Source organism: Streptomyces sp. V4I2 (assembly GCF_030817655.1).
Lineage (GTDB): Bacteria > Actinomycetota > Actinomycetes > Streptomycetales > Streptomycetaceae > Streptomyces > Streptomyces plumbiresistens.
The window spans coordinates 5,760,560-5,870,628 of sequence record NZ_JAUSZM010000003.1 but is presented as its reverse complement, the minus strand read 5'-3'; the positions used below and the strand labels follow the sequence as shown (position 1 = coordinate 5,870,628).

The window sequence follows — 110,069 nt, the reverse complement described above, 5'->3', positions numbered from 1 at the left end:
CAACCAGGGCGCGGAACGCCTGGACACCCTGGTCGCCTCGCAGCGCATCTTCGTGGCGGACGCCTCCCATCAACTCCGTACGCCCCTCACGGCTTTGCGGCTGTCCCTGGACAACATCGCGGACGGCGTGGACGACGAGTTCGTCCGGGAGGACGTGGAGCAGGCGACCGCCGAGGTGGTCCGGATGAGCCGCCTGGTCAACGGCCTGCTGGTGCTGGCGCGGGCCGAGGCCAAGGTGACGGCCGCGGAGCCGCTGTCCCTGCCGGACATCGTGGACGAGCGTCTGGCGGTGTGGAGGCCGGCCGCCGACGAGCGCGGAGTCACCGTCGCGCTCAGGGGGAGTGCCGACGGCCGGCTGCTGGTGCTGTCCAGCCCCGGGGCCCTGGACCAGGTGCTGGACAACGTGCTCTCGAACGCCCTGGAGGTGTCGCCCGACGGCGGCACGATCACCGTACGGATGGAGCAGCAGGGCGAGGAAGTGGTGCTGTCGGTCCTCGACGAGGGTCCCGGCATGTCGGACCCGGAGAAGTCCCGCGCCTTCGACCGCTTCTGGCGCGGCCAGGGCCTGACCGGGCGCTCCGGATCCGGGCTCGGCCTCGCCGTCGTCAAGCAGTTGGTGACGGACGACGGCGGGACCGTGGCGCTCCGGGACGCTCCGGGACGCGGGCTGTGCGTGGAGATCCGCCTACGCGGGGCCGGTCGGTAGACCTCAGCTCTCCGGCATCGCCGAGGAGTGGTGGTTGACGATCAGCCAATCGCCGTCGATCTTCTCGTACGCGTACGAGTACCGCGCCTCGACGACTCTCTTCTTGCCGGTCTCGGGGTCGGTGAGCGTGAACTCGTAGACACCGGCGTCGATGGCGGAGTTGCTGTCGAGGACCTCGACGATCGTGTCGATCTTCTTCCCGACCGGCTTGTTCTCCAGGAAGTGGTCGAAGTAGTCGACGATCTCGGCGCGGTCGGTGCGGACCTGGTTGGAGACGGTGGGCAGCAGTACCGCGTCCTTCGCGTACAGGTCCGCCACCTTGTCCGAGTCGCCGGTCTGCAGGGCGGCGTTCCAGCCGTCGAACAGGGCGGCGATCTGCTTCTTGCTCGGCTTCGACCCCGAGTCGGAGTCCGAGCCGGCCAGGCTGACGCCGGCGGTGAACGTACCGACGGCGATGACGGCGGTGGCGGCGACGACGGCTGCGCGCTTGGTTATGGAACGACGGGTCATCGTTGTCTCCAGCAGTAGTGCGAGGTGGGGGTCTCTCCCTCCGCGTTCGGTGCGGTGTGGAGTGACTCCAGACTCTCTTTCCGCTGGTTAGGGCCCGTGCAGCCGAGATACAGGGCAGATCCAGCACTCGGCCAATTGACGTTCCGTAGCGGTACGGTTACGCGGCGCTCTGCCGACCGCGCAGCAGGCTCACCCCGGCGCCCATGGACACTACGCCCATCCCGACGGCCGTCATGATGCCCTGCGCCCCGTCCACGGCGAACGGCGCGACCGCGGCGACGGCGAGGTTGAAGAGGAAGAGGAACCACAGGGCGGGCTTGGAGGAGAGCAGCGACTTCATGACGTTTCCCTTGCGGTGAGGGCCATTCCGTGGCCGGTTGACCTTGTGCCCTCAACCATTCCGTTTTCCGGCGGCCGCCACGAGGGAGTGCCCTCCCGGACCGGTGGTGTAGCGGGCTACACCGTACGAGCCGCTCAGGCGTCGCCCGTCGACACCGAACCGATGTCCCCGCCGGCGGCGACGGACCGCTCCCCGGAGGCGGTGACGGGCCGCCCGCCGGCAGGCGGCGCCGAACCGGGAACGGCCGTAGGGGCCACGGCCTGGACACCGTCGCCGGTGGCGACCGCCCCGATGCTCCCGCCCGCGGCGACGGACCGCGCACCGCTCACGGTGACCGAAGCGTGCGGGGAGCCTGAGCCTCCCGAGAACACGGCGTAAATGGTGAGCGCCAGCCCCACCAACCCCGCCGCTCCCCCGGCCACGCTCGCCCACGGATCCGCCGCGTCGACGTCCAGCACGCCCCCCGCGACCAGCCCCGCCGCGCCCGCGACACAGAGCCCGATCCCCGTCCACATCAACACCTTCGAACGCCCCGTCATACGGCCATCATGACGGCCGGGGGGACCGAGGCGCAGGGGGTTGGCCCGGCGGCTCCGGCCGGGGAGGATGCCGATCATGACGACGAGCGGGTGGGCGGGCGACGTACTGCTGACGGCGATCGTCCTGCTCGGCTCCTCCGTCCAGTGGCTCACCGGCATGGGCTTCGCCCTGGTCGCCGTACCCGCACTGATCCTGCTGCTCGGACCGGCCGAGGGGGTCGTCCTGGCCAACTGCGCCGCCGGCGCGATCAGTGTCGTGGGCCTGGTGGGCGGCTGGCGGCAGGTTCGGTGGGTGGCGATGCTGCCGCTGTGCGTGGCGGCGGCGTGCACGGTGCCGGCGGGGACGTGGGTCACTCATCAACTGCCGGAGCCCCTGCTCCTGTTGGCCATGGGCGGGCTGGTGACCGTGGCCGTGCTGCTGGTGATGCGGGGCGCGCGGGTACGGGCACTGCGAGGCACCGGGGGCGCCCTGGCGGCCGGCGCGGCCGGCGGTTTCATGAACGCGGCGGCGGGTGTGGGCGGCCCGCCGATTTCCCTGTACGCCGTCAACGCGGGCTGGACGGTACGGGAGTTCGTACCGAACGCGCAGTTCTACGGGGTGGTCGTGAACGCGTTCTCGGTCGCCTCGAACGGGGTGCCGTCACTGAGTGCGCCGCGGTGGGTGTCGGTGGGGGCGGCGATGGTGGTGGGGGCGCTGATCGGTCGCGGGCTCGCGGGACGGCTGCCGGAGGAACGAGCCCGGCTGCTGGTGTTGGCGCTGGCGTTGGGGGGTGGGGTCACGGCGGTGGGGAAGGGGGCGTGGGGACCGTGAGCGGCCCCTCCCCGGCCGTCCGGTCTCGGGCGCCCGGCGGGCGAGTTCCTCGGAATCCTCGACCGGCATCTGGGCGCGCCGGCACCCACACCGGCCCTCGACCGGGGAAGACCGCCGCTGCGCCCAGCTCTTCATGGCCGCTCGACGCGGATGCGCTTGCGGTTGGCGCTCATGGCCAAGGCCCGGATGTCCTCGAGGTCATCCGTGAGGATCAGGGCGTCATCGTGCGTGAGTGATGCGAGGACGACCGTGGCATCGACCACGTCCGCCGTACCGTTCTCCTGACACAGAAGCGCCGCCGCTTTCGCGGTGGTCTCGGTCAGTGGCAGGACAAGGCAGGGACGCAGCACCTTGTGCAGGTTGGCAGCCTTGGGACGGGTGTCCCAACACTGGGCCAGCACCCCCGCCGGAACGATCGGCCGTACGTCCGCGGCCAGGAACTCGTCGTGCTGCGCGAGGAAGTTCCGGTTGTTCTTCGCGGCGGCGAGCAGGGCACCCGCGTCGTACACGACATGGCTCATGCGGACTGTGCCCCCGTCGTGCCGCTCTCGCTCCACCCCATGAGGTCGGCCACACGGGCCCTGGCCCTGGCACGCTCTTCCTCTGTGAACATTCCGTACTGCTCCTGGTACTCGACCATGGCCTCTCGGCCATCGCGCATCCGCTTCCGGTGGCCCAAATAGGCCTCCAGCGCCCGGCTGACCACAGTCGAGATCTGCTCGTCCTCGGCCTCGGCACACTGCCGCAGTGCCTCGCCGAGCTCGGCATTCAGACTCACGCTGAACTTCACCTTCTCTGCCATATTACGAATGTAATCCAGGATCTCTGCTGGGACCACCGGCACGCGGAGGCGCGCGTACGTTCCCCCGTGTCACCGCCGTCACCAGTTCCAGCGCCTCGGCCGGAGACCGTTGGCGATGCGGTCCCGGTTGTCGCGGTAGTGGTAGAAAACGCGGTCCTCGATGGGCACAGAACGGAACGTGTCGGGCACGGGGCCGCCCGTAGGGCGTTCCAGCTTCTTCTTGAGGTAGTAGGCGGACGTGACGCCGAGGTGGGCGATCTCGGCGAAGCCCTTGGTGATGTCCTCGTCGGTCATCGGGTTCTCCGCGTCCTCCTTGCGGCAGTCCTCGCAGATGCCACGGTCGATCTTCACCGTGCGTTCGTCCTGGTCACAGGTGGCGCAGGCCATGATCACGCGGGTGACGCGGCCGCGGAGGGGGCCCGTCGGGGCCGTGGTGGTGTCGGTGTCGTTCTTGTGCGGGGGCATCTTCGCCTCCAGTCGTTTGCGGGCGAATCCGCCCGGGTTGGTGACAGTGGGTGGGAGCCCGTCGGTCAGGGCTCGGGTGATGTCGTTCGGCGTCGCGCCACGGGAGAGCCACTCCGCGGCGAGGGGTTCGAGGGACTGGCAGTCGGATGCGGCGAGAGGCATACGGGGGTCCGCGGCGCGGAGTCCGGCGAGTGCGCGGTACGCGGCGCTGGGCTCGTCGGGAGCCGACTCGTCCGGCGTGGTCTCGGGGGTCGGCTGCGGTGCCGGATCCTCGGTCCGGGCCAGGCCCGGCCGGTAGTCCGTCACGTCCTTGCCGTGCCGTTCCCGCGCAAAGTTCGCCCACCACTCTGGCGACCTGGGCGTACGCGACCAGTACGTTCGCGTCACCCACCGCATCGAGTTGTCCTCGACGGTGATGTGCTCCTTGATCCAGCGCAGGTGGCCTGCCTCGGTGAGGCGGTTCAGAGAGCTGCGCATCGACTGCTGGCCGTAACGGGGATGTTCCGCCGCGAGCACCTTGTGACCCATCGCGTGGCCGTTGTCGAGGTGGTCGATGAAGACGGCGACGTCGGCGTCACGCGGGAGCAGGTGTGCGAAGTCCGGGTCGGCGTGCGGGTCTTCGTCACCCGCGGAGCGCTTTCCGTAGCCCGTATTGGCCATGGGGTGAGACGGGGACGGCAGGGCGGGACTAGGGTAGGCGTAAGCCACCATCGAACTGTTCCTTCGATCGGTAGGTCAGGCCCCGGAGCCGGTGTTGGCGCACCGACCGGGGCCGATCTTTTTGCTCGTTTGCCGCGAACCTAGAGTGGCTTTACGTTCCGACGCAAGCCGATCACGGAACGTCACCCGTTCGAGGTACGACGCCTCAACTCACGTACAGACATGGTTGGTTGGGTTGGATTTCAACCAAACCAAGAACCCAAAAACCCATGGGAAGAGCTCGGAGCCCGAGGCTCAAGCTCCGGGCTGAACTGCGGAAATGAACGCCTCCCAGGCGGGGGCGGCGAGGTGGAGCTCGGGGCCTGAGGGGACCTTGGAGTCGCGGATGTGGATGCGGGTGGAGAACGCGACTTCGACGCAGGCGCCACCCTCACTGTCGCTGTAGCTCGACTTGAACCACTTCAGCTGCTCGCTCATGGCTGATCCACCATCCGCTCGATGAAACGGGCCGACTCAGCGGAACTGAGAGCCTGCGTGCGGATCATGCTAAGCCGCTCGGACGCACGGCTGACAAGCTCTGGGTCGGCCGACAATTCGCTGACGAACGGGCCTTCCGTGAAGGCGAAACGCTCGTGGTCGTGAGTCTCCAACAACACCATGGACCCCATGAGCGCGGCGGGGATGGCACGTTCGAACGGGAGCACCTGCACCACGACGTTGCGTAGCCGGGACACCTCCAGCAGGTGGAGCAGTTGCTCGGCGTCCGCCTGAGGGCTGCGCAGGGCGGCTTCGTAGACGACAAAGCTCAGGCCCACCGGAGGCTTCCGCCCAGTGAGGATCGCCTGCCGCCCCATGCGTGCCGCGATCCGCTTCTCCACCGTCTCCTCGTCCAGGGGCGGAACATGGTTCTCGATGAGCGACCGCGCGTACCCCTTCGTCTGCAGAAGGCCCGGGATGTATGTGACTTCGTACCACCAGAGACTGATCGCCTCCTTCTCCCGCTCCATGAAGTCCTGCGCCCGCGCCGGAAACTTCTCCCTGTGCAGGTACTCCTTGGCCGCGCTCAGCATCCCCTCCGCCCGGCACAACTCGTCCGCCACGTCGAGCACCCGCGGCGTCGGCATGCGTACGCCCTGCTCCATGGACTTGATGGTGTCCGGCGAGTAGTTGGAGGCGGCGGCGAGTTCCTCGCGGGTGATGTCCGCCTTCGTGCGCCAGCGCTTCATCTGGTTGCCGCTGTAGCGCCAGGCCACAGGCGGCTGGGAGTTGACGTTGTACTGACCCGACACAGCACGCACCTCCGACGGATACACCCCGGCGTGTATCACCTCAGTCGCTACCGAGCGTAGCTTCGCCCACGCCACTGTGTGACCATGACGAACGCAATTCACCGCCCTGACTGGATCCCGGCCTCCGGCCACCAACTTCGTCTCGCCGGCGTGCACTTCGACGCCGTACGGATCGAGGGCGTGCGAGGGGAAGTCGTCGCCGAGCGGATCATCGAGGCGGCGGACGGGGACGCGGGGCCGGTCGTGTGTGAGGCGGTCGGGTTCCGGTGGATGTACTTCCTGCTGGCGCCCGGGGAGGTGCGCAGGCACAGCTGGCCGCTCGGCGTGCAGCGGTTCGGGAGCAGAGGCGATCGTGCTCTCACGTACATCGGGATCCCGGCGCTCGACGGCAACACCTGGCCCCTGCGCTGGTACAGCGAGCCGACGCCGACGGCGCCCTATGTGGAGGCGGAGCGGTTGCGGGCGGTACTGGGGGCATAGGTCAGGGCTCTTGCGCACGCGCGACGGACAGAAGCTCGCGGACGTTCCTGGTCGTCGGGTGGTCCTCACCCAGCACCCGGAGACAGTCGGCCAGCGTCTGCTCGTACAGCCGAATCGCCCGCCCCAGATCCCCCGCCAGCCGGTACGCGCCGGCGAGGTTGCTCCCCGAGGACAGCGTCTCCGGGTGGTCCTCACCCAGCACCCGCACACGATCGGCCAACGTCCGCTCCCACATGGGAATGGCCCGCCCCAGATCCCCCACCATCATGTACGCGCCGGCCAGATTGTTCGCCGAAACCAGCGTGGTCGGGTGGTCCGCACCCAGCACCCGCGCCGAATCCTCCAACGTCCGCTCCCACAACGGGATCACCCGCCCCGCGTCCCCCGCCTCCATGTACGCGTATGCCAGGTTGTTCCGCGAAGCCAACGTGTACGGGTGGTCCTCCCCCAGCACCCGCAGGGAATCCTCCAACGTCCGCTCGAACAACGGAACCGCCCGCCCCAGTTCTCCCACCGCCATATACGCGCCGGCGAGATTGATCCGCGAACTCAGCGTGTACGGGTGATCCTCACCCGACACCCGCGCGAAATCCTCCAACGTCCGCTCCCACATCGGAATCGCCCGCCGCGCATCCCCCGCCTTCTCGTACGCGCCTGCCAGGTTGTTCCGCGCACGCAGCGTGTCGGGGTGATCCTCACCCAGCACCCGTACCGAAGCCTCCAACGTCCGCTCGAACAACGGAATCGCCCGCCCCAGGTCCCCCGCCGCCATATAGGCGTAAGCCAGGTTGTTCCGCGAACCCAGCGTGTACGGGTGATCCTCACCCAGCATCCGACTGGCCGCCGCCAGAGAACGGCTGTAGTAGCCGGTGGCCTGACTCACCTTCCCCTGCTCAAGGAGGAACTGCCCCGCCTGCCTGAGAATCAGGTTGATCTCGGCGGTATCCACCCCCGGGTCCTCCGGGGCCTCCGTGTCGACAAGCGCTTCGACGTGGGGCAGCAGAACTCTCCACGTGGGCCAACCCGCAACGCCAAAGGCGGCATCACCAGGAAGCTTGTCGAGCATCAGCTTCGCAGCGAGGTCATAGGCAGCCGTGATGCGAGCCTGATCGCGATGGGGATCGCCCCCCGGCTCCGACGCGGTGCGCGCCACCGTCTGGACCAGACGGTGGACGCCGACGCCCGCCCGGTCGAGCGTGATCATGTTGTAGTCGGCCAACAGCCCCAGGAGCTGGGCGAGGTCGATCGGATCCTCGGCGAGCGGTGCGAACAGGGCACGGGGGATGCCCGTCGGGGCGTACCACGCGGCGATCTGCAGGATGTCCACGGCCCGGGGGTCCCGTTCCTGGAGCGCGTCCAGGGTGATGCGCCAGATCCGCGCCACCGTCCGCGCCGGATCCGAGCCTCCCGGTGCCGCGTCCGTGGTGCGCTCGGGGCGCCGGCGCAACATGTCGCGGTACTCGGCGATCGTGATCCCGGTCTGCGCGATGAAGGCCCCCGCCTGTTCCAGGGCGAGGGGAAGATGGCCCAGGTCGTCCGCCAGCGCGCGGGCCTCGTCCTCGTCGTCGGCCCCGCCGAGGCGTGACAGAAGGGTCAGCGAGGCCTCCTCGTCCAGCACCGGCAAGGCGATGGGATCACACACCCAGCCCCTCTTGTATCGGCTGGTGATCAAGTGGCGTCCGGATGCCCGGAGTTGTCCCGTCCAGACGTGCACGTCCTCCGGCTTCGCCGCGTTGTCGAAGACCAGGAGCCACCCCGGATGCGTCTGCAACCACCCGACAGCCCACTCGGCAGCCTGAGCGGTCGTGAGGTCGGCCCCCTCTCCGCCCCGCAGGCGGAGCGTGAGAGCGGCGAAGCCCGCCTCGATCAGCTCTGGGGTGTCCGCGCGGATCCACCACACCAGCCGGTACGCCCCCGCATGGTCGTGCGCGTAGTGCAGGGCGAGCGTCGTCTTCCCGACACCGCCGAGTCCGTGCACGGTCTGCGTGATCGTCTGCGAGTCCGCGGCAAGGGCTCGCTCCAGCTCTGCCATCGCCTCCGCCCTGCCGACGAAGATCGGCGACGGCGGTTCCGGCAGGTTGTTCACCCCTCGCGGGACGTCCACGTCGTACGCGGTACGCGACCGTCCGGGTTCCACAGCCGTGATGTCCTCCGGGACCAGTTCGCCTCCGGCGGCCTTCACCGCGATGGCGAATCCGGGACGAGCCGCCAGCGATACGACGGACACGGCTGTCAACTGGTCCGCGTCGTAGTCCCGTTGCCGGTCGGTCGTGACGACCCCGATGAGCCGCCCCCGCGCGAACAACGCTGCCCCCGAAGCCCCCGCCCACCGCGACCGCTCGTCCGGCCTGCTGGGAACGGCGACTCCGTCGACGTAGGCCGTGATCAGCCCAATGGACTTGAGCCCGGTCAGGGTCTCGATGTGGCCGCGGATCTCCTTGGTGTCGCGGACCCCGTCCCGCGCCTCCGCCCGGGGAAACCCGACCGCGACACACCCCAGCCGCTCATCCCTCACCACCGACCCGTCGATCCGGCCCCACCGGACAGGCTCGCCGCCCGGCGGCGGCCGCCATCCCGGGTCCGTGATCCTGATCAACGCCCCGTCGGCCTGCGGCTCCCGCTCCAGATCGGGCGGGATCTCCGGCCACAGCACCTCGGCCGTGGCCCACGTCAGCTCCTCGGAACCCAGCCGCCGGACCTCCAACACCCCGCGACCCAGCACATTGTGGAGAGCCGTCAGCACCAGCCGTTCCGCCACGAGGTACCCGGTCCCCGAGCACTTCCCGGTCGGGTTCCAGACCTCGACGACCCGCCGTACGTCCACCGGCCGCTCCCCTCGTGATCCTCGTCAGTTGGGGCGTTCCCCCGAGTCGTCCGCGATACGCAGATCCGTGCCCTCGGCGTCGACCGGCTGGAGTGTGATCTTCACGCGGTTCGTCGTGCCCTTGGACCGCGACGCCTTGGCCTCCGCCCCGAACGGCAGAACCAGCACCTTCGCCCGAGCCTCCCCGTCCTTCTTCACGTCCACGGAGAACTCGACCTCGACGGGGCCGGTTCGGAACTGGATCTCTTGCCCTGCCCCGTCCCGCGTCGCCTGCTGGAGCTCCGCCCGGATCGCTCCGATCGCCTCGGCCAGCCCCGCCCACGTCTCGTCCGCCACGAAGGCCCCCTTGATCCCCGTACACGCATGGTGGGACGGAGCGTACTCTCCGCGTCCCACGCCCTTCATGACAACGCGGCCTCACCCAGGCGAAGTTGCCCGTTCATCGGTCAGGCCAAGCCGGCCGTCCGGTCGCCGTACTCGGTCGTCACGGTGAACCTGGCCCAGAGCGCCTCCACGTACGCACGCATCGTCTCCAGATCATGGATCTCGCCTCGCTCGAGCTGAGAGACCCGAGCCTGGGACTCATCAGTTCACGCCGAACAGAGACGTGAGGCCCTGGTCGAGGACCGCGTCCACGGCCTCGGTGCCCGGCGCGACCACGGTGTACGAGCGCCGCAGGAAGCGGCGCAGGACGAGGGTGTCGAACCAGATCAGCGCCACGCCCTGCGGTGCGTGGAACTCGACGAACGTGCGGCGGGGTCCGCAGGGCCAGATGTGCACGCTGCCGATGCCGGCCGGAGTGCCGAGGCCCTCTTCCAGGAGGGCGCGGGCGAAGGTCCAGGTCACTTCCTCGCCGTCGAGGGTGACATGGGCCGGGAAGCCGATGTGCACGGCGAGCGGGTCGGCGGCGGTGTAGCGGAGGGTGGCCGGTATCGCGCGTTCGCGGTCGTCGGAGGTGACCAGGCGGGCGCCGATGGGCTGTTCCATGGTGACGTTCATGCCAGTGAGAGCGCGCGGAGTGGCTCCTGATTACGCCGTTTCCGGGGGCAACCTGTGTGACCTGCGGCACGTTCGGCCACGACCGGCCATGACCGGGCGTCGGAACCCCCGGCCCGCAGCCGACGCCCTCGGACACCGGAGACGACTGCGGGCACTGACGGTGACGCTACGGCGCGCTACTTGGCCTGGGGCAGGCCCAGCGGGCCGCCGATCTCCTCCGCCATCACGCGGCCCGCCTCGAACTCGAGGGTCTCGTCGCCCATCGCCTGGTCCGTGTCCAGGCCGTCGAGCTCCTCCAGGGGCTGGTTCAGGCGGACGTGGGCCACCACCGACTGGAGTGCGCGCAGGGCGGCCGACGCCGTGGAGCCCCAGTTGGAGAAGTAGGAGAACTGCCACCACCACAGGGCCTCCGAGGTGCGGCCGGCCTTGTAGTGGGCCATGCCGTGCCGGAGGTCGGTGATGACGTCGGTGAGGTCGTCCGAGATGCGGGCGGGGACCGGCGCCTTGCGGGGCTCGTAGGGGTCGAAGACCTCGGAGTAGACGTCGATGGGGTCGAGGAGGCGGGCGAGGTTCTCCCGCAGGTCGTCCACGTCACCTTCCGGGCCGAGGTCCGGCTCGTAGCGCTCGTCGGGGACGATGTCCTCGTGCGCGCCGAGGCGGCCGCCGGCCAGGAGGAGCTGGGAGACCTCCAGGAGGAGGAAGGGGACCGCCGAGTCCGGCTCGTCGCCCTTCGCGACCTCCGTGACGGCCACCAGGAAGCTCTCGACCTGGTCCGCGATCTGGACCGCGAAGTCGTCGGGTTGCTGGGCTGCGTGCAGCGTGGCGTCAGACATCTAGAAGTCGTCTCCCCTCGAAGGCGCGGCCGAGGGTCACCTCGTCCGCGTATTCCAGGTCGCCACCCACCGGGAGGCCGCTGGCCAGGCGGGTGACCCTGAGGCCCATGGGCTTGATCATGCGGGCGAGGTACGTGGCCGTCGCCTCGCCTTCGAGATTCGGGTCCGTGGCGAGGATCAGCTCGGTGACCGTGCCGTCGGCGAGACGGGCCAGGAGTTCCCTGATCCGCAGGTCGTCGGGGCCGACCCCCTCGATCGGGCTGATCGCGCCGCCCAGGACGTGGTACTTGCCCCGGAACTCGCGGGTGCGCTCGATCGCCACCACGTCCTTCGGCTCCTCGACCACGCAGATGACGGTCAGGTCGCGGCGGGTGTCGCGGCAGATGTTGCACAGCTCCTCCTGTGCCACGTTGCCGCAGGTCGCGCAGAAGCGGACCTTCGCCTTGACCTCCATCAGGCACTGCGCGAGGCGCCGTACGTCCGTCGGTTCCGCCTGGAGGATGTGGAAGGCGATCCGCTGCGCGCTCTTGGGACCGACGCCGGGGAGCCGCCCCAGTTCGTCGATGAGGTCCTGGACCACGCCTTCGTACAACGGACTGCCCGTCCTTCCGTGCTTGCTGGGGGTCCTTCTGTACGTACGGTAGTTGGCCGATGCCCGTCTTAGTAAGGCAGGTCGGCCCCCGGTTTCGGTCGGCCCACGGTTTCCGGGACGTCAGAACGGCAGGCCGGGGATACCGCTGCCGCCGCCGAGGCCCTGCGCCAGCGGGCCGAGCTTCTGCTGCTGGAGGGTCTGCGCGTTCTCGTTGGCCGCCTGTACGGCCGCGACGATCAGGTCGGCGAGGGTCTCGACCGTCTCTTCAATGGATGCAGCGTCCGGGTCCACCACCTTCGGGTCGATCTTCAGCGCGCGGAGTTCGCCGGCGCCGGTGACCGTGGCCCGTACCAGGCCGCCGCCCGCCTGGCCGTCGACCTCGGTCCTGGCGAGTTCCTCCTGTGCGTTCGCCAGGTCCTGCTGCATCTTCTGGGCCTGCTGCAGCAGCTGCTGCATGTTGGGCTGGCCACCACCGGGGATCACGATCAGCTCTCCTTGGTCGGTACGGGTGTCCGTTCGGGATTCCCGTTCAGGTTTCCCTTTCGGGTTTCCCGTTCGGGTTTGCCGTTCAGCACGAGCCTACGTGCTCCACGCAGCCATCGCCCCAGCACTCTTTCGAGTGAGTGGGCCCGGAATCCTGTACCTGATCAAGGGCCTCTTCCGGGCGGAAAAGAGGCGAAAGCTACGCCTTCGCCACCCATTGGGCGCTAGGAAGGTAGCGGCGCGTCAGCATCAGGCGTCACGGTGTGACGCGGACTGTGTCACGCAACGTGATCGGTTGGGATGAGGGTAGGGAGTGCCGGGTGGGTCAGCCGGAGATGCAGCCCGAGGGTCCTCCTCAGGACGGGCGGGGTGAGGGTGCGGCCGGGCTGCGGCCGGGCGATCTGACCGGGCGGGCGTTTCCGCTCGGGGACTGGGGGGAGCCCGCCGTGCGGCTGGACGAGCTGTACCGGTGGGTGGAGCGGGGGGCGATGGAGACGGCGTCCTGGTATCTCGCGGACCGGGTGTGGAAGCGGCGGGGGGCTCGGGGGTTGCGGGCGGGGGCGGCGGGGGGTGCGGTGGCGGGGGCCGCGTTGCCGCTGCTGGACATGACGGGGGTGGTGGGTGGCGTCGCGCCCTGGGGGTATCTCTCGCTGCTGCTCGGGGTGGCGTGCGTGGGGGTCGACCGGTTCTTCGGGGTGACGTCCGGCTGGATAAGGGACGTGGCCACGGCTCAGGCCGTGCAGCGGCGGCTTCAGGTGCTTCAGTTCGACTGGGCCTCGGAGTGTGTGCGGGAGGTGTTGGGGCCGGCGGACGGGACGGCGAGTGAGGCTGCCGAGCGGTGTCTGGGGGTGCTTCGGCGGTTCTCCGAGGACGTGACGGAGCTGGTGCGGACGGAGACGGCGGACTGGATGGTCCAGTTCCGGACGGGTGCGGCGCCGCTCGGTATCCAGTCGGCGGTGGTCGTGGGGCAGCGGACGGACTCGGGGGCTTCTCAGGGGCGGTTTCCGTTGCCGCCGGGGGCGGGGGCTCGGCCCAACATGCCTCGGCAGCGGCCGCCGGAGCCGCGGTGACGGGGCGTGTGGTGGTCGGCGTGGAATTTTCCTCGCCCCCGCCGCCCCTACCCGTCCCATCCCCAGGGACTCCGCCCCTTCAACCCCGCCAGGGGCTCCGCCCCTGAACCCCGCCGGGGGCTCCGCCCCTGAACCCCGCCGGGGGCTCCGCCCCTGAACCCCAGCGCGGACCGCCGTCCCCTGCACCCCAGCGCGGACCGCGTCCTGCAGCCCTTGCGGGGCTCCGCGGCTGCACCCAGAGAGGATTTGGTCACTGCTGGGTGTACGTCAGCCTCTCGTCCGTGCCGGTGTTCGTGCGCTCCAGCGAGCCGTCCGGCAGCAGGGTGATCTCGGTCGGCGCTCCCGGAGAGCAGGACGAGCGCGGCTCTCCGCTGGTGACCGTGGACGGGCCGATGCTCAACGGGCCCTCGCCGCTCGGCTCTTCGGCCAGCTCCGCCTGGAAGACGCAGTGATACGTGCCGTTGGCGGTGGGGCCGTCGGCGACGAGCGACAGGACCGTGTCGCCCGTCTCGCCCTGCCGCAGGGTCAGTTCGCGGGTGTGCAGGCCGTCGGCGTTGTCGATCGTCGTGGTCCAGGTGCCGAGGTAGTCGGCGGGGATCGCGCCGTCGGACGGCGGGGCGGAAGTCGTCGGCTGTGAGGGAGACGGTTGTTCTTCGGGCGTGCTCCGGCCGGGAGTCGTGGGCGCGGTCGCGGAGGGGGTGGTGGTCCCCCCGGCTGTCTCCTCGCCGCCGTCGCCGTCACCGCCCAGCAGGGCGTAGACCGAGCCGCCGGCGGCCAGCGCCACGACCAGGGCGACGAGGACGAGTACGGCGGTGGAGCGGCGGTTCCTTCTGGGCTCCGGAGGGCCGTAATGCGGGGTGACGGCGGTCGCGGGCGGGCCGTAGGGCGGGGTCTGGCCGAGGCTGCCGTACGGGTGGTGAGGGTGGTTGTACGGCGGCGGGGTGCCGGGCTGTTGCGGATAGCCGTACGCCGAGGGCTGCGGGTGTTGTTGCGGGTAGCCGTACGCGGGGTGGGCCGGGACGGGCGGGGACGGGACGGGCAGTCCAGGGGCGGGCGGGGCGCCCGGACCGCCCTGGCCTGCGACGACCGTGGGCAGGTGGTCCAGCCGCCCGCCGCTGCCCGGCTCCCCCGGCACGGGCGGGCCGGGGGGTACGCCGGGGGCCTGGTTCGGAATGGGAGGAGGGTTCGGGGACGCAGACGAGCCGTCGGCAACGGCGGCGTGTTCGGGAGACGCCTCAGGGGACACAGAGGGCGAACCGGGAACCGGCCCCGCACCCCCACCCACCCCTTCCGGATCCTCCGTATCCAGCAACCGCACCGCATGCCGCCCCAGTTGAGCCACCAGCACCCCCGGCAGCCAGGGGTCTCGCGAGCGCCCCATGAACACCGTGTCCTCCGCCTCCGTACGCTCCAGGATCCGGTCCAGCGTCGGACGCGCCCCCGGTTCCTTCTTCAGGCAGGCGCGTACGAGGTCGGCGATGCCCTCGGGGACGCCCTCCAGGTCGGGCTCCTCCTGGGCGATGCGGAACATCAGGGCGTGCACGCCGCTGTTGGCGGTGCCGAAGGGGAGTCTGCCGGTCGCGGCGTACGCCAGCACCGAGCCGAGGCAGAAGACGTCGCACGCGGGGGTGATCCGGTCGCCCCGCACCTGCTCGGGCGCCATGAAGCCCGGCGAGCCGACGAGCGCGCCGGTCCTGGTCAGTCCCCCGTCCGTCACCGTCTCCAGGGCCCGCGCGATGCCGAAGTCGATGACGCGGGGGCCGTCGATGGTCACCAGCACGTTGGACGGCTTGAGGTCGCGGTGGACGATCCCGGCGGCGTGGATGTCCTTCAAGGCGTTCGCCAGACCGGCACCGAGGATGCGGACGGAGCGTTCGGGCAGCGCCCCGTGGTCGTGGCCGACGACCTGCTGGAGGCTCGGCCCGGCGATGTACCCGGTGGCGACCCACGGCACGGCGGCCTCGGTGTCCGCGTCGAGCACGGGCGCCGTCCAGTACCCGCCGACCTGCCGCGCGGCCTGCACCTCCTGCCGGAACCGGGCCCGGAACTCGTCCTGCGCGGCCAGTTCCTCCCGTACGAGCTTGACGGCGACCGTGCGCCCCCGGTCGGACCGGGCCAGGTACACCTGCCCCATCCCGCCGGCGCCGAGCCGCGCCAACAACCGGTACGCGCCGATCCGTTGTGGATCCCCAGGCCCCAGTTTCTCCATCGTTGCGCCGCCTTCCCCCGCCCCGCACGTGAGCAACAGCCCGAGGATAGTGCGCGGCCACACCGCGGTGAGCTGGGGTTTGTCTACGGTTCCGTAACAGGCGGGCCCAGCTCTTCGAGCACCTTGGACAGCCGTTCCAGCACCCGTACGGCGTCCGCCAGGTCTGCGTCGTCGCCGTACGCCCGGGCCAGTCGCTCGGCGAAGGCCGCGTGCCCGGGGTCGATGCGGGACACCGCCGCCCGCCCCTCCTGGGTGGGCGCCAGCAGCTTGGCGCGCCGGTGCGCGGGGTTGGGCCGGTACTCGGCGAGCCCCTTGTCCACCAGCAGATCGGCGATGCGCTGCACGCTCTGCCGGGTGATGCCCATCGCGCGCGCGACCCCGGCGACCGGCAGCGGCTCACCGAGCACCGCGCCGAGCACCTGCCACCAGGCGGCGGTGAGCCCGGCGGGCTTGGCCAGCTCCTCCGCCACGGCGAGGAACTGGCCGTTCAGCCGGAAGACGCCGAGCGCACTGCGGCTGAACAGGTCCTGCCGCTCTCGGCTCACTGCTGCGTACCCGCCTTCTCCAGTACGGCGTACGCCTCGACGTCGGAGTGGTGGAACAGCCGGTACCAGGCGTCGAGCACCTCGCCCTCGTACACCCCGAGCAGTCCGAAGATCTCGCGCGCGAAGGCGACGGGCTCGGTCGGGCCGGCGGTGATCAGGCCGCGGTCGGTGACGGCGTCCGCGTCGACGTACCGCCCGCCGCCGCCGTAGCCGGTCGCGGCCAGGTAGAAGGAGACCGCGCTGGTGTGCTCACGGTCGTCGAGCAGCCCCTCGCGGGCGAGGCCGGCGGTGGCCCCGCAGATCGCGGCCACGGGCACGCCGGCGTCCAGGAACTCCCGCGCCTTGCGGGCGAAGGGGGCGAGGTCGTCCGAGGTGTCCCAGAGGTCGGCGCCCGGGAGGATCAGAAGGGAGCTGTTCTCGGGGCGCACGTCGTCCAGCGCCAGGTCGGGCTGGACGCGCAGACCGCCGATGGATGTCACCGGCTCCACGGTCGGGCCGACCGTACGGATCTCGTAGCCGGCGCGGGCGAGGTACGCGGTCGCGTGGCCGGTCTCCCAGTCGGCGTAGGTGTCGTACACGGCGTGATGCACGGGCTTGCGATCACCGCTGCTCATGACTGCCTCCTCATTCACTGACCACCTGATGACAACATCCTGTCATTTCGACAGGAAGCTGTCAACACTCTCGACCGGGCCCCCTTCGGCCTTCGACAACCTGTCGCGGAAACCCCCCGTCCACAGACAGGACGCCAATACCGCTTCCGCATCGCGGACATTTACGCTCACTCCCATGACCCCTCAGCCAAGCCCCGAGGTCGGCGCCGCCGTGAAGGCCGCGGACCGTGCGCATGTGTTCCACTCCTGGTCCGCGCAGGAGCTCATCGACCCGCTCGCCGTCGCCGGCGCGGAGGGGTCGTACTTCTGGGACTACGACGGCACGCGGTACCTCGACTTCACCAGCGGGCTCGTCTACACCAACATCGGCTACCAGCACCCGAAGGTCGTCGCCGCGATCCAGGAGCAGGCCGCGACGATGACGACCTTCGCGCCCGCGTTCGCGATCGAGGCGCGGTCGGAGGCCGCGCGGCTGATCGCCGAGCGGACGCCCGGCGACCTGGACAAGATCTTCTTCACCAATGCCGGTGCCGACGCCGTGGAGCACGCGGTGCGCATGGCGCGGCTGCACACGGGGCGGCCGAAGGTGCTGTCGGCGTACCGCTCGTACCACGGCGGCACCCAGCAGGCGGTCAACCTCACCGGGGACCCGCGCCGCTGGGCCTCCGACGGTGCCGCGGCCGGTGTCGTGCACTTCTGGGCACCCTTTCTCTACCGCTCCCGCTTCTACGCGGAGACCGAGGAGCAGGAGTGCGCGCGGGCCCTTGAGCACCTGGAGACGACGATCGCCTTCGAGGGGCCGGGGACGGTCGCCGCGATCCTCCTGGAGACCATTCCGGGCACGGCCGGGATCATGGTCCCGCCGCCGGGCTATCTCGCGGGCGTCCGTGAGATCTGCGACAAGTACGGCATCGTCTTCGTCCTGGACGAGGTCATGGCCGGGTTCGGCCGGACCGGCGAGTGGTTCGCGGCGGACCTGTTCGACGTCGTGCCGGACCTGATGACCTTCGCGAAGGGCGTGAACTCCGGGTATGTGCCGCTCGGCGGGGTCGCGATCTCCGGGGCGATCGCGGAGACCTTCGCCAAGCGGCCGTACCCGGGCGGGCTGACGTACTCCGGGCATCCGCTGGCGTGTGCGGCGGCCGTCGCGACGATCAACGTGATGGCCGAGGAGGGGGTCGTGGAGAACGCGGCCCGGCTCGGGGCGGACGTCGTCGGGCCGGCGCTGCGGGAGCTCGCCGGGCGGCATCCGTCGGTGGGCGAGGTGCGGGGCGTCGGCATGTTCTGGGCGCTCGAGCTGGTGAAGAACCAGGAGACGCGCGAGCCGCTGGTGCCGTACAACGCGGCCGGCGAGGCGAACGCGCCGATGGCCGCGTTCGGCTCCGCCGTGAAGGCCCAGGGCGTGTGGCCGTTCATCAACATGAACCGGACGCATGTGGTGCCGGCGTGCAATGTGAGCGAGGCGGAGCTGAAGGAGGGGCTGGCGGTACTGGACGCGGCGCTGTCGGTGGCGGACGAGTTCACGCAGTAGTTCGTGCGGCAGGTCGCGCAGTGGTTCAAGCAGCAGGTCGCGCGGTGTTTCAGGCGGTGATCGCGCGGTGATCGCGCGGTGATCGCGCGGTCGTTCAGGCAGTGGCCGGTCATCACTGGGTGAAAAACGTCCCGCGACCTCGAACGCGTAAGGTGGCGTGCTCGTAGACATATACGTGCACGCCACCCGATCGCGACGAGGGAGACGCCCCGACCATGCCCGCCACTAGCGGCAACGGCGCAGTGACCCGCAGCACGCTGCGGCAGCAGATCGCCGACGCGCTTCGTGACGAGGTGCTGGCCGGGAGGCTCCAGCCGGGGCAGGAATTCACGGTGAAGGAGATCGCCGAGCAGTACGGCGTCTCCGCCACACCGGTGCGCGAGGCACTGGTCGACCTCTCCGCGCAGGGGCTCCTCGATGCCGACCAGCACCGGGGCTTTCGCGTGCACGAGTACTCGTACGAGGACTTCCGCGGCATCATCGAGGCCCGCGGCCTGGTCATCGAGGGAATGTTCCAGGCCCTCGACCACGGCCACCGGGGCTACCGCGAGCTCGACGACCCCCGTACGGCCGCCGCCGTGGCGGGCGTACGCCGTCGCGGCGAGGAGGCGCAGCGCGCCGCCGCCGCCGGTGACATCACCGTCCTGATCGGCTACGACCTGCGCTTCTGGCGCGAACTGAGCACTCTCTTCGGCAACCCCTATCTGGCCGACTTCCTGCACCGGCTGCGGGTGCAGTCATGGGTGTGCACGGTCCAGCACCTGCGCCGCCTGACCGACCTGCGCGGCAGCCTGTGGTCCGGCCACACCGAACTGGTGGACGCCCTGGCCGAGCGCGATACCAAGGCCGCCCGCTCGATCGTCGCCGCCTACAACACGGACTCCCTCGCGCTGATCGAACGCCTCGCCGCCGGGTGAGCGGGGCGGGCACGGGTATGGGACCTGCACGACGGCAGCGAAGTCCGCACCGCACCGACTACCCTGCCTTGACCACCGTGTGACAACCACTGTGACGACCGCAGCGCTGCGAGTGACCGAGGAGCTGACTTTTGGCCTGTGACCTGTGGCTGGTGCCGCTCGTGGACGTGTTGTGCCACACCCCGGACAATCCGTTCGCCGAGGAACTCGCGCAATACAACAAGGTGCTCGCCGAGGCCGGGCTCCCGCCGGTGCCGGTGTACCAGTACATGCCCGGCCTGTCCGGCGAGGTCGCCCCGGTGGCCGGCTTCGACTACGACGCGCTGCACTTCCTGCGCCGCGCCTATCTGCTCCAGGTGTGCGGGCTGCCGGTGACGCCGGTGGACGAACTGGGCGGCGACTACGAACAGTTGCTGGAGATGTTCGAGGCAACGGCCCAGCAGTCCCACCTGGTGTGGCACTACGACCACGCGGGCGCCTACGTCCCGGTGGACTTCCCGCACCCGCTCTCCAACGACGAACTCCTCGCGGGCGGCGGCCCGCTGGGCTCCTCCCAGACACTGCTGCGGGAACTGGAGTTCGTCGCCCCGTCACTCGGCATCGACCCGGCCAACCCCCCGGCGCCCCCCGAGGCACCGCTGGCCCCCACGGAGCTGGAGGAGCCGGCCGTACCGCCGCCGTACGATCCCAGCCCCTTCGCCCGTGAACGTCACGTCTGGCTGGGCCTGCACGCGGCGGCGACACGGAGTCTGGCGCAGGGCTCGATGATCATCTTCAGCTGAGCCCAGGGCTCCGCTCCGCCGGTGATCAGCGCCCCAGCTGGGAGAGGCCCTTCTGTACGTCCTCGAGGTTCATGATCGGGGTGTACGAGATCTTCGCACCCAGCTGGAGGACGTATGGCAGATCTTGGAGGGGAGGGCGCATCATGACAGTGATGATTGAGCGACCGACGATAAGCAGCACGGAGCCCCACAGCTTCGAGGCGATGCTGGACGACCTCGACAGGCTGGACGTGCTGGACGGCTACAAGGCCGAGGTCATCAGGGGGAGCATCGTCATGTCGCCGTGGTCGAAGGGGTACTACCTGGACGTCATGGAGCTGGTCTGTGACCAGTTGCGCCCTCATCTCCCCGAGGAACACCGAATCAGCGACGGTCCGTTCCTGTACGTGTTTCCGGGCTGCAAGCGCGCCTATGGCCCCGACATCCATGCCGCTCACCGGAGCGTGCGGCAAACCACCAGCAACCGCCTCGACGGAGAAGCCCTCTCCTTCGTCGCCGAGTTGACCTCGTCCGCCACCCGCGACGACGATCTGGCCGACAAGGTCGAGACGTACGGTAAGGCAGGCGTTCCCGTCTACCTGATCCTCGACATGCAGGAGGAGAAGGCCACCGTGCTGTGGGCACCCACCGCCGAGGGTTACACGAACCGCCTCAGCAAGCCGTTCGGCGAGAAGCTCGACATCCCCGCGCCCTTCGACTGCACGCTCGACACCACCGGCTTCCAGGCACCCGCGGCGACCGAGGAGTGACACACGGGTGCCCCCGTCCGACACCGGACGGGGGCACCCGTGCGACAGCCTGCTGAACCGCCGTACTAGGTCCTGTCTGGAGCTCGGATCAGGAGTTCGGTAGATCGCCTGCGCGCGGGGGCTCGGTCTTGATAGGCCGTCAGTCATGGCGCGAGGCGATCTCACCGATGAGCAGTGGGCCCTGATCGAGCCCCATCTCCCGATTGCCGCGGTTGGGCCCATCCCCGACCTGCGGAAACATTTCAACGCGGTGATGTGGCGGTTCCGGACCGGTAGCCCCTGGCGTGACCTGCCGACCGAGTTCGGGCCCTGGCAGAGCGCGTACGACCGCTTCCGGATCTGGGCGACGCGTGGCGTCTTCCAGGACCTGATGCACACAGTGATCGCCGAGGCCGCTGCCCGCGGCCAGGCTGATCTGGGCCTGGTCAGCGTGGACTCTGCGACCGCCCGGGCCCACCACCACGCCGCCGGGATGGCCCTGGACCCCGAGCAGTTGGCGGCCTTGGAAATGGCCGTCGAGGCCGAAAAGGGGGCGAGGACAAGGAGCAAAGAACGCAGGACGGACAGGCCGAGGACGAGGCGCGCGTCGAGCGGCGACGGGTCCACCGACGACACCGGGCCCGCTTGAAAGCCGCCGAGCTGGGGCGTTCCCGGGGCGGACTGACGAGCAAGATCCATGTGGCGGCCGACCGACGCTGTCGCCCGCTTGCGTTCGTCCTCACGCCCGGGCAGGCCGGCGACAGTCCGCAGTTCGCCCCGGTCCTGGAACGGGTGAAAGTGCGCGGCCCGGTCGGGCGCCCGCGGACCCGGCCGGATGCAGTGGCCGCGGACAAGGCGTACTCGTCCCGACGCAACCGCCGCTACCTGCGACAACGCGGGATCCGAGCCGTGATCCCGGAGAAGGCCGACCAGGCTGCGAACCGCAAGAAGCGTGGCAGGGCCGGCGGGCGGCCAGTCTCGCACGACGCGACACTCTACAAAGAGCGCAACACCGTGGAACGGTGCATCAACCGGCTGCGGAACTGGCGCGGTATCGCTACCCGGTACGACAAGACCCCGGAGAGCTACGAGGCCGGACTGCACCTGTGTGGTGCGATGCTCTGGCTCCGCAGCATCGCACCACACTCGTGATTCGAATTCCAGACAGGGCCTAGATGAACGAGTTGATCTCGATCGTCTCGTCCCGGCCCGGGCCCACGCCGATCGCGGAGATCGGGGCGCCGGACATCTCCTCCAGCGCCTTGACGTAGTCCTGGGCGTTCTTCGGCAGGTCGGAGAAGGACTTCGCCTTGGAGATGTCCTCGGACCAGCCCGGCAGCATCTCGTAGACCGGCTTCGCGTGGTGGAAGTCGGACTGGGAGTACGGGAGTTCCTCGACACGCTTGCCGTCGATCTCGTACGCCACGCAGACCGGGATCTCCTCCCAGCCGGTCAGGACGTCCAGCTTGGTGAGGAAGAAGTCGGTCAGGCCGTTCACGCGGGTCGCGTAGCGGGCGATGACCGCGTCGAACCAGCCGCAGCGGCGGTCACGGCCGGTCGTGACGCCCTTCTCACCGCCGATGCGGCGCAGCGCCTCGCCGTCCTCGTCGAAGAGCTCCGTGGGGAACGGGCCCGCGCCGACGCGGGTCGTGTACGCCTTCAGGATGCCGATGACGCGGCTGATCTTCGTCGGGCCGACGCCGGAGCCCGTGCAGGCACCGCCCGCGGTCGGGTTGGAGGACGTGACGAAGGGGTACGTGCCGTGGTCGATGTCCAGGAGGGTGCCCTGGCCGCCCTCGAAGAGGACCACCTTGTCGTTCTCCAGGGCCTGGTTGAGGACCAGGACCGTGTCGGCGACGTACGGCGCGAGCCGGTCGGCGTAGGTCAGCAGCTCCTCGACCACCTGGTCGACGGCGATCGCGCGCCGGTTGTAGAGCTTGGTGAGGATCTGGTTCTTGACGTCGAGGGCCGCCTCGACCTTCTGGGTCAGGATCGACTCGTCGTACAGGTCCTGGACGCGGATGCCGACACGGTTGATCTTGTCCGCGTACGTCGGTCCGATGCCGCGGCCCGTGGTCCCGATCTTCCGCTTCCCGAGGAACCGTTCCGTCACCTTGTCGACGGTGACGTTGTACGGCGTGATGATGTGAGCGTTACCGCTGATCAGGAGCTTGGACGTGTCGACGCCGCGCTCGTTCAGTCCGTTCAGCTCGGAGAACAGGACCGACGGGTCGACGACGACTCCGTTACCGATGACCGGGGTGCACCCCGGCGAGAGGATTCCGGAAGGGAGGAGGTGGAGGGCGTACTTCTGATCGCCCACGACTACCGTGTGGCCGGCGTTGTTGCCGCCCTGGTAGCGCACCACATAGTCCACCGAGCCACCGAGCAGGTCGGTCGCCTTTCCCTTGCCTTCGTCACCCCACTGAGCACCGAGCAGCACAAGTGCGGGCACGCGCGTACACCCCTTCCGGGCGGGGCATGTCCAAGGTCAGGGGCGTACGCGACATTGACTGTGCGCCGCACAGCCTGTTTCGTACACCGGCGACCTTCGTTGGCCGCAACCCGTCGGACCGGATGCCCCGGAATAGACGAAGCCCCTGGCGCAATAGCGCAAGGGGCTCTTGCACAAAGATGCTACCCGAGGAAGCGAGGCATGACCGAGGTGGCGACTTCCGACCAGCTCCTTGTGGTCATCGACCCGGTCGCCCGCCGGACCGACGGTGAGGCCGTACGGATCGCGAAAGACGTGCTCAGCGCGGGTGCGACCACGAAAGTGTGCCTCCCCGAGGGGCCCGAGGAATTCGCCCGGGCACTCCAGAGAAAAGGTTCCCGCAGGCCGGTCGTGATCGGCGACGACCGGGCCCTGGTGCGCACGGTGTCCCTGCTGCACCGGTGGCGGGAGCTGGCCGGATGTGGGCTGTCGGTGGTGCCGGTGGGGGGTGCCCAGTCCCTGGCCCGCTCCCTGGGCGTCCCCGCGGGCGCGGTCGCGGCGGCACGGGCCGTGCTGGACGGCGCCGAGCGGCGCATGGACCTGCTGGTCGACGAGAGCGACGGGGTGGTGCTGGGCGCGCTGCGGATTCCGCCCCTGCCGGGGGTGGCGGAGGACGCGGCGCAGGCCGACCGGCACGGCGCCGACCTCGACTCCGGGCGCCCCTGGATACGGACCTGCCAGTCCCTGGTCCGGACCCTGGTGACGGCCCGCCCCACGCGCTCCCTCTCCCCGACCTCCGCCCCGGGCCACTCCCGCCTCCGCGTGGAGGTCGACGGGGTCACCCTGGTGGACCTGGACCAGCCCCTGGAGGCCCTGTCGGTCACCCCGGGCGACTCGGGCCTGGCCGAGGTCGAGGCCCGGCCGCTGTCGGTGGGCGCGGAGGCGACACCGCTGCTGGCGACGGGCCGGCGGATCACCGTCTCGGGGCCGGACTTCCGGTACCGGGCGGACGCGGTGGTGTCGGGGCCGGTGCGGAGGCGGACGTGGACGGTGTGGGAGGGGGCGTGGGGGCTGACGCTGCCGGTGGCGGCGGCTGGTGATCACTCACTCGGGTGATCACATCCCGGAACGCGCCCGTCCGCTCCGATCGCCGGTAACGCTGGTGTCCGCCTACGAAGGGAGGCACCATGACGGTTATGGCAGAGCGCACGTCGTCTCAGATGTCGGTGGACGTGTTCGAGCGGATCGCCGAATTCGCCGAACGTGAGGACGAGACCGTCAGGTTGGAGTTCATCGACGGACGGATCGGGCTCAGGAAAGTGACGAACGGCAATCACGGCGAGATCGCGATGTGGCTGGTCTTCCAGTGCAAGCAAGCGAGGCCGGAACTCACCCTCAACACGACTCAGGGCCTGAAGGTGGAGGCCTACCGTAACGGCCGTGCCCTTCCTGACGGCGTACTTGCTCCAGTCGGGCATTTCACCGGCCATGGCGACTGGGCCGACCCCACCGGCGTCCTGATGACGGTCGAGATCACCTCGTACGACGCGGACACGCACGACCGCGACCGCGTGGAGAAGCCCCGTGGCTACGCCGAAGCCGGAGTCCCCGTCTACCTGCTGATCGACCGCGCGCACGCATCTGTCGTCGTGCACAGCAAACCCGACCCGGAGGGCGGATACCGGGACATCCACACGGTGAAGATCGGCGACATGGTCACCCTCCCCGAACCCGTCGGCATCACGCTCGACACCGACCAGCTCAAGCCCTACCTGGACTGAGCCGGGGCCGCCGCCGGCAACGCGTCCGACTCGTCCTTCAGCGCCACCCCGCTTCGCCCCAGCTCCCGCGCCCCCTTCAGCAGCGCCGCCAGCTTCGCCGCAGCCGTCTCGTAGGTCAGCCCCAGCGGTGGCCGGATGTTGGACAGGCAGTTGCGGTCGGCGTCGGTCGTCACGCCGGGCTTCGGGCCGTACGTGAGGTACGCGCCCAGGGAGTCCGCCGCCGACATGCCGGGCCGCTCCCCGACCAGGACGACCACCGTCGCCGCGCCCATCGCGTGGGCGACGTCGTCGCCGAGGGCCACGCGGGCCTGCTCGGCGAGGACGACCGGGGCCACGCGGGTACCCGCCGGCAGCCGGGCCGTCGTCGCCCGCACCATCGCCGCGGCGTGCTCGTGCACCGCCCGGCTGGACAGCCCGTCGGCGACCACGAAGACCAGGTCCCACTCCCCCGAGGGAAGATGCGCGCGGTCGGTGGCGTCCAGGCGGCGGCCCAGGTCGGGCCGCTGGAGGTAGGTGAGCCGGTCGGGGGCGGCGCTGCGGACCCGTACCGTCGGCGTCCCGGTCAGCGCGGCCGCGACCGTGTCCGGGTCGAACGGCGAGTGCACCGCGTCCCGGGCCGCCGCGTGCGCGGCCTGGAGCTCCAGCCGGTGCCGGGTCGGCAGCCCGGAACCGGCCCGGCCGAGGCCGATGCGGGCCTGGGTGTGGCGCCGTAGCGTCGCCCAGAGGGCCGAGTCCTCGGCGTGTGCGACGAGCTCGCTCATGCCGCCGGCTCCCGTTTCACTCATGCCGCCAGCTCCCGTCCGATGGCCGTCAGCGGATGTGCGGTGACCTCGCGGATCGCGCCGCGTTCGTCCAGCAGCCCGATCGACCCGAGCCACGCCTCGAACTCCGGCGCCGGGCGCAGCCCGAGCACCTCCCGCAGGTACAACGCGTCGTGGTACGAGGCCGACTGGTAGTTGAGCATGATGTCGTCGCCGCCCGGCGTGCAGATCACGAACGAGGCGCCCGCGACGCCGAGCATCGTCAGCATCGTCGCCACGTCGTCGTCATCGGCGTCCGCGTGGTTGGTGTAGCAGATGTCCAGGCCCATCGGCAGGCCGAGCAGCTTGCCGCAGAAGTGGTCCTCCAGGGCGGCGCGCAGGATCTGCCGGCCGTCGTAGAGGTACTCGGGGCCGATGAAGCCGACGACGGTGTTCACGAGCAGGGGGTCGTAGCGCCGGGCGACCGCGTACGCCCGTGCCTCGACCGTCTGCTGGTCCACCCCGTGGTGCGCGTCCGCCGACAGGGCGCTGCCCTGGCCGGTCTCGAAGTACATGACGTTCTTGCCGACCGTCCCCCGGTCCAGCCCGCGCGCCGCCTCGTACGCCTCGTCGAGCAGCCCGAGGGTGACGCCGAAGGACGCGTTCGCCGCCTGCGTGCCCGCGATGGACTGGAAGACGAGGTCGACGGGCGCCCCGCGTTCCATCAGGTCCACGCTGGTCGTCACATGGCACAGCACGCACGACTGGGTCGGGATCGCGTACCGCGTGATGACCCCGTCGAGCAGCTCCAGCAGGTCCCGTACGGCCCTCGGGCTGTCCGTGGCCGGGTTGATGCCGATCACCGCGTCGCCCGAGCCGAGCAGCAGACCGTCGAGCAGGGCAGCGGCCACGCCCGCCGGGTCGTCGGTGGGGTGGTTGGGCTGGAGACGGGTCGCCAGCCGGCCCGGCAGGCCGATCGTCGAGCGGAAGGCGGTCACCACCCGTACCTTGCGCGCCACGGCCACCAGGTCCGCGTTCCCCATCAGCTTGGACACGGCCGCGACCATCTCCGGGGTGAGCCCGGGCGACACCGCCGCCAGCGCCTCGGCGTCCGCCGCCTCCGACAGCAGCCACTCCCGCAGCTCCCCGACCGTCATCCCGGCCACCGGCGCGAAGGCCACCGGGTCGTGCGTGTCGAGGATCAGCCGGGTCACGTCGTCGCTCTCGTACGGGACCACCGGCTCGGTGAGGAAGGTGGTGAGCGGCACCTCGGACAGCGCCCAGCGCGCCGCGACCCGCTCCCGGGCGGACGACGCGGCGAGTCCGGCCAGCCGGTCGCCGGAGCGCTCGGGGCTCGCGGCGGCGAGCAGGCGCGCGAGGGAGTCGAAGCGGTGGCGTTCGCCGCCGAGGGTGGACGTGTAGGTGCTCATGCGAAGGACGCTACGAGGCCGGGTCCGGCACGGTCCACGAGCTGCCCGAGAGTTAACCAAGGCGTTCGCCAGGACCGGTTTTTAAAGGTCTAGTTGACATGCATTTAACGCTCGCACCCCTTTGCGTGACTCATTCGCACTTCAGGATTCCGGACCAGTACCCAAGTCGACCGACAGAAGAGGGGCCACCCGATGGCAGTACAAGAGGGCGTCGCCCCCGAGGCGAAGACGGGCGGGGAGGAAACCGTCCACCGGCTCAAGCCCAACGCCATCGGCCTGCTCGGCGTGGTCTTCATGGCCGTGGCGACCGCCGCGCCGATCACCGCGATGACCGGCAACGTGCCCTTCATGGTGTCGTCAGGCAACGGCATCGGCGCCCCGGCGAGCTACCTCGTCGCAATGGTCGTCCTGGCAATCTTTTCCGTCGGCTTCACCTCGATGGCGAAGCACATCACCTCCACCGGCGCCTTCTACGGCTTCATCTCGTACGGCCTCGGCCGCACGGTCGGTCTGGCCTCCGGGCTCCTCGCGACCTTCGCGTACGTCGTCTTCGAGCCGGCCCTCATCGGCATCTTCTCGGTCTTCGCGACCACCACGCTGGAGGACCAGACGGGCCTGCACGTCCCGTGGTGGACGTTCGCGATCCTGATGCTCGCCGTCAACGCGATGGGCACCTGGTTCGGCGTCTCGGTCGCGGAGAAGGTGCTCGTCGTCCTGCTGGCCACCGAGGTGACGATCCTCGCGGCGATGGCGATCTCGGTCGCCCTCCACGGCGGCGGCCCGAACGGCTTCACCTTCGGCCCGATCAACCCGGTCAACGCCTTCCAGGGCACCTCCGCCGGTCTCGGCCTCTTCTTCGCCTTCTGGTCCTGGGTGGGCTTCGAGTCGACCGCGATGTACGGCGAGGAGTCCCGCAACCCGAAGAAGATCATCCCCAAGGCGACGATGATCTCGGTCCTCGGCGTCGGCGTCTTCTACGTCTTCGTCTCCTGGATGGCCATCATCGGCAACGGCGAGAAGGAAGCCGTGGCGGCCGCCTCCTCCGCGAACCCCCTCGCGTTGTTCTTCAACCCCACCGAGCAGTACGTCGGCCACTGGGCGGTCGTCGTCATGCAGTGGCTGATGATCACCGGCTCGCTGGCCTGCGGCATGGCCTTCCACAACTGTGCCGCTCGCTACATGTACGCGCTGGGCCGCGAGGGCGTCCTGCCGTCGCTGAAGAAGACCATCGGCCGCACCCACGCCGAACACGGCTCCCCGCACATCGCGGGCCTCGTCCAGACCATCATCAGCGCCGTACTGATCGCCGCGTTCTGGATCGCGGGCAAGGACCCGTACGCCGGTCTGTACGTCCTGCTCGCCATCCTCGGCACCATGGCGATCCTCGTCGTGCAGGCCGTGTGCTCGTTCGCGGTGCTGGCGTACTTCCGCACCCACCACCCCGAGAGCAGGCACTGGTTCAAGACGTTCACCGCCCCGCTGGTGGGCGGGGTGGCCATGCTCGCGGTGGTCGTGCTGCTGGTGTCCAACATGGGCGTGGCGGCCGGTACGGAGTCCGGATCGCTGGTGCTGAAGGCGACGCCGTGGCTGGTGGCGCTGGTCGCGGCGGTGGGCATCGGGTACGCGCAGTACCTCAAGCGGCGCGACCCGTCCCGGTACGCGCTGATCGGGCGGACGGTGCTGGAGGAGACGAAGGAGCGCTAGCCGTACGGGAGTTCACGGACCTTCGGCCGGGGATCACGCCTGGCCGAAGGTCTTGTCGCGGTGCACGCGCCAGCGCTCCATCATGGCCTCGATCTCGCCCTCCATGAACTCGAAGAAGGCGAGGGTCTCGGCGAGCCGACTGCCCGCCGGCGTGTCGGCGCCCAGGCCGACGACGCCCTCGCGCAAGGCGTCCTCCCAGCGCTTGATGATCGCGTTGCGGTTGGTAAGTGCCTCGTACCACTGGTTGCTGTGCACTCGGTACCGCTCCCGGCGCGAGCCGGGCTCCCGCTCCCGCGACACCATGTGCACCTGCGCCAGGTAGCGCACGGCCCCGGAGACGGCCGCGGGGCTGATCTGCAGCTGTTCGCCCAGCTCGGCGGAGGTCAGAATGCCGGAGTCGGAGGCGAGCAGCGCCGCGAAGACCCGGGCCGGCATCCGTTGGAGTCCGGCCTCGACGAGCTGGGCCGCGAAATGCTCGACGAACCGGGAGACCGCTTCCGGATCCCGTCCCACCCCGGCTGTTTCCGTCATGCCTCGATCATCTCCCCTGCTCAGTCACCGTCCCACGACCTTAACGCGCATTTTGACGTTTCCTTAACTTCACAAATTTCTGAAGGAAGCGTACGTTCTGAATCATGACGAAGGCCATCACCGTGTCCGGACTGCACAAGTCCTTCGGCCGCACCCACGCGCTCGACGGTCTCGACCTGGAGGTGAAGACGGGCGAGGTGCACGGCTTCCTCGGCCCGAACGGCTCCGGCAAGTCCACCACCATCCGCGTCCTGCTCGGCCTGCTGCGCGCCGACTCGGGCGCCGCGCAGGTCCTCGGCCGCGATCCCTGGGCGGACGCGGTCGAGGCGCACCGCCGGATCGCGTACGTCCCCGGCGACGTGACCCTGTGGCGGAATCTGTCGGGCGGCGAGGTCATCGACCTCTTCGGCCGCCTGCGCGGGGGCCTCGACACCGGCCGCCGCGCCGAGCTGATCGAACGGTTCGAACTCGACCCGACGAAGAAGGGGCGGACGTACTCGAAGGGCAACCGGCAGAAGGTCGCCCTGGTCGCCGCGTTCGCCTCGGACGTCGACCTGCTGATCCTGGACGAGCCGACCTCGGGCCTGGACCCGCTGATGGAGGCGGTCTTCCGGCGGTGCGTGGAGGAGGAGCGGGACCGGGGACGGACCGTACTGCTGTCCTCGCACATCCTGAGCGAGGTCGAGGAGCTCTGCGACCGCGTCAGCATCATCCGCAAGGGCCGCACGGTCGAGACCGGCTCGCTCGCCGACCTGCGCCACCTGACGCGAACCAGCGTGACCGCCGAACTCGTGGGAGCGCCCAATGGGTTGGCCCACCTCCCCGGCGTCCACGACCTCGACGTGCAGGGACATCGGGTGCGGCTCCAGGTCGACACCAGCGAACTCGACGCCGTACTACGGCAGTTGAGCGAGACCGGCGTGCGGTCGCTGACGTCGACGCCGCCCACGCTGGAGGAGCTGTTCCTGCGGCACTACCAGGAGGACGTACCGGCAGAGGCGGCGGCCCGATGACCGCCGTTTCGACGCTACGGCCCACCGGTCCCCGCCAACTCGCGGGCACCGGCACCCTGGTGCGCTTCGCGCTGCGCCGCGACCGCGCAATGATCCCCATCTGGATCGGGGTGAACGCGCTGATGGTCCTCTCCATGCCGAACACCCTGAAGGGCCTGTACGGCACCTCCGCCGAACGTGCCGACCTGGTACGGCAGATGGAGACCAACCCCTCCCTGCGCGCGATGGTCGGCCCGGTCTTCGACGACTCGCTCGGCGCGCTGACCGCCTGGCGGGTCGGCGTGTACGCGGGCGCGGTGGCCGCCGTGATGAGCCTGATCATCGTCGTCCGGCACACCCGGGACGAGGAGGAGAGCGGGCGGCAGGAACTGGTGGCGTCGGGGATGGTGGGCCGTAGGGCCTCGCTGACGGCGGCGCTGCTGACCGCGGCGGTCGCGAACGCCGTACTGGCCCTGCTCCTGACCGCCGGCCTGGCCGGCCAGGGCGGGGCGGGCGCGCTCGCCCTCGGGCTCGGGATCGCCGGCGTCGGCATGGTCTTCGCCACGATGGCCGCGATCGTCGCCCAGCTCACGGAGAGCGCGCGCCTGGCCCGCGGCCTGACGGCCGGGGTGCTCGGCGCGGCCTTCGTGCTGCGCGCGGCCGGCGACTCGGCGACGGACGACGGCTCGTCGGCCCTGACCTGGCTGTCGCCGATCGGCTGGCTCGAGAACGTACGGCCCTTCGCGGCCGAACGCTGGTGGGTCCTGCTCCTGTTCGCCGCGGCGGTGGCGACGCAGGCGGCCGTCGCCTACGAACTGGCCGGCCGCCGGGACGTCGGCATGAGCTTCCTGCCGACCCGCCCGGGACCGGCGTCCGGCCGCCTCGGCTCGGCCACGGCGCTGGCCTGGCGGCTGCAACGCGGCAGCCTCCTCGGCTGGAGCATCGGCTTCTTCCTCGCCGGGGTCGTCTACGGCGGCATGACCGACGGCGCGGCCGACCTCGTCGGCGACAACGACAACGCCCGCGAGATCATCGAACGGATGGGCGGCCAGTCGGGGATCACGGACGCCTTCCTCTCGGCGATGATCGGCATGCTCGGCCTGATCGCCGCGCTGTACGTCGTCGCCTCGGTGCTACGACTGCACGGCGAGGAGACCTCGGGGCGCGCCGAACCCGTGCTGGCGAACGCGGTGGGACGGCTGCGGTGGGCGAGCGGACACCTGCTGATCGCCTTCGGCGGATCCGTACTGATCATGCTGCTCGCCGGGCTGGGCTTCGCCGTGGGCCACGGCAAGGAGGCCGGGCCGATCCTGGGGGCGTGCCTGGTGCAGGTGGCCGCGGTCTGGGTGATCGGCGGGCTGGCGGTGCTGCTGCACGGGCTGGCTCCCCGGGCGGCGGTGGCGGCCTGGGGCGTGGCCGGGGCGGTACTGCTGATCGGCTGGGTGGGGCCCGCGCTGGACGTTCCGCAGGCGGTGCTGGACGTGTCCCCGTTCGGCCATCTGCCGAAGCTGCCGGGCGGGGGGATGGAGTGGGGGCCGGTGCTGGTCCTTGTGCTGGTGGCGGTCGCGCTGGTCGGGGTGGGGCTGGCGGGGGTGCGGCGGCGGGACATGAGCACGTGAGGTGTTTCTCGCCCCCGGCGGCCCACCGTCGTCACAGGGCGACGGCCAGTCCCTCCAGCCCCCGGATCACGAAGTTCGGCTTCTGCCGAGGCTCCGCCGCCAGGCCCAGCGTCGGGGCCTTCTCCAGCAAGGCCGTCATCGATGCCGCCAGCTCGATACGGGCCAGCGGGGCGCCGATGCAGTAGTGGATGCCGGCGCTGAAGGAGATGTGCGGGTTGTCCTTGCGGGCGAGGTCGAGCTGCTCGGGATTCCGGAACACCTCGGGGTCGTGGTTGGCGGAGCCGAAGAGCATCGCGATCTCCGCTCCCCTCGGGATCGTCGTGCCGTCGACCTCGATGTCGTCGAGCACCCAGCGTTCGAAGAGCTGGAGCGGGGTGTCGTAGCGCATCAGCTCCTCCACGGCGGACGGGACCAGGGAGTGGTCCGCACGCAGGGCCGCGAGCTGGCCGGGGTTGCGGAACAGGGCGTACCAACCGTTGACGGTGGCGTTGACCGTGGCCTCGTGGCCCGCGTTCAGCAGCAGCACACAGGTCGAGATCATCTCCTGCTCGGTCAGCCGGTCGCCCTCGTCGTGGGCCGCGATCAGCCCCGAGATCAGATCCTCGCCCGGCTCCTTGCGACGCTCGGCGATCAGCTGGAGGAGGTAGTCGGAGAACTCCACCGACGCCCGCACCGCCTTGGCCGCCACGCCCTCCGACGGGTTCAGCTCGTACATCCCGCAGATGTCCGCCGACCACGGACGGAGCGGCGCCCGGTCCGACTCCGGGATGCCCAGCATCTCGGCGATCACGGCCACGGGGAGCGGCTCGGCGACATCGGTGAGCAGGTCGCCGCCGCCCTGCCGCACGAGCCCGTCGACCAACTCCCCGGCGAGCTGGGTCACGTACGGCTTGAGCTGCTCCACCGTGCGCGGCGTGAACGCCTTCGACACCAGACGCCGGATCCGGGTGTGGTCCGGCGGCTCCAGGTCGAGCATCCCGTGGTCGTTGAGCGTGTGGAACGGCTCGTGCTCGGCGGGAGGAGCGGTCCGCCCGAAGTCCTCATGGGTGAACCGGTGCTGATACGTCCGCCCCAGCCTCCGGTCCCGCAGCAGCGCGGACACGTCCGCATGGTGCGACACCAGCCACTGCCCGGTGGGCTCGAAGTACTGCACACGGCCACGCGCACGCAGCTCGGCATAGGCGGGGTACGGGTCGTCGAGGAACGCCGGGTCCCACGGATCGAAGGCTGCCATGCACGGACGTTAGACCGTGGCTCCCCCATCTGACCAGGGGGGACGCTCCGAACGGCCGGGTCGAGACCGAGCGTGTCTCTGCTCCGTCGGCGCGACCGGTATGACACTGAGCGCCGTGCCGACGTTCCTGTCACCGCTGGGAGCTAGGAGGTCTGGCCGAAGTCGGGGAGCGTGACCGTGCCGTCCTCGGCGAGCGGGAAACCCGGGTTGTGGGCAACCTCCCAGGCGTGGCCGTCAGGGTCGATGAACGCGCTGGAGTAAAAACCGATCTCATTGACCGCGGCGGGCTTCGTCACGCTCCCGCCGGCCCGCTCCACGGCTGCGAGCAGTTCGTCGACCTCGGCGTCGGACCGGACATTGTGCGCGAGCACGATGCCGCCGAACCCGTCCGCCTTCCCGGCCTCCAGCCCACAGTCCGCCGCGAGCTTGTCCCGGCCCCAGAGGACCAGGCCGAGGCCGCCCGCCTGGAAGAAGACGGTCTCCTCGACCTCCTGGCCCTGCCAGCCGAGGGCTTCGTAGAAGGCCTTCGCTCGGGCGAGATCGGAGACGCCGAGAGTGATCAGAGTGACTCGCTGTTCCATGAGCGGTGGCCCTTCAGGTGGTCGATGAGGGCTGTGAAGGCGGGGGTGGGGAAGGAGAGGGTGGCTCGGGTGGGGGCCTTTGAGTCGCGGACGGCTATGCGGGCGGGGTTCTCTGCTATCTCGACGCAGGTGTCGCCCTCGCCGCCGCTGGAGTACGTCGACTTCCGCCAGTTCATCACAGTTCCTTCGCCAGTCGGTGGATGAAGTCCCGCGACGCTGTGGGATCCAGCGACGCCTCCGCCACCTTATGGAACAGCGTCCGGAGGTGCTTCAACTGCGCTTCTGCATCGCAGAACGCAACGCCGGTGGGCGAGTCGCGCAGCCCGGTGTCCAGCTGGGGGACCGGGCCCCCCAGGTACACCAACGAGGCTCCAGCACCCGCAAAACCTTCCTGGTCGAACGGGATAACTCGCACGCCGGCGTACCCCTCTTCGATCTCGTCCAGAATGAAGCGGAGTTGGGAACGCGATGTCCCGCGATCGGCCACATGGCAACGTAGGGCCATCTCGTGGATCACCGTCTCGTAGGGTGTCGGGGTGTCGCCCTCGAAGATGGCGCGGCGCCTCATCCGGTGCTCCACGCGCGGTGCCAGCTCGCTCTCGGGCAGCTCCGGGCGCATGTACCTGAAGACCGCGCGGGCATAGTCGGGTGTCTGAAGAAGCCCAGGAACGTACGTGATCACGACCTCCCGCAGGAACGTCGCGTAATGCTCCGCCTCGGCCACGTCCATGTTGACCTGGGGCAGGACGCCCCGGTAGTCGTCCCACCAGCCATGTGAGCGCTCGCCGGCGATGACCGCCAGGGCGTCGACGAACTCCTCGTCCCCACAGCCGTAATGAGCCGCAAGCCGACGGACCCGCTCCGGGCTGACGCCCGAGATACCCGCCTCCATCTGGCTCATCTGCGCCGAAGTCGAGTTCAGGAACGCCGCCACCTCACGCGCCTTCAGCCCTGCCGCCTCACGCAGCTTGCGCAGCTCGGCCCCCAGCCGCACCTGCCGAGCGGTGGGATTGATCCTTGGCGCCATAAGTTCTCCCGTCCCAACGCCCGTGCAGACGTGCCACGTTCGGGTGCCAGATTACGGCAACGGGTTGCCATAGGAGAAATTTCTCCTCTACCGTCAGTGACGCGACGCACACACTGCGGAACACCGGGGCACCGGAAGCGCACCACTCCGTCCTGCCATGACGGCTGCGGCAATGCCACCGTCCGATACCCGCAGTCCTCCGAAACCCCACCACCGAACCGGAGTTGCCGCATGCCCGAAAACGAACCGTGGGAATACTCCCTCTCCATCCCCAACGACCCCCGAGCCGTCACCGTCTGCCGCCGCACGCTCCGCCTGATCCTGACCCTCCACGGCCTGATCACCCTCGTCGACACAGCCGAACTCCTCGCCACGGAGCTGGTCTCCAACGCCGTACTCCACACCAAGGGCCCGGCGGCCCTCCGCGTGCGGTACTCGTCCGGCACTCTGCGGCTCGGCGCGTGGGACGCGGACCCCGAGCCGCCCGAACCGCCGCGACCGTTGGACCACCTCACCTACGCCGAGGGCGGCCGCGGTCTCGGCTTGGTACGCGCCTGCGCAGACGTGTGGGGCTGGCAGCCGCAGTCCAGGAACGGCAACCGGGGCAAGTACGTCTGGTGCGAACTCGGCGCCGCATGAGAATCCTCTCGAGATCCGCCGCTCGCACGAAAGGGAGCCGACGCCATGACCAGCCAACGGCAGAGCCCGGCCAGCCCCACTCTCCCCCCATGCGCACCATCGGGGAGCTCCGTGCCGCCCTCACCATGGGCTACGGCTTCCCCGGCGACGCAGACGACTTCGAGGCCGAGCTGGCCCGTGAGATCAACCATGCCGATCCAGCGGACCTGTCCGGGGTTGTCCGCCTCGTCGAGGAGTTCCGCGGCCGGGTCGTCGCGCGCCAGAATCCCGGCTTCGACACGGCCGTCGCCGCGGCCGTCGCCGAAATCCGCACGGCTCGGGGAAACGATCGGTGAGCGACGATCAGCAGCCGACCGTAGCCGAGATCACCAGTGAGGCCCGCGCCCGCGCCTCGCCATCGGCGGCGGGGCACCCGAGGCCGTCGAGGTCCTGCAAGCCGAACTGGCGGCAGCGCCCTGAAGGGGCGCGGGGAACTGCGCGATCAGCCACGATGGCGCCGCAGACGACCGACGGCCCATCGCGGCACTTCCCGCGGATCGCTCAGCCCGGCGTCACCAACCGCGCCTCATACGCGAACACCGCCGCCTGCGTCCGGTCCCGCAGGCCCAGTTTCACCAGGATCCGGCTGACGTGGGTCTTGATCGTCGACTCGGCCACCACCAGCCGCTCCGCGATCTCCGCGTTCGACAGGCCCTGGGCGATCAGGACCAGGACCTCCGTCTCCCGGTCGGTCAGGTCGCCGTACGCCGCCTGCGCGGACGGCATGAGGCGCGGCGTCTCGGACAGCTTCGAGAACTCGGTGATCAGGCGCTTGGTGACCGTGGGCGCGAGAAGGGCCTCGCCGGACGCCACCACCCGCACACCGTCGGCGAGTTGGCGGGCCGAGGCGTCCTTGAGGAGGAAGCCGGAGGCTCCTGCCCGCAGTGCCTGGTACACGTACTCGTCGAGGTCGAAGGTGGTGAGGACCAGCACCTTCGCCGCGCCGTCCGCGGCGACGATCTCACGGGTCGCCTCGATTCCGTTCAGCTCCGGCATGCGGATGTCCATGAGGACCACGTCCGGGGCCAGTTCGCGGACTTTGGCCACCGCCTCGCGGCCGTTGACCGCCTCGCCGACGACCTCGATGTCCGGCATCGCATTCAGCAGGACCGAGAAGCCCTCGCGGACCATCATCTGGTCGTCCGCGATCAGTACGCGGATCGTGCCCTGGGTCATGCGTCGTCCTCGCTCACGACGGGCACCGGCAGGAACACCGCCACCTCGTACCCTCCTTCGCCCGTCGCGCCCGCCGTCATCTCGCCGTTCAGCATGGAGACCCGCTCCCGCATACCGGTGATGCCGTGCCCGGCGCCGGGCGAGGGCTTCACCAGGGCCGGCGCGGGCGGCGGGTCGTTGACTATGCGCAGGCCCAGCCCGCCGAGGACGTAACCGATCTCGACCCGGGCGCTCGCGCCGGGCGCGTGCCGCAACGTGTTGCTGAGTGCCTCCTGCACGATCCGGTACGCCGACAGCTCGACGCCCTGCGGCAGCTCGCGCACCGCTCCGGTCACCGTCTTGTCGACGCCCAGCCCCGCGTCCCGCACATTGGCGAGCAGTCCGTCCAGGTCGGCGAGGGTCGGCTGCGGGGCGTCCGGGGCCTCGTAGTCCTCGGCTCTGACGACGCCCAGGACCCGGCGCAGTTCGGTGAGGGCCGCGACCGCGTTCTCCCGGATGGTGACGAAGGCCCGCTCCAGCTCCGGCGGCGGGTTCTCCACCCGGTAGGGGGCGGCCTCCGCCTGGATGGCGACGACCGACATGTGGTGCGCGACCACGTCGTGCAGCTCGCGGGCGATCGTCGTGCGCTCCTCCAGGAGGGTGCGCCGGGAGCGCTCGTGCGCGGTCACCGTCTGCTGGGCGGTCACCTCCTGCTTGGCCTCACGGCGGGTGTGCCAGACGGCGACGCTGAGCAGGGTCAGTGCGGAGACGACCAGCATGGGACCGGTGTTGGTGGAGTAGTGGCCCGAGCCGAACAGGGCCTCCGCGAAGGTGCCGTACGCCGCGGTCAGCGCCCACATCCACGCGGCCGTGCGCGGCCTGGTGCGCACGGCCACGACCGTCAGCACCGTCAGATGGCAGGCGAAGCTGCCCGGCAGCCACGGCCAGTCGCCCCACTGGTCGCCGAACGGGAGAGCGAGCGGGGTGGCCGCCATGGACAGCCAGAACGCTCCGACCGGCCGGGCCATGGTCAACAGGATCGGGAGCACGGCGAGCGGAGCGAGCACCAGCCAGGCGCCCTGGTCGACGGCGGAGATAGCCAGGGTGAGCAGGGCGGCCGCGCAGATCATCGCGTGCGGCATCCAGCCCGCGTACTCCCTCAGGCGCGGCGGCAGCTGCCTGGTCAGCGGGCCGTCGACACGCATGCGAGGGAGCAGGCGGTAGGCGAAGGCATCGTGGAACAGGTCCTGCCGCAGCCCTCGCAGGGCGTCCGCGGCAAGCCGGAACTCCGGGCTGCGCGACTTGGCCCCGTCGCCCGGCGGCGTGGTGTGGATCTGGGTCGTCTCGGTCACATACAGAACGGTAGGGGGAGGACCGGGTCGCGGTCGTCACCAGTGAGAGGGGTCCTTCGGCGTCCCTCTCAGGTACTACGGGTACCCCCACGTCGGTCGGCGTCGGGAGTCACCACGCCAGCTGCGTGATCTCCTCCGCCACCACCGCACACGCGTCCGCCACCGGATCGATCAGCGGGAAATGGCCGACCTCCTCCAGCAACGTCAGGCCCACCACCTCCCCCGCCTTCGCCGCCGCGTCCGCGTACGACTCGGCGACCGCCTGCGGGACGACCATGTCGCTGCGACCCTGGACGAGCGTCGTCGCGATGCCCGTGGGAAGCAGCAGGGCGGGGTCGGCGTACGGCTGGCGCTCCGCGAACTCGACTTCCCCGCCCAGGAGTTGACGCACCGCCCCGCCGCACACATCCAGCTTCTGCGCGACCGCGAGGTCCGCGATCGGAGCGAGGGCGACGACCCCCCGAAGCGGCGCCGGACGGTCCGTACGCCAGGGGGCGTCGGCCGGCAGCAGGTGACGGGCCGCGACCCACAGGGCGAGGTGGCCGCCCGCCGAGTGCCCGGTGACCACCATGCGGCGCGGGTCGGCCTGCGGGAGGATCTCGCGGACGAGCGCGGGAAGCGCGTCCAGCGCGCCGGCGACGTCGTCGAAGGTGTCCGGCCACCGCCCCGCGACCGACTCCGGCTCCCCGTCCCCGGCGCCCCGCCGGTATTCCACGCTCGCCACCCCGAACCCCCGACGCGCCAGGTAGTCCGCGAACGGCGAGATGTGCCGCCGGTCGTACGGCGCACGCCACGCGCCCCCGTGCAGCACGACGACCAGCGGGGCGGGAACCCCCGGTACGACCTCGATGTGCGGGGCGTAGAAGTCGATCACCTGGTCGGGATGATCGCCGTACGCCGCGGTGGCGTCGGGGTCGACCGCGGGGTGCGAGAAGGCCGACTCCTCTTCGGCGGCGGCACGGGCAGCTGCGGCATCGAGTGCTGCGGCGTCGTCCGGCATGCTCCAACCTCTCAGCGATGAAACGGACTTGGCGGACCGGGACGCAATCCCGGGGAGGGAATTCGGCCGTTGGCGGGACGCTATCAGGCCGGTGACGTGCGCGGACACGGGGATGTCACGCTCGGTGAGACTTAAACGGTTCTGCTGTTTCGTTACGCTGGCGGTCCAGGTGGCGATACAGCGATCCACAGGGAACGAGGAGGCCGACATGTCCGCCGAACCCGGCACCGTACGCCCCGGCGGCCGCACCGCCCGCGTCCGTACGGCCGTACTGCGGGCGGCGGGGGACGTGCTGGCCGAGCAGGGCTTCGACCGGCTGGACCTCGCGGACGTCGCCCGGCGCGCGGAGGTCGGCAAGACGACCGTGTACCGGCGGTGGGGCTCGGTGACCGCCCTGGTCGCCGACCTGCTCGCCGAGATGGCCGAGCAGTCGCTGCCGCGCACCCGCACCGGCTCCGTACGAGGCGACCTGCGCGCCAACGCCTCGCTGGTCCAGCGGACGCTCACCGACCCCCGGCAGGGCGCGCTGTTCCGCGCGGTGATCGCCGCGGCGGCGTGCGACGAGCGCACGGCCCGGGCGCTGCGGCGGTTCTACGAGGTCCGGGTGGCGGAGTGGGCGCCCTGCGTGGCGGAGGGCGTCGCACGGGGCGAGCTGCCGGCCGGCACGGACGCGGCGACGGTCGTACGGGCGGTCTCGGCGCCCCTCTACTACGGCTTCCTCACGACCGGTACCGCCCCGGACCCCGCCGACGCCGAACGCGCGGCGGACGCCGCGGTCGCGGCGGCGGAGGCGGGGGTGTACGCCGCCTCCGCGTGACCGCCCATGATCACCAAGCCGGTCAGTCGCCCGTAACACCGTCCCGCAGCGTCTCCCCCAACACCCCCGCCGCCCGCTCCACATCCCCGAACCCGACGTACAACGGCGTGAAGCCGAACCGAAGCACGTCCGGCCGCCGGAAGTCCCCGACAACCCCTCGCCCGATCAGCCGCTTCATGACCTCCCCGGCATCCGCACACCGCAGGGCCACCTGGCTGCCCCGCTCCTCATGGGCCACCGGCGTCAGCGACTCCACCCGGCCCGGCGGCACGTACCGCGCGACGCACTCCAGGAAGAAGTCGGTCAGGGCGAGGGACTTGGCGCGGACGGCGTCGATCGAGACGCCGTCCCAGACCCCCAGGGCCGCCTCCAGGGCGAGCATGGAGAGGATGTCGGGCGTGCCGACGCGGCCGCGCAGGGCGCCCGGCGCCGGTTCGTAGTCGGGGCGCATGCCGAAGGGTTCGGCGTGGGAGTTCCAGCCGGGCAGCGGGGAGTCGAAGCGGTCCTGGAGCTCGCGGCGGACGTAGAGGTACGCCGGTGAACCCGGGCCGCCGTTCAGGTACTTGTAGGTGCAGCCGACGGCCAGGTCGACGCCGTGCTCGTCGAGCCCGACCGGCAGGGCGCCCGCGCTGTGACACAGGTCCCAGACGGCGACCGCGCCCGCCGCGTGCACGGCGGCCGTGAGACCGGGCAGGTCGTGCAGCCGGCCGGTGCGGTAGTCGACGTGGTTCAGCAGGACGGCGGCGGTACGGTCGCCCAGTACCCCCGGCACCTCGGCCGGCGCCACCGGGCGCAGCGTGCAGCCGGTCATCCGGGCGGCCGACTCGGCCATGTACCCGTCCGTGGGGAAGGTCGTCGCGTCGACGACGATCTCGTCGCGGGCGGAGCCGCTGAGCCGGGCCAGCCGCACCGCTCCCACCAGTGCCTTGAACACGTTGACGCTTGTCGAGTCGCCGACCACGAGCTGCCCGGCCGCCGCCCCCACCAGCGGGGCGATCCGGTCGCCGATCCGCTCGGGCGCGGTCCACCAGCCGCTCTCGTCCCAGGACCGTATGCGCAGCTCGCCCCACTGCCGCCGCACGACGTCCTCGACGCGCCCGGGGACGGCCGCCGGCAGCGCGCCGAGCGAGTTCCCGTCGAGGTAGACGCCCGCGGCGTCAGCCGCACGATCAGACGCAGTGTCGAGCACGAACTGTGAGCGAACCCCCGCCAGCTCGTCACCGGCGTCCAACTCCCGCGCCTTGAAAGCCGGTTCAGTGATGTCAGACATGGGACCGCGCCGTCCACAGCTCGGGAAACACGTTCTTCTGCGCACGCTTCTCCAGCCAGGCCACCCCGGCGGAGCCGCCCGTGCCGGTCTTGGCGCCCATCGCGCGCCGGGTGGCGACGAGGTGGTCGTTGCGCCAGCGCCAGACCAGTTCGGCCACGTCGGTCAGCGCCTCGCCGAGGCGGGCCAGGTCGTCGCTCTCGTCACCGGAGTAGAGGGCGGTCCACACCTCCTCCACCTCGGGCGACGGCTCGTAGCGGCGCGACACGTCACGGTCCAGGACGGAAGCCGGGATCGCGTGCCCGCGCCGCGCGAGCAGCCGCAGGACCTCGTCGTACAGGCTCGGCTCGTGCAGCGCCTTCTCCAGCTCCCCGTGGACGCGGGGCGCGCCCCGGTGCGGGACCAGCATGGACGCGGACTTCTCGCCGAGCAGGAACTCCATGCGGCGGTACATCGCCGACTGGAAGCCGGAGCCCTCGCCGAGCGCCGAGCGGTACGCGTTGAACTGGGCGGGGGTGAGCTGGCCGAGCGGCTTCCAGGAGGCGTTCAGCGCCTCCAGCTCCCGTACGGACCGCTTCAGCGCGGCGATCGCCACCGGCACCCGGTCCTGGCGAAGGGCCCGCGCGGCGGTCTCCCACTCGTGGACGATGACCGTGAACCACAGCTCCATCACCTGGGTCGTGACCAGGAAGACCATCTCTCCGGGGTCGTCGGAGAGGGTGTGCTGGAGGTGGGTGAGCACGTCCGCCTGTACGTAGTCCTCGTACGGGGTCGTGCCGTTGAAGTCGAGATGCGGAGTCTCGGGCTCCTGGGTTTCGTGAGCCTCTTGGGACATCGCTGTCTCCTGATGTGTACTCCGGGTAGCGGTCCGCCCCTGCCGTTACCGACACGGGGGCCCCGGTCCCCGCCGGGCATCTTCTTCGATGCTCCGCCGAAAAGGCAAGGCCCGCCTGATCGCGCAGGCGGGCCGTACCGGAGGAACGTCTCAGCCCAGGGTCTGGGCGGCCGCCGGGGAGGAGTCCTTCAGGAACTGCGAGCAGCGCTCGTACTCCTCCTGCTCGCCGATCACCTGTGCGGCGCGGGCGAGGCCGTGCAGGGCGCGCAGGAAGCCACGGTTCGGCTCGTGCTCCCAGGGGACCGGGCCGTGGCCCTTCCAGCCGTTGCGGCGCAGGCTGTCCAGGCCGCGGTGGTAGCCGGTGCGGGCGTAGGCGTACGACTCCACGACGCTGCCCCGCTCGAAGGCCTCGTCGGCCAGCTGGGCCCAGGCCAGCGAGGAGGTCGGGTACTTCGCGGCGACGTCCGCGGGCGCGGTGCCGTTAGCGAGCAGCTCGCGCGGTTCCGGGTCGTCGGGGAGGTGGGTCGGGGGCGGTCCCCCGAGGAGGTTTTCGTGAATGGACATGGGCCAAGTCTCCTCCATCCGGCGCGGGACGGAGCGACGCGCGGTGAGGACAGTCACGCCGCTACGCCAGCCGCTTCCGCGCCCGCTCCCCCTCCAGCGGCGGCGCCGTCACGGACCCGTGCGTCCGGCACTCCGGCCTACGACAGCCCGCCGGAGGCGTCCGCACCGTCGCGAACGCGACTACGGCCCCCACCACCAGCACCCCGGCACACACCGTCATCGCCCGCCCGAACGCGTCGTCGAAGGCCCCCGGCGACCGGTACGCCTCTTCGCCCATCCCGGCGATCAGCGGCAGCGCCGCCACCGCGATCAGGCCGGCCGCCCGGGCCGCCGCGTTGTTGATGCCGCTGGCCAGCCCGGCCCGCGCGGTGTCCACGGACCCGAGGACGGTCGCCGTCAACGGCGCGACCAGGGTGACCATCCCCAGCCCGAGGACCAGCAGCGCGGGCAGCACGTCGACGAGGTACGACGCCTCAGGACCGACCCGCAGCATCAGCAGCATCCCGCCGGCACACAGCAGCGGCCCGACGGTGAGCGGGATGCGCGGCCCGATGCGGTCGGCCAGGGCGCCGGAGCGGGCGGAGAACAGCAGCATCAGGGCGGTCGTGGGCAGCAGTGCCGTACCGGCGCCGAGGGCGGAGTAGCCGACGACCACCTGGAGCTGGAGCGCGGCCAGGAAGAAGAAGCCGCCGAAGGCCGCGTACACGCACAGCGTGACCAGGTTGACCGCGGTGAACTGGCGGGACGCGAAGATGTCCGTCGGCATCATCGGATCGGCCCTGCGCCGCTCGACCCGCACGAAGACCACGGCAGCGGCCACACCGAGGACGGCGCTGAGCACGACGACGAAAGAACCCGACCGGGCCTCGATCAGCGCATACGTCACCAGCGCGAGCGCCAACGCGCCGAGCACCGCTCCCAGCACGTCGAACCGGGTGTGCTTACGTCCGTCCCCCGACTCCGGAACATGCCGTACGGCGATCGGCGCGCACAGCAGCGCCAGCGGCACGTTGAGCAGGAACACCCACCGCCAGCCGGGCCCGTCCACCAGCCAGCCGCCCACGAACGGCCCGACCGCCGCCCCGACCCCGCCGAACCCGGACCACAGGCCGACGGCCCGGCCCCGGTCGTCGGGATGGAAGGACGCCTGGATGATGGCGAGCGAACCCGGCGTGAGGAGCGCGCCCCCGACCCCTTGGAGCGCCCTGGCGGCGATGAGGAACTCGGCGTTCGGGGCGATCCCGCACAGCAGGGAGGCGGCGGCGAACCAGAGCACGCCGATCACGAAGACCTTCCGGCGCCCGAACCGGTCCCCGAGGGAGCCGCCGAGCAGGATCAGCCCGGCCAGCGTCAGCATGTACGCGTTGATCGTCCACTGGAGGGCGGCCAGGTCCGCGTCGAGATCGCGGCCGATGCGGGGCAGGGCGACGTTGACGACGGTCGAGTCCAGCAGGGCCATGCTGGAGCCGAGAACGGTGGTGAACAGGATCCACTTGCCTTGCGGCGAGGCCAGCCGGACATCGGGCATGCCCCAGGTATACAACGACCCCGGTGCCGTGGCACCGGGGTCGCCGTAATCGTGATCGGGTACGCGTTACTTGATCTTCGTGCCGCTGGAGCGCAGGTGTCCGCAGGCCTCGACGACGCGCGCGGCCATGCCGGCCTCGGCCAGCTTGCCCCAGGTGCGCGGGTCGTAGGTCTTCTTGGAGCCGACCTCGCCGTCGACCTTCAGGACGCCGTCGTAGTTGCGGAACACGTGGTCGACCACCGGGCGCGTGAAGTGGTACTGCGTGTCGGTGTCGATGTTCATCTTGACGACGCCGTTCTCCAGCGCGGTCGCGATCTCCTCCGCGGTGGAGCCGGAGCCGCCGTGGAACACGAAGTCGAACGGCTGCGAGCCGGCCGGCTTGCCGTACTTGGCGGCGACGCCCTCGTTCAGCTCCTTGAGCAGGTCGGGACGCAGGACCACGTTGCCCGGCTTGTACACGCCGTGGACGTTGCCGAAGGACGCGGCCAGCAGGTAGCGGCCCTTCTCGCCGAGCCCGAGGGCCTCGACGGTACGAACGGCGTCGTCGACCGTCGTGTACAGGGAGTCGTTGATCTCGTGCGAGACGCCGTCCTCCTCGCCGCCGGTCGGGGTGATCTCCACCTCGAGGATGATCCTGGCGGCGCGGGCGCGCTCCAGGAGCTCCTGGGCGATGGACAGGTTGTCGGCGAGGGTCTCGGCGGAGCCGTCCCACATGTGGGACTGGAACAGCGGGTTCTGCCCGGCCTTGACCCGCTCCTCGGACACGGCCAGCAGCGGGCGCACGTACCCGTCGAGCTTGTCCTTCGGGCAGTGGTCCGTGTGCAGGGCGACCGTGATGTCGTACTTCTTGGCGACGATGTGCGCGAACTCGGCCAGGGCGACCGCACCGGTCACCATGTCCTTGCTGTGCTGACCGCCCAGGAACTCGGCGCCACCCGTCGAGATCTGGATGATGCCGTCGCTCTCCGCCTCCGCGAAGCCGCGCAGGGCCGCGTGCAGGGTCTGGGAGGAGGTCACGTTGATGGCCGGGTAGGCGAACTTGCCTGCCTTCGCCCGGTCGAGCATCTCGTTGTAGACCTCGGGGGTTGCGATGGGCATCTGACCGCTCCTTGGTATGCGGGTTGGCGTTCTGCTACTACGGCCCTGACCTAGACCTTGAGGGTGACGTCATCGTCGGCCCCATCTTTCCAGACTTGGGCGGATGGTCCATCCTGCGGTCAGTCCAGACCCAGCTCGTCCTTCGAGTACGCGAAGCGGTACGGGACCCCCGCACCCTGCTCGATCTTCTCCGCGGCCCCGGTCGCCCGGTCGACGATCGTCGCCACGGCGACGACCTCGGCACCGGCCTCGCGCACCGCCTCCACGGCGGCCAGCGGGGAACCGCCGGTGGTGGAGGTGTCCTCGACGACCAGCACCCGGCGGCCCGCGATCTCCGGGCCCTCGACCCGCCGCTGCAGCCCGTGCGCCTTCGCGGCCTTGCGTACGACGAAGGCGTCGAGCTTCCTGCCGCGAGCGGCCGCCGCGTGCAGCATCGACGCGGCGACGGGGTCGGCGCCCATGGTCAGCCCGCCCACCGCGTCGAACTCCAGGTCGGCGGTCAGGTCGAGCAGCACCTGCCCGACCAGCGGAGCGGCCTCCCCGTCGAGGGTGATGCGCCGCAGGTCGACGTAGTAGTCGGCCTCGAGACCCGACGACAGGGTCACCTTGCCGTGCACCACGGCCTTGTCCTTGATCTGCTGCAGCAGCTCGCCGCGTACGTCACTCATGCCTGTCAGCTTAGAGGCGGCGCCAGGTCCAGGTGGTGGCGGCTTCGAGCGGCTCCAACGGCGTGACCAGGCGCGGCAGCGTGTTCAGCCCGTTGGGCGGCCCGGTCTGCGGCTCCACACACACGGCCGCCTCCTGCTCGTCGTACACCACGACCCACTCCTCGCGACTGGCCACCTTCAGCTCCAGCTGCCCCGGCCAGGTGAGCGTGACGTCGACACCGCCGGGCATGCCGAAGCAGTCGTCCCAGGGGCCGGGCTTCGGGTCGAGCCGGTTGCCGGTGGGCAGATGGTCCTCGCCGCGCTCCTCCTGCCAGGCGGGGCTGAAGTCCAGCTGTGCGTCCTCCTGCCCCAGGTTCCGGTTGAACCAGGGATGCCAGCCGATCTGGGCCGGAAAGGACGAGTCGTACGTCTCCACGGACATGGTCAGCGTCAGGGCGTCCTCGGCGAGGGCGACGACCTGGGTGACGCGGCCCGGGTAGGGCCACGGCTCGACCAGGTCGTACGTGATGACCGCCTCGTCCCCGGTGACGCGGGCCGTGCGCCAGACGCCCTCGCGCACGGTGCCGTGGATGGCGTGCGGCGGGTTGTTCAGCGGCATCTGATGGACGGTCACCCCGTCCCGGAACCGCCCGTCCCTGATCCGGCCGCACCAGGGAACCATCGGGAAGCAGCCGAACCGCTCGCCCTGCCGCAGGAGTTCGACCCCACCGACGCGGAGCCCTCCCACCCGGCCACCGTTCCCCGGCTGCACGATCACTTCCGCGTCACCCGCGGTCAGCCTGATGTCTTCGCTACTCACGTGACGACCCTACTGGGCTGATCAAGAGGGCGGGACCGCCCCAGCTGCGGGCAGTCGTGCCGCCGGGGCGGCTCCCGACCCAAAGAGGCGCGGCACCCCGTCAGCGCCGGGCAGCGCGACCCACCCCGGCCCAGCCCCGACGCCGGGCCACTGTTCAGCGACGTCAGCGACGCCGACGCAACGCCCTGCCCACGACGACCGCCGAAGCCAGCACCAACGCCGCAGCCGGCGCAGCCCACCGCAGCGCCGAGTTCGCCCCGCCGGTGTGCGGCGCGGGAACAGGCGCGTACCGCCCCCGCGGCGGCGCGTGGTCGACCTCCTCCGCACTGCGCCCGATCATCGTCCGCCGCGCATGCGCCGCCTCGGCGGGCGGCACGACGGGCTCCGTGAGGTCCTCGGAGGCGTCGGACAGGGGCGGCGGAGGGACCTCGGTCTCGAAGACGGAGGGGGGTTCAGGGGCGGCTTCCGGCTCGGGCGCTTCCGGCTCGGGTGCCTTCGTGGCCTCCGGCTCCTGCGGCTCCTCCGCCGCAGCGCCCAGATTCTCGGCGAACCGACTCAGCAGCCGTCCCACCGCCGACGCCACCGCATCCGGCGGGAGTTCCGTGACGCGGCCGTCCGCCGACGCCGTACCGTCAAACGTCACCGTGGAGCCGGAGCCGGAGTCCGAACTCTCGTCCGCCTCCCGGACACGAATCGTGAGCGCGAGCTTGACCGCCCCGGTGCCGCGCGCCTCGACCGCATCGCCCTCGACGGCGTACGAACCGTCGTCCTGCCCGGAGACCCGCACGGAGCCGCGGTAGGTGACGGAGTGACTGCCGACGCGCACTTTCAGCCGCCCCGCGATGGGTTCGGCACCGGCGTCCTGCTGGAGCCCGGGGACCGCCCGGGCGACCCGCGCGGGGTCGGCCAGCGCCTCCCTGAGCCGATCGACCGGAACCGGAACGAACACCTCATGCTCCATGTCAGCCGAGACTACCCAGTGAGCGCCGTCGTGCACCCCCGTTGGTCGAAAGTGCCCGCGCGTCGGTGCCGGCCCTCTTGCAAGCCCTCGTCCTGGCCCCTCAGTACCGCGGATGCACCAGCGTCGAAGCCGGCAACCCCTCCACCCTGCCCCTCGCGGCCGCCCGCGCGTCCGCCGCGAGGGTCGCCTGGGTCATCGTCCGCGGCCGCGGCCCGGCAGGGTCGAGCCGCAGGGCCGGCCGCTCGCCCGGTGCCGCGAGGACGAACCCCCAGTCGCGCGGGGCCCTGGACGCGCCGGCCGAGCGGTCGGGACCCGCGGCGAAGCCGGAGTCGCGGCCGCCGACGCGGTAGGGGGCGGTCCGCAGGCCGGCCGCGCGCATGGTCGTGTCCACCGTCCAGAAGACGCGGGGACGGGAGGCGACCGGACCGGCGTGGACCGCCAGGCGGCCACCGTCCGCCAGCGTCTGCCGCGCGAGGCCGTAGAACTCCTGCGAGTACAGCTTCGTGCTCGCCGTGATGCCCGGGTCGGGCAGATCCGCGATCACCACGTCGTACGTCGCCGGCGGCGCCCCGCGCAGCCAGTGGAAGGCGTCCGCGGTTCTCACGTGGACGCGCGGGTCGCCGTAGACGTGGCCGTTGAGCCTGGCGAGGGGCGGGTCGCGGCGGGCGAGCCGGACGACCGCCTCGTCCAGTTCGACGATGTCGACCCGGTGGACGCCCTCGTGCCGCAGGACCTCGCGGGCGGCGAGTCCGTCGCCGCCGCCGAGGATGAGCACGCGCGCGTGCGGGCCGTTCATCGCGGGGTGGACCAGGGCCTCGTGGTAGCGGTGCTCGTCGCGTCCGCTGACGCGGAGCCGGCCGTCGAGGAAGAGGTCGAGGGGGCGGCCGTCGGTGCCGCCGGTGAGGACGATCTCCTGGACGTCGCTCTGCAGCGCGACCCGTACGTCCTGGCCGTACACCGCGTGCCGCGCGGCCCGCTCGAAGTCGTCGACGAGGACGGCGGCCGTGGCGAGGACGGCGAACACGGCCACGTTGGTGAGCAGCAGGAGCCAGCGGGCGCGGCGGGTCAGGTCGCGGCCGAACAGGCCGAGGACGAGCGCCCCGCCGGCGATGAGGTTGACCGTGCCGGTGAGCAGGGCGCCGGTCAACTGGCCCAGCAGCGGGAGCAACAGGAACGGGAAGGCCAGGCCGCCGACCAGTGCGCCCACGTAGTCCGCCGCGAACAGGTCGGCCACCGCGCCGCCCGCGTCCTGGCGCCGGATGCGCTGGATCAGCTCCATCAGCAGGGGGACCTCGGCGCCGATCAGCAGGCCGATGGCCAGGGAGAAGGCGACCAGCAGGCAGCGGGGGCCGCTCGCCCACAGGCCGCCCCAGTCGCCGGTCCAGGCGAAGACGGCGTACAGGGCCATCGCGCTGCACCCGCCGACCAGGGCGAGTGCCGCCTCCACCGCGCCGAAGGCGGCCGCCGCCCGCCATCGCAGCCGCTTGGCGGCGAGGGAGCCGATGCCCATCGCGAAGACCATGACGGACAGGACGACGGACGCCTGGGTGACCGAGTCTCCGATCAGATAGGTGGCCAGGGCGACGAGTTGGAGCTCGTACACCAATCCGCACGACGCGCAGACGAAGACGCAGGCGAGGACCAGGAACCGGCCCGTGCCGGGGCGGACGGGCAGCCGCGCGGGGCCCGCCCAGGGCGGCGTGGTGCCGGGCGGGGCGGGCGCGTGCGGTTCGATCACGCTGCGACGTTACGTCACTGCGACGGAACGCTTCGTCACCCACACGTGTGGAACTGTCGGTCGATTGAGCCACCCGGGTTTGGATCCGGGCAGCCCCGATCGGGATCGGGACCACCCGGATTCCGGGATCCTCAGACGCAGGAGGGGCTGATTCGGGATCTCTAGGCGCCGGACAGGCAGCTGAGTCGGGGCCCTCAGACGCCTGACGGGCTGAGCCGGGCCTCGCGCGGGCCGGGTTGGGCCGGCGCCACCCGCACCCCCACCCGCGTCCGCGTGGCCACCAGGTGTCCGTCCTGCGGGTAGGCATGCCAGGTCCGCCAGTGCACGTGCCCCTCGTGACGCTGGGCCAGCAGCGCCGTGAAGGCGTGCGGGCTGCCGGGAAAGACGCCCGCGAGGCCGTGCGGATGGTCGGCGACCAGGGCCAGCAACTCCTGGGCGCGGCCCGCGAAGGAGCCGGGCGAGAGGACCTCGACCCGGGCCGCGAACTCGTACTCCCAGTCGCCCACCCGCTTGGCCACGCCCAGCGGCAGCGGTGTGCTGCTGCCCGGGATGCACGCGACCGTCTCCGAACAACTGCCCCGTTCCTCCTCCAGGAGCACCTGGTGGGATGCGCCGAGGAGTCTCAACTGAAGCTGTGCGCCCGTCAGTTCGAGGTCGAGCGTGGCCAGGGCGGGGAGCGGTTCGCGCCCCAGGGCCCAGGCCAGGTCGGCCGCGCGCGTGTCGGTGTAGGAGGTCTTCAGGGTCGTGAGCATGGGTCGGCTCCGCTAGCACGCAAAGAAAGGGAGGTGTGGTTCCGGCGCACCCCGGTCGGCACCCGGGAATTCGGCCCGGTCGGCCCGGTCGGAGTGTCGGGTCGGGTGTCCGCGGGATGTCCTGCCGACAGCACCCGGGGCCGCGTTGGTGATTTAGAGGGAATCATGAACTGTGGCGCCGTCACAGGGTTTTTACCCAACTTCGTGGGGTTTCCATCCCTCAGAGGGCTCCACAGCTCAACTGTTCAACCACGGCGTGCGCCGGGGCGGCCGGAGCGTGCGCCGGAGCTCTGTTATGCACACCGGGCGCGGCACACGGGACGGGGGCGCGGAGACCGACCCGGTCGGTGTCCGCGCCCCCGTCTCCCCCGCTTCCCCCGTCCCCCGTCCCCCGGTGCGGATGCGGTTCCTCCTCGGAGGAGCTCAGCTGCCCCGTGTCAGCTGCCTCCTCCGCCGCATCCGCCCCCGCCGCCACCGCAGGACGACGAGCCGCCCCCGCAGGACGACGAGCTGCCACCGCCGCAGGAGTGGCCGCCGGACGAGCCGCCGTCGGACGACCCCGAGCCGCTGTCGCCGATGCCGCCCATGCCGCTCGCGACCCACCAGCTGCTGTCGCCGGCGCTGCTGTTGTGGCTGCCACCCGACGACCGCCGGCCGTGGCCACCACCGCGGCCCGCCGGTCGTACCGTGTGGCGCCGGCGGCCGGCGCCGATGGCGATGAGCGTCCCGACAAGGACGAAGCAGACGATCGCCAGGATGATGCCGATGACCATGGCGTCACCCTCCTTCCGATTCCCCCGAAGCGGCCCCCCGTGGGCGCCTCGCTTGGTGCGTGCCGTGGAGATGCCCCTCCCTCACCCCGCCCAAAGCAGAGTTGAGGAACTCCAGAGCTTGGGCGCAGGATGACCGGCATGACCTCCAGCGCACGCCCCCTCCTCAACCGCCGGCTCGCCGAGTTCGGGACGACGATCTTCGCGGAGATGTCCGCCCTGGCCCTGCAGACCGGATCGATCAACCTGGGTCAGGGTTTCCCCGACACGGACGGGCCCGAGGAGGTCAGGGAGGCGGCCGTGCGGGCGCTGCGCGACGGCCGCGGCAACCAGTACCCGCCGGGCCCGGGCGTTCCCGAGCTGCGGACGGCGATCGCCGCGCACCAGGAACACCGGTACGGCCTGTCGTACGAGCCGGACACGGAGGTGCTGGTCACCGCGGGCGCGACCGAGGCCATCGCCGCCGCGCTGCTGGGGCTGGTGGAGCCGGGTGACGAGGTGGTCGCCCTGGAGCCGTACTACGACTCGTACGCGGCCTGCATCGCGATGGCGGGCGGCACGCGCGTGCCGGTCACCCTGCGCCCGTACGAGGGAAGCTTCCGTCTCGACCTCGACGAGCTGCGCGCCGCCGTCACGGACCGCACCCGGCTGCTGCTGATCAACACCCCGCACAACCCGACCGGCACCGTCCTCACCCGCGAGGAGCTCACCGCGATCGCCGAGCTGGCCGTCGAGCGCGACCTGCTCGTGGTGACGGACGAGGTGTACGAGCACCTGGTCTTCGACGAGGCCGAGCACGTGCCGCTGGCGACCCTCCCGGGGATGCGCGAGCGGACGGTGTCGATCGGCTCGGCCGGCAAGACGTTCTCGTTCACCGGCTGGAAGGTGGGGTGGGTGACGGCGGCCCCGGGGCTGGTGGCGGCCGTCCGCTCGGCGAAGCAGTATCTGACGTACGTCACCTCGGGGCCCTTCCAGTACGCCGTCGCCGAGGCCCTGCGCCTGCCCGACTCGTACTTCGCGGACTTCCGCGCGGACATGCTGGCCAAACGGGACCTGCTCGCGGGCGGCCTGGAGCGGGCGGGCTTCAAGGTCTTCCGCCCGGCCGGCACGTACTTCATCACCACCGACATCCGGCCCCTTGGTGAGAGCGACGGTTTCGCCTTCTGCCGTGCGCTGCCGGAGCGCTGCGGGGTGGTCGCGATCCCCAACGCGGTCTTCTACGACCACCGTGAGCAGGGCGCACCCTTTGTCCGCTTCGCGTTCTGCAAGCGGACAGGCGTGCTGGAGGAGGCGGCCTCCCGACTCAAGACGCTGGCCGCCTAACAGCCACGAGACCCCCCACCTGGTCACCGAGGCACTGCGCCGCATGATCCAGCACCCGCATCCGCCGCGTGCTGGCGATGCGGATCGCCGCCGGGGACGTCGTAAAAGTACGTGCGGGTGCGGATCTGCCCGGTGGACAGTCGCTCGCGGCGGCGCTCCAGGTATCCGGCCGCTTCGAGTTCCCTGAGCGCCCGCGAGATGAGGATCTCGCCCTCGGTGAAGTGCTCGCACAGGGCGGCGATGGTCACGGGGGTGCCGGTGGGCAGGGAGAGGATGTACACCGCGACGCCGATCGTGACCGCGCTGCCGCGTCGCTGGGCGAGGGCGTTGGAGATCACGGTGAAGTCGGCCGTGAGGCGGGTGCGTACGTGAATCACGCCGGAGGTTGGTGCTCCGGCGTCGGCGCGCAGGGGCGCGTTAGACTGCGGGTCAGCCATCGGGAAGGTGCTACTTCCTGGTTGGTCAGGCCCTCGTTCGGGATGCCAGTCCCGGCCGGGGGCCGTATCTGTTTGCGGTTGTCGCGGCGAACGTAACCGCCCGTATCCCGCCCCTGCAAGCCAGTCACTCGGACGGGTGACGCGGGCTTCGCGGGCGGGGAGGGTGGGTGGGCGGGTAGTTCTTTCTCCCGGTTCTTTCAGGAGGTCAGTGGCCCGCCGGACCCTCGCGGACAAGGGCCCGGCGAGCCCGGAACGCGGACGGTGGCCGGGTCCCGGCCAACTCAGGAACGGTGGCGGCCGGCCTTCAACTCACCTATGAAGGCGGCCCAGGAGGCGGCTTCGAAGCACAGCGCCGGACCGTGCGGGACCTTGCTGTCACGGACGGGGACGACGGCCGTTCGGAACCCGTCGGCCACCTCCACGCAGTCGCCCCCTGCCTGATTGAGCGCACGCGCCAGTTCCAGCGTCGGCTTCGCCCCGGACGCCCGCTCGATCTGCGTGATCCGCGTGCTCACCACGTGCGTCTTGTCGCCAAGCTCGGCCTGCGTCAGTCCGGCCGCCGTACGGAGCCTGCGTACCCGCGCGCCGAACAGCGCCGCCATCGACGCACTGGGGTCAATTCCGTTGGCCAAGGCGTCACTTCCGTTCCTTACGGGTTGAAAAGTAAGGCTGTGTCACCTGTCGAGCGTAGGGCGATCGGTCGACTCTTGAGCACGGAACGTGACGACTCGCATTCGCCGCGGGACGCCTCAGCTCGACAGACAAGGACGGACAAGCCGTGCTGACAGGAACGACCACCCCGGGAGACGAGCCAGGGCGGAGCGCCGCGCCCGTTGCGGCGGAAACCGCCGCGCTCGTCGACGAAGCACGCGAACTTCCCGTGTTCGCCGAGCAGTTCGTTTGCTCGCCGCGGGGCGCGCACCTCGCCCGACACCTCGCCGTCCGGCGCATGGAGGTGTGGGGCTACCCGCCGGCGTCGGACGTCTCGTGCGCGGTCGCCCTCGTCGTCGGCGAACTCACCGCGAACGCCGTACAGCACGGCCGGGTTCCGGGACGCGACTTCGGCCTCCGGCTCGCCCTCGACGTGGCTGCGCGGGCCTCGTTCGCATCGAGGTCGCGGACGCCGCCGCGAAGCAGCCGCCCACGGCCCCGCCGTCGTCGTACCCGGAGGGCGAGTCGGGTCGAGGACTTCTCCTGGTGGACGTCCTGGCCGTGCGCTGGGGGTCGGCGCCTCGCCGGCCCGTAGGCAAGACGGTATGGGCGGAGGTAGCCGTCGAGGCGGCAGCGAGGTCCGCGGGCTGACCAGGTTTCCCACAGGCTGTGGACGGCGAGAGCCCGGCCCTGGCACGCGACCGTGGTGGTCGGCGCCCTGGCCGGGCTCTCTTTCGCCGCTACGGGCGGTACAGGCCGTTACGGGCCCGGGGGGACTACTCGTCCTCTTCGGGCTTCTCCGCCTCGTTGACCTCCTGCTCAAGGCCGAGCTGCTCGACGAGCCACTTGTCGAACTCGATGGCGGCCCGCACCCAGCTGACCGTGGAGGAGACGAAGTGCTCCAGGCTGACGCCGGTGCCGATCAGCATCTGCGCCTCGCCGATCAGACGGACGGTGCCGTCGTCATGCGTGTGCGTGTAGACCTTGGGCCACAGGGTGCGCCGGTTCCAGTCGTCGATGGACTCCAGCAGCAGAGGCTTCTCGTCGATCTTGTGGGGGCGGTCGTAGAACGTCCGCACCGAGAAGACCTGCTGGTCACCCTCACCACGGAACATGAAGTACGTACGGAACTGCTCCCACGGCGCCGCGAGGTCACCCTCGTCGTCGACGACATACTTCAGCTCCATCTGGTCGAGGAGCTGTTTCACGAGGTCCTGATCCGGGACGACGGGGCCCGCCGGACCTGACGGCTGCGGCTCGGGCTGGCCCCCGAAGTTCGGAATCGAGGACGGGTCGATGGTCACCGTGATTTTCCCTTCGTACGGATCCTGCCATCCTCCCCCATGCGGGGAGGGGGGTGGCAAGCCCAGGCGAGTCTGTGAGCCACGGGCTGACATGATCCGGTCAGCAGGAAGCAGGTGCAGCAAGCAGGTACCGACGGGTACCCGGCGAAGGGGGAACTCATGACGCGGAGCGGCGACGAACCCGTGACGCAGCCGAGGACGCCCGGCAGGACCCGCTGGGGCGTGTTCGCGGCGATCCTGGCGTTACCGGGCCTGCTGGTGGCGGGAGCGCTCGTGCTGCTCCTCCTGTGGCTGTTCACGGACGACACCGCACGGACCGGGGTCGAGAAGGCACCCTGCGCGGAGGCGCTGGCCTTCGGCGGGGCGAAGCTGCCCTCCGGCGCGGACGACGCCGCCTGCGAGCTGCAGTCCGGCATTGACACCCGCTACGACGCCCGCTTCCGTATGCCCCGCGACGAGGTACGCGGCTGGCTGGCGGCCACGTACCGGGACGGGCCCGAGCCGCGGACCTCGCAGTGCGGCGAGGCCACGGCCGACCTCTGCCTGAACCTGGGCCCCGGGGAGTCCGGCGGCAACGGCGCCGTACAGGTGGACATCACTCACGACGGGCCCGACTGGTCCCGGGTGCGGTTCGTGGCGTTCACGCTGTGACCGAGACCGAGACCGAGACCGAGACCGAGACCGAGACCCGGGCGGGGGCCGGGAAGACCGGCCACCCCGCCCGTGCCGTTCGTCCGCTCAGAGCGTCTTGCCGGTCGACGGCCCGACGATCAGGCCGTCCCCGAACGTGTCCACCCGGACCGTGTCGCCGTCCTTGATCTCGCCGGAGAGGATCTCCTTGGCGAGCCGGTCGCCGATGGCGGTCTGGACGAGGCGGCGCAGCGGGCGGGCGCCGTAGGCCGGGTCCATGCCCTCGGTCGCGAGCCAGGCCAGAGCGTCCTCGCTGACCTCCAGGGTGAGGCGGCGCTCGGCGAGGCGCACCGCGAGGCGGTCGATCTGGAGGCGGGCGATCCGGCTCAGCTCGTCCTTCGTCAGGGCCGAGAAGACGACCAGGTCGTCGAGCCGGTTGAGGAACTCCGGCTTGAAGGAGGACCGGACCACCTCCAGCACCTGCTCCTTCTTCTCCGCCTCGCTCGTGATCGGGTCGACGAGGAACTGGCTGCCCAGGTTCGAGGTGAGGACCAGGATCGTGTTGCGGAAGTCCACCGTTCGGCCCTGGCCGTCCGTCAGGCGGCCGTCGTCCAGCACCTGGAGGAGGATGTCGAAGACCTCCGGGTGCGCCTTCTCGACCTCGTCGAGCAGGACGACGCTGTACGGCCGCCGCCGCACCGCCTCCGTGAGCTGGCCGCCCTCCTCGTAGCCGACGTAGCCGGGAGGGGCGCCGACGAGCCGGGACACGGTGTGCTTCTCGCCGTACTCGCTCATGTCGATGCGGACCATGGCCCGCTCGTCGTCGAACAGGAAGTCGGCGAGGGCCTTGGCGAGTTCGGTCTTGCCGACGCCGGTGGGGCCGAGGAAGAGGAAGGAGCCGGTCGGGCGGTCGGGGTCCGCGATGCCGGCGCGGGTGCGCCGTACGGCGTCCGACACGGCCTGCACGGCCTCCTTCTGCCCGATGAGGCGACGGCCCAACTCCTCCTCCATGCGCAGGAGTTTCTGCGTCTCGCCCTCCATGAGGCGCCCGGCGGGAATGCCGGTCCAGGCGGCGACGGTGTCGGCGATGTCGTCGGCGCCGACCTCCTCCTTGACCATGGTGTCCTTGGAGGCTTCCTCCTCGGCCTGCGAGGCGGCCTCCAAGTCCCGTTCCAGGGTGGGGATCTCGCCGTACAGCAGCTTGGAGGCGGTGTCGAAGTCGCCGTCGCGCTGGGCCCGTTCGGCCTGGCCCCGCAGTTCGTCGAGCTTCTCCTTCAGCTCGCCGACGCGGTTGAGGGACTGCTTCTCCTTCTCCCAGCGGGCGGTCAGGCCCCGCAGCTCCTCCTCCTTGTCGGCGAGATCGCGCCGCAGCCGCTCCAGCCGCTCCCGCGAGGCCGGGTCTGTCTCCTTGACCAGCGCGAGCTCCTCCATCTTCAGCCGGTCGACGCCGCGCTGGAGTTCGTCGATCTCCAGGGGCGAGGAGTCGATCTCCATGCGGAGGCGGGAGGCCGCCTCGTCGACCAGGTCGATGGCCTTGTCGGGGAGGAAGCGGGAGGTGATGTACCGGTCGGAGAGCGTCGCGGCCGCGACCAGCGCGCTGTCCGCGATCACGACCTTGTGGTGGGCCTCGTAGCGGCCCTTGAGCCCGCGCAGGATGGCGATGGTGTCCTCGACGCTCGGCTCGGCGACCAGCACCTGCTGGAAGCGGCGCTCCAGGGCCGGATCCTTCTCGATCCGCTCGCGGTACTCGTCCAGGGTCGTGGCGCCGACCATGCGCAGCTCACCGCGGGCGAGCATGGGCTTGAGCATGTTGCCGGCGTCCATCGAGGAGTCCCCGCCGGCTCCGGCGCCCACGACGGTGTGCAGCTCGTCGATGAAGGTGATGACCTGCCCGTCGGAGTCCTTGATCTCCGCGAGGACGGTCTTCAGCCGCTCCTCGAACTCACCGCGGTACTTCGCCCCGGCGACCATGGCGCTGATGTCGAGCGCGACGAGCCGCTTGTTCTTGAGGGACTCGGGCACGTCGCCCTTGATGATCCGCTGGGCGAGCCCTTCGACCACGGCGGTCTTGCCGACGCCGGGCTCACCGATGAGCACGGGGTTGTTCTTGGTCCGGCGGGACAGCACCTGCACCACGCGGCGGATCTCCTGGTCCCGCCCGATGACGGGATCGAGCTTGCCCTCCCGCGCGGCGGCGGTGAAGTCGGTCCCGAACTTCTCCAGGGCCTTGTACTGGCCCTCGGGGTCGGCGGTGGTCACGCGGCGTCCTCCCCTTGCCTTCTGGAAGGCCTCCGACAGCTTCTTCGCCGTGGCCCCCTGCCCGGAGAGTACGTCCCCGGCCGGGCCGCCCTTCGCGGCGATGCCGATCAGCAGGTGCTCGGTGGAGAGGTACTCGTCGCCGAGGTCCCTGGCCCGCTCCTGGGCGTCCGCGATCACGGCGAGCAGTTCGCGGTTGGGCTGCGGGGGCGCGACGGTGGACCCGGTCACGCTGGGCAGCGAGGCCAGCACTTTCTCGGCGCCGACCCGCACGGCGGCCTGGTCGGCGTCGACGGCGGCCAGCAGATCGACGATGTTCTCGTTCTCCTGCCCCTGCAGCAGCGCCAGGAGCAGATGGGCCGGGGTGAGGTCCGGGTGCCCCTCGGTCACGGCCCGGTTGCCGGCCGCGTTGATGGCGTCCCGGCTCCGGTTGGTCAGCTCGGCGTCCACGTTCGCTGTCTCCTCCTCGGCGTCCTTGCGTCAGCCGTCCCGTCTCACAGTGACTCAATCAACGTACACAAAGTTGAGTCTATTCCACTCAAGGTGTCCGGTGGGGGTCCTGGACCGGCTAACTTCCGGACCATGGCCGCATACCCTCAGGACCCGGGTGCCCCGAACGCGCCGTACCTCAGCTTCTGGCGCGAACGACATCTGTGCACCCTGACCACACCACGCCCGGACGGCAGCCCGCACGTAGTACCCGTCGGAGTGACATACGACCCCGAGGGCCGTCTGGCTCGGGTGATCGCGGACAAGAAGAGCACCAAGGTCCGCAACATCCTGGCGGCGGGGCCGGCGGGGGCCCTGGTCGCGGTCTGCCAGGTCGACGGCCGCCGCTGGGCCACGCTGGAGGGGCGGGCGCTCGTGCGCACGGAGGCGGAACAGGTCGCGGAGGCGGAGCGCCACTACGAGGAGCGCTACGGGCACGCACCGCGCCCGAACCCGACGCGGGTGGTCATCGAGATCGCACTGACGCGGGCGATGGGGCGGGGCTGAGGGGCGGGGCCGAGAGGCCGGTGGCCGGTGGCCGGGCCGAGAGGCCAGACCAGGAACCGGGCCGAGGGACCGGGCGAGGGAAAGAGGACGAACGGTCGGTCTTTGAGGGCCGCCGAAGCCCGCCCCGTACGCAAGATCGACCGCTTTCGGCCACACCTCGATTCACCCGATACCCGGAAATGTCCCGTAAAACTGCAGCGGCGTCACCGTGTTCAGGTCACGGTGACGCCGCTGCGGGGGGAAGCACCTGAGCGATCTGTTACGACGGGGGAATCGCGTCAGGCACTGCGGGGGGTGGCTGAGATGGTCCTTACGGGCGGAGTGTCCGACTCCACCAGTCGATGGTCCCGCTGGTCCAGGTTCACAAAGATCATTCCGTACCGAATGGCACACCGCACAGGCTGCGGCGCGCCCCGGGGCTTCCTCAGGCACCGGTAGGCCCGTACGTCCTCGTCCTCGTCGCGCGTCACGACGACCGGCTCACCGAAGACGGTCACCATCAGCGAGTCACCGGCGTGGGGGATCGCGGTGACAAGGTCGATGAAGTGCCATCCCGAGCGGTAGGCGGTGGCCATTTCGCGGCGGAAGGAGCGGTCGTCGGGTGGAGTGGTCATGCGTCCGCGCCCGCCGGGGTGGACCAGCCGACGTCACCGTTGGCACCGAGGGGGGTCCCCCAGCCGACGTCCTCGCTGGCACCGGCGACAGTCGCCCAGCCGACGTCCTTCACCGCGGCCTTGCTCGCCTCTCCAGTGGGACTCGCCCAGCCGACGTCGAGAGGACCGGCCATACCGCTGGCCAGCGCAACAACGAAGGCAGTGGCAAGCACCGAGCGAAGCATTCTCTTTTTCATAGTCGGCTTCGTCCTCACTTGATGGCTTCCTCTCCCCCGTGAAACAAGACGATGGCTCATTCAGGCACGTCAATGCCACACAAGAGATGCATCATGTTCCTGCACGTTCAGGACCCTGGGGGGTGGAGATTTGCCATCGAAGAGTACAAAAGGGATACATCCGCATGGCATAGCCGACCTATGTGCGGAAGGTGCGCGTATTTATGCCACCGCTCTCGGCGCCGGACGCGTCTCTCGCCGTGAGGTCGAGCCTGCCCCATGTCTGCTCGAGTTCGCGCTGCTCCACCCCGATCCGGACGACGCCCAGTGGCTCCGTCCGGTTCCGCCGTCCGTCGTGCTGGCTCAGCAACTCCAGCCCCTGGAACGCGAGATCCAGGACCGCCGCCGGCTCACCCTCGACCTCGCGGGCACCTTCCAGCCGTTCCTGGAGATCAGTGCCCAGAAACCCGCCACCACGCACGCCATCACCGTGCTGGAAGGCATCGACCGCATCCACTCGGCGCTCGACGTGGCGATCGCCGAGGCCCGCACCGAAGTCCTGACGGTCCAGCCCGGCGGCAGCCGGCCGGAGCACATCCTCAGCCAGGCACTGAAGCGCAGCAAGCCACTGATCGAGCGCGGCATCTCCATGCGCACCCTGTACCAGCACACGGTCCGGCACAGCCAGAGCACCTACGCGTACATGGACAAGATGGCCGGCGCCAAGGTGGAGATCCGCACGCTGGAGGAACTCATCGAGCGGCTCATCATCTGCGACAGCACGGTCGCCTTCATCCCGGCACAGGACGACCGGACGGTCGCCCTGGAACTGCGCCACCCCGGTCTCGTGCAGTACCTCACCAAGGTCTTCGAGCAGCTCTGGCAGCGAGCGACCCCCCTCATGGACGAGGTCCGGTACGAATCGACACCCGAGGGCATCACCGGCGTCCAGCGGACCATCGCCAAGCTCCTCATCGACGGCCACGTGGACGAGGCGATCGCCAGGCGACTCGGCATGAACGTCCGCACCTGCCGCGCTCACATCGCCAAACTCGCCGCAGCCCTGGGCAGTGGGAGCCGGGCACAACTCGGTTTTCTCATCGCGCAGTCGGGGATCCTGGACCAGGAACACGCGGGCCCGAAGGAAGACGGCCATCCGTGAGCGAGGCCCACTCCCCCACGACCGCGACGGAGGAAGTCGGCGCGCCGCACCAGGAGCACGGCGCGGAAGACCTCTGCGTGGCGGCAAGGGAGCTGTACGAGGCCGCCCTGCGCGAAGGGCACGTGAGCGCGGCCGACGCGGAAGCGGCGCCCTGTCTGGTCGACTTCGGGCTTCTGCACCCCGCAGTCGAGGACCTGAACCGGCTGGAGCCCGTCCCTCCGGCCGTCGCCCTGCACCGGATGCTGCGCACCACGGCGGGCCGCATCGCCGACGAACGCCGGCGCGAGCAGCGGCTGGCCGAGACCTTCGAGCCGCTCATGCGGATCGACGGGCGGCACACGGCGACCGCGGACCTGCCGGGCATCACCGTCCTCGGCGGACTCGACCGGATCAACGAGGCCATCACCAAGGCCATGGCGGACGCCTCCCGCGAACTGCTCGCCATCCAGCCCTACGACGGCCGGAATCCCGCCGCCCGCCTGGCCCAGAGCCTGGGCCGCGACCAGGCCCTGCTCGACCGCGGCGGCCGCATCCGCACCCTCTACCAGCACACGCAGCGCCACTCCCCCGCCGTGATCGCCCGCTACGAGCAGCTGAACGGCGACGCCGAGGCACGCACCCTCGACCAGGTCACCGAGCGCCTCGTCGTGATCGACCACGCGGTCGCCTTCGTCCCGGCCAGCAAGGACCGCGGGCTCGCCCTGGAAGTCCGCCACCCGGCGCTCGTCGACTTCTTCGCCACCACCTTCGACCGCCTCTGGCACCTGGCCACGCCCATGTACCCGCAAGCGGTCCAGCAGGTCACCCTGAACGGCATCACCCCCCGCCAACGAGCCATAGCCGCCCTGCTGATCGAGGGCCACACCGACGCCGTCATAGCCGACCGCCTCGGCCTGAACATCCGCACCGCCCGCGAGCACATCGCCAAACTCGCCTCGACTCTCGGCAGCGAGAGTCGGGCGCAGCTCGGTTACCTCATCGGACGGTCCGGGATCCTTGATCAGGAAGGGTGAGCGAGGCCGCCGGCGGTCCCGAGCCCGCCGCCGCTGCCACGTCGGCCGGACGGGACGTACCGTCGAGGCCCACCTGGGCGATGCGGACGCCCAGTTGCGTACGGCTGGCCGCGCCGAGCGTCTCCGACAACCGCGCGATGTGCGCCCGGCAGGTCCGGACGCTGATCCCCAGCCGTTCCGCGATCACCGCGTCCTGGTGGCCCTCCGCGAGCAGCGCCGCGATGGACTGCTCCCGGTGCGAGATGCCCTTGATGCCGGTGTCGGGGAGGGGGGCGGTCAGCGGGAGCGCGAGGCGCCACAGGCGTTCGAAGACCGTGACCAGGTACTGCACCAGGGCCGGATGCCGTAGCTCCAGGGCCAGTGTGCGGTCCGGGTTCGCCGGGATGAAGGCGACCGTGCGGTCGAAGAGGATGAGGCGGTCGATGACCTCGTCCAGCGTGCGCGCCTGGACCGTGCCGCCCATCAGTTCCAGGTAGTTGAGCAGGCCCTGCCCGTGCCGCGCCACGTGCGTGTACAGATCGCGCATGCGAACGCCCCGGCCGCGCAGCGCCAAGGCCCGGTGCAGGCCTTCCGTCAGCTCGTGCTCGGGGCGGATGCCGCCGGGCTGGACGGTCAGGACCTCCGTCGTGCAGGCCTCCGTCGCCTCGTCCATCGCGGCCTGGATGCGGGAGAGGCCGTCGAGGACGCGGATCGCGCCGCCCTCGGCGGCGGCCGCCTGCCGCTGCGGTCCCAGACCCGCGTACCACTCGAAGGCCGCGACCGCCGAGCCCACCCGCCGCTGACTGGCGCTGACCTCGTCGTACAGTCCGCGCAGCAGCCGTGTCATGACCTCCTGGGGTGCCGTCGGCACCAGCCAGGCCATGTCGTCGGGGTCCGGGTGGAGCAGGGCCAGATCCAGCAGGCAGGGCACCGGCTCGGCGTCCTCGCGCGGCACGCGGCCCCGCCGCACGGCCCGGGAATACACGCGATCCCCGGCCTCGCACAGTCGGTCGGCACCATGTGGATGCTCATCCGCCCCGTGCCCGGCCATCGCCCATCCCACCCCCGGTTCCAGCGTCTTCCGCAGCGCAACTATGCGCGGACCCGACCCGCTCCGCAACACAGCTCCTCCCGCCTCAGCAGGGAGAAAGCACCGGTATGCCCCACTAGATCCACGCCTCCGCCAGTCGGGTTGCAACAAGCTGACGGTGGTGTTCAGTACCCGCCGGGCACCCGGCGGAACCCGCGCCGCCACAGCCACGACACTCCGCGGCGCCACTCGCCCCGGGCACCCCACCCGCACCCCTGTTCCGCGTGAGCTCCCGGAAATGCCCGAGTGATCGTCGCGTTACGTCCCGCCTCTAACGTCAGGCCATGGCGGACATATTTGACGCGTACGCGTTGGCCGACGCGTGGGACGAGATGTTTGAGCGGCCGGGTGAGGTCAGGACCGCCTATGAGCCGGTGCTGGCGGCACTTCAGCCGATCGAGCCGAGCGAACTGCGCTTCCGGGCCGACCAGATGGCCAGAGCGTTCACCGACCGGGGAGTGACCTACGCCTTCGCGGGCGAGGAGCGGCCCTGGCCGCTGGACCTGGTGCCCAGGATCCTCGACGCCCTGGAATGGGATCTCATACAACGCGGGGTGAGCCAGAGAGTCAGGGCCCTGGAGGCCTACCTCTCCGACGCCTACGGGCCCGCCCGTGCCTTCGAGGACGGGGTCGTGCCCTGGCGGCTGCTCCTCAACTCCCCCCACTTCCACCGTGCGGCCCACGGGGTCGAGCCCCCGGGAGGCGTACGTATCCACGTCGCCGGCATCGATCTCGTCCGGGACGAGGCCGGGGACTTCCGGGTCCTCGAGGACAACGTGCGCGTGCCCAGCGGGGTCTCGTACGTCATCGAGAACCGGCGCGCGATGACCCGGATCTTCCCGTCCCTCTTCGCCGAGCAGCACGTCGTCCCCGTCGACGGATACGCCCAGCGCCTGCTCGCCGCCCTGCGCGCCGCCGCACCCGACGGCACCCAGGACCCGCGGGTGGTCGTCCTGACCCCCGGGCCGAGCAACGCCGCCTACTTCGAACACGCCCTGCTCGCCCGGCTGATGGGCGTGCAACTGGTCGAGGGGCACGACCTCGCCTGCCGCGGCAACCGGGTGTGGATGCGGACCACCCGCGGCGAGGTACCCGTCCATGTCGTATACCGGCGCCTGGACGACGACTTCCTCGACCCGCTCCACTTCCGCCCCGACTCGGTGATCGGCTGCCCCGGCATCATGGGCGCCGCCCTGGCGGGGAACGTCACGCTCGCCAACGCCGTCGGCAACGGCATCGCGGACGACAAGCTGCTCTACACGTACGTCCCGGACCTGATCCGGTACTACCTCTCCGAAGAACCGATTCTTCCCAACGTGGAGTCCTTCCGGCCGGACGAACCCGGCCAGCTGGACGCCGTCCTCGACCAGATCGACCAGCTGGTCATCAAGCCGGTCGACGGCGCCGGCGGCCAGGGCATCGTCATCGGCCCGAAGGCCGACCGCGAGACCCTCGAACGCACCCGCGCGGCCGTCATCGCCGACCCCCGCGGCTTCATCGCGCAGCGGCCCGTCGCCCTGTCGACCTCCCCCACCCTCGCGGGCGAACGCATGGCGCCACGCCACATAGACCTACGGCCCTTTGCCGTCAACGACGGCAACGACGTCTGGGTCCTGCCCGGCGGCCTCACCCGCGTCGCCCTCCAGGAGGGCAACCTGATCGTCAACTCCAGCCAGGGCGGCGGCTCCAAGGACACCTGGGTGCTCGCCGAGGGGCCCGCGCAGCAGCCCGCCCCGGTCGGCAACGGCTCGGTGCCCGCCGTGGCGCCCCGCCAGCTCGGACCCGACGGCGCCCCCGCCGTCGTACAGGAAGGGGCGCAGCAGCAGTGAACGACGTGATCCTGTCCCGGATAGCCGAGGCCCTCACCTGGACCGGACGGTATGTCGAGCGCGCGGACAACACCGGCCGCATCCTCGACGCCTACCTGCACCGCATGCTGGAGGACCCCTGGCGCGACGAGGACGTGGCCTGCCGGTCGCTGTACGCGATCCTCGGCGTCGACGCGGGCGACGAGCGCGTCGACATGCAGCAGGTCCTGGACCAGCTGGCCTTCGACGCCCGCTCCACCTGCTCCATCGAGGGCGCGCTCGGCGCGGCCCGGCTCAACGCCCGCAGCGCCCGCGAGGCGGTCTCCTCCGAGATGTGGGAGTGCCTCAACTCCACCTGGCACGCCCTCGCCGACCAACGGCTCGCGGCCCGCCGCACCGGCCCGTACGCCTACCTGGAACTGGTACGCCGCCGGGCGGCCCTCTTCTTCGGCCTGGCCGACTCCACCATGAGCCGCGACGACAGCTGGCGGTTCGTCGTCCTGGGCAGGAGCCTGGAACGGGTGGACATGACCGTACGACTGCTGTCCGTGCGCGTACTCGACGCGGCGCACGCGCCCGACTGGCCGACCCTGCTCAGCGCGTCCGGCGCCGACGAGGCGTACGCGCGCGTGCACAGCGGCTTCGGCGACACCCCGCGGGTGGCCGAATTCCTGCTCATGGACCGGGAGTTCCCGCGCTCCGCGCTGCACGCCCTGACGACCGCGGAGGAGTGCCTCGCCGCGCTCGGGCGCCCCCGCCAGGACCCGGCGCGCCGTCCGATCGGCCGGATGCGCACCCGCCTCGAGTACCTGGACTCCCAGGCACTGGAAGACCAGCTCCCGCACCTCCTCCGCGACTTGCAGCAGGCCTGCATGGCGTCCGCGGACGGCGTGGCCGAGCGGTTCTTCCCCTACCAGGGCCCCGTCGAGTGGGCCACAGAAGGAGCCTGAGATGACGACGACGACCACGATGACCACCCAGGGCATGCGCCGCCTCCGCATCCGGCACGTCACCCGGGTCTCCTACGCCCAGGCCGCGGTCTCCTCGCACAACGAGGTCCGCATGACCCCGCTGACCCTGCCCCACCAGACCACGCTGGACTCCCGGGTCACCGTCAGCCCGACGGCCACCACCTGGTCGTACTGGGACTACTGGGGCACCCAGGTCACCGGCTTCGACCTGATGGACCCGCACGCCGACCTGACCATCACCGCCTCCAGCCTGGTCGAGACCCACGCACCGGGCCCCCTCCCCCAGCCCCCGGACTGGCCGGAAGTAGCCGCACACACCGCCCGCTCCCGCCTCCTGGAGTTCGCGGGCGAGACTCCCCGTACGACGCTCCCCGCCGAGCTGATCGAGCAGGCGAGGGCCGCGTCGGCCGGCCTCGACCCGCACGAGACGGCCGCCACGGTCTCGGCCCTGGTAGCCGACCGCGTCTCCTACCTCCCCGGCTCCACCGGGGTGACCACCTCCGCCGCCGAGGCCTGGGAACAGGGCGCGGGCGTCTGCCAGGACATCGCCCACGTCACCCTCGCCCTGCTGCGAGGCCTGGGCCTCCCGACGCGCTACGTCTCCGGCTACCTCCACCCCGAACGGGACGCGGAACTCCACCGCCCCGTCGCCGGCCAGAGCCACGCCTGGGTCGAGTACTGGGCGGGCGACTGGTGCGGCTACGACCCCACCAACCGGACACGGGCCGACGAGTCGCATGTCGTGGTGGGTCGGGGGCGGGACTATGACGATGTGACCCCGCACAAGGGGGTTTATCGGGGGGTGGCGGGGGGGTTGCCGGAGGTGACTGTGGAGTTCACTCGGGTGGGGTGAGGCGGGGGGTGCGGGGCGAGGCGGGTGATTGGGGCCGGGTGTCCCCCTCGGCGCCGGTTCGGCTCGGGCCGGCCGGTATGTGGAGACATTGAGCCTTCAAGAGGTGCTGGTCCCGACGATCTGGGGCCACGTACGTCGTCCGAGTCCTGCGCGACACTGGTCGAGTGATTGTCGAACGCGCGTATGCCCACGTCTCCTCGTACGACGAGGACGCCTGGCCCTGGTCCGTGCCCTGCGTCCGGCAGTTGCTCAACGAAGGATTGCGCTTCACCGCGCCGGTGACCTTTCTGGTCGGTGAGAACGGCTCGGGGAAGTCGACCCTGGTCGAAGCGCTGGCGGAGGGGTTCGGTCTGGACTCCTATGGCGGCTCCCACGACTGGCGCTACGCCTCCCCGCGTGGCAAGTCGGCGCTCGGCGAGCGGATGAGGTTCGACGCGGCCTCGCGCGGGCGCCGTATGGTCAGCAGCTGGTCGGCCCGCAAGGGCTTCTTCCTGCGGGCCGAGACCGCGCTGGACGCCCTGGACAGGGAGGGGTTCTCGCCGGACTCGGTCAGCCATGGCGAGGGCTTTCTCGCGGCGTTCCGCGGTAAGTTCCTGCACGCCGGGCTCTATGTTCTCGACGAGCCGGAGGCGGCGCTCTCCTTCTCCTCGTGCCTCGAACTGATCGGGCACATCGACCGGTTGGCCAAGGAGGGCGGCCAGGTCATCTGTGCCACGCACTCACCCTTGCTGACCGCCCTGCCGGGCGCGGACATCGTCGAGGTCGGCGAACACGGCATCCGGAGGGTCGCCTGGCGGGAGCTCGGCATCGTGGATCACTGGCGCCGCTATCTCGCCGACCCGCACGCCTATCTGCGGCACATCGTCGAACCGTAGGGGCGGTCCCCACGGTTCGGGAATCCGGGGAAGACGAAGAAGACCCGCTGTCCTGGCTCGACTGACCGTACGCCGGCTCACGCGGGTGGCGTGACGGCAGTTCCCCGCCGTTTGCCTATGCGTCCTCCATGAGCTGCTTGAGGGTGGTGAGATCGGCGAGGACGGCATCCGCGTCGCGCTGGAAGTCCTCGTCGCTCATCTCGGGCCGCCGACGAAGGCTGAACACGACCTCGCACCCGGCGCCGCCGGCGATCACACGCACCGGGTTGTGGATGACCTCGCCCGACGGCAGGGTCACGTCGTGATCGAGTACGCCGAACTCGTTCTTTTCCGCGAAGGCGACCACGACCCGTCCGAGGAACGTCGACTCCGCGATCCACTGCCCGTCGATCTTCTCGATGGTGCTTCCCAGTCCGTGAGCCCACTCGGGCCAGTTGGTGGGGTCCGAGGCGTAGTCGTAGACCTCGTTGGCGGGGCGGTCGATGTGTGTGCTGATGTGCCGCGAGGTTGAAGCGATGGTTTCCATGACTACGACGGTAGGAACCGCTGCCGACGCAGTCTTGAACAAAACGGACGCGGTCAGCCGCGGTGCGTGTCAGCCCCGCTTCGGTCCGGTGATCGCCTCCCCGATCACGAAGCCCTTGGCCGGGCCTTTGGGGATGGTGACTTCGGTGCCGAAGGGGACGCGGTGGATGTCCTCCCAGTCGGCCTTGTCGGGGCGGGGGCCGGTGAAGAGGGTGACGGCGCCCTGGTCGTCGTAGTCGTCGATGAGGACGTAGACGGGGATGCCGGCGCGGGCAAATTCGCGGCGCTTGCGGAGGCGGTCGCGGTCTTGGCTGCGTTTGCCGGGGGAGACGACTTCGACGATGAGCTGGACCACTGAAGCCTTCACGCCGACCCCTGCCTTGGACCGCTCCGGTTCACGCGGGGCGACGAACACGTCCGGAATCCACGCCGCGCGCTCGTGGATCACGCACGCAGCGTTCCAGGCACCTTGCTCACCGCCTTCCAGAACGGCCGCCAGGGCGTCGCGCAGGCGGTTGACGATCTGGGCATGTGAAAAGTGTCCGGTGGGCGACACCTCGATGACTCCTTCGATGATCTCGGCGCGGTACCCCTCGGGGAGTTCCATGGCCTTCCACACCCGCCACAGGACCTTGTCCAGGCTGGTCATGACGGCATCACCTCGAGTGAGAGCGGAACGAGCCACCGCTCCCACCCAGCTCGAACCACACGCCCTTCGCGAACCGACCCGCCCGCTCTGCGGCGACACCCCACGTGTCCGCCATCTCCGCGACGAGGGCGAGCCCTCTCCCCCAACAGGCGACCACCCCGGCGGCGGGGTGCGTGACGACGGGCGGGTCGGGGCTCTCGTCGAAGACGCTGACGTGGAAGCGCGCCGGGCTGATCCGGACGCGGAGCATCGCGGTGCCCTTGGTGTGCAGGTGGACATTGGTGACGAGTTCCGAGGTGCACAGGGCGGCGGGCATGACGAGGGGTTCGCGGTCGTGGGTGAAGAGGACGGCACGTACGAAGTCACGGCAGAGGCGGGGGGCGGTGGCGTCGGCGGGGGCGAACAAGCTGTATTCGTGGGTGAGTTGGGTGGGGCGGTGGGCGGCGGGGTGGCGGGCTGGGTCCATAGGGGCTCCTAGGTACGAGGGGGCGCCTTGCCCGGCGATGGCGGTGCCCGGGTGTGGGTTCGGGTGCTCTGTCGGCTTACGGGCAGGGAAGGTCGTTCGACTTCGGTAAGTCACCAACGCCACACTCAAGGTAGCGATTAAGGGTTCTCGCGAGCAACCTGATCGTCAGAATCGATGGACTAACTACCGCCGACGGGGCAGACTTTGGGCCGATCACCAAGGAGAACCCGTGGGACTGCGCACAACCATCACCGAACGACAGCGGCGACTCGGCTTCGAACTCAAACAACTGCGCGAACGCGCCGGGTTGACCACCAGTGAAGCCGCCGATCGGATCGGCATGACACGCGGACAACTGGGGCACATCGAGGCCGGCCGGACCTCGATCCTCACCGAGCGGCTGCTCGAGCTCTGTCGGGTTTACGGTTGCTCAGAGGAGCCCTATGCCGAGTCCTTGGTCTCTCTGTCCGAGACGAGCGGCAAAGGCTGGTGGCGCACCTACCGGAAGCACATGGGGTCGCACGCCCTGAACCTGGCCGAGCTCGAATCAGAGGCCGCGGCCATCCGGACGCACGAGCCACTGTTCATCCCGGGCCTCTTCCAGACCGCCAACTACACGCGGGCCATCTTCACCAGTGAGGATCTGGGCTTTGCGAACATCGAGGAGGGGCTGCGGTTCCGGATGGAACGGCAGCACATCCTGACGCGCGAGAACCCGCCTTCCGTGCATGCCGTCATCCACGAGTCCGCGCTGCACATGCGGTTCGGCCGCACCGAGGTCGTACGGGAGCAGTTGCTGCATCTCATCGAGCTGGCGCGCATGCCGAACGTGACCATCCAGGTCTATCCGTTCACCTCCCAGGCGCACGCGGCTCTCACCGGCAACTTCGCCCACATCATCCCCGCCGACCCGAGGTTGGGCACCGTGGTGGTCGAACAGCTCCTGGGCTCGCACTACTTGGTGCAGCAGCGCCAGCTCCAGGAGTACACCTCGCTGTTCGACCGGATCGCGAAGAACGCCCTCGCCCCCATCGACGTATCGTTGGCCCCCGAAACACACTCGGTGAAGGACTCGCTGGCCCTCATCCAGCATGTGCTCTACACCCTCTGAGGAGGCGCGGATGCCCGAACTGCACTGGCAGAAGTCGTCGTACAGCGGCGGCCCGGAAGGCAACTGCCTCTACGTCGCCACCGCCCCCGACGGAACGATCCGCCTCCGCGAGAGCGACACCCCGGACGTCATCCTGACCGCCACCCCCGCCGGCCTCGCCGCTCTGATCCAGTACGTCACGGACGCCGACTGACAGGTCGGACACGGCGCCGGAGCTACGAGGTTGCCGTAGGGCCACTCGCTTCTTGGCAGTGTCGTGCTTCCGCGACCCGAGTAAAGGGCGCTCCGCGTCGCCTTCGGCGATCGGCCTGCGGCCGACCCTTGACTCGGCTCGCTCCAGCACGGGTGAGAAGCGAGCGAGCGGCCCGGAAAGACGGGGCCCCCAATAGACCGTCCCTTGTGTCGATGTCCAGGGGCTCGGCGTTGCGGGGCGCGGTCGCGCCTCGCCAGCACGCCGGGTCGGCTAAGCGGCCTGGTAGCAGACCGGTTGGCGCGTGGCGATCTGGTCGATGGCGGGTGGGAGTTGGCCGGGTCACTTGGTCAGCGTGGACTCCACGGTGGCCCGCGCCCATAAGGACGCGGCCGGAATGGTGGTGGATCCGGAGTTGCTGGAAGTGCTGGAAGGGCTCGCGCGGCGGCTGCCCGGTCACCCGCGACGCCGCCTGTACAGCACCGTTCCGAGCCTGATCTCCCGGTATCGACTGGAGGCGTGTTGATCACCGTCGACGGCATCAATCTGAACAGTTCCGACATCGCGGCTCTCGCATACGGGGAGGCACCTGTCCGGCTCGCCGACGAGGCGCGATCACGGGCTGCGCGATCCTTCGAACACGCGGTGCAGATCAGCGCCGAACGCATGGTGTACGGCAGATCGACGGGTGTGGGCGCCAATCGCGACATCGCCATCGACGATGCGGACGCACATGCGCTGGCCCTCCTGCGCAGCCACGCCACATCCGCGGGGCCGCTCCGGAGCCCGGAACGCATACGCGCGATGCTGGCCGTACGCGTCAATCAGCTCGCCGCCGGAGGCAGCGGGGCGGCGCCTGATCTCCTCGACGGGTTGGTGGTCATGCTCTCGGCCAACGCGCTGCCGCCCGTACGCGAGGTGGGCAGCATCGGCACCGGTGACCTCCCGGCGCTCGCGGTCACCATCCTCGCGCTGCTCGGAGAGGTGCCCACGTCCATGGCGCTGCCGGCACCGGTCGTGTGCGACCCGAAGGACGCCATGCCGGTCATCAACAGCAACGCCGCCGCGATCGGAGATGCGGCGCTCGCCCACGCCTCGCTCGCTTCGCTGTCACGGTCCGCGATCACGGTGGCGGCGCTGACGTTCGCGGCGGTGGATGGCAATCCTGAGGCGTTCGCCGAGGTCGTCGAGCAAGTGACGCCGTTCAGCGGGGCACGCGAGGTGTGCCGGTCGATGCGCCGGCTCATCTCCCCGGTAACAGCACCCACGCGCATCCAGGACCCGCTGGGACTGCGCAGCATGCCGCAGGTGCACGGCGCGTTCATCGACGCCCTCTCCCACCTCGACGTCGTCGTCTGCCGTATGGCGAACGCACCGTCCGAGAATCCCGCACTGTTGCACGGTCACGGTGTTGCCCATCACGGTGGCTTCCACGCCGCGTACCTGGCGCAGGCAGTCGATGCGACCGTCTCGGCGGCAGCCCAGTCGGCGCAGCTGGCCATGGCCAGAGTGTCCATGCTCACCGAGCCCGCGTTCACCGGATTGGCGCCGTTCCTCGGGGCGGGGGCTGGAGGCGCGTCGGGGGTGATGCCCTGCGAGTACGTCGCGGCCTCCGCGCTCGGCTCGCTGAGAGCCCTCGCCATGCCGACGGCAGTCCAGACCGTGACACTGTCGCGCGGCGTCGAGGAGGACGCGAGTTTCGCTTCGCACGGTGCGCGGCAGGCATTGACCGCGGCGGACGACTACCGGACGGTGCTGGCGTGTGAACTCGTGGCCGCCGTACGCGCGTTGCGATTGCGCGGTGTGCGGTTGGACGATCTCTTTGACGACCTGACGCCGGAGATGGCCGACCGCGACCTCACCTCCGACATCGCCGCGGCGGCACTCCTGCTGGCCAAGCTCGCCGACATCCCGCAGGGGACGAGAATCGCTTGATGACGGTCTTGGCACGGGCATACGAGAACGCCAGCCAGATGACCGCGGGTGGCCCGAAGGGCCATCGGCGCAGCCGACGCGAAGCGCCCTTTACTCCGTCCCCTCGGCGTCCCCTACCCCCTACTTCAGCCCGATCGACTCACAGTCCGCCTTGAAGTCGCTCGTGCAGATGTCGGACACCTTGTAGATGCCGTCCGCGACGACCGTGGACTTGATGTTGGCCTGCGTCAGGGCCACCACCGGGACCAGCTGGGCGGAGATGTCCTTGGTGGTGGGGCTGTCCACCTTGTCGGAGGCGAGGGGCGTCGAACTGGATGCCCTTGCCCTGGATCTTGGCGACGGCCATCTCCGCGGCGGCCTCGGCCTCCTGCGGGTACGGCTTGTAGACGCTCATGTACTGATCGCCCGCGACGATCCGCTGCACGGCGGAGAGTTCCGCGTCCTGGCCGGTGATCGGCGGCAGCTTGGTGACGCCACCGTCCTCCAGGGCCTTGATGATGCCGCCGGCCATGGCGTCGTTGGCGGAGTAGACGGCGGCGATGTTGTCCTTGCCGATCTTTTCGAGCGCCTCGGCCATGTTGGACTCGGCGGCCTCCGGGCTCCAGCCCTTGGTGTCGAACGACTCGGCGATGGTCACCTTGCCGTCCAGCTCGGAGCGCGCACCCGCCTTGAACTGCCCGGCGTTCGGGTCGGTGGGCGAGCCGTTCATCATGACGATCTTGTCGGAGGTGTCGGCCTTCTCGCCCAGCGCCTCGATGATCGAGCGGCCCTGGACCTCGCCGACGAGCTCGTTGTCGAAGGAGACGTACGCGTCGATCGGGCCCTCGGCCAGGCGGTCGTAGGCGATGACCGGGATGCCCGCGTCCTTCGCCTTCTGCACCGTCTCGGCGATGGCGTGCGAGTCGACGGCGTCCAGCAGGATGACGTCGACCTGGTCGTCGATCATCTGCTGCATCTGGTCGGCCTGCTTGTCCGGGTCCGCCTCGCCGTTGGCGTAGACGGTCTTGCCCTTGTTCTCGGTGAGGGAGGCGACCTTCGCCTTGATGATGGGGTAGTCGAACTCCTCGTACCGCGTGTTCGTCTTCTCGGGCATCAGGACGCCGACGGTGATGTCGTTCCCCCTGGTCGGGCTCGCCTCGCTGCTGGTCCCGGTCACCCCGAGCGCGCCGCAGGCGGACAGCGAGAGGGTCATCGTGGACGCGGCCACGGATATGGCGATACGACGCATTGGGGAGCTCACTTCTGGTGCCTTCCGGACGCGGGCGCAGCATGCTGCCCGTGTGACTGAAAAGCCAACGCGTCGACCTCCCTCAGCGTCAAGCGGAACCACTTAACGAGTGCGCAACGCCACGCTCCGCTTTGCATGTGAAGACATGGCGGAAACTACTCCAAACGCCCTTTGCGGACTCTCCATCGAACGCACCCCCTTGGAAAGGCAAAGATCCGTACAACTAACTCCATTCCTCACGAGTCGATGATCACAGCGGCTGCCTCTGCCGCTCTGATCACGACCAGAGGACCGAATGAATCCAGCCAGACGCACGACCATGGCGGCCGCGACCGCCGTCGTGCTCGCCACCGCGGGCGGCCTGCTCACCGTCGTCACCGCCCCCGCGTCCGCCGCGACGACCTGCGCCTCGCCGGTCTTCAAGCGGCAGTTCTTCGCGAACACCACCTTCTCCGGTACGCCGAAGAAAACGGACTGTGACTCGAAGATCGCCCAGAACTGGGGCACCGGCGCCCCGGCCTCGGGGCTGCCGTCGAACAACTTCGGCGTCCGCTGGACCATGACACGGGACTTCGGCTCCGGTGGGCCGTTCGCCCTGCCGGTCTCCTCCCAGGACGGCATCCGCGTCTACCTGGACAACGTCCGCAAGGTCGACCTCTGGAAGAACGTGTCGTCGACGGTGAGGAAGACCGTCAACGTCACGATCCCGTCCGGCAGGCACACCCTCCGCGTCGACTTCGTCAACTGGACCGGCACCGCGAACGTCTCCTTCGCCTACACGCCCCGCACCTCGGCCACCGTCGACAAGGTCAAGCCGCTCGCCCCGACGGGGACTTCGGTCACGTACGACCGGGCCACCGGCAAGGCGAAGCTCACCTGGGCGAAGAACAAGGAGATGGACCTCGCGGGCTATCAGGTCTACCGGCGCCTGAAGGGCACCGACGACTACCACAAGGTCAGCGGTGGCTACCTGGTCACCGGCACCTCCTTCACCGAGACGCTCGCGCCGACCGGTGCCGCGTACTACTACGAGGTCCGGGCCGTCGACAAGGCCGGCAACGAGTCGGCGGGCAGCACCGACAAGCTCGTCACAACCGTCGACAGGACGGCCCCGCTGACGCCGGTCCTGTCCGCGACCGACGACCCGGTCCTCGGAGTCGAGCTGGACTGGCAGGACGACACCTTCGACGTGACGTACGACGTCTACCGGGCCGCGTCCGCCGACGGGACGTACGAGAAGCTCGGCGTCTCCTACGGGTCGAGCCGCACCGACGAGACCGCACCCTACGGCGAGACCTCGTACTACAAGATCGTCGCCAAGGACCCCGCCGGCAACACCGCCACCTCGCAGGTCGTCTCCCTCGCCCGGCCGCTTGCCGTGCCCACCATGGACTCCCCGGGCACGAACGCGGAGGAGACCGGGATCACCCTGCGCTGGAAGACGTCGAAGGCGGCGCCCACGCAGTACCGGGCCTACCGCTGGGAGCTGTCCGACGCGGACGCCGTCCCGGCCCTGGTCACCTGCGAGACGTACCGGGTGGGCAACGAGGCCGACTACTACCCGGAGTACGGCTGCACGGACTACTCCGCCGCGGCGAGAACGGCTTACGGGTACTACGTCACCAGCGTCGACAGCGCGGGCCGCGAGTCGGCCCCCTCGGCCACGGTCCAGGCGGGCCTGCGCGACACCACCCCGCCGCCGGCCGTCACCGGCCTGACCCACACCAGCACGGAGTACGGCACGGTCCTGGAGTGGGACGAGAGCCCCGCCCCGGACCTCGCCCGGTACATCGTGCACCGGGCCCCCGCCGACGGCGGCGACCACGAGTGGATGGCCACCCTCCCGCCCGGGACGACCACGTTCACCGACCTCAACGTGCCGAACGACGAGTACTGGGTCTACTTCGTGGACGCGGTGGACACGTACAGCAACTCCCGTTACACGACCAGCGGTTCCCCGCTCGTCGACGTCGCCAACGTGAGTGTCAACGAGTTCGAGCTCACCCCGTCGCAGTCGCCCGAGCCGACCGCGCCCTGGTCCCTGACCGCGGCTGCGGACGAGTCGGCCCACGCGAAGCTCTCGTGGACCTGCACCACCGCCGACTGCACCACCGCGGGCTTCCACGTCTACCGCTGGGACCGCGCGGCCGCCGAGTACGTCCGCCTCACCGACGTACCCCTGACCGCCGACGCCCGCACCTACACCGACCTCACCACCCCGTCGGCCACGACCAGCCACTACCTCGTCTCGGCCGTCGCCGCCAACGGCTCGGAGGCCTTCTCCGGCCTCGCCCCCGTCGTGGTCCCACCGAGCGGAGCGTGACCATGACCAACCGAACCAGCCGGGTGGCCCGCGCCACGGCACCGGCGCTCGTCCTCGCGACCGCCGGCGGCCTGCTCACCGCCGTCACCGCCCCCGCGTCCGCCGCGACGACCTGCACGTCCCCGGTCTTCAAGCGGCAGTTCTTCGCGAACACCACCTTCTCCGGCACGCCGAAGAAGACGGACTGCGACAACGCCATCGACCAGAACTGGGGCACGGGTGCCCCGACGTCCGGCCTCGCGTCGAACAACTTCGGCGTCCGCTGGACCGTGACGAGGGACTTCGGCTCCGGCGGGCCGTTCTCCTTCGCCGCCCAGGCGCAGGACGGCATCCGCGTCTACCTCGACAACGTCCGCAAGGTCGACCTCTGGAAGAACGTGTCGACGACGGTCAAGAAGACCGTCAACGTCACGATCCCCTCCGGCAGGCACACCCTCCGCATCGACTTCGTCAACTGGACGGGCACCGCCAACGTCAAGTTCGGCTACACGCCCCGCACCTCGGCGACCGTCGACAAGGTCAAGCCCTATGCCCCAACAGGCACTTCGGTCACGTACGACCAGGCCACCGGCAAGGCGAAACTCACCTGGGCGAAGAACAAGGAGATGGACCTCGCCGGGTACCGGGTCTACCGGCGCCTGAAGGGGGCCTCCTACGGCAGCACGCCGCTCGCGACGACCACCTCGACCTCGTACACCGACGCCGGTCTTCCGGTCACCGGCGCGAGCTACCACTACGAGGTCCGCGCCTACGACAAGGCAGGCAACGAGTCGACAGGCACCGCCGACCAGGCCGTGACCACCGTCGACCGCACCGCACCCGCCGCCCCCACCGGACTGACCACCGACTCCGTGTCGGACGGGCTGCGGGTCAGCTGGGGCTCCGTCTCGGGGGCGGCGTCGTACCGGGTGTACCGGGCGGCGAGTGCGGAGGGCACGTACAGCAGGGTCGGCAGTACGACGAGTCAGGTGTCCTACGTCGACGCCTCGGCCGTCGAGGGCAGCACCTACTCCTACCGGGTGACCGCCCTCGACGCGGCCGGCAACGAGTCCGCGCGGTCCGCCGCCGTCAGCGACAGTCGCGTGGACCTCACCGCGCCGTCCGCCGTCACCGGGCTGAACGTCACCCCGACCGAGTACGGCTTCGCACTGCGCTGGGACGCGAACCCGACCGCCGACCTGGAGAGTTACGTGGTCCGCCGGGGCGAGCTCCTCGGCGACGAGGAGGAGAGGGTCTGCTCGCTCTACCCGGGCTACTACCTGGCGGCCGACACCACCTCGTACGACTACGCCCTCCTCCCGGACGGCGAGGAGACCTGCTTCATCGTCGACGCCGTCGACGATGCCGGGAACTCGTCCTTCAGGTGGACCGGCGAGGCCCAGGTCGTGACCGTCACCGAGCTCGACATGACGCCGAGTGCGGCGACGCCCGAGGGCTCACCGCTGACCCTGGAGGCGACCGGGGCGGAGGGCGACGAGGGGAACCGTCTGACCTGGTACGGGCTCGGTGAGGACTCCCCCGAGGCCGTCGGCGGCTACCGCGTCCACCGCTGGAACCCGGCCACCGGGGCATACGAGAAGATCGCCGATCTCGGTGCCGGTTCCGTCGAGTACTTCGACACCGAGGGCGAGCGCGGGACCACCTCGTACTACTGGGTGACCGGCGTGAAGGCCGACGGCACCGAGACCCTGCCCGCGGGCGACTGGGCGGTCACCACGCCGTAAGTCCTCAGAAGGAGACCGTGGTGGCGCCGGTCGGCTAAAACGCGAAGAGGGCCGGGACATCCCGGCCCTCTTCCACGAGTTGACGTCAGCTGTCAGTCCGACGCCTGTCGCCCCTTCGGCCGCCACACCACCAGCGCACTCGTCTGCTGGACCTCCTGGTACGGGACCAGGTCCCGTCGGTACGACGCGTGGACCGCGGCCTCGCGCTGCTGCATCGCGGCCGCCGCGCCGTCCAGGGCCGACTGCAGTTCCGCCACGCGGGACTGGAGGGCGGCGACCTGGTTCTCCAGTTCGATGATCCGCTTGATGCCGGCCAGGTTGATGCCCTCGTCCTGCGACAACTGCTGGACGGTGCGCAGCAGTTCGATGTCGCGGGCCGAGTAGCGGCGGCCCCGGCCGGCGGTGCGGTCCGGGGAGACCAGGCCGAGGCGGTCGTACTGGCGCAGGGTCTGCGGGTGCAGACCGGAGAGCTGGGCCGCCACCGAGATGACGTAGACCGGGGTTTCCTCGGTCAGCTCATACGGATTGCGTCGACGACCGTCCATCTCGATCATGCTCCCTTCGCGGCCTGGAACAGCTCCGCCCGCGGGTCCTCACCCGCGGTTGCCTCGCGATACGCCTCGAGCGCTTCACGAGCATTCCCCGTCAGGTCCTTCGGAACACTCACCTCGACGGTGACCAACAGATCTCCGCGGGTGCCGTCCTTGCGGACCGCGCCCTTTCCGCGGGCGCGCATGGTGCGGCCGTTGGGCGTGCCCGGGGGCAGCTTCAGGGTGACGGAAGGGCCGCCGAGGGTCGGGACCCTGACCTCGCCGCCCAGCGCCGCCTCCGCGAACGTCACCGGGACCGTCACCGTGAGGTTGTCGCCCTTGCGGCCGAAGACCGGGTGGGCGTCGACATGCACGGTGACGTACAGATCGCCCGCCGGGCCGCCGCGCTCGCCCGGTGCGCCCTTGCCGCGCAGCCGGATCCGCTGCCCGTCGGTGACGCCGGCCGGGATGCGGACCTGCATGGTGCGGGAGGACTTGGCCCGGCCGCTGCCCTTGCAGTCGAGGCAGGGGTGCTCGGCGATCAGGCCGCGGCCCTTGCAGTCGGGGCACGGGTCGGTGAGGGAGAAGCCCCCGCCGGTGCCCCGGGCGACCTGCCCGGTGCCGACGCAGGTCGGGCACACGCGCGGTGTGCCGTTCTTGTCGCCGGTGCCCGAACAGGCCTTGCAGGGCTGCTGCGAGGACATCCGCAGCGGGACCGTCGCGCCCTCGATCGCCTCGGTGAAGCTGAGGGTGACCTCGGACTCGATGTCCTGGCCGCGCCGGGGCTGCGTACGCGTGCCCGTGCCCGCGCCGCCGCGGTTGAACAGGCCCCCGAAGACGTCACCGAGGCCGCCGCCGAAGCCGCCGGCGCCTTGGCCTCCTCCTGCGCCGCCGCCCTGGGCGCCGCCTCCGAAGAGGTCACCCAGGTCGAAGTTGAAGGAGCCGCCGCCCGCGCCCGGCCCCGGGCGGAAGCCGCCGTTGCCGAAGAGGGCGCGGGCCTCGTCGTACTCCTTGCGCTTCTTGGGGTCGCCGAGGATGTCGTTCGCCTCGGAGATCTCCTTGAAGCGATCCTCGGCCTTGGCGTTGCCCTTGTTGGCGTCCGGGTGGAACTCGCGGGCGAGCTTCCGGTACGCCTTCTTGATCTCGGCCTCGGTGGCGTCCTTGGGGACGCCGAGGACCTTGTAGTAGTCCTTCTCGATGAAGTCCTTGGTGCTCATCCTCGACGTCCCTCCTCTCTCAGCGGTACAGCGTTCGGTTCACGCTCAGCCCTCGTCCGGGCCACCGCTCTCCTTGTCGTCGGCGGCGGAGGCGCCGGAGGACGTCTCCGCCTCGTCGGCCTTGACGGTCTGCGCGCCGGGCTGCGGCTCGGCCACGGCCACCCGCGCGGGGCGGATGGTGCGCTCGCCGAACCGGTACCCGGGCTGCAGAATCGCCACGCAGGTCGTCTCCGTGACGTCCGGCGCGTACGAGTGCATCAGGGCCTCGTGGATCGTCGGGTCGAAGGGCTCGCCCTCCTTGCCGAACTGCTGCAGACCCATCTTCGCCGCGATGGTCTCCAGCGACTCCGCGACGGACTTGAATCCGCCGACGAGTTCGCCGTGTTCCCGCGCGCGGCCGATGTCGTCGAGGACGGGCAGGAGCTCGGACAGGAGGTTCGCCACGGCGATCTCCTTGACCGTGACCCGGTCCCGATCGACCCGGCGGCGGTAGTTCTGGTACTCGGCCTGGAGCCGCTGGAGGTCCGCCGTGCGCTCGCCGAGCGCCGTGCGTACCTGGTCCAGCTGTGCCGTCAGGCCTGCCAACTGTGCTGATGCGTCCCCGGCCGGGGCCGCCCCCTCCCCGGAGGGGGAGGCGGCCTGCGGCTCGGCGTCGTCGGGGGTGGCGCCGGAGGGGACGTCAGGCTTCTCGTCGAAGCCCGGGGTCTCCTCCGTCACGCGGCACCGTCCTTGCGCTCGTCGTCCACGATCTCGGCGTCCACGACGTCGTCGTCGGCCTTGGGCTCCTCGTCACCGGCGGACGCGCCACCGGTGGCCTGCGCGCCCTGCGCGTCGGCGTACATGGCCTGGCCGAGCTTCTGCGACACGGCCGCGACCTTCTCGGTGGCCGTACGGATCTCAGCGGTGTCCTCGCCCTTGAGCGCGGCCTTGAGCTCCTCGACCGACGCCTCGACCTCGGTCTTGATGTCGCCGGGGACCTTGTCCTCGTTGTCCTTGAGGAACTTCTCCGTCTGGTAGACGAGCTGCTCGCCCTGGTTGCGGGATTCGGCGGCCTCGCGGCGGGCGTGGTCCTCCTCCGCGTACTTCTCGGCCTCCTGGCGCATCCGGTCGACCTCGTCCTTCGGCAGCGAGGAGCCGCCGGTGACGGTCATCTTCTGCTCCTTGCCCGTGCCGAGGTCCTTGGCCGTGACGTGCATGATGCCGTTGGCGTCGATGTCGAAGGCGACCTCGATCTGCGGGACACCGCGCGGGGCCGGCGGCAGACCGGTCAGCTCGAACATCCCGAGCTTCTTGTTGTACGCCGCGATCTCGCGCTCGCCCTGGTAGACCTGGATCTGGACGGAGGGCTGGTTGTCCTCGGCGGTGGTGAAGATCTCGGACCGCTTGGTCGGGATCGTCGTGTTCCGCTCGATCAGCTTGGTCATGATGCCGCCCTTGGTCTCGATACCCAGGGACAGCGGGGTCACGTCGAGGAGCAGGACGTCCTTGACCTCACCCTTGAGGACACCGGCCTGCAGGGCGGCGCCGATGGCGACGACCTCGTCCGGGTTGACGCCCTTGTTGGCCTCGTTGCCACCGGTCAGCTCCTTGACGAGCTCGGCGACGGCGGGCATGCGGGTGGAGCCACCGACGAGAACGACGTGGTCGATCTCGGAGAGGTTGATGCCGGCGTCCTTGATGACGTTGTGGAACGGCGTCTTGCAGCGCTCCAGCAGGTCGGCCGTCAGCTGCTGGAACTGAGCCCGGGTGAGCTTCTCGTCCAGGTGCAGCGGGCCCTCGGCGGACGCGGTGATGTACGGCAGGTTGATCGAGGTCTCGGTGGACGAGGACAGCTCGATCTTGGCCTTCTCGGCGGCCTCGCGGAGGCGCTGCAGGGCCATCTTGTCCTTGGCGAGGTCCACGCCGTGACCGGACCTGAACTGCTGCACCAGGTAGTCGACGACGCGCTGGTCCCAGTCGTCACCACCGAGGTGGTTGTCGCCGTTGGTGGCCTTCACCTCGACGACGCCGTCACCGATCTCCAGGAGGGACACGTCGAAGGTGCCGCCACCGAGGTCGAAGACGAGGATCGTCTGGTCGTCCTTGTCGAGGCCGTACGCGAGCGCCGCCGCGGTGGGCTCGTTGACGATCCGCAGGACGTTCAGACCGGCGATCTCGCCGGCCTCCTTCGTCGCCTGGCGCTCGGAGTCGTTGAAGTACGCCGGGACGGTGATGACCGCGTCGGTCACCTTCTCGCCCAGGTAGGACTCGGCGTCCCGCTTCAGCTTCTGCAGGATGAACGCGGACATCTGCTGCGGGTTGAAGGGCTTCCCGTCGAGCTCGACCTTCCAGTCGGTGCCCATGTGGCGCTTCACCGAGCGGATGGTCCGGTCCACGTTCGTGACCGCCTGGCGCTTGGCCACCTCGCCGACGAGCACCTCACCGTTCTTGGCGAAGGCGACGACGGACGGCGTGGTCCTGGCGCCCTCGGCGTTGGTGATCACGGTGGGCTCGCCGCCCTCCAGAACGCTGACGACGGAGTTAGTCGTGCCCAGGTCGATGCCGACCGCACGTGCCATGGTTGATTCCTCCAGCAATGACTTGAGTGGAACGGACTCAAGTGTGCACGACGGCCCAGCCCTGGTCAACAGACCTGAGTCGGACAGACTCAACTCTTATCCGTTCCTTACACGCAACCGGGCTCTGACCTGCGGTGATTTCATCCGCCGGGGGCTCCGAGGCCCGTACACCCTGACCCGCAAGAGTGCGAGTACGACGATCAGGGCGCCCGCTCCGACCCAGTACACCCCCGACTGCGCGAGCCACCCGAGTTGCGCGAGGACCGCGACGAGTACCCCGCAGAAGGCCCCGACACCGAGCAGAACCGCCGCACCCTGAGAGGTGAGCCCGAGCCGCCGCAGCCGGTGCGCGAGATGATCGGGGCCGCGGCGCAACAGGGGCCGTCCGGCCAGCCGACGCGACAGCAGGACAAGGGCGACGTCCGCGGCCGCGAGGGCCGTCAGCGCGAACAACACCCCCGCGCCGGCCGCCGGTTCGTGCCCCGTCCGAGTGCTCAGGGCCGCCGCCGCGAGCACGAACCCGGTGAACAGGGATCCGCACGAACCGAGCCCCACGCGCGCGGGAGGCCAGTTGTGCATCAGGAACCCGGTCAGCGCGGCGGCCAGCACGCTCAGCAGCGCGGCCGGCCCGTCCATCACCTCGGCCGCCGCCAACACGCCCACCCCGAAGGCGGTCACCACCCCGACGGTGCCCGCCAGCGCGTCCGCGTGGTCGAGCGCCCGGAAGCCGACGGCGACGAAGACGATCCAGCCGGCCGCCAGCAGCCCGCCCGGCACGCCGGTCTCCGCGTACGGCACCACACAGGCCGCCGCGACGGCCGTACCGCCCACCAGGAACCGCGCCTTGACCCGCCGCACGTCGGCGACCAGCCCCAGCACGGCGACCGCGGCCCCGGCGGCGAGCAGCGTGCCGATGCCGTCCACGAGGGGCGCGAACCCGGTCCACTCCCCGGCGGCCGTGACCAGGCACGTGACGAGCACGACAGCCACCCCGCCGAGCAGCGGGAGCGGGCGCTGTCGGCGCCGGTCGAGGACGCCGAGGCGCAGGGCCGGGACCCGCATGAGCGCGGTGAGGACGGCCGAGAGGAGAAGGGCGGTGGTTGCGGCTGCGATCCCGTAGAGCACGGATCCAAAGCTAAGCCGAATGTCATGATTTGGTATGAATGATGGGATCGGCTCGGCGCGCCGCCCCGGACCCCTTACTGAGGTCTGCCTCAGTAGCACAGATCACCGACCGGCTGACTACAGTGCGGCACAGGATTGCGGGTACTCTCAGAGGACTGCATAAGTTACCGCTTAGTAATCTCGAGAGCGCCCCTTCGCGGACCGCCTCGACGAAACCCCTCGCAGGCCCGAGGAGCCCGAAATGCAACTCGCCGCGATCATCGTGTCGCTGGTTCTGACCGTGGTCGGCGTCGCGCTGCTCGCACGCGCCATCGGCCAGTTCGTCCGGTACTTCAAACTCGGCCAGCCGCTCCCCGCCGGCAGTCGGACCGACAACCCCTACCAGCGCAGCGTGACGCTGGTGAAGGAGTTCCTCGGCCACACCCGGATGAACCGGTGGGGCATCGTCGGCTTCGCCCACTGGTTCGTGGCGGTCGGCTTCCTGACGCTGCCGCCGACCCTCGCCCAGGCCTTCGGCCAGCTCTTCCAGGCCGACTGGGTGCTGCCGTACATCGGTGAGTTCCTGCCGTTCGAGCTGTACATCGAGTTCATCGGCGTGATGACGATCCTGGGCATCGCCGTGCTCATGGTGATCCGGCTGCTGAGCCTGCCCTCACGGGCCGGCCGCAAGTCCCGCTTCGCGGGCTCCAAGGCCGGTCAGGCGTACTTCGTCGAGTACGTCATCCTCACCATCGGCCTCGCGATCTACGTGCTGCGCGGCCTGGAGGGTGCGCTGCACCACGTGGAGCACTACGAGGCCGGGTACTTCGCCTCGTACCCGCTGGTCCTGGCCTTCAAGGGCCTGAGCGTCTCCACGCTGCAGAACCTGGTCTACCTCGTCGCCATGGTGAAGATCAGCACCTCGTTCATCTGGATGATCGTGGTCTCGCTCAACACCAACATGGGTGTGGCCTGGCACCGCTTCCTGGCGTTCCCGAACATCTGGTTCAAGCGCAACGCGGACGGTTCCACCGCGCTGGGTGCGCTGCAGCCGATGACGAGCGGCGGCAAGCCGATCGACTTCACCGACCCGGGCGACGACGACGTCTTCGGCGTCTCCCAGGTCGAGCAGTTCTCCTGGAAGGGCCTGCTGGACTTCTCGACGTGTACGGAGTGCGGTCGCTGCCAGTCGCAGTGCCCGGCCTGGAACACGGGCAAGCCGCTCTCCCCCAAGCTGCTGATCATGTCGCTGCGGGACCACGCCCACGCCAAGGCGCCCTATCTGCTCGCGGGTGGCGGCAAGACCATGGAGGGCGAGGAGAAGGCGTCGGAGGAGCAGCTCGCCTCGGTGCCCGCGGCGGCGCTGGCGGAGGCCGAGCGTCCCCTCATCGGCACCGCCGAGGCTGCATCTGACAGCGGCTTCGCCGCGGGCGGCGTCATCGACCCGGACGTCCTGTGGTCCTGCACCACCTGCGGCGCCTGTGTCGAGCAGTGCCCGGTGGACATCGAGCACGTCGACCACATCGTCGACATGCGCCGCTACCAGGTGATGATCGAGAGCGCGTTCCCGTCCGAGGCGGGCACGATGCTCAAGAACCTGGAGAAGAAGGGCAACCCCTGGGGGCTGGCCAAGAAGCAGCGCCTTGAGTGGACGAAGGAAGTCGACTTCGAGGTGCCGGTCGTCGGCAAGGACCTCGAGGACCTGTCCGAGGTCGAGTACCTGTACTGGGTCGGCTGCGCGGGCGCGCTGGAAGACCGTGCCAAGAAGACGACGAAGGCCTTCGCGGAACTCCTCCACATGGCGGGCGTCAAGTTCGCGATCATGGGCGGCGACGAGAAGTGCACGGGTGACTCGGCGCGGCGCCTCGGCAACGAGCCGCTGTTCCAGGAGCTCGGCATGGAGAACGTCTCCGCGCTGAACATGGCGTTCGGCGAAGACGACGAGGACGAGTCCACTCGTAAGCCGAAGTCGGCCAAGAAGATCGTCGCCACCTGCCCGCACTGCCTCAACACCCTCGGCAACGAGTACCCGCAGCTCGGCGGCGACTACGAGGTCATCCACCACACCCAGCTGCTCCAGCACCTGGTGGACGAGGGCAAGCTGGTCCCGGTGACCCCGGTCGAGGGCCTCATCACGTACCACGACCCCTGCTACCTGGGCCGCCACAACAAGATCTACACGCCGCCGCGCGAGATCATGACGGCCGTCCCGGGCCTGCGTCAGCAGGAGATGCACCGCCACAAGGAGCGCGGCTTCTGCTGCGGCGCCGGCGGCGCGCGGATGTGGATGGAGGAGCGGATCGGCAAGCGCATCAACAACGAGCGTGTCGACGAGGCACTGTCGCTCAACCCCGACATCGTCTCGACCGCCTGCCCGTTCTGCCTCGTCATGCTGACCGACTCGGTCAACGGCAAGAAGAACGACGGCACGGCCAAGGAGTCCATCCAGGTCGTCGACGTCGCCCAGCTGCTCCTGGAGTCCGTCCGGACACCGGTGGAGGAGCCCCCGGCGGGCGAGTCGGACGCCGAGAGCGAGGCGGAGCCGCAGCCGGTGAAGTGACCGGCGTCTTTTGTCCCTGCCGACGCCCCGCTCCCCTCTCCGGAGCGGGGCGTCGGCGTATATCACGATCAGGACGGGTCGAGCCGGATCGAGTTGTACGGGGTCAGGTCGATGTCCGAGTAGGTGTACGGGGGGATCTTGCTGGTGCAGTTGGTGCCGTCACGGTTGACGCACAGCCGCGCCGTGGCGTTCCCCGTCTGGTTGTTGAAGACGCGGTGCACCCCGTACTCGTCGTACAGCTGGTGCACCCCGTAGGTGTAGTACCAGTGCTCCGGATTGTTGTTGTTCCAGCCGGCGTTCGGGTAGATGCACACACGGCCGGTGACGCAGCCCGCGTAGTCCTGGGTGCCGGTCGGCGCCGCCTGCGCGGTGGACGAGGTGGCGAGGCCGAGCCCGAGCAGGGACGCGGCCGCGGTGAGGACGACGCCGAGTTGGCGGATGCGCTGCATGAATCCTCCTGAGGTGCAGTCTTCGGTTACGGCAGGGACAGCGGCAGATCCCGGCGGCGTCCGACCCCGCGGCACGACTGATCGCGGTGCTGCGGCGTCGTACGGTGGTCCCCCGAACCCCGTTTCCGGTCCCCGTTCGAGGCCCCATGCTGTCGTCGGCCGCCGCGCCGCCGCCACACGTTGAAGCCGTGGCTTAAACGAGGCTCAGGAGTCGAGCGGCGCCCTCAGCGGGCTCTCCAGGAGCGCGAGTCCCGCGGGCGTGACCGTGTGCAGCACGTGCTTGCTGTGCCGCACGCTCAGCAGCAGTCCGGCCCGGCGCAGGACCGCGGTGTGCTGACTGGCGGCCGCTCCGGAGATGCCGAGCCGTTCCGCGAGTTCGCCGGTCGTCCGGCCGGTCACCACGTCCTCCAGGATGGCGGCCCGGGTACGGCCGACCAGGGCGCCCAGGTCCGAGCGCGGTCCTGTGGCGCCGCGCCCCCGGGCCCAGCCGAGGCTGTGCCGGATCGGGTACACGAGGACCGGGGACAGCCCGGGTGCGGCGAGCGTGACGGGTCTTCGAGAGCAGAAGAAGGACGGCTGGAGCAGCAACCCCCGCCCGTCGAGCCGCAGCTCGCGGTCGACCGGGTAGTCCACCTCCAGCACCGGCGGTCGCCAGCGCAGCACGGGTCGGAATCCCGTCAACAGCCCCTCGGTGCCGTTCGCCAGCACCGCCCGGGTGCGCGCGACGCGGTCGGCGTCCACCTGCGCCCGGATGCGCGGCCAGAAAGGAGCGAGCGCGTGCCGGTGGTACAGCTGCAGGGCGGCGCCCAGCCGGCGCAGGGACTCGGGGTCGCCCTCGGCCAGCGCACGGGTGCCGGTCGGCAGCGGATGTAATCGTTCCGGGGAGGCAGCGAGCCTGGTCAGATCGCCGCGCAGGTTGGTTCGGGGGGTGCGGAGCACGAGGTCGACCGCGCTGTCCAGGTCGAAGGAGCCACCCAGCTCGGGCGTGAGGAAATCCGGTGAGTAGCCGCGCGGCGGCAGCAGCGCGGCGAGCGTCCGGGCGGCCGGGGGCAGCCGCGGTCGGATCAGGCGCCGCCATTCGTCGAACGGCAGGCTGCTCTCGTTCGTGATCAGCGTCTGGAAGCTGTTGGCGATCTCCCAGAGAGGGTCGGGCGCGCCGGCGACCCGGACGCGCGCGATGTCCTCGGAGCTGAAGTGCACCCGCAGCATGGCGTCTCCGATGGTGGTCGGTCATCGGGTGAGTAGCGGTACTCCATGACAGTTGCGGGACCGGACGGGTCCGACAAGGTGATAATCGGTCGCCCGTTCGATAGTGGTGAAGTGAGGGGTGGCCTGTCAGGTCGCTGAGCCCAGGGCTCACGATCGCGCGGTCGGCTGGGGCACCAGCTCCGACAGCACGGCGAGCGGGAGCGACGGGTTGGCGGCTGCCGCTTCGACCACCTGCCAGTCGGGTCCGTGAGCAGCTCGGTGATGACGTGCGGCGGGAGCGAGGGATGGCCGGCGGCCATGCGCCTCGCCTGCTTGTCAGCCACCACCCTGCCGGCCGGTCCCGCCCCAGGGCGCCGTCCCGACGCCGCCCTGGGGCGGGACCGGCCGGCCCAGTTGTCGGCAGGAGTCGGCGGGACCTTCGCAGTGGCCCCTCGACCCCGTACGGCATTCCCCTGAGCAACCTCTGAGCGCGCGCCCTCACTTCCCTTAGGGGATGTCACAGCTCGGCAGCAAGCCGGGCCCGATCCGTCCGGCCCGGCCCGTGATTCTCGTGGACCAGGTACGTTCGAGAGCGTGGCTGGATTCAGGATGGGACGCGGCGGCCGGGACAACCGTGGACCGCAAGCGCGACCGCAACAACCCCCGCACGGACAGCAGGCGCCCCAGGGGCCGTCGTCGTACGGCTACCCGCCGGCGCCGCAGCCGTACCCGCAACAGCAGCCGTACGGCCGCGGCGGCAACGGCGGCGGCAGCCCGTGGCCGCAGACGAACGACGGCCAGGGCGGTTACGGCAGGCCCGGAAGCTACGGCGGCCAGGGCGGCCAGGGCCACGGCGAGCCGGAGTACTTCGGCGACGACCCGGCGGCGTACGCGCCCCAGGAGGGCCCGGACCCGTACGCGGCCAACCAACCGGGTCACACCCAGGCGTTCTCGGTCGGCGAGGATCCCTACAACCAGGGCGGGACCTACCGCGCCGGCGCGGCCCCCACGGCCCCGGTCGGCCCCCGCCTGCACTGGAAGGTCCTGCTGAGGGGCATCGTCCTGTCCCCCAACCAGACCTTCCTCCAGATGCGCGACTACACGGTGTGGGGCCCGGCCCTCGTCGTGTCCTTCCTCTACGGCCTGCTCGCGGTCTTCGGCTTCGACGGCGCCCGCGAGGACGCGATCAACGCCACACTGTCGAACGCGGTGCCGATCGTCCTGATCACCGCCGTCGCGATGGTGCTGAGCTCCTTCGTCCTGGGCGTGGTCACCCACACCCTGGCCCGCCAGCTCGGCGGCGACGGCGCCTGGCAGCCCACAGTCGGCCTCTCCATGCTGATCATGTCCCTCACGGACGCCCCGCGCCTGGTCGTCGCGATGTTCTTCGGCGGCGACGCGAGCTTCGTCCAGATCCTGGGCTGGGCCACCTGGGTCGCGGCCGGCGCCCTCCTCACCCTCATGGTGTCCAAGTCCCACGACCTGCCCTGGCCGAAGGCGCTGGGCGCGTCCGCGATCCAGCTGATCGCACTGCTGTCGATCGTGAAGCTGGGCACGTTCTAGGGACTTCCCCGGTACGGACGCCTCCCGTACGACGAGAAGGGGCTCCCCGCGTGCTGCGGGGAGCCCCTTCTGCTGTGACCGTCAGGCGTCGAGCACCTGTCCCGTTCGCTTTACGACGGGCGGTTGGACGCTCCACGGGAAGTTGATCCACTCATCGGTCCGCTTCCACACGTACTCGCACTTCACCAGCGACTGCGACTTCTCGTAGATGACGGCGCTGCGCACCTCGTCGACGGCGTCGAGACAGAAGTCACGCACCAGCTTGAGCGTCTTGCCGGTGTCGGCGACGTCGTCGGTGATGAGGACCTTCTTGGAGGAGAAGTCGATGGTGTTGGGGACGGGGGCGAGCATGACGGGCATGTCGAGAGTCGTCCCCACGCCGGTGTAGAACTCGACGTTCACCAGGTGGATGTTCTTGCAGTCGAGGGCGTAGGCCAGCCCTCCGGCGACGAAGACGCCACCCCGGGCGATGGAGAGCACGATGTCGGGCTCGAACCCGTCGTCGGCGATGCCCTGGGCGAGTTCGCGCACGGCGGTGCCGAACGCCTCGTACGTCAGATTCTCCCGGACGTCGCTCACGCCGCTCGTCCCCTCGTTTATCTCCGCGCTCGTCTCCGCGCTCATCTCCGCGCTCACACCTGCGTCCGATGGAAGTTGAGGAAGGACCGGGAGGCGGTCGGCCCCCGCTGCCCCTGGTACCGGGAGCCGTACCGCTCGCTCCCGTACGGGAACTCGGCGGGCGAACTGAGCCGGAACATGCACAGCTGCCCGATCTTCATGCCGGGCCAGAGCTTGATGGGAAGGGTGGCGAGGTTGGACAGCTCAAGCGTCACGTGCCCCGAGAACCCCGGGTCGATGAACCCGGCGGTGGAGTGGGTGACGAGCCCGAGCCGGCCGAGCGAACTCTTCCCCTCCAGCCGCGAAGCAAGATCGTCGGGGAGGCTGACGACCTCGTACGTACTGGCGAGGACGAACTCCCCGGGGTGCAGAATGAACGGCTCATCGCCCTCCGGCTCGACGAGCCGCGTCAGATCCGCCTGCTCGACGGAGGGATCGATGTGGGGGTACCGGTGGTTCTCGAACACCCGGAAGTACCGATCAAGACGTACGTCAATGCTGGACGGCTGCACCATGGATTCGTCGAAGGGATCGATCCGCACCCGTCCGGCGTCGATCTCGGCCCGGAGGTCCTTGTCTGAGAGAAGCACGCCCCGAGGATACGCAAGACGCGCGGACCGACCACCATCGGACGGCCCGCGCGCCTGTGCTGCTCGCTATACGGATGTGGTTAGTGCTTCTCCAACGCCACCGGCACCACACTGCGGAGCCGGGCACACCGAGGGCACCGGACGAGCCGTCCGGGACCGAGCCGCTCGGCCTGCTGCATCGGGAACGAAGCGGTACTGAACACGTGCCCATCGGCACAACGGACGACGGTGCGCTCCATCAAGTCCAAGAGTCCCTTCCCCAAGAGCCGCGTCTGGCTGCTGCTCGCCTGACGACAAAAGCCACATTACGGGATCAAAGAGACGACTCTCCAGGCGGCACTCCGACCCACCCGGCCCCTCTCCCACGTCTCCACCGTACGCCCCAACTCCGGCTCCCCGCAGCCCTGTCACACCCCCGAAACGCACCGCGGCCCCACGGCTTCAGCGCCAGGGGCCGGACATGAGGTAAAGTGACTGTGCGTTCCGACACCGGTCGATGCTGGCGTCTTACGCGGGTGTAGTTTAGTGGTAGAACATCAGCTTCCCAAGCTGAGAGTGCGAGTTCGATTCTCGTCACCCGCTCCAGTAGAAGCCCCCAGGTCAGGGACCCGGGGGCTCCTTGTTGTCCAGGCCTGGTCTGGCGCCCGGCGTGCAGATGCCACCTGGTGTCGGGCCCGTCCGACGGCCCGGGGCGATCCGAGTGGGTCGCGCGTCCTGGCCACCCTGTGGCGGTGGGTCGTCGGCCTGCCGCGCGGTTGGGTGGTCCTGGCCGGGGGCGAGACCCACCTGCAACGTCACCGCGCCTACGGGCCACATGGCCCCTGCACGGCGCCTGTCACCGGGGCCCGCCCCGGAACCAGCCGCCGACGGACGCTCTTGGCGTCCTCGACCTGGCCACCGGCGCTGGGCACCAGGCCCCTCGGACGGCGCTCCGCCGCCGAGTTCACCGCCTTCCTCCAGGCGCCGCCGGACGCCTGCGCCACCGTCCCGGCGGTCGCGGCGATCTGCGAGGACGACAGCGTCCACAACGCCAAGGCCGTGACCGGTGGGCCGACCGGTCACGGCCACATCTGTTCCGCCATGGAGAGGTACACGGTCGGCACCACCGCCGACCGGCCCGGCCACCCACACCAGGTCCACGCCTTCTTCCGGCACCGCTCACCCGTCCCGATGCCGACCACTGCGCACCCTGGACTCGCCCCGGCCACCGAAGAATTACGCGCACAACCTCAGCGAGCAGCCCAGCAGCCCAGCAGCTCCGCTACGAGTGGCGCCGCCCATCGGCACGGACGCCTTCGGCCCCGTACCGCGGTCCAGAGCCGTAGCCGCTGGGCGCATCACCGTCCCCGGCCTGGACGCGGACGGACACCTTGCCGCCGGGTCGGTGCGGTCGCCGTGCGACCGCTGGCCGAACAACTTCGTTGTCGACAAAGGGACTTGGCGTCGCCGCCATTGCATGCGATCGATGTCGTCACCAGCAGTGAGCGGCACGAGCATGCGCCGCGCATCACGCCTCGGGCCCTTGTCACCGACAGTTCCGTGGGAGTCCGTCTCGCCTGGGATCACGCCCCTCGTCCAACCGCTCCACAGGCACTGATCAACCGGCGACTCGATCCGGGAACGGAAGAGATTTTCCGTTGACGAGTCTGCTATACGCCCGACATGCCGGTGCAATATCCGGGCCGTTAGCTGCCGCATCAACCGTCCGGCGCGACGCCGGTAGGGGATGGGGCACAGCCAGAAGGAGCAGGACATGACGGCCACGGACAGCGCGGACACGGACAGAACCGCCATCCCACCCGGGTACTCCCCCCGTCTCTACAACACAGACCTCGCCCCCGCTACCGAACGCAAGTGGGGCGCCTTCAGCATCTTCAACGTCTGGACCTCGGACGTGCACAGTCTGTACGGCTACTTCCTGGCCGCCAGCCTGTTCCTCGTCGCGGGCAACACCTTCAAGTTCCTCATCGGTATCGGTGTGGGCTCGCTGATCATCTACTGGCTGATGACCCTCATCGGCAAGGCGGGCGTCAAGACCGGTGTCCCCTACCCGGTCCTCGCCCGCGCCTCGTTCGGTACCTTCGGCGCTAACGTCCCGGCTCTCGTACGGGCCGTAGTCGCCACCTTCTGGTACGGCGCCCAGACCAGCGCCGCCGCCGGCGCCATCGTGGCCTTCCTCGTCCGCTACGACGGACCCAAGCATCTGCACGAGACCAGCCGGCTCTTCGACCACAGCGGCCTTGAAGTGCTGTGCTACCTCGGTGTGTGGGCCGCCCAGCTGCTCATCATCAGCAAGGGGATGGAAACGGTCCGCCGTTTCCAGGACTTCGCCGGCCCGGCGGTCTGGCTGATGATGCTGATCCTGGCGATCGCGCTGTCCGTGAAGGCCGGGGTGCTGTCCTTCTCCGTCGACATGCCGGGCAAGGACCTGGCCGCGCTCGCCAGGAGCGCCACCGGACTCGATGTCTCCCCGGGCTCGTTCGCCGCGATCGCGGCGATAGCCGCCACCTGGGTGACCTACTTCGCCGCCCTGTTCCTCAACTTCGGTGACTTCGCACGCTTCACCCCCGACGAGAAGGCCCTGAAGAAGGGCAACATGTGGGGCCTGCCCGTCAACCTGATCCTCTTCTCCCTCGTCGCCGCGACCACCACGGCCGCCGCCAGCAAGGTGTACGGGGAGGTCATCCTCGAACCGGCCGAGCTCTCCGCGAAGTTCGACAGCGCGTTCCTCGTCCTGCTCGCCGCCCTGACCTTCGCCGTGGCGACCCTGGGCATCAACGTCGTCGCCAACTTCGTCAGTCCCGCCTTCGACTTCGCCAACGTGGCCCCGAAGTATGTGACCTTCCGGCGGGGCGGCCTCATCGCCGCCGTCATCGCGCTGCTGCTCTACCCGCTCCACCCCTGGGACAACGCCCCCAGCTTCGTCAACGCCATCGGCTCGACGATGGGCCCCATCTTCGGTGTGATCGTCGTCGACTACTACCTCATCCGGAAGACACAGCTGAACGTGCCCGCTCTGTACGACGAAGGCGGGGAGTTCCGCTTCCAGGGCGGCTGGAACGTACGGGCGTTCGCCGCCGCGTCAGTGGCCGCCGTCTTCTCCAGCATCCTCCCCGTCTACGGACCGTCCGGATACGGGGCGACGCTGGGTCCGTACTCCTGGTTCATCGGAGTCGTCGTGGCCGGGGTGCTCTACTTCGCGTTCAGCGGGGGCAAGAGCCCCCTCGCGGCGAGGACGGCGGCAACGGAAGCGCCAGAGGCGACCGAGGCATAGCAGTCAGCTTCTTCCAGCAACCCGAGTAGGGCGCCCGACCTCGGCTGATGCCGGTCAGGCGCCCTTTTCGTCGTGCAGCGGGCGGTGCTGTAGGCATCCCAACACCCCCGCGAGTCCTCTGGCGTGGGCGTTCGCCACGTAGTCGAGCTCGCTCACGGCGCTCATGACCTTGGCGCGCGTGGGGGGCACTGGGATAGGTGCCGGACAGGATCCGGGAGACCGTGGCGACCGAGACGCAGGCGTGTTGGGCCACGTCGCGGATCGTCGCGAGGCGGGGCTGCCCGTCGTCGGCCGCTGTCCGGCGAGGCATCGGGTCTTCTGGGTCCGGCATGTGTATGTAAGCGTTTCCGTTCGATCGTTGCGCATGCGACCAGGCGCGTCAACACGGGCTGGGGATCGCCGACTTCGTCCATCAGGCTGATGACCTGAGCAAATGGCGTTCGGCGGACGCCGCCGACGTCGCCACTCCGAGCACCTTGACGCGTACTCGTCACAGTGCTTCCATCGCAGCTGTGTAAACGGTTTAACTTCCCGGAGTTTCCGGCCCGAGCCGAGAGCGGACACCGGCGGGACGGAGCGCCTGAACGAGCTCAACCGCGAGCAACCCAAGGAGGTTGTCATGCACTTAAAGCGTCGGTGGCGAGCCGCCCATCGGGTGCCCTTCACCGTCTCGGCGGTCCTGGCCGTCTGCGTCACGCCGGCCATCGGCCCCGCGAGCTCCGCCTCGCCCAGCGCGCCCGAGGCCACCACCGCGGCCGCGGCCGCGGCCGGCGATGCGGCGGTGCAGGCCGGGCGCGTGATGGAGAATCTCGGTCGCGGGGTCGTGGCGGTGCGCTCCAACAGCACCCAGGTCCTGGTCTCCTGGCGGCTGCTGGGACTCGACCCGGAGGGCATCGGCTTCAACGTGTACCGGTCCACCGGCGGCGGCGCGTACACCAAGCTCAATGCCGGCGTCCTGACGGGCGGGACCAACTACCAGGACTCCACAGCCGACCTGACACGGTCCAACAGCTACCGGGTGGCTCCGGTCGTGGGCGGGCAGGAGCAGGCGCCCAGCGGAGCCTTCACCCTGACAGCCAACCACTCCGTGGAGCCCGTGGTCCGCGTGCCGTTGCGCTCCGGCGGTCCGGTGAAGTTCGTCTGGGTCGGCGACCTCGACGGCGACGGCGAGTACGACTACGTGGTGGACCGCCAGACCTCCCCCCAGAAGCTCGAGGCCTACAGCGGCGACGGCGACTTCCTCTGGGAGGTCGACCTGGGGCCGAACAGCCAGAACCAGGACAACATCGAACCGGGATCGTCCGCGATCGACCTGGGCCACTGGGACGGCGTCACGGTCTACGACTTCGACAGCGACGGCCGTGCGGAGGTCGCCGTCCGGATCGCCGACGGGGTCAGGTTCGGGGACGGGACGACCTGGACGCACGCGGACGACTCACGTCAGTTCATGGCCATCCTCGACGGCCGGACCGGAGCGCTCCGCAACTGGTCCGCCGTACCGACGACTTATCTGGGCGACGGTCCGATGGCCGCACGTCTCGGGGTGGCGTATCTCAACGGCACCACCCCGAGCCTGGTCGCCTACATGAAGAACCGGCGCGCCGACGGGGCCTTCAACCTGATGATGGGCGCCTGGAAGTTCGACGGCGATTCGCTGGACCGCCAGTGGACGTGGGAGCGCGGCAACCAGGACGCACCCGACGGGCACAACACCCGCGCCATCGACGTCAACGGTGACGGGACGGACGAGGTCGCCGAGATCGGGTTCGTCCTCAACGGCAACGGCTCCCTGCGCTACTCGATGGGCCCCAACGGCATCATCCACGGCGACCGCTTCCACCTCGCCGACATGGACCCCGACCGTCCGGGCCTGGAAGGCTACGGCGTGCAACAAGACAACCCAAGCGGCCTGCTCGAGTACTACTACGACGCCGCGAACGGCTCCGTCATCTGGAAGCACAACGGCGGCCCCGCCGACGTCGGACGCGGCATGGCGGGCGACGTCGACCCGCGCTTCCCCGGCATGGAGGTCTGGTCCTTCTCGGGCCTGTACAACGCGCCCACCAACAGGCTCACCGAACCGAACGCGTCGTTGCGCCCGTGGCCGCAGCTGGGCCTGTGGTGGGACGGCGACCTCACCATGGAACTGCTCAACAGCGGCAAGATCGAGAAGTGGGACCCGCAGAACCCGACGTCGAGCGGCAGCCTGCCCCGGCTGGTCAGCACCTGGAACCACGGCGCGGTCACAGCCGCCCAGGGCGGGCCCACCCTTGTCGGCGACATCCTCGGCGACTGGCGCGAGGAGGCCGTGTACACCAACGCGTCCCACAACGAGTTGATCATCTTCTCGACCGACCGGCCGACGAACACCCGGCTGTACACGCTCGCGCACAACCCCGCCTACCGAAACGCCATGACGTTCAAGGGGTACATGCAGTCCCACCACGTCGACTACTTCCTCGGAGCCGGCATGGTCAAGCCGCCTCGGCCGAACATCACCTACGCGGGAGGCGGTTCCGCCGCCGTCACCGCGGGAGCATCGGTTCGCCCGGCCGACTCGCGCAGGTAGGCCCGCCTCTCGGTGCGCACGGGCCGTGAGCCACCGGATCCCGGTATGTGCAGTCGCGACGGACACTCCAGAGCAGTCCGCGAGACGATGCGGTCCGGTCAGTGCGAAGCGTCGCGCACACGCATGACCGGGCCGCTGGTGGCGCCCGTGCCCACGGCCTGCCCGTAAGGGCGGGCAACCACGGTCAACAGCGGTGCGATCCTGCACGCCGGGCGCCACCCCACAGCACATATGACCAGGCCAGAAGCCATCTGGCGAGGTTAGCCCCGTCGCTTCCCAAGCTGAGAGCGCGAGTTCGATTCTCGTCACCCGCTCCATGATTGAGGCCCTGGTCGTCGACCCGGGCCTGTTTGCTGTGTTCTGCGACCACTCGCCGCGTGCCGGATTCGTGCCAGAACGTTGACCATCGGGGACGGCCATCTCCGGTTCTGGCACGGCCGCAGCTTGATCAGGGCGCACTGCGGCGTCACACACGTCTCAGGCCGGCCTGACATCGGCCATCACGAAAGAAACGACCGTACCGCCACGCCGACTGACTTGCGACGTATCGGGGTCCTGGCAGCGTGAACCGGTGGTCCGGGGTTCAGGATCCGGTGCGATAGCGGGTGAGCATGAGGGCGACGGCTTCGTCCACGATCGTGGTGTCGGTGGGGTCGGGCGGGACGAAGTCGGTCCGTACGAGTTGAGGCCACAGGAGCTGGCCGCAGATCATGCCGAGGAACTGTTCGGCCACTGCGGATGCCGGCTGTGTCTGTCCGTCGGCCGAACGGAAGTCGAGTGTGCCGGCCTGTGCTTCGGCGTCCAGGTAGTCGCGGAGCCGGTCGAAGAAGGGTCCGCGGTCGATGGCGAAGCCGGTGCCCACGATGTCGGCGAGTTCCGGCATCTGGGGAAGTTCGGTGATGATGAGGCGGCACAGCGCCGCCGTGCCGGGCCGCGAGACCAGGCAGGCGTAGTCGCGGCCGATGTGGTCCAGACCGTACCGGGGATCACCGGGCGGGGGCGGTGCGGCGTACTGCACGTCCAGCTGCCACTGCTCGGAGGTGACGGCCGCGAACAGCGCAGCCTTGGAGGGGTATCGCTTGAAGAGGGTGCCGGTGGAGACGCGGGCCTCCCGGGCGATCTGGGCCAGGGAGGTCTTGTCGTATCCCCGGGCGAGGAAGAGGTCGCGGGCGGCGCGGATGATGCGCGCGCGGTTCTCCGCTTTGATCTGCGCGTGATACCCGGCCTGGCACGTATCGCCACCGGTTTCCGCTCGGTCACGGTCCGCCACCGACATACCCACGTCCCTCGCCCGTCTCCCGGCCGCATCCTCGCTGTCAGAGGACGGTCTGGCCGCCGTCCAGGATAAGGTCCAGGCCCACAGCGAAGGCGGAGACATCGGAGGCCAGGTACACGACGGCTTCCGCGACCTCCTCGGGCATACCCATGCGACCCAGCGGGATGCCGGAGCTGATCGCCTCCACAACCGCCGTCTGCTGCGCGGGGTCCTCGATCCCGAGCTTGGCCCCTGAGTACAGCGGGGTGTCCACCGGGCCGGGGCTGACCGCGTTGAACCGGATGCCGTGCGACCTGAGCAGGTCCGCGTTCCACGACCGCATCAGGGAACTGACAGCCGCCTTCGTCGCGGCGTAGGCGTTCGAGTGCCCGTAGCCGCCGTGCGCGCTGTTGGACGCGTTGAGGATGACCGAGGACGGGTTGGACAGCACGGGCACCAGGGCCTGTGTGAGAAAGAAGACGCTCTTGACGTTGATGTCGAAGAGCCGGTCGAAACTGTCCTCCGTGTGGTCCTCGAACGGCCGCCAGTCCGAGACACCGGCGTTCAGGAACGCCACGTCCAGCTCCCCGAAGTGCTCACGCACCCGCTCCGCCAGGCCGCGCTGCGCATCGAGATCGCGCGCATCGGCCTGCACCACCGGCACCTTGTCCCCGAGGATCTGCCGCGCCTTGTCGATGCTGGCCGGGGTGACGCCTGTGACCAGCACGTCGGCCCCCTCCGCGATAAAACGCTGGGCGGTCTCCAGACCGATCCCACTCGTGCCGCCGGTGATGAGGGCGCGCTTGCCCGCAAGACGATTCATGTTGGTTGTTCCTTGCCGAGTCGTAAGGTAAGTCAATGGACTCACCACCTGAAGGTAACTCCCGCGCCACCCTTAAGGCAAGTCGATCCACTTACCATCGGCGGCCTGGAGCGGTTCGGCCTCGCCGGAGAAGGTGGCCGACACCGGTTCGAAGGCCATGTCGCTGCCGTCGGCGAGGAGCCGGGTGATGGTGGTCTTCCCGACGCCGGGCGGCCCCGCAGGATGGTGGAGCTGAGGCGCTGCTGGGCGACCATGCGGGCCCAGCAGCGGCGTCCGCGGCCAGGAGGTGGTCCTGCCCGACGACGTCTTCCAGCTTTGTGGGGCGCAGGCGGTCGGCGACTGGCCGGGAGGGCTCCTCGTCGAAGAGCGGCAGGGTCACTACGGTCGGTTCCATCGGTCTCTCGGGTCACAGGCGGGCGTGTGCGGACGGGGCGAGCCCTTGCACGGGACGCTGACGAGCCAGGGCTCGCCGTTCGCAGGGAAGCTCGCGGCGTTCATCGGGCACTGGGGCGGTCGCGTCGCGGCAGCCGCTCGACGGCGAGGTGGTGGGAATCCTCGACCGCGTAGGTGATCAGCCGCTCGGTGATGCCGGGTCCCGGCCCCGGTGGGATCCAGTGGCGTCTGTCGAGATAGCGGCCCGGCGTGATCGAGGCGTAGCCGCGTTCTTGCGCGCGGGCGTGTTCGGGTTCGCAACCCTGGTGCACTCTGTTCCCCCTGGTGCGCTGTTCCGTATCGTCCGACGGCCGTCAGGGGCGGGCGATGTTCGCGAACAGGTCGAGGACCGCCTGGTAGTGGGCGCTGGGCTCGGAGGGAGGGTTGCCGACACCTCCCGAGGTGGGCCGGTCCGTGACGGCGGGCCACAGGCAGGTCTGCTCGCCGGTGACGAAGTCGAGGACGATGTCGCGGATACGCGTGTCACGGTCGGCCTGTTCGGGGCTGCGCCCTGGCTGTTCCTGGCCGACCAGGGCGTACATCTCGGTGCCGTGCACGGCGGGCGCGCCCTCGGCGGGCCCGATCGCGAGGAGATGGGCGTTGCCGCCCGCGGCGGCGTGGGCCAGAGCGCCGCGGGCTGCGGGGAGCGTGAAAATGTAGTCCGTCAGGGACGCGGCGCGGACCTCGGCAGGGGTGCGGCCGCCCTGGTCGTAGATGTCGATGATCTTCCTGGCGCGGGAGCGGGGAATGCGCCACCCCGCGAATTCGTCGGTGACGCGGTCGACGGTGTGCGGGTCGAACCGGTCGAGGTCGTTCGCCACCCACCAGCCCATCTCGTCACTGGCCGTGCTCAGGAGGACGTCGATGTCCCGGTGCGAGCCCGAGGCCAGGACGTCCAGGGGGTGGGCGTGCAGCACCCCGCCGGGCTGGTCGGCGTCCAGGACGACGCCGAGGCTCTGGTTGTCCATCCCGCCACGGACTCCGAGATCCGTCGGACAGACCTTGCGCAGGGCGGCCACCAGGGAGGCCGCGTCGAGATCGATCAGCTTGTCGGGGTTGCCCGCGACACCGAGTTCGGTGACGAACCGCTCCGCGAGCTCCTCGGCCCACCAGGCCGGGACGAGACGCGAGGGCGCGCCGGAGAACCCGGCCAGTCGCCGGTACAGGCCGTCCGCGGAGGAGGCCCCGAGCAGCCCGAGGGCCAAGTAGGCGCCGGCGCTGTGGCCGAAGACGGTGACGTCGTCGGGGTCGCCACCGAAGGAGGCGATGTTCTGCTTGACCCAGGCAAGCGCGGCGACGACGTCCTGCAGGCCCAGGTTGCCGGCCTCGGCGAGCCGCCCGCCGTACTGCGAGAGCGAGAGCGCGCTCAGTGCGCCGAGCCGATAGTTGACCGACACGCTCACCACTCGCCCCGACGCGGCGAGACCGGCGGCGTTCGAGGTGGTCTGCGTGTTCGCGCCGTACTCGAATCCGCCGCCGTGGATGTACACGGCCACCGGAAGCGCCTTCCCGGTCGGCTGCTCGGGAGCCCACACGTTCAGGTTCAGGCAGTCCTCGCCCATCCCGCTGTCCGCTTCGAGCCAGTCGCCGCTGTCGGGCTGGACAGAGACGACGCCCTTACGGTCATAGGGGCGGTACGGATCGAAATCCGCGACCACGGGGCGGCGGTACCGCTCGGCGGTGGCGAACGGGATTCCCCACCAGGACCGCACCCCTGGTGCAGTCGGAGCCTTGGGCGCGGTCGCGGTCATGGCGTGAGATTCCTTCCGGGGCGGTCGGGGTGTTTCGCGCGGCGCATCGGCGGCTGATCGCTCGCGGTGACGCTCCCCGATCATTTCCTGTGACCCCACACATCACCTGCCAGACAGCGGTCACCTGATGGTCATCAGGCGACACTTGTCTGCTCCTCCTCTTCTTCTCGTCGCCCGTCGCCGCCGGGCAGGCGAGGGCGACCTCAGGCCCTGCCGTCATCGGGTTCCCTGGCCGGTGCAATTCGCCCGCTGAGACCTGCTCCGTGTGCTCCCGCAACCGCGCCCTTCCGGCCAGCGCCGTCCCAGAGCTCGGTGGTTCGTCAAGCCACCAGGAGGACCTTGCAGTACGTCATGCTGAGGTCGGACTCGGCCCACTTCCAGCACACCGCCGGGTCGAGGAACACGGGTTCGCCGGCCGGGTCCGCGACGATGTTCGCGCGCCAGAGGTCGCCGTGGTTGAGCACGCTGGGAGATGTCGGGACGAGTTGCGGGAGGCGTTCGCAGATCCGTTCCAGGCCCGCCAGGTCGGCCGGTTGGAGGGCCTGGCGGACCTTGGGCTCGCGCAGGTAACGGCGGATTCGGTGCTCGGCGAAGAACTCGTGGCCGTCGTCGGCCCAGCCGTTCTCCTGGGGAAGCAGGCCGAGCCATCCGTCGGTGTCCCCGCCGAACCGGTCGCCGCGCACGTTGTGCAGCGTGGCGAAGGTCCGGCCCGCGGCCTCCCAGTACTCGTCCGTGTCGGGCCGGGGGTGCAGCGCCTCCCTGAGGAGGTGGTGCTCGCTCAGCTCGAACACCTGGGGCGTACGGATGCCCGCGCGTTCATGGAGCGCCCTGAGTCCGGCCGCCTCCAGCGGGAACAGGTCGGGCGGAGCGTCGACGGATCCCTTGAGGACGTACGCCCTTCCGTCGGCGAGGGTCAGCCGCCAGACGTCGTTCACCGCGCCGCCGGAGAGCGGCTCGGCGTCGACCACGTCCGGGACGACGTCGCTGGGCAGGCTCTTCCAGAGGGTGTTCACGCGATCAGCTCCGACAGGGCGTTCCACAAGGTGCGGGCGGAATGGAACACGGGACCGCGTTCCGGAGGACGGCCGCTTTCTGGTCGTACGTGTTCGGATCGCGCGGTGCGTCCAGGTAGTTACCGACCTCGTGGTTACCGACCTCCAGATCCGCCAAGGCTTCCGGACCCGCGTGCAGCGGTGTGGCGGTGTGGCGGAGGCCACAGGAACTCCGCCGGACCCGCGGAGAGTAGTGAGTGTGAGGCAAACAGAACCACCGGAATCGATGCGTGCGCGCATACGGGCAGGGGACCGTGCGGCGTTCGCCGACCTGTACGACGAGCACGCGCGGGCGGTCTACAACCATGCCCTGCGCCTGACCGGCAACTGGTCGGAGGCCGAGGAGGCCATGTCGGAGACCTTCCTCGCCGCCTGGCGTACCCGGGAGACCGTGGAGCCGGAGGGCGGTTCGCTCAAGCCCTGGCTGCTCGGCATCGCCACGCACAAGGCGCACAACGCCAACCGTGGGCTGCGCCGACGGCTCGCCTTCCTGGCGCGCAGCCCGGAACCCCGTGCCGTCGAGGACTTCGCGGAGGAGGCGGCCGGCCGGATCGATGACGCCCGCCGTCTCGCGGTGGTTCACGAGGCGCTGGGCCGGTTGCGCCGCCAAGACCGGGAGGTGTTCGCCCTGTGCGTGTCGGCCGGTCTGGACTACCAACAGGCCGCCGAGGCGCTCGGCATCCCGGTCGGCACCGTGCGGTCGCGGCTGTCGCGTGCCCGGGCGCGGCTTACCCGGATCAGCTCCGGGCAATCCGACCGCGTGAAGGCGGAACCGCGGGGCCCTCGCGGAGAGAAGGAGAGTGAGGCCGCGTTCGCGGCCATGTTTCTGCAGGAGGAAACAGGATGAACAGTAGTGATCCGTCGCACGCCGCTTCCGTCAGGAGTGAGAGCGAAGAGCTGCTGTCGGCTCCGGCCGAATGGGACCTCCCGCCGAGCAGACACCTCCACTTCAGGGACGTACTGATGCAGCAGATCGACCACGACCGCACCGCTTCCACCACCCCGGCGCGCCCGACACCACGCCGTCGACTGGCTCGTGGCGTCGTGCTGTTGCCCCTCGCGTCGATGGCACTGGCCGGCGCGCTGATCGTCACGCTCTCCGGCGGTGACGACACCTCCGCCCCGGCGACCCGAGCCGCCGGCACCGACAGCGCCTCCGCCTCCGCCGTTCTCGACCGGATCGCCGTAGCAGCCATGGCCACCGACGTGACGCCGGTGAAGGACGGGCAGTTCGTGTACGTCGAGAGCTTGGGCCGCTCCAACGAGGGCACCTTCGACGGTCCCGTGCGGCTCGGTGCCCTGAACAAGCGGGAGGTCTGGATGTCGCAGGACCCCGGCCCCGTCACCGGGCAAGGGTGGATTCGCTCATCCGGCAAGGGGGCCGTGATGCCCGGTCAGCTGATCCCCATCGAGTCCTCCGCTCCCGTCCCGGCGGGCATCCATCACCCCACCTACAAGTGGCTGGCTTCTCTGCCCACGGACCCGGATGCGCTGCTCAAGTTTCTCAACGCCCAGACCAGGGTTGACGCAGGCGAGTCCAAGGAGCAGGCCGTCTTCTCCCAGATCGGCAGCTTGATCAGCGAAACGATCATGCCGCCGGCGAACGCCGCTGCGTTCTACAAGGCAGCCGCCAGGATCCCCGGCGTGAAGGAGATCCCCGACGCCGTCGACGCCGCCGGCCGTCACGGCATCGCCGTCACCCGGGAAGACGCCTCTTCCGCGACCCGTGACGAATGGATCTTCGACAAGGACACCCTCGCCTTCCTCGGCTCGCGCTCGTACATCACCAAGGACGAGGTCAAGGGGATCACCTCCGACACCCTGCTCGGGACCAGCGCCATCATGAAGCGCGCGGTCGTCGACCAGCACGGCAAGGCACCCGCACGGACCGGCAGTTGACCTGCGCCGTGCCGGGTCGCTTCAGGGGCAGTCGTACGTGAAGTGGGTGGTGATCGTGCGGTGGGCGGGGGACTGGATCCGTAGTTCGGCCCCTGCCGTGTAGTGGCCCTTGCCCTGGAAGGTCCACAACAGGTGCAGACGTGCCTGTCTCTGGCCCCGGACCACCACTTCGTGCAGGACGCCCGAGGCGGTGCCGTCACTTCGGGTCCAGCGGTAGGAGAGCGTGCCCGGTCGGCCGTTCGTGGCGACGAGGGCGACTATGTCCGCTGTGCCGTCGCATCCCAGAGCCGTCGGCCGGGCCGTGACCGCCGCCGTACGCACCTCGACGGAGGGCCCGAGGCGCTGCCAGGCGAGGAAGGCGAGGACGACGATCAGCACGAGCGCGGGCAGCGCGTGTCTTCGCAGGCGCCGGCGCGGGGGCACGCGAGGCGGCGGCAGGGCGGGCAGCGTCCTGTGGGTACGGTGCGCGGCGGCTGTCACCCCCGGGCCGAAACGCAGCACGGTGCCTTCGGCACGGTCGGGCGGCGTCGGCGGCGTCAGGGTCCCCGTGGAGGGCGGCCCGACGAGGGTGGTGGTGTCCGGCTCGGGCCGTTGGATCCAGTGGCTGGCCAGCACCGTGGCGCTGTACTCGGCGTCGGCGGAGCCGAGTTCGTCGCTCGGGGCGTGTTCGTCGGTGGGACCCAGGTGGAGGGTGGAGGTGTGATGGTCGGCGGGGCCGAGCACCCTGGTCTCGTCGGCCGGGTCGAGCACCCGGGTTTCTTCGGCGGAGCCGAGGACCCGGGTGGGATCCCGGTCCTCGGCGGACGCGGGAGTGCGGTCGTTGTGAGCGCTCATCCGATGACACACCCCCTGGTCAGAAGCTGCTGTGAGGCGCCGCCGTCGGCGGCGGCCGGAGTGGTCGTGGCCTGCACCGTCCAGTAACAGCCCTTGCCCTGGAAGGTGTGGTCGACGGTGAGCGTGTACTGGGTGGCGCCGCTGCGCTCGAACGTCTGGGACGCACCGTCCGGGGTGCCGGGCTGTCCCCCGGTGTCGCCCGTGAACCACGAGACGGTGATGGAGAGCGGTCCGGTGCCGTCCGTGGTGATGTCGATCGTTGCCGAGGCGGTCGTCGGCCCCGTCTGCCGGAAGCCCGACACCGCGACGTCCTTGACGGCGGGAGCGGCCGGCGAGGTGGGGGCGGTGGTCGTCGGCGTCGCCTCGGTGGTCGCCGCGCCGGGTGTCGTCGTCTGCGGGGCGGCCGGAGCCGGAGCCGTGGTGGCGGACGCCGAAGGCTCGTCGGTGCCAGGTGTCGCCGGGGCCGAGGGCGACAGGCTGGGTGACACGGTGGACGTCGGGGGCGGCGGGGACGAGTTCGCCGACGCGATCGGCGGAGCGATGAGCTCTCCCGACTCCACACCGGGCTGGGCTCTGGTGGTGGCCAGGGCCTGCGCCGCCTGCTGCGGATCCGTTCCCAGCGGGGTGTGCTGGATGCCGTAGGTGAGGAGGACCGCCAGAAGTACGGCCGCACCGGCCACCAGCATCCCTGGCCGGCCGGGACGCCACGACCGCGCCCAGCCGAGGCCCGGTTCGCGGCTCAGGACCGTGCGTGCGGTGTCCGTCGTGGTACGTGGGGCACCGCGGGCCGAGGGCAGCAGCAGCGGCACCAGGGCCATCAGCGCGGCGAGCCGGCCGCGGCCGCGTTCCTCCCAGTCGGGCCCGTAGGCGGCGCCGGCCACCGCCTCCAGTTCCGTGACGAACTCCTCGGCGTGGGTGGGCCGTTCCCGCGGGTCCTTGGCCAGACCGCGCCGGACCAGCTCTCGCACCGCCTCGGGCGCCTCCTCGGCCGGGACGGGCGCGTCGACGTGCTGCAGCGCGAGTTCGGCGAGATTGTCACCCGAGTACGGCTTGTGGCCCGTCAGGCACTCGAAGAAGGTGGCCGTGGCCGCGTACACGTCGGCGGCGGGCGAGGCGGGCGCGCCGGTCCACTGCTCCGGGGCCATGTAGGCGGGGGTTCCCGCCACGCCGACGCTGGTGCCGGAGTCCACCGCGATCCCGAAGTCGACCAGCTTGGACGATCCGTCCGGTACGACCAGGACGTTCGCCGGTTTGTAGTCGCGGTGGACGACGCCGACTCGGTGCGCGTCGGCCAGGCCGAGCAACGACCCCTTGAGGAGCACGAGCGCGGCCTCGGGATCGAGCGGACTCTCCCTGGTCAGCAGGGTCCGCAACGAGACACCGTCCACCAGCTCCATCACGATGGCGGCGCCGTCCGGGCTCTCGACGTACTCGTACAACCCGGTGACGTACGGGCTGTCCAGGCCGCCGAGCAGCCGCGCCTCCGCCCTGAACTCGCGTACGAAGCCCGGCCGGGTGCGCAGTGACTCGCTGAGGTACTTCACCGCGACCGGCACGCCGGTCTCCTCGTGCACGGCCAGGACGACCCGCCCGCTCGCCCCTGATCCGAGCTCCACCGACTCCGCGTATCCGGGCACTCCCCATGTGTTCATCCCAGCCCCCCAAGGCCGCACGTGCTACCGGAAACTCACCCGCCCCGGAGCTTCGGCCACGCGTCCAAAGACACGTTTTCAGCCACTGCGGTTGCGGTGCGGCATCCGGTATCCCCGTTCCGGGCACCGGCAGCCGGGATATCGGGGGGAGCACCACTGGATAGTGCCTCAGAACCTGTACGGATCGGCCCGGAACGCCGGTATCAGTCCGGCGCAACGCCCGCGTACCGCCCGCGTACCGCTCGGGTGCGCGACCGGTACGACCCGTTTCCTGCCGCTTTCGCCGCGGCTGCGGAGTGCATCGGGGGTGGCTGAAAAGATCACACCGCGTTCACCAGGTCAGGGCGTCAGTCATGTTGTCCTGCCAGTACGTCACCTTGGCCGCACTCGGCTCGACATAGAGGGAGCCGCCGGGCGCTGGAATCTTCGCTGCGCCGCCGATGCTGCCGCCGTTTCGGCCGTGGAGGTGCAGGCTGATGACGGAGCTGCGGACGGACCGCTCGCCGCTGCCGTCGCCGGACGAGGTCGTCACGCCGGCGTAGGCGGTGGCGCCGGGGGCGAGGGTGACGACGGCCTGCGGCCGGCTCTCCTCGATCTCGGCGGTGGCGGCCTGCGCGTCCTTCTCGAACGCCAGGAGCGGGAAGGCAAGGAGGTTGCAGGGCCGCGAGCCGTTGTTGGTGGCCTTGATGACGATGTGGTTGACGGGCCGGGAGACCTGGTCGGCCGTGAACTTCAGCGAGCCGGTCGCGCAGTCCGCGGGCTGGGCTGTGCTGCTGCCGCTGCCGCTACTGGGGTTCTTCCCGTTTCCGTTCCCGTTCCCGTTCGACGAGCTCCCCCCGCTGGTCTGTGAACCGGTGCTGCCGCCGTCCGCGGTGGGCGCCGGCTGTCCGGTTTCCGGGACGGAGGCCGAAGGGGTCCCCGACGGCGAGGTGGCGGTGGTGGGCGTCGCGGACGCGGCGGCCGACGATGCCTGCGTCGGCTTGGCCGCCCCGTTGTCGTCATCACCGCCGCAGGCGGTGAGGGTCAGGGCCAGGGCGGCGGAGGCGGCGATGGTGGTGGCGATTCGTATGGTGCGCATGGTGGTTCCCCCTGCGTGGTTGTCATTACGGGCGTTCGGGATACGGGTGGTCGGAGAGCAGCGGTTCTTGTTGCTGCCGCGCGTTCCAGCGAGGGCTGTGACGCTTCAGGCCGCGCTGTGCGCAGCCTGGCTGTGCCCGGCCGAGGACACGACCGTGTAGGAGAAGCGCCCCCAGCGGCCGGTCCTGCACAGAGCCAGGCCCAGGCGGTCGAGGAGAGGGGTCAGCCGCAGCATCCGGGCGCGGAGGGCGGCCCGGGCCAGCGGCTGTTCGGCGGAGCCCAGCAGACGCGTCAGGTCGTGGCAGCACCAGGGCTGGGGATCGGTGAGGAAGAGACCGAGCAGAACCTTCTGCGAAGCCTGGTGGGGAAGCAGGTGGGACGGCGACAGCTCCTGGCCCTGCGCCTGCGCCTGCCTCTGCCCCTGCCCCTGCCCCTGCCCCTGCCCCTGCACCCCCTGGTACCAGGGCGTGCAGGCTTCCTTGACTTCCTTCCTGGCCAGCCAGCGCTGGTCCGCCACCAGCCTGGCGGCCAGTTCGTCGACCGGCATGCCGCGCGCCAGGACGTTGGTGGCACCCGCTTCGAGCAGCGGCGCCGGGCAGGTGCCCTCGGGCACGAGGACGGTCACGGGTGCCAGCCGCCGCAGCAGCTCGACGCGGTGTGGGAGGCCGTACGCGCATCTCTCGTCCGGCACGTCGAGGACCGCCAGCGGTCGCGGTCGTCCGGTCAGCAGTTCCGCGTAGGCGTGGAGCGCTCCCCAGGGGTGGACCACGGGAGGCAGCAGCTGAGTTCTGCGCGCCTCGCGCAACAGTGGCCCGCTGCGCGCCCGGTCGAGCGAGAACACCACACAGGGCCCGGAGGGCGTGTCGATCCCGTCGGCACCCGACCGTCCGGCCGGGGTGTCCCCGCCCGGGTTGTCCCCGCCTGGGTTGTCCCCGCCCGCGGGCCGACGGGCGGCCGTCGGCGTGGCAGACCTCATGAGACCTCCGTGTTCTTCCATGTCTCTGTCTCTTCGTTCTTCTCCGGCGCGACGGGTCTTCTCGGCGGGGCGGCACTCGGTCAGCAGGGCCCTGGGAAGGCCGCGCCCGGGCGGCGGGTGGGCAGCGGCGGCCGCTCAGCCGAACCGCCGTGGCCGCCGTGGCCGCCGTGGCTGCGGTCACGCCGGTCGGCATTCCGCCGACGTGTGGACAGGTACGGTTCCGGCGCCCGGGCCGCACGTCCCGCGACGAGTCCCTCCGTACCCGCACCGCTGAGGGAGGTCAGGACGGAGAACACTCCCGCGACGAGGAGGCAGAGCCCGGCGAGGACGGCGATGCTGATCTGGATCACGTTGAGTATCTGCATGCCTTGACGATCCCGCCCGACGGCAGGTCCTTCCCTCGGCCGGGGAGCCGATTCCGCGTACCGCACCTCGGCCATTCGGCCGACCCGCCGCTCGGCCGTTCTGCCCGGCGGTCGCATCCGGTTCTGATCACTTCGGCCGCGACGGCGTGTGCCGGCCGGGGAGCCGGATGCGAAGGGTGTCCTCCATCGCCGGGTACTGACCATGGACCGCGGCCGCACCCCCCGACGGCGCACCACCCCGCGACGGCACACCACCCCCCGACTGCGCACCACCCCCCGACTGCGCACCACCCCCCGACTGCGCACCACCCCCCGACTGCGCGGAGCCCGGCTGCTGTCGCAGTCCGGTGAAAGGGTCGCGCCACATCCGCGAGCGAGGGGTGCGCCAGTGGCGGCGGAGGGCGAGCAGTCTCAGGAGGAAGGCCGCCAGGGCCGCACCGACCGCGGTGAGGACGTTCAGCGACTCGACGGCGTGCAGCAGTGCCACGGCGCCGGCGCCGACGAGGGCGGGCAGCGCGTACAGATCACCGTTCCAGCGCAGGAGGGGCGGCACTTCGAGCGCCAGCAGGCTGCTGAGGACTCCACCGCCGACGGCCGTGGCCACCCCGAGCGTGGCCGCGGCCGTGAGGCCGAAGCCATGGGTGAGGGCCTTGATCGTCCCGGTGACGCTGAACAGTCCCAGTGCCGCCGCGTCGAACCCGTCGAAGAGGGAGTTGTCGTGGTGGGTGGTCGCGCCGAAGAAGACGATCAGGGCCGCGCCGAGCGGCGCCAGGTAGTAGCCGAGGTCGGCGAACGCCACGGGGGTGACACCGATGACGAGGTCGCGGAAGAGTCCGCCGCCCAGGCCGGCCGCCTCGGCGAGAGTGACCGTTCCGAAGATGTCGAAGTCCTTGCGGACGGAAAGCAGTGCTCCGGAGAGCGCGAAGGCGAAGATTCCCAGGAGATCCATCGCGTACTGGATCCAGTGGTTGAGTTCGCTCGTCGGCATGGGTTCGTTTCTCTCCCGGTCTCTCCCGGCTCCGGACTCATTCGGTGGTGCCCAGTGCCACCACCGGGCTGACCCGGGCGGCGCGCCGGGCGGGCAGCAGTCCGGCGAGCGCGGTGACGAACACCAACCCCAGGAAGACCGCCAGCAGTTGTCCGTACGGCAGCAGCAGTGGCGCCCCGAGGTTCAGCAGCCGGACCGACAGCCAGGCGTAGGGCACGCCGAGAGCCAGACCGAGGACGCCGCCGAGGACGCCGTACAGGCCGGCCTCCATGCCGATCAGGAAGCGGAGCCCGGACCGGCCGAGTCCCAGCGCACGCAGCAGTCCTGACTCGCGGGTGCGTTCCAGCACGGTGAGGCCGGTCGTCGTGCCGACGCCGACGACGGCGATGAGGACGGTGAGCCCGAGCAGACCGAGCGACAGGATCGCCACCATCTCGATGTCGGCCTCGCTGTCGTCGCGCTCCTCCGCGAGGATCCTCAGCTCGATCGCGCTGTTCGCGCCGACGGTCTTGCGAATCGCCTGCTCCGCCGCGTTGCGGGCCGCCTGTCCCGACTCGGCGGCATTCGCCAGGACACCGGCCGGCAGCGGCGAGGCGCCCATCTTGTCCAGGTCTCCCGGCGTGACGATGGCGTCGGCGCCCAAGGGGCCTCCGTCGGGCAGCGTGGCCGCGACGGACATTCGGACGGTGTCCTTGTTCGCCGTGGTGAAGGTGATGCTGTCACCGGCCGCCATGCCGAGTCCCCTGGCGAGTCTGCTGCTCACGATCACTTCACCCGGACCGAGATCGCTCAGCGAGCCGCTCACCGGGCGAAGCAGCCGTGAGGAGGGCAGAGCGGTCGGGTCCAGGTCGACGGCGGACGCCTCCATGCCGCTGACGGAGACATCGGTCTGCCGGTATGCGGTCGCGTCGGCGAGCTCGGGTACGGCCTCGAGGCGGCGTACGAGATCGGTGCTGAGGCCGCTGACCTTGCCGTTCGTGGTTTCACCGGCGCTCACGGTGCCGCTCACATCGAAATCCGCGGGGGCCTGGGCCGCCAGTTCCCGGTCCATGTGGCCCTGCAGGGTGGCGATGCCGACCAGGGTGCCGGAGACCAGGGCGACGCCGAGCGCGACGACGACCGACACGGCCGCCGCGCGGCGCGGGGCACCGCCGATGCCGCCGACGGCGAGTGTCCCGGTGGGGCCGAGCCGGCGCAGCGGCCACCCGGCGGCCGCCAGCAACGGGCGTACGAGCAGCGGGCCGAGGGTGATCAGCGCGAGGAACGCCAGGGTGGCCGAGAGGACCGTCAGCATCAGGCCCGCGACCGAGTCGTAGTTCAGGTCGCCCGGTTCGGGCAGATCCCCGAGGAGCACAGCGGCCAGTCCCGCGGCGCAGACGGTGAGGAGCAGGCCGATGCCGAGGCGCGCACGGCCGATGCCGCGTTCGCCCGCCAGGGTGCCGGCGCTGCGCAGCGTCTGCAGCGGGGAGACCCCGGCGGCGGACGTCGCGGGGGCGAGCACCGCGCCTACGGTCACCAGGACGGCGCCGAGCACCACCGCCACGGCCGCGACGACGGGCACCGCGGGCGCCGAGAGGCTCAGTCCGGCCGCGTCGGCGATCACCGGGGCGGCGTATCCGGCGCCGAGCGCCAG

General features: G+C 70.2%; 107 protein-coding genes, 1 tRNA gene and 5 pseudogenes (2 of these 113 running past the window's edge). 40 read left to right on the top strand and 73 right to left on the bottom strand.

Annotation, left to right across the window (positions count from 1 at the left end; genetic code table 11):
- Positions 1-706: the 3' portion of a HAMP domain-containing sensor histidine kinase gene (locus tag QFZ76_RS27855; RefSeq protein ID WP_307676286.1), read on the top strand. The gene continues 647 nt to the left of window position 1, outside the view; 706 of the gene's 1,353 nt are visible here — the last part of the coding sequence; the start codon falls outside the window, past its left edge; the stop codon is at positions 704-706.
- Between the two features lie 3 nt (positions 707-709).
- Here the strand turns inward: QFZ76_RS27855 and QFZ76_RS27850 are convergent, their stop codons facing one another.
- The 3 genes from QFZ76_RS27850 to QFZ76_RS27840 form a co-directional block, all read right to left on the bottom strand.
- The gene (locus QFZ76_RS27850; protein ID WP_307676285.1) at positions 710-1,216 is read right to left on the bottom strand and encodes an SgcJ/EcaC family oxidoreductase; all 507 of its coding nucleotides are present in this window, start codon (positions 1,214-1,216) and stop codon (positions 710-712) included.
- A 157-nt stretch (positions 1,217-1,373) separates the two neighbouring features.
- A complete protein-coding gene (locus QFZ76_RS27845; RefSeq protein WP_307676284.1) occupies positions 1,374-1,556 on the bottom strand; it encodes a hypothetical protein in 183 nt (60 codons plus the stop codon).
- A gap of 134 nt (positions 1,557-1,690) precedes the next feature.
- Positions 1,691-2,095, bottom strand: a complete 405-nt coding sequence (locus QFZ76_RS27840; RefSeq protein ID WP_307676283.1) for a hypothetical protein — start codon at positions 2,093-2,095, stop codon at positions 1,691-1,693.
- Positions 2,096-2,171: 76 nt separating this feature from the next.
- On the opposite strand from QFZ76_RS27840, the gene QFZ76_RS27835 reads away from it, so the two are divergent.
- Entirely contained in the window at positions 2,172-2,906 is a 735-nt protein-coding gene (locus QFZ76_RS27835) for a sulfite exporter TauE/SafE family protein (protein ID WP_307676282.1), read from the top strand.
- A gap of 131 nt (positions 2,907-3,037) precedes the next feature.
- On the opposite strand, the gene QFZ76_RS27830 is transcribed toward QFZ76_RS27835, so the two are convergent.
- The 5 genes from QFZ76_RS27830 to QFZ76_RS27810 form a co-directional block, all read right to left on the bottom strand.
- Positions 3,038-3,427 carry a twitching motility protein PilT gene (locus QFZ76_RS27830; RefSeq protein ID WP_307676281.1) on the bottom strand — a complete coding sequence of 130 codons (390 nt, stop codon included), beginning with the start codon at positions 3,425-3,427 and terminating at the stop codon, positions 3,038-3,040.
- Entirely contained in the window at positions 3,424-3,708 is a 285-nt protein-coding gene (locus tag QFZ76_RS27825) for a hypothetical protein (protein ID WP_307676280.1), read from the bottom strand. The genes QFZ76_RS27830 and QFZ76_RS27825 overlap by 4 nt, the downstream gene beginning before the upstream one ends.
- A gap of 78 nt (positions 3,709-3,786) precedes the next feature.
- Entirely contained in the window at positions 3,787-4,833 is a 1,047-nt protein-coding gene (locus QFZ76_RS27820; protein WP_307676279.1) for a hypothetical protein, read from the bottom strand.
- Positions 4,834-5,127: 294 nt separating this feature from the next.
- Positions 5,128-5,310, bottom strand: a complete 183-nt coding sequence (locus QFZ76_RS27815) for a DUF397 domain-containing protein (RefSeq protein WP_307676278.1) — start codon at positions 5,308-5,310, stop codon at positions 5,128-5,130.
- Positions 5,307-6,059: a helix-turn-helix transcriptional regulator gene (locus tag QFZ76_RS27810; RefSeq protein ID WP_307680149.1), complete on the bottom strand. Its 753-nt coding sequence runs from the start codon at positions 6,057-6,059 to the stop codon at positions 5,307-5,309. The genes QFZ76_RS27815 and QFZ76_RS27810 overlap by 4 nt, the downstream gene beginning before the upstream one ends.
- A gap of 141 nt (positions 6,060-6,200) precedes the next feature.
- Here QFZ76_RS27810 and QFZ76_RS27805 point away from each other — a divergent pair, with 141 nt between their 5' ends.
- On the top strand, positions 6,201-6,602 hold the full coding sequence (locus QFZ76_RS27805) for a hypothetical protein (protein ID WP_307676277.1): 402 nt from the start codon (positions 6,201-6,203) through the stop codon (positions 6,600-6,602).
- Position 6,603: 1 nt separating this feature from the next.
- On the opposite strand, the gene QFZ76_RS27800 is transcribed toward QFZ76_RS27805, so the two are convergent.
- From QFZ76_RS27800 to QFZ76_RS27775, 6 genes are all read right to left on the bottom strand, one after another.
- The gene (locus QFZ76_RS27800) at positions 6,604-9,426 is read right to left on the bottom strand and encodes a tetratricopeptide repeat protein (protein ID WP_307676276.1); all 2,823 of its coding nucleotides are present in this window, start codon (positions 9,424-9,426) and stop codon (positions 6,604-6,606) included.
- 24 nt (positions 9,427-9,450) lie between these two features.
- Positions 9,451-9,762 (bottom strand): trypco2 family protein, encoded by a 312-nt coding sequence (locus tag QFZ76_RS27795; protein ID WP_307676275.1) that lies wholly within the window; start codon positions 9,760-9,762, stop codon positions 9,451-9,453.
- 249 nt (positions 9,763-10,011) lie between these two features.
- Entirely contained in the window at positions 10,012-10,425 is a 414-nt protein-coding gene (locus QFZ76_RS27790; RefSeq protein ID WP_307676274.1) for an SsgA family sporulation/cell division regulator, read from the bottom strand.
- 176 nt (positions 10,426-10,601) lie between these two features.
- Positions 10,602-11,258 carry a DUF5063 domain-containing protein gene (locus QFZ76_RS27785; protein ID WP_307676273.1) on the bottom strand — a complete coding sequence of 219 codons (657 nt, stop codon included), beginning with the start codon at positions 11,256-11,258 and terminating at the stop codon, positions 10,602-10,604.
- Entirely contained in the window at positions 11,251-11,850 is a 600-nt protein-coding gene (recR, locus tag QFZ76_RS27780; protein ID WP_266436168.1) for a recombination mediator RecR, read from the bottom strand. The genes QFZ76_RS27785 and recR overlap by 8 nt, the downstream gene beginning before the upstream one ends.
- Positions 11,851-11,970: 120 nt before the next feature.
- On the bottom strand, positions 11,971-12,333 hold the full coding sequence (locus QFZ76_RS27775; protein WP_307676272.1) for a YbaB/EbfC family nucleoid-associated protein: 363 nt from the start codon (positions 12,331-12,333) through the stop codon (positions 11,971-11,973).
- 320 nt (positions 12,334-12,653) lie between these two features.
- On the opposite strand from QFZ76_RS27775, the gene QFZ76_RS27770 reads away from it, so the two are divergent.
- Positions 12,654-13,403, top strand: coding sequence for an SLATT domain-containing protein (locus QFZ76_RS27770; RefSeq protein ID WP_307676271.1), 750 nt, complete (start codon positions 12,654-12,656; stop codon positions 13,401-13,403).
- A gap of 250 nt (positions 13,404-13,653) precedes the next feature.
- On the opposite strand, the gene QFZ76_RS27765 is transcribed toward QFZ76_RS27770, so the two are convergent.
- From QFZ76_RS27765 to QFZ76_RS27755, 3 genes are all read right to left on the bottom strand, one after another.
- Positions 13,654-15,612: a serine/threonine-protein kinase gene (locus QFZ76_RS27765; RefSeq protein WP_307676270.1), complete on the bottom strand. Its 1,959-nt coding sequence runs from the start codon at positions 15,610-15,612 to the stop codon at positions 13,654-13,656.
- A gap of 83 nt (positions 15,613-15,695) precedes the next feature.
- The gene (locus tag QFZ76_RS27760) at positions 15,696-16,157 is read right to left on the bottom strand and encodes a MarR family winged helix-turn-helix transcriptional regulator (protein WP_307676269.1); all 462 of its coding nucleotides are present in this window, start codon (positions 16,155-16,157) and stop codon (positions 15,696-15,698) included.
- The gene (locus QFZ76_RS27755) at positions 16,154-16,771 is read right to left on the bottom strand and encodes a type 1 glutamine amidotransferase family protein (RefSeq protein ID WP_307676268.1); all 618 of its coding nucleotides are present in this window, start codon (positions 16,769-16,771) and stop codon (positions 16,154-16,156) included. The genes QFZ76_RS27760 and QFZ76_RS27755 overlap by 4 nt, the downstream gene beginning before the upstream one ends.
- Before the next feature lie 175 nt (positions 16,772-16,946).
- Here QFZ76_RS27755 and QFZ76_RS27750 point away from each other — a divergent pair, with 175 nt between their 5' ends.
- The 5 genes from QFZ76_RS27750 (at position 16,947) to QFZ76_RS27730 (ending at position 21,881) form a co-directional block, all read left to right on the top strand.
- Positions 16,947-18,302 carry an aspartate aminotransferase family protein gene (locus QFZ76_RS27750; RefSeq protein ID WP_307676267.1) on the top strand — a complete coding sequence of 452 codons (1,356 nt, stop codon included), beginning with the start codon at positions 16,947-16,949 and terminating at the stop codon, positions 18,300-18,302.
- 215 nt (positions 18,303-18,517) lie between these two features.
- A complete protein-coding gene (locus QFZ76_RS27745) occupies positions 18,518-19,219 on the top strand; it encodes a GntR family transcriptional regulator (RefSeq protein ID WP_307676266.1) in 702 nt (233 codons plus the stop codon).
- Between the two features lie 131 nt (positions 19,220-19,350).
- Entirely contained in the window at positions 19,351-20,001 is a 651-nt protein-coding gene (locus tag QFZ76_RS27740; RefSeq protein WP_266436186.1) for a hypothetical protein, read from the top strand.
- 143 nt (positions 20,002-20,144) lie between these two features.
- On the top strand, positions 20,145-20,750 hold the full coding sequence (locus QFZ76_RS27735) for a Uma2 family endonuclease (protein WP_307676265.1): 606 nt from the start codon (positions 20,145-20,147) through the stop codon (positions 20,748-20,750).
- Positions 20,751-20,895: 145 nt separating this feature from the next.
- Positions 20,896-21,881, top strand: a protein-coding gene (locus QFZ76_RS27730) for an IS5 family transposase (RefSeq protein WP_373464362.1) whose coding sequence is annotated in 2 segments (ribosomal slippage) — positions 20,896-21,303 and positions 21,306-21,881 — 984 coding nt in all. Because the reading frame shifts where the segments join, the coding sequence is not laid out codon by codon here.
- A 19-nt stretch (positions 21,882-21,900) separates the two neighbouring features.
- Here the strand turns inward: QFZ76_RS27730 and QFZ76_RS27725 are convergent.
- Positions 21,901-23,184: an adenylosuccinate synthase gene (locus tag QFZ76_RS27725; protein WP_266436189.1), complete on the bottom strand. Its 1,284-nt coding sequence runs from the start codon at positions 23,182-23,184 to the stop codon at positions 21,901-21,903.
- 201 nt (positions 23,185-23,385) lie between these two features.
- On the opposite strand from QFZ76_RS27725, the gene QFZ76_RS27720 reads away from it, so the two are divergent.
- Both QFZ76_RS27720 and QFZ76_RS27715 read left to right on the top strand, forming a co-directional pair.
- Entirely contained in the window at positions 23,386-24,279 is an 894-nt protein-coding gene (locus tag QFZ76_RS27720; protein WP_307676264.1) for a diacylglycerol kinase family protein, read from the top strand.
- A gap of 71 nt (positions 24,280-24,350) precedes the next feature.
- Positions 24,351-24,944 (top strand): Uma2 family endonuclease, encoded by a 594-nt coding sequence (locus QFZ76_RS27715; protein WP_307676263.1) that lies wholly within the window; start codon positions 24,351-24,353, stop codon positions 24,942-24,944.
- On the opposite strand, the gene eutC is transcribed toward QFZ76_RS27715, so the two are convergent.
- Positions 24,932-25,729: an ethanolamine ammonia-lyase subunit EutC gene (gene eutC / locus QFZ76_RS27710; RefSeq protein WP_307676262.1), complete on the bottom strand. Its 798-nt coding sequence runs from the start codon at positions 25,727-25,729 to the stop codon at positions 24,932-24,934. The two genes, QFZ76_RS27715 and eutC, sit on opposite strands and share 13 nt — an antisense overlap.
- Positions 25,726-27,114 carry an ethanolamine ammonia-lyase subunit EutB gene (locus QFZ76_RS27705; RefSeq protein ID WP_307676261.1) on the bottom strand — a complete coding sequence of 463 codons (1,389 nt, stop codon included), beginning with the start codon at positions 27,112-27,114 and terminating at the stop codon, positions 25,726-25,728. Before QFZ76_RS27705 ends, eutC begins: the two co-directional genes overlap by 4 nt.
- Positions 27,115-27,306: 192 nt before the next feature.
- Here QFZ76_RS27705 and QFZ76_RS27700 point away from each other — a divergent pair, with 192 nt between their 5' ends.
- Positions 27,307-28,818 carry an APC family permease gene (locus QFZ76_RS27700; protein WP_307676260.1) on the top strand — a complete coding sequence of 504 codons (1,512 nt, stop codon included), beginning with the start codon at positions 27,307-27,309 and terminating at the stop codon, positions 28,816-28,818.
- Between the two features lie 33 nt (positions 28,819-28,851).
- On the opposite strand, the gene QFZ76_RS27695 is transcribed toward QFZ76_RS27700, so the two are convergent.
- Positions 28,852-29,349 (bottom strand): GbsR/MarR family transcriptional regulator, encoded by a 498-nt coding sequence (locus QFZ76_RS27695; protein WP_307676259.1) that lies wholly within the window; start codon positions 29,347-29,349, stop codon positions 28,852-28,854.
- Between the two features lie 104 nt (positions 29,350-29,453).
- Between QFZ76_RS27695 and QFZ76_RS27690 the strand changes: the two genes are divergently transcribed.
- Together QFZ76_RS27690 and QFZ76_RS27685 are read left to right on the top strand one after the other, a co-directional pair.
- Positions 29,454-30,362: an ABC transporter ATP-binding protein gene (locus tag QFZ76_RS27690; RefSeq protein WP_307676258.1), complete on the top strand. Its 909-nt coding sequence runs from the start codon at positions 29,454-29,456 to the stop codon at positions 30,360-30,362.
- Complete coding sequence (locus QFZ76_RS27685; RefSeq protein WP_307676257.1) at positions 30,359-31,960, top strand: ABC transporter permease; 1,602 nt, start codon at positions 30,359-30,361, stop codon at positions 31,958-31,960. Before QFZ76_RS27690 ends, QFZ76_RS27685 begins: the two co-directional genes overlap by 4 nt.
- A 31-nt stretch (positions 31,961-31,991) precedes the next feature.
- On the opposite strand, the gene QFZ76_RS27680 is transcribed toward QFZ76_RS27685, so the two are convergent.
- The 4 genes from QFZ76_RS27680 to QFZ76_RS27665 all read right to left on the bottom strand — a co-directional run bounded on the left by QFZ76_RS27680 (position 31,992) and on the right by QFZ76_RS27665 (position 34,802).
- Entirely contained in the window at positions 31,992-33,194 is a 1,203-nt protein-coding gene (locus QFZ76_RS27680; protein ID WP_307676256.1) for a cytochrome P450, read from the bottom strand.
- Positions 33,195-33,337: 143 nt separating this feature from the next.
- Positions 33,338-33,775 (bottom strand): VOC family protein, encoded by a 438-nt coding sequence (locus QFZ76_RS27675; protein ID WP_307676255.1) that lies wholly within the window; start codon positions 33,773-33,775, stop codon positions 33,338-33,340.
- Positions 33,754-33,951, bottom strand: a complete 198-nt coding sequence (locus QFZ76_RS27670) for a DUF397 domain-containing protein (RefSeq protein ID WP_307676254.1) — start codon at positions 33,949-33,951, stop codon at positions 33,754-33,756. Before QFZ76_RS27670 ends, QFZ76_RS27675 begins: the two co-directional genes overlap by 22 nt.
- The gene (locus QFZ76_RS27665; RefSeq protein WP_307676253.1) at positions 33,951-34,802 is read right to left on the bottom strand and encodes a helix-turn-helix transcriptional regulator; all 852 of its coding nucleotides are present in this window, start codon (positions 34,800-34,802) and stop codon (positions 33,951-33,953) included. Before QFZ76_RS27665 ends, QFZ76_RS27670 begins: the two co-directional genes overlap by 1 nt.
- Positions 34,803-35,033: 231 nt before the next feature.
- Between QFZ76_RS27665 and QFZ76_RS27660 the strand changes: the two genes are divergently transcribed.
- A complete protein-coding gene (locus QFZ76_RS27660) occupies positions 35,034-35,441 on the top strand; it encodes an ATP-binding protein (RefSeq protein ID WP_307676252.1) in 408 nt (135 codons plus the stop codon).
- 89 nt (positions 35,442-35,530) lie between these two features.
- Positions 35,531-35,776, top strand: coding sequence for a hypothetical protein (locus tag QFZ76_RS27655; protein ID WP_307676251.1), 246 nt, complete (start codon positions 35,531-35,533; stop codon positions 35,774-35,776).
- Positions 35,777-35,981: 205 nt separating this feature from the next.
- On the opposite strand, the gene QFZ76_RS27650 is transcribed toward QFZ76_RS27655, so the two are convergent.
- The 3 genes from QFZ76_RS27650 to QFZ76_RS27640 all read right to left on the bottom strand — a co-directional run bounded on the left by QFZ76_RS27650 (position 35,982) and on the right by QFZ76_RS27640 (position 38,987).
- Positions 35,982-36,656: a response regulator transcription factor gene (locus QFZ76_RS27650; RefSeq protein WP_307676250.1), complete on the bottom strand. Its 675-nt coding sequence runs from the start codon at positions 36,654-36,656 to the stop codon at positions 35,982-35,984.
- Positions 36,653-37,987, bottom strand: a complete 1,335-nt coding sequence (locus QFZ76_RS27645; protein WP_307676249.1) for a sensor histidine kinase — start codon at positions 37,985-37,987, stop codon at positions 36,653-36,655. Before QFZ76_RS27645 ends, QFZ76_RS27650 begins: the two co-directional genes overlap by 4 nt.
- Positions 37,988-38,096: 109 nt before the next feature.
- Positions 38,097-38,987 carry a S9 family peptidase gene (locus tag QFZ76_RS27640; protein WP_307676248.1) on the bottom strand — a complete coding sequence of 297 codons (891 nt, stop codon included), beginning with the start codon at positions 38,985-38,987 and terminating at the stop codon, positions 38,097-38,099.
- Between the two features lie 208 nt (positions 38,988-39,195).
- On the opposite strand from QFZ76_RS27640, the gene QFZ76_RS27635 reads away from it, so the two are divergent.
- Positions 39,196-39,804 carry a TetR/AcrR family transcriptional regulator gene (locus QFZ76_RS27635; RefSeq protein ID WP_307676247.1) on the top strand — a complete coding sequence of 203 codons (609 nt, stop codon included), beginning with the start codon at positions 39,196-39,198 and terminating at the stop codon, positions 39,802-39,804.
- A 22-nt stretch (positions 39,805-39,826) separates the two neighbouring features.
- On the opposite strand, the gene kynU is transcribed toward QFZ76_RS27635, so the two are convergent.
- From kynU to QFZ76_RS27580, 11 genes are all read right to left on the bottom strand, one after another.
- A complete protein-coding gene (gene kynU, locus QFZ76_RS27630) occupies positions 39,827-41,074 on the bottom strand; it encodes a kynureninase (protein ID WP_307676246.1) in 1,248 nt (415 codons plus the stop codon).
- Positions 41,067-41,906 carry a tryptophan 2,3-dioxygenase family protein gene (locus QFZ76_RS27625; RefSeq protein ID WP_307676245.1) on the bottom strand — a complete coding sequence of 280 codons (840 nt, stop codon included), beginning with the start codon at positions 41,904-41,906 and terminating at the stop codon, positions 41,067-41,069. The genes kynU and QFZ76_RS27625 overlap by 8 nt, the downstream gene beginning before the upstream one ends.
- Positions 41,907-42,056: 150 nt before the next feature.
- Complete coding sequence (locus tag QFZ76_RS27620) at positions 42,057-42,470, bottom strand: DUF3151 domain-containing protein (protein WP_307676244.1); 414 nt, start codon at positions 42,468-42,470, stop codon at positions 42,057-42,059.
- Positions 42,471-42,531: 61 nt separating this feature from the next.
- Positions 42,532-43,998 (bottom strand): MFS transporter, encoded by a 1,467-nt coding sequence (locus tag QFZ76_RS27615; protein WP_307676243.1) that lies wholly within the window; start codon positions 43,996-43,998, stop codon positions 42,532-42,534.
- A gap of 66 nt (positions 43,999-44,064) precedes the next feature.
- Positions 44,065-45,096, bottom strand: coding sequence for a class II fructose-bisphosphate aldolase (gene fbaA, locus QFZ76_RS27610; RefSeq protein ID WP_307676242.1), 1,032 nt, complete (start codon positions 45,094-45,096; stop codon positions 44,065-44,067).
- Between the two features lie 119 nt (positions 45,097-45,215).
- Complete coding sequence (pyrE, locus tag QFZ76_RS27605) at positions 45,216-45,764, bottom strand: orotate phosphoribosyltransferase (protein WP_307676241.1); 549 nt, start codon at positions 45,762-45,764, stop codon at positions 45,216-45,218.
- A gap of 10 nt (positions 45,765-45,774) precedes the next feature.
- Positions 45,775-46,563 carry an aldose 1-epimerase gene (locus QFZ76_RS27600; RefSeq protein ID WP_307676240.1) on the bottom strand — a complete coding sequence of 263 codons (789 nt, stop codon included), beginning with the start codon at positions 46,561-46,563 and terminating at the stop codon, positions 45,775-45,777.
- A gap of 163 nt (positions 46,564-46,726) precedes the next feature.
- Positions 46,727-47,524 (bottom strand): SRPBCC domain-containing protein, encoded by a 798-nt coding sequence (locus QFZ76_RS27595; protein ID WP_307676239.1) that lies wholly within the window; start codon positions 47,522-47,524, stop codon positions 46,727-46,729.
- Positions 47,525-47,624: 100 nt separating this feature from the next.
- Entirely contained in the window at positions 47,625-49,262 is a 1,638-nt protein-coding gene (locus tag QFZ76_RS27590) for a polyamine aminopropyltransferase (RefSeq protein ID WP_307676238.1), read from the bottom strand.
- A gap of 194 nt (positions 49,263-49,456) precedes the next feature.
- The gene (locus QFZ76_RS27585) at positions 49,457-50,014 is read right to left on the bottom strand and encodes a DUF2617 family protein (RefSeq protein WP_307676237.1); all 558 of its coding nucleotides are present in this window, start codon (positions 50,012-50,014) and stop codon (positions 49,457-49,459) included.
- A 437-nt stretch (positions 50,015-50,451) separates the two neighbouring features.
- Entirely contained in the window at positions 50,452-50,787 is a 336-nt protein-coding gene (locus QFZ76_RS27580) for a hypothetical protein (protein WP_307676236.1), read from the bottom strand.
- A gap of 129 nt (positions 50,788-50,916) precedes the next feature.
- Here QFZ76_RS27580 and QFZ76_RS27575 point away from each other — a divergent pair, with 129 nt between their 5' ends.
- A complete protein-coding gene (locus QFZ76_RS27575; RefSeq protein ID WP_307676235.1) occupies positions 50,917-52,107 on the top strand; it encodes a pyridoxal phosphate-dependent aminotransferase in 1,191 nt (396 codons plus the stop codon).
- 80 nt (positions 52,108-52,187) lie between these two features.
- Here QFZ76_RS27575 and QFZ76_RS27570 read toward each other — a convergent pair.
- Together QFZ76_RS27570 and QFZ76_RS51865 are read right to left on the bottom strand one after the other, a co-directional pair.
- Positions 52,188-52,544, bottom strand: a pseudogene (locus QFZ76_RS27570) (hypothetical protein); the annotation flags it as partial.
- A gap of 281 nt (positions 52,545-52,825) precedes the next feature.
- Complete coding sequence (locus QFZ76_RS51865; RefSeq protein ID WP_373464540.1) at positions 52,826-53,146, bottom strand: DUF397 domain-containing protein; 321 nt, start codon at positions 53,144-53,146, stop codon at positions 52,826-52,828.
- Positions 53,147-53,322: 176 nt separating this feature from the next.
- On the opposite strand from QFZ76_RS51865, the pseudogene QFZ76_RS27555 reads away from it, so the two are divergent.
- Positions 53,323-53,846: pseudogene (locus tag QFZ76_RS27555) on the top strand (ATP-binding protein).
- 125 nt (positions 53,847-53,971) lie between these two features.
- Here the strand turns inward: QFZ76_RS27555 and QFZ76_RS27550 are convergent.
- Complete coding sequence (locus QFZ76_RS27550) at positions 53,972-54,499, bottom strand: YbjN domain-containing protein (RefSeq protein ID WP_307676234.1); 528 nt, start codon at positions 54,497-54,499, stop codon at positions 53,972-53,974.
- 159 nt (positions 54,500-54,658) lie between these two features.
- Between QFZ76_RS27550 and QFZ76_RS27545 the strand changes: the two genes are divergently transcribed.
- Positions 54,659-55,150 (top strand): hypothetical protein, encoded by a 492-nt coding sequence (locus QFZ76_RS27545; RefSeq protein WP_307676233.1) that lies wholly within the window; start codon positions 54,659-54,661, stop codon positions 55,148-55,150.
- An 87-nt stretch (positions 55,151-55,237) separates the two neighbouring features.
- Here QFZ76_RS27545 and clpB read toward each other — a convergent pair whose 3' ends face one another.
- The gene (gene clpB, locus QFZ76_RS27540) at positions 55,238-57,835 is read right to left on the bottom strand and encodes an ATP-dependent chaperone ClpB (protein ID WP_307676232.1); all 2,598 of its coding nucleotides are present in this window, start codon (positions 57,833-57,835) and stop codon (positions 55,238-55,240) included.
- 132 nt (positions 57,836-57,967) lie between these two features.
- Between clpB and QFZ76_RS27535 the strand changes: the two genes are divergently transcribed.
- Entirely contained in the window at positions 57,968-58,381 is a 414-nt protein-coding gene (locus QFZ76_RS27535) for a pyridoxamine 5'-phosphate oxidase family protein (protein WP_307676231.1), read from the top strand.
- 278 nt (positions 58,382-58,659) lie between these two features.
- Here the strand turns inward: QFZ76_RS27535 and QFZ76_RS27530 are convergent, their stop codons facing one another.
- Positions 58,660-58,995, bottom strand: a complete 336-nt coding sequence (locus QFZ76_RS27530; RefSeq protein ID WP_266436247.1) for a hypothetical protein — start codon at positions 58,993-58,995, stop codon at positions 58,660-58,662.
- On the bottom strand, positions 58,992-59,207 hold the full coding sequence (locus QFZ76_RS27525) for a hypothetical protein (RefSeq protein WP_307676230.1): 216 nt from the start codon (positions 59,205-59,207) through the stop codon (positions 58,992-58,994). The genes QFZ76_RS27530 and QFZ76_RS27525 overlap by 4 nt, the downstream gene beginning before the upstream one ends.
- A gap of 154 nt (positions 59,208-59,361) precedes the next feature.
- Between QFZ76_RS27525 and QFZ76_RS27520 the strand changes: the two genes are divergently transcribed.
- Together QFZ76_RS27520 and QFZ76_RS27515 are read left to right on the top strand one after the other, a co-directional pair.
- Positions 59,362-60,372: a helix-turn-helix transcriptional regulator gene (locus tag QFZ76_RS27520; RefSeq protein ID WP_307676229.1), complete on the top strand. Its 1,011-nt coding sequence runs from the start codon at positions 59,362-59,364 to the stop codon at positions 60,370-60,372.
- Positions 60,369-61,385 (top strand): helix-turn-helix transcriptional regulator, encoded by a 1,017-nt coding sequence (locus QFZ76_RS27515; RefSeq protein ID WP_307676228.1) that lies wholly within the window; start codon positions 60,369-60,371, stop codon positions 61,383-61,385. The genes QFZ76_RS27520 and QFZ76_RS27515 overlap by 4 nt, the downstream gene beginning before the upstream one ends.
- On the opposite strand, the gene QFZ76_RS27510 is transcribed toward QFZ76_RS27515, so the two are convergent.
- The gene (locus QFZ76_RS27510; protein WP_307676227.1) at positions 61,348-62,415 is read right to left on the bottom strand and encodes a LuxR C-terminal-related transcriptional regulator; all 1,068 of its coding nucleotides are present in this window, start codon (positions 62,413-62,415) and stop codon (positions 61,348-61,350) included. The genes QFZ76_RS27515 and QFZ76_RS27510 overlap by 38 nt on opposite strands.
- Positions 62,416-62,738: 323 nt before the next feature.
- On the opposite strand from QFZ76_RS27510, the gene QFZ76_RS27505 reads away from it, so the two are divergent.
- The 4 genes from QFZ76_RS27505 (at position 62,739) to QFZ76_RS27490 (ending at position 66,961) form a co-directional block, all read left to right on the top strand.
- Positions 62,739-64,283 (top strand): circularly permuted type 2 ATP-grasp protein, encoded by a 1,545-nt coding sequence (locus QFZ76_RS27505; RefSeq protein ID WP_307676226.1) that lies wholly within the window; start codon positions 62,739-62,741, stop codon positions 64,281-64,283.
- Positions 64,280-65,212 carry an alpha-E domain-containing protein gene (locus QFZ76_RS27500; protein ID WP_307676225.1) on the top strand — a complete coding sequence of 311 codons (933 nt, stop codon included), beginning with the start codon at positions 64,280-64,282 and terminating at the stop codon, positions 65,210-65,212. The genes QFZ76_RS27505 and QFZ76_RS27500 overlap by 4 nt, the downstream gene beginning before the upstream one ends.
- Before the next feature lies 1 nt (position 65,213).
- Positions 65,214-66,086, top strand: a complete 873-nt coding sequence (locus QFZ76_RS27495; protein WP_373464361.1) for a transglutaminase domain-containing protein — start codon at positions 65,214-65,216, stop codon at positions 66,084-66,086.
- A gap of 164 nt (positions 66,087-66,250) precedes the next feature.
- Positions 66,251-66,961, top strand: coding sequence for an AAA family ATPase (locus tag QFZ76_RS27490; RefSeq protein ID WP_307676224.1), 711 nt, complete (start codon positions 66,251-66,253; stop codon positions 66,959-66,961).
- Positions 66,962-67,076: 115 nt separating this feature from the next.
- On the opposite strand, the gene QFZ76_RS27485 is transcribed toward QFZ76_RS27490, so the two are convergent.
- The 3 genes from QFZ76_RS27485 to QFZ76_RS27475 all read right to left on the bottom strand — a co-directional run bounded on the left by QFZ76_RS27485 (position 67,077) and on the right by QFZ76_RS27475 (position 68,601).
- Positions 67,077-67,487 (bottom strand): SRPBCC family protein, encoded by a 411-nt coding sequence (locus QFZ76_RS27485; RefSeq protein ID WP_307676222.1) that lies wholly within the window; start codon positions 67,485-67,487, stop codon positions 67,077-67,079.
- A gap of 69 nt (positions 67,488-67,556) precedes the next feature.
- Positions 67,557-68,135, bottom strand: coding sequence for a Uma2 family endonuclease (locus tag QFZ76_RS27480; RefSeq protein ID WP_307676221.1), 579 nt, complete (start codon positions 68,133-68,135; stop codon positions 67,557-67,559).
- A 7-nt stretch (positions 68,136-68,142) separates the two neighbouring features.
- Complete coding sequence (locus tag QFZ76_RS27475; RefSeq protein ID WP_307676220.1) at positions 68,143-68,601, bottom strand: ATP-binding protein; 459 nt, start codon at positions 68,599-68,601, stop codon at positions 68,143-68,145.
- A 229-nt stretch (positions 68,602-68,830) separates the two neighbouring features.
- Between QFZ76_RS27475 and QFZ76_RS27470 the strand changes: the two genes are divergently transcribed.
- The 4 genes from QFZ76_RS27470 (at position 68,831) to QFZ76_RS27455 (ending at position 71,837) form a co-directional block, all read left to right on the top strand.
- A complete protein-coding gene (locus tag QFZ76_RS27470; RefSeq protein ID WP_307676219.1) occupies positions 68,831-69,712 on the top strand; it encodes a helix-turn-helix transcriptional regulator in 882 nt (293 codons plus the stop codon).
- Between the two features lie 10 nt (positions 69,713-69,722).
- On the top strand, positions 69,723-69,905 hold the full coding sequence (locus tag QFZ76_RS27465; RefSeq protein WP_307676218.1) for a DUF397 domain-containing protein: 183 nt from the start codon (positions 69,723-69,725) through the stop codon (positions 69,903-69,905).
- Between the two features lie 352 nt (positions 69,906-70,257).
- Positions 70,258-70,428, top strand: a complete 171-nt coding sequence (locus QFZ76_RS27460; RefSeq protein ID WP_307676217.1) for a hypothetical protein — start codon at positions 70,258-70,260, stop codon at positions 70,426-70,428.
- The gene (locus QFZ76_RS27455) at positions 70,422-71,837 is read left to right on the top strand and encodes an aromatic amino acid lyase (RefSeq protein WP_307676216.1); all 1,416 of its coding nucleotides are present in this window, start codon (positions 70,422-70,424) and stop codon (positions 71,835-71,837) included. Before QFZ76_RS27460 ends, QFZ76_RS27455 begins: the two co-directional genes overlap by 7 nt.
- A 120-nt stretch (positions 71,838-71,957) precedes the next feature.
- Here QFZ76_RS27455 and QFZ76_RS27450 read toward each other — a convergent pair.
- Positions 71,958-73,065 (bottom strand): annotated as a pseudogene (locus QFZ76_RS27450) (sugar ABC transporter substrate-binding protein).
- A gap of 295 nt (positions 73,066-73,360) precedes the next feature.
- Here QFZ76_RS27450 and QFZ76_RS27445 point away from each other — a divergent pair.
- A complete protein-coding gene (locus tag QFZ76_RS27445; RefSeq protein ID WP_307676215.1) occupies positions 73,361-75,388 on the top strand; it encodes a PA14 domain-containing protein in 2,028 nt (675 codons plus the stop codon).
- 2 nt (positions 75,389-75,390) lie between these two features.
- Entirely contained in the window at positions 75,391-77,112 is a 1,722-nt protein-coding gene (locus tag QFZ76_RS27440; RefSeq protein ID WP_307676214.1) for a fibronectin type III domain-containing protein, read from the top strand.
- Positions 77,113-77,204: 92 nt separating this feature from the next.
- On the opposite strand, the gene QFZ76_RS27435 is transcribed toward QFZ76_RS27440, so the two are convergent.
- The 5 genes from QFZ76_RS27435 to QFZ76_RS27415 all read right to left on the bottom strand — a co-directional run bounded on the left by QFZ76_RS27435 (position 77,205) and on the right by QFZ76_RS27415 (position 82,542).
- Positions 77,205-77,657 carry a heat shock protein transcriptional repressor HspR gene (locus tag QFZ76_RS27435; protein WP_266448262.1) on the bottom strand — a complete coding sequence of 151 codons (453 nt, stop codon included), beginning with the start codon at positions 77,655-77,657 and terminating at the stop codon, positions 77,205-77,207.
- A gap of 5 nt (positions 77,658-77,662) precedes the next feature.
- Entirely contained in the window at positions 77,663-78,859 is a 1,197-nt protein-coding gene (dnaJ, locus tag QFZ76_RS27430; protein ID WP_266436276.1) for a molecular chaperone DnaJ, read from the bottom strand.
- 45 nt (positions 78,860-78,904) lie between these two features.
- Entirely contained in the window at positions 78,905-79,576 is a 672-nt protein-coding gene (gene grpE / locus QFZ76_RS27425; protein WP_307676213.1) for a nucleotide exchange factor GrpE, read from the bottom strand.
- A complete protein-coding gene (gene dnaK, locus QFZ76_RS27420; protein WP_307676212.1) occupies positions 79,573-81,417 on the bottom strand; it encodes a molecular chaperone DnaK in 1,845 nt (614 codons plus the stop codon). Before dnaK ends, grpE begins: the two co-directional genes overlap by 4 nt.
- Positions 81,418-81,513: 96 nt before the next feature.
- Positions 81,514-82,542 carry an undecaprenyl/decaprenyl-phosphate alpha-N-acetylglucosaminyl 1-phosphate transferase gene (locus tag QFZ76_RS27415; RefSeq protein WP_307676211.1) on the bottom strand — a complete coding sequence of 343 codons (1,029 nt, stop codon included), beginning with the start codon at positions 82,540-82,542 and terminating at the stop codon, positions 81,514-81,516.
- A gap of 241 nt (positions 82,543-82,783) precedes the next feature.
- Between QFZ76_RS27415 and QFZ76_RS27410 the strand changes: the two genes are divergently transcribed.
- The gene (locus tag QFZ76_RS27410) at positions 82,784-85,081 is read left to right on the top strand and encodes a (Fe-S)-binding protein (RefSeq protein WP_307676210.1); all 2,298 of its coding nucleotides are present in this window, start codon (positions 82,784-82,786) and stop codon (positions 85,079-85,081) included.
- Between the two features lie 68 nt (positions 85,082-85,149).
- Here QFZ76_RS27410 and QFZ76_RS27405 read toward each other — a convergent pair whose 3' ends face one another.
- Both QFZ76_RS27405 and QFZ76_RS27400 read right to left on the bottom strand, forming a co-directional pair.
- Positions 85,150-85,530: a hypothetical protein gene (locus QFZ76_RS27405; protein WP_307676209.1), complete on the bottom strand. Its 381-nt coding sequence runs from the start codon at positions 85,528-85,530 to the stop codon at positions 85,150-85,152.
- 204 nt (positions 85,531-85,734) lie between these two features.
- Positions 85,735-86,739, bottom strand: a complete 1,005-nt coding sequence (locus QFZ76_RS27400) for a helix-turn-helix transcriptional regulator (protein WP_307676208.1) — start codon at positions 86,737-86,739, stop codon at positions 85,735-85,737.
- Positions 86,740-87,312: 573 nt separating this feature from the next.
- Here QFZ76_RS27400 and QFZ76_RS27395 point away from each other — a divergent pair.
- Complete coding sequence (locus QFZ76_RS27395) at positions 87,313-88,281, top strand: Yip1 family protein (protein ID WP_307676207.1); 969 nt, start codon at positions 87,313-87,315, stop codon at positions 88,279-88,281.
- 81 nt (positions 88,282-88,362) lie between these two features.
- Here the strand turns inward: QFZ76_RS27395 and QFZ76_RS27390 are convergent, their stop codons facing one another.
- Together QFZ76_RS27390 and dcd are read right to left on the bottom strand one after the other, a co-directional pair.
- Positions 88,363-88,860, bottom strand: coding sequence for a phosphoribosyltransferase (locus tag QFZ76_RS27390; protein WP_307680145.1), 498 nt, complete (start codon positions 88,858-88,860; stop codon positions 88,363-88,365).
- A gap of 53 nt (positions 88,861-88,913) precedes the next feature.
- A complete protein-coding gene (gene dcd, locus QFZ76_RS27385) occupies positions 88,914-89,489 on the bottom strand; it encodes a dCTP deaminase (protein WP_307676205.1) in 576 nt (191 codons plus the stop codon).
- A gap of 511 nt (positions 89,490-90,000) precedes the next feature.
- On the opposite strand from dcd, the gene QFZ76_RS27380 reads away from it, so the two are divergent.
- Positions 90,001-90,074 (top strand) — tRNA-Gly (locus QFZ76_RS27380).
- A 218-nt stretch (positions 90,075-90,292) separates the two neighbouring features.
- On the opposite strand, the gene QFZ76_RS27375 is transcribed toward QFZ76_RS27380, so the two are convergent.
- Positions 90,293-90,523 carry a hypothetical protein gene (locus QFZ76_RS27375; protein ID WP_307676204.1) on the bottom strand — a complete coding sequence of 77 codons (231 nt, stop codon included), beginning with the start codon at positions 90,521-90,523 and terminating at the stop codon, positions 90,293-90,295.
- 719 nt (positions 90,524-91,242) lie between these two features.
- On the opposite strand from QFZ76_RS27375, the gene QFZ76_RS27370 reads away from it, so the two are divergent.
- Positions 91,243-92,763: an NCS1 family nucleobase:cation symporter-1 gene (locus tag QFZ76_RS27370; RefSeq protein ID WP_307676203.1), complete on the top strand. Its 1,521-nt coding sequence runs from the start codon at positions 91,243-91,245 to the stop codon at positions 92,761-92,763.
- A 226-nt stretch (positions 92,764-92,989) separates the two neighbouring features.
- Here the strand turns inward: QFZ76_RS27370 and QFZ76_RS51860 are convergent.
- Positions 92,990-93,073, bottom strand: a pseudogene (locus QFZ76_RS51860) (hypothetical protein); the annotation flags it as partial.
- A gap of 309 nt (positions 93,074-93,382) precedes the next feature.
- On the opposite strand from QFZ76_RS51860, the gene QFZ76_RS27360 reads away from it, so the two are divergent.
- Positions 93,383-95,332, top strand: coding sequence for a hypothetical protein (locus QFZ76_RS27360; RefSeq protein WP_307676202.1), 1,950 nt, complete (start codon positions 93,383-93,385; stop codon positions 95,330-95,332).
- 583 nt (positions 95,333-95,915) lie between these two features.
- On the opposite strand, the gene QFZ76_RS27355 is transcribed toward QFZ76_RS27360, so the two are convergent.
- The 5 genes from QFZ76_RS27355 to QFZ76_RS27335 form a co-directional block, all read right to left on the bottom strand.
- Positions 95,916-96,608, bottom strand: a complete 693-nt coding sequence (locus QFZ76_RS27355) for a TetR/AcrR family transcriptional regulator (protein WP_307676201.1) — start codon at positions 96,606-96,608, stop codon at positions 95,916-95,918.
- A gap of 40 nt (positions 96,609-96,648) precedes the next feature.
- Positions 96,649-97,410 carry an SDR family oxidoreductase gene (locus tag QFZ76_RS27350; protein WP_307676200.1) on the bottom strand — a complete coding sequence of 254 codons (762 nt, stop codon included), beginning with the start codon at positions 97,408-97,410 and terminating at the stop codon, positions 96,649-96,651.
- Positions 97,411-97,904: 494 nt separating this feature from the next.
- Positions 97,905-98,114 (bottom strand): MmcQ/YjbR family DNA-binding protein, encoded by a 210-nt coding sequence (locus tag QFZ76_RS27345; RefSeq protein ID WP_307676199.1) that lies wholly within the window; start codon positions 98,112-98,114, stop codon positions 97,905-97,907.
- Between the two features lie 42 nt (positions 98,115-98,156).
- On the bottom strand, positions 98,157-99,593 hold the full coding sequence (locus tag QFZ76_RS27340; protein WP_307676198.1) for a carboxylesterase family protein: 1,437 nt from the start codon (positions 99,591-99,593) through the stop codon (positions 98,157-98,159).
- Between the two features lie 320 nt (positions 99,594-99,913).
- On the bottom strand, positions 99,914-100,606 hold the full coding sequence (locus tag QFZ76_RS27335; RefSeq protein ID WP_307676197.1) for a fructosamine kinase family protein: 693 nt from the start codon (positions 100,604-100,606) through the stop codon (positions 99,914-99,916).
- A gap of 265 nt (positions 100,607-100,871) precedes the next feature.
- Between QFZ76_RS27335 and QFZ76_RS27330 the strand changes: the two genes are divergently transcribed.
- The gene (locus tag QFZ76_RS27330; RefSeq protein WP_307676196.1) at positions 100,872-101,492 is read left to right on the top strand and encodes an RNA polymerase sigma factor; all 621 of its coding nucleotides are present in this window, start codon (positions 100,872-100,874) and stop codon (positions 101,490-101,492) included.
- Positions 101,489-102,544, top strand: coding sequence for a CU044_5270 family protein (locus tag QFZ76_RS27325; RefSeq protein WP_307676195.1), 1,056 nt, complete (start codon positions 101,489-101,491; stop codon positions 102,542-102,544). The genes QFZ76_RS27330 and QFZ76_RS27325 overlap by 4 nt, the downstream gene beginning before the upstream one ends.
- A 21-nt stretch (positions 102,545-102,565) precedes the next feature.
- On the opposite strand, the gene QFZ76_RS27320 is transcribed toward QFZ76_RS27325, so the two are convergent.
- The 7 genes and pseudogenes from QFZ76_RS27320 to QFZ76_RS27290 form a co-directional block, all read right to left on the bottom strand.
- Entirely contained in the window at positions 102,566-103,378 is an 813-nt protein-coding gene (locus QFZ76_RS27320) for a hypothetical protein (protein WP_307676194.1), read from the bottom strand.
- On the bottom strand, positions 103,375-105,030 hold the full coding sequence (locus QFZ76_RS27315) for a serine/threonine-protein kinase (RefSeq protein ID WP_307676193.1): 1,656 nt from the start codon (positions 105,028-105,030) through the stop codon (positions 103,375-103,377). The genes QFZ76_RS27320 and QFZ76_RS27315 overlap by 4 nt, the downstream gene beginning before the upstream one ends.
- A gap of 331 nt (positions 105,031-105,361) precedes the next feature.
- On the bottom strand, positions 105,362-106,108 hold the full coding sequence (locus QFZ76_RS27310) for a DUF4232 domain-containing protein (protein ID WP_307676192.1): 747 nt from the start codon (positions 106,106-106,108) through the stop codon (positions 105,362-105,364).
- Positions 106,109-106,213: 105 nt separating this feature from the next.
- The gene (locus QFZ76_RS27305; protein ID WP_307676191.1) at positions 106,214-107,083 is read right to left on the bottom strand and encodes a hypothetical protein; all 870 of its coding nucleotides are present in this window, start codon (positions 107,081-107,083) and stop codon (positions 106,214-106,216) included.
- Positions 107,084-107,163: 80 nt separating this feature from the next.
- Positions 107,164-107,448: a hypothetical protein gene (locus QFZ76_RS27300; protein ID WP_307676190.1), complete on the bottom strand. Its 285-nt coding sequence runs from the start codon at positions 107,446-107,448 to the stop codon at positions 107,164-107,166.
- A 370-nt stretch (positions 107,449-107,818) separates the two neighbouring features.
- Positions 107,819-108,436 (bottom strand): annotated as a pseudogene (locus QFZ76_RS27295) (trimeric intracellular cation channel family protein); the annotation flags it as partial.
- Between the two features lie 37 nt (positions 108,437-108,473).
- Positions 108,474-110,069 carry the 3' portion of an FtsX-like permease family protein gene (locus QFZ76_RS27290; protein ID WP_307676189.1) on the bottom strand. Its footprint extends 978 nt past the window's final position, so 1,596 of the gene's 2,574 nt are visible here — the last part of the coding sequence; the start codon falls outside the window, past its right edge; it ends in the stop codon at positions 108,474-108,476.

What these genes read in the sequence shown, in the direction of transcription:
- QFZ76_RS27325 (WP_307676195.1), top strand. Translation starts at nt 101,489, where the DNA reads ATGAACAGTAGTGATCCGTCGCACGCCGCTTCCGTCAGGAGTGAGAGC.
- QFZ76_RS27310 (WP_307676192.1), bottom strand. Translation starts at nt 106,108, where the DNA reads ATGCGCACCATACGAATCGCCACCACCATCGCCGCCTCCGCCGCCCTG.
- QFZ76_RS27465 (WP_307676218.1), top strand. Translation starts at nt 69,723, where the DNA reads ATGCCCGAACTGCACTGGCAGAAGTCGTCGTACAGCGGCGGCCCGGAA.
- QFZ76_RS27830 (WP_307676281.1), bottom strand. Translation starts at nt 3,427, where the DNA reads ATGAGCCATGTCGTGTACGACGCGGGTGCCCTGCTCGCCGCCGCGAAG.
- QFZ76_RS27440 (WP_307676214.1), top strand. Translation starts at nt 75,391, where the DNA reads ATGACCAACCGAACCAGCCGGGTGGCCCGCGCCACGGCACCGGCGCTC.
- QFZ76_RS27575 (WP_307676235.1), top strand. Translation starts at nt 50,917, where the DNA reads ATGACCGGCATGACCTCCAGCGCACGCCCCCTCCTCAACCGCCGGCTC.
- QFZ76_RS27815 (WP_307676278.1), bottom strand. Translation starts at nt 5,310, where the DNA reads ATGAGCGAGCAGCTGAAGTGGTTCAAGTCGAGCTACAGCGACAGTGAG.
- QFZ76_RS27315 (WP_307676193.1), bottom strand. Translation starts at nt 105,030, where the DNA reads ATGAACACATGGGGAGTGCCCGGATACGCGGAGTCGGTGGAGCTCGGA.
- QFZ76_RS27755 (WP_307676268.1), bottom strand. Translation starts at nt 16,771, where the DNA reads ATGAGCAGCGGTGATCGCAAGCCCGTGCATCACGCCGTGTACGACACC.
- QFZ76_RS27585 (WP_307676237.1), bottom strand. Translation starts at nt 50,014, where the DNA reads ATGCTCACGACCCTGAAGACCTCCTACACCGACACGCGCGCGGCCGAC.
- QFZ76_RS27620 (WP_307676244.1), bottom strand. Translation starts at nt 42,470, where the DNA reads ATGTCCATTCACGAAAACCTCCTCGGGGGACCGCCCCCGACCCACCTC.
- QFZ76_RS27530 (WP_266436247.1), bottom strand. Translation starts at nt 58,995, where the DNA reads ATGACCACTCCACCCGACGACCGCTCCTTCCGCCGCGAAATGGCCACC.
- QFZ76_RS27640 (WP_307676248.1), bottom strand. Translation starts at nt 38,987, where the DNA reads ATGCCGGACGACGCCGCAGCACTCGATGCCGCAGCTGCCCGTGCCGCC.
- kynU (WP_307676246.1), bottom strand. Translation starts at nt 41,074, where the DNA reads ATGTCTGACATCACTGAACCGGCTTTCAAGGCGCGGGAGTTGGACGCC.
- QFZ76_RS27765 (WP_307676270.1), bottom strand. Translation starts at nt 15,612, where the DNA reads ATGGAGAAACTGGGGCCTGGGGATCCACAACGGATCGGCGCGTACCGG.
- pyrE (WP_307676241.1), bottom strand. Translation starts at nt 45,764, where the DNA reads ATGAGTGACGTACGCGGCGAGCTGCTGCAGCAGATCAAGGACAAGGCC.
- QFZ76_RS27535 (WP_307676231.1), top strand. Translation starts at nt 57,968, where the DNA reads ATGGCCGCATACCCTCAGGACCCGGGTGCCCCGAACGCGCCGTACCTC.
- QFZ76_RS27705 (WP_307676261.1), bottom strand. Translation starts at nt 27,114, where the DNA reads ATGAGCACCTACACGTCCACCCTCGGCGGCGAACGCCACCGCTTCGAC.
- QFZ76_RS27350 (WP_307676200.1), bottom strand. Translation starts at nt 97,410, where the DNA reads ATGAATCGTCTTGCGGGCAAGCGCGCCCTCATCACCGGCGGCACGAGT.
- QFZ76_RS27355 (WP_307676201.1), bottom strand. Translation starts at nt 96,608, where the DNA reads ATGTCGGTGGCGGACCGTGACCGAGCGGAAACCGGTGGCGATACGTGC.
- QFZ76_RS27845 (WP_307676284.1), bottom strand. Translation starts at nt 1,556, where the DNA reads ATGAAGTCGCTGCTCTCCTCCAAGCCCGCCCTGTGGTTCCTCTTCCTC.
- fbaA (WP_307676242.1), bottom strand. Translation starts at nt 45,096, where the DNA reads ATGCCCATCGCAACCCCCGAGGTCTACAACGAGATGCTCGACCGGGCG.
- dnaK (WP_307676212.1), bottom strand. Translation starts at nt 81,417, where the DNA reads ATGGCACGTGCGGTCGGCATCGACCTGGGCACGACTAACTCCGTCGTC.
- QFZ76_RS27825 (WP_307676280.1), bottom strand. Translation starts at nt 3,708, where the DNA reads ATGGCAGAGAAGGTGAAGTTCAGCGTGAGTCTGAATGCCGAGCTCGGC.
- dnaJ (WP_266436276.1), bottom strand. Translation starts at nt 78,859, where the DNA reads ATGAGCACCAAGGACTTCATCGAGAAGGACTACTACAAGGTCCTCGGC.
- QFZ76_RS27685 (WP_307676257.1), top strand. Translation starts at nt 30,359, where the DNA reads ATGACCGCCGTTTCGACGCTACGGCCCACCGGTCCCCGCCAACTCGCG.
- QFZ76_RS27810 (WP_307680149.1), bottom strand. Translation starts at nt 6,059, where the DNA reads ATGAAGCGCTGGCGCACGAAGGCGGACATCACCCGCGAGGAACTCGCC.
- QFZ76_RS27655 (WP_307676251.1), top strand. Translation starts at nt 35,531, where the DNA reads ATGCGCACCATCGGGGAGCTCCGTGCCGCCCTCACCATGGGCTACGGC.
- QFZ76_RS27700 (WP_307676260.1), top strand. Translation starts at nt 27,307, where the DNA reads ATGGCAGTACAAGAGGGCGTCGCCCCCGAGGCGAAGACGGGCGGGGAG.
- QFZ76_RS27785 (WP_307676273.1), bottom strand. Translation starts at nt 11,258, where the DNA reads ATGTCTGACGCCACGCTGCACGCAGCCCAGCAACCCGACGACTTCGCG.
- QFZ76_RS27340 (WP_307676198.1), bottom strand. Translation starts at nt 99,593, where the DNA reads ATGACCGCGACCGCGCCCAAGGCTCCGACTGCACCAGGGGTGCGGTCC.
- QFZ76_RS27695 (WP_307676259.1), bottom strand. Translation starts at nt 29,349, where the DNA reads ATGACGGAAACAGCCGGGGTGGGACGGGATCCGGAAGCGGTCTCCCGG.
- QFZ76_RS27405 (WP_307676209.1), bottom strand. Translation starts at nt 85,530, where the DNA reads ATGCAGCGCATCCGCCAACTCGGCGTCGTCCTCACCGCGGCCGCGTCC.
- QFZ76_RS27300 (WP_307676190.1), bottom strand. Translation starts at nt 107,448, where the DNA reads ATGCAGATACTCAACGTGATCCAGATCAGCATCGCCGTCCTCGCCGGG.
- QFZ76_RS27625 (WP_307676245.1), bottom strand. Translation starts at nt 41,906, where the DNA reads ATGTCCCAAGAGGCTCACGAAACCCAGGAGCCCGAGACTCCGCATCTC.
- QFZ76_RS51865 (WP_373464540.1), bottom strand. Translation starts at nt 53,146, where the DNA reads ATGGCGGCGCTGTTCGGCGCGCGGGTACGCAGGCTCCGTACGGCGGCC.
- QFZ76_RS27850 (WP_307676285.1), bottom strand. Translation starts at nt 1,216, where the DNA reads ATGACCCGTCGTTCCATAACCAAGCGCGCAGCCGTCGTCGCCGCCACC.
- QFZ76_RS27330 (WP_307676196.1), top strand. Translation starts at nt 100,872, where the DNA reads ATGCGTGCGCGCATACGGGCAGGGGACCGTGCGGCGTTCGCCGACCTG.
- QFZ76_RS27615 (WP_307676243.1), bottom strand. Translation starts at nt 43,998, where the DNA reads ATGCCCGATGTCCGGCTGGCCTCGCCGCAAGGCAAGTGGATCCTGTTC.
- QFZ76_RS27505 (WP_307676226.1), top strand. Translation starts at nt 62,739, where the DNA reads ATGGCGGACATATTTGACGCGTACGCGTTGGCCGACGCGTGGGACGAG.
- QFZ76_RS27475 (WP_307676220.1), bottom strand. Translation starts at nt 68,601, where the DNA reads ATGGACCCAGCCCGCCACCCCGCCGCCCACCGCCCCACCCAACTCACC.
- QFZ76_RS27660 (WP_307676252.1), top strand. Translation starts at nt 35,034, where the DNA reads ATGCCCGAAAACGAACCGTGGGAATACTCCCTCTCCATCCCCAACGAC.
- QFZ76_RS27675 (WP_307676255.1), bottom strand. Translation starts at nt 33,775, where the DNA reads ATGGAACAGCGAGTCACTCTGATCACTCTCGGCGTCTCCGATCTCGCC.
- QFZ76_RS27480 (WP_307676221.1), bottom strand. Translation starts at nt 68,135, where the DNA reads ATGACCAGCCTGGACAAGGTCCTGTGGCGGGTGTGGAAGGCCATGGAA.
- QFZ76_RS27680 (WP_307676256.1), bottom strand. Translation starts at nt 33,194, where the DNA reads ATGGCAGCCTTCGATCCGTGGGACCCGGCGTTCCTCGACGACCCGTAC.
- QFZ76_RS27435 (WP_266448262.1), bottom strand. Translation starts at nt 77,657, where the DNA reads ATGGACGGTCGTCGACGCAATCCGTATGAGCTGACCGAGGAAACCCCG.
- QFZ76_RS27485 (WP_307676222.1), bottom strand. Translation starts at nt 67,487, where the DNA reads ATGGAAACCATCGCTTCAACCTCGCGGCACATCAGCACACACATCGAC.
- QFZ76_RS27580 (WP_307676236.1), bottom strand. Translation starts at nt 50,787, where the DNA reads ATGGTCATCGGCATCATCCTGGCGATCGTCTGCTTCGTCCTTGTCGGG.
- QFZ76_RS27370 (WP_307676203.1), top strand. Translation starts at nt 91,243, where the DNA reads ATGACGGCCACGGACAGCGCGGACACGGACAGAACCGCCATCCCACCC.
- QFZ76_RS27510 (WP_307676227.1), bottom strand. Translation starts at nt 62,415, where the DNA reads ATGGCCGGGCACGGGGCGGATGAGCATCCACATGGTGCCGACCGACTG.
- QFZ76_RS27735 (WP_307676265.1), top strand. Translation starts at nt 20,145, where the DNA reads ATGACAGTGATGATTGAGCGACCGACGATAAGCAGCACGGAGCCCCAC.
- QFZ76_RS27400 (WP_307676208.1), bottom strand. Translation starts at nt 86,739, where the DNA reads ATGCTGCGGGTGCACTTCAGCTCCGAGGACATCGCGCGCGTCCGGGTC.
- eutC (WP_307676262.1), bottom strand. Translation starts at nt 25,729, where the DNA reads ATGAGTGAAACGGGAGCCGGCGGCATGAGCGAGCTCGTCGCACACGCC.
- QFZ76_RS27410 (WP_307676210.1), top strand. Translation starts at nt 82,784, where the DNA reads ATGCAACTCGCCGCGATCATCGTGTCGCTGGTTCTGACCGTGGTCGGC.
- QFZ76_RS27820 (WP_307676279.1), bottom strand. Translation starts at nt 4,833, where the DNA reads ATGGCCAATACGGGCTACGGAAAGCGCTCCGCGGGTGACGAAGACCCG.
- QFZ76_RS27745 (WP_307676266.1), top strand. Translation starts at nt 18,518, where the DNA reads ATGCCCGCCACTAGCGGCAACGGCGCAGTGACCCGCAGCACGCTGCGG.
- QFZ76_RS27595 (WP_307676239.1), bottom strand. Translation starts at nt 47,524, where the DNA reads ATGGAGCATGAGGTGTTCGTTCCGGTTCCGGTCGATCGGCTCAGGGAG.
- QFZ76_RS27445 (WP_307676215.1), top strand. Translation starts at nt 73,361, where the DNA reads ATGAATCCAGCCAGACGCACGACCATGGCGGCCGCGACCGCCGTCGTG.
- QFZ76_RS27835 (WP_307676282.1), top strand. Translation starts at nt 2,172, where the DNA reads ATGACGACGAGCGGGTGGGCGGGCGACGTACTGCTGACGGCGATCGTC.
- QFZ76_RS27360 (WP_307676202.1), top strand. Translation starts at nt 93,383, where the DNA reads ATGCACTTAAAGCGTCGGTGGCGAGCCGCCCATCGGGTGCCCTTCACC.
- QFZ76_RS27840 (WP_307676283.1), bottom strand. Translation starts at nt 2,095, where the DNA reads ATGACGGGGCGTTCGAAGGTGTTGATGTGGACGGGGATCGGGCTCTGT.
- QFZ76_RS27305 (WP_307676191.1), bottom strand. Translation starts at nt 107,083, where the DNA reads ATGAGGTCTGCCACGCCGACGGCCGCCCGTCGGCCCGCGGGCGGGGAC.
- QFZ76_RS27690 (WP_307676258.1), top strand. Translation starts at nt 29,454, where the DNA reads ATGACGAAGGCCATCACCGTGTCCGGACTGCACAAGTCCTTCGGCCGC.
- QFZ76_RS27635 (WP_307676247.1), top strand. Translation starts at nt 39,196, where the DNA reads ATGTCCGCCGAACCCGGCACCGTACGCCCCGGCGGCCGCACCGCCCGC.
- QFZ76_RS27715 (WP_307676263.1), top strand. Translation starts at nt 24,351, where the DNA reads ATGACGGTTATGGCAGAGCGCACGTCGTCTCAGATGTCGGTGGACGTG.
- QFZ76_RS27720 (WP_307676264.1), top strand. Translation starts at nt 23,386, where the DNA reads ATGACCGAGGTGGCGACTTCCGACCAGCTCCTTGTGGTCATCGACCCG.
- QFZ76_RS27320 (WP_307676194.1), bottom strand. Translation starts at nt 103,378, where the DNA reads ATGAGCGCTCACAACGACCGCACTCCCGCGTCCGCCGAGGACCGGGAT.
- QFZ76_RS27495 (WP_373464361.1), top strand. Translation starts at nt 65,214, where the DNA reads ATGACGACGACGACCACGATGACCACCCAGGGCATGCGCCGCCTCCGC.
- QFZ76_RS27545 (WP_307676233.1), top strand. Translation starts at nt 54,659, where the DNA reads ATGACGCGGAGCGGCGACGAACCCGTGACGCAGCCGAGGACGCCCGGC.
- QFZ76_RS27650 (WP_307676250.1), bottom strand. Translation starts at nt 36,656, where the DNA reads ATGACCCAGGGCACGATCCGCGTACTGATCGCGGACGACCAGATGATG.
- QFZ76_RS27790 (WP_307676274.1), bottom strand. Translation starts at nt 10,425, where the DNA reads ATGAACGTCACCATGGAACAGCCCATCGGCGCCCGCCTGGTCACCTCC.
- QFZ76_RS27665 (WP_307676253.1), bottom strand. Translation starts at nt 34,802, where the DNA reads ATGGCGCCAAGGATCAATCCCACCGCTCGGCAGGTGCGGCTGGGGGCC.
- QFZ76_RS27750 (WP_307676267.1), top strand. Translation starts at nt 16,947, where the DNA reads ATGACCCCTCAGCCAAGCCCCGAGGTCGGCGCCGCCGTGAAGGCCGCG.
- QFZ76_RS27670 (WP_307676254.1), bottom strand. Translation starts at nt 33,951, where the DNA reads ATGAACTGGCGGAAGTCGACGTACTCCAGCGGCGGCGAGGGCGACACC.